At 55.4% G+C, this 114,413-nt stretch carries 110 protein-coding genes and 7 tRNA genes (2 of these 117 running past the window's edge); 53 read left to right on the top strand and 64 right to left on the bottom strand.

What is annotated here, in order from left to right; translation table 11 throughout:
* A protein-coding gene (gene ccmA / locus AC6I8A_RS13890) for a cytochrome c biogenesis heme-transporting ATPase CcmA (protein ID WP_312184497.1) crosses the window boundary here: on the bottom strand, positions 1-488 show its 5' portion. It extends 127 nt beyond the left edge of the window; only the first 488 of its 615 coding nucleotides appear in the window; its start codon is at positions 486-488; its stop codon lies beyond the left edge, outside the window.
* 243 nt (positions 489-731) lie between these two features.
* On the opposite strand from ccmA, the gene AC6I8A_RS13895 reads away from it, so the two are divergent.
* Both AC6I8A_RS13895 and AC6I8A_RS13900 read left to right on the top strand, forming a co-directional pair.
* Complete coding sequence (locus AC6I8A_RS13895) at positions 732-1,646, top strand: formate/nitrite transporter family protein (RefSeq protein ID WP_256697014.1); 915 nt, start codon at positions 732-734, stop codon at positions 1,644-1,646.
* An 87-nt stretch (positions 1,647-1,733) separates the two neighbouring features.
* Positions 1,734-1,808 (top strand) — tRNA-Arg (locus AC6I8A_RS13900).
* 19 nt (positions 1,809-1,827) lie between these two features.
* On the opposite strand, the gene AC6I8A_RS13905 is transcribed toward AC6I8A_RS13900, so the two are convergent.
* The 4 genes from AC6I8A_RS13905 to AC6I8A_RS13920 form a co-directional block, all read right to left on the bottom strand.
* Positions 1,828-2,037 (bottom strand): hypothetical protein, encoded by a 210-nt coding sequence (locus AC6I8A_RS13905; RefSeq protein WP_265300387.1) that lies wholly within the window; start codon positions 2,035-2,037, stop codon positions 1,828-1,830.
* Positions 2,038-2,062: 25 nt separating this feature from the next.
* Positions 2,063-2,314, bottom strand: coding sequence for a hypothetical protein (locus tag AC6I8A_RS13910; RefSeq protein ID WP_210081370.1), 252 nt, complete (start codon positions 2,312-2,314; stop codon positions 2,063-2,065).
* 21 nt (positions 2,315-2,335) lie between these two features.
* Positions 2,336-2,647: a hypothetical protein gene (locus AC6I8A_RS13915; protein WP_256697016.1), complete on the bottom strand. Its 312-nt coding sequence runs from the start codon at positions 2,645-2,647 to the stop codon at positions 2,336-2,338.
* A 106-nt stretch (positions 2,648-2,753) separates the two neighbouring features.
* Positions 2,754-3,623, bottom strand: coding sequence for an AraC family transcriptional regulator (locus AC6I8A_RS13920; protein WP_179449975.1), 870 nt, complete (start codon positions 3,621-3,623; stop codon positions 2,754-2,756).
* A gap of 180 nt (positions 3,624-3,803) precedes the next feature.
* Here AC6I8A_RS13920 and AC6I8A_RS13925 point away from each other — a divergent pair, with 180 nt between their 5' ends.
* A complete protein-coding gene (locus tag AC6I8A_RS13925) occupies positions 3,804-4,703 on the top strand; it encodes a DMT family transporter (RefSeq protein WP_265300378.1) in 900 nt (299 codons plus the stop codon).
* A 38-nt stretch (positions 4,704-4,741) separates the two neighbouring features.
* Here the strand turns inward: AC6I8A_RS13925 and AC6I8A_RS13930 are convergent, their stop codons facing one another.
* On the bottom strand, positions 4,742-4,981 hold the full coding sequence (locus tag AC6I8A_RS13930; protein ID WP_008101313.1) for a hypothetical protein: 240 nt from the start codon (positions 4,979-4,981) through the stop codon (positions 4,742-4,744).
* A 269-nt stretch (positions 4,982-5,250) separates the two neighbouring features.
* Here AC6I8A_RS13930 and AC6I8A_RS13935 point away from each other — a divergent pair, with 269 nt between their 5' ends.
* Positions 5,251-6,468, top strand: a complete 1,218-nt coding sequence (locus AC6I8A_RS13935; RefSeq protein ID WP_256697018.1) for an L-lactate MFS transporter — start codon at positions 5,251-5,253, stop codon at positions 6,466-6,468.
* Positions 6,469-6,982: 514 nt separating this feature from the next.
* Here the strand turns inward: AC6I8A_RS13935 and AC6I8A_RS13940 are convergent.
* From AC6I8A_RS13940 to AC6I8A_RS13955, 4 genes are all read right to left on the bottom strand, one after another.
* Complete coding sequence (locus AC6I8A_RS13940) at positions 6,983-7,264, bottom strand: putative periplasmic lipoprotein (protein WP_008101319.1); 282 nt, start codon at positions 7,262-7,264, stop codon at positions 6,983-6,985.
* Between the two features lie 251 nt (positions 7,265-7,515).
* The gene (locus tag AC6I8A_RS13945) at positions 7,516-8,319 is read right to left on the bottom strand and encodes a hypothetical protein (protein WP_008101321.1); all 804 of its coding nucleotides are present in this window, start codon (positions 8,317-8,319) and stop codon (positions 7,516-7,518) included.
* Positions 8,320-8,328: 9 nt separating this feature from the next.
* On the bottom strand, positions 8,329-8,781 hold the full coding sequence (locus AC6I8A_RS13950) for a universal stress protein (RefSeq protein ID WP_008101323.1): 453 nt from the start codon (positions 8,779-8,781) through the stop codon (positions 8,329-8,331).
* 7 nt (positions 8,782-8,788) lie between these two features.
* Complete coding sequence (locus AC6I8A_RS13955) at positions 8,789-9,574, bottom strand: IclR family transcriptional regulator (RefSeq protein ID WP_497818677.1); 786 nt, start codon at positions 9,572-9,574, stop codon at positions 8,789-8,791.
* Between the two features lie 150 nt (positions 9,575-9,724).
* Here AC6I8A_RS13955 and AC6I8A_RS13960 point away from each other — a divergent pair, with 150 nt between their 5' ends.
* The 3 genes from AC6I8A_RS13960 to ypdK all read left to right on the top strand — a co-directional run bounded on the left by AC6I8A_RS13960 (position 9,725) and on the right by ypdK (position 12,635).
* A complete protein-coding gene (locus AC6I8A_RS13960; protein ID WP_256697022.1) occupies positions 9,725-11,326 on the top strand; it encodes an MFS transporter in 1,602 nt (533 codons plus the stop codon).
* Positions 11,327-11,331: 5 nt separating this feature from the next.
* Positions 11,332-12,360, top strand: coding sequence for an HlyD family secretion protein (locus AC6I8A_RS13965; RefSeq protein WP_436333032.1), 1,029 nt, complete (start codon positions 11,332-11,334; stop codon positions 12,358-12,360).
* A gap of 203 nt (positions 12,361-12,563) precedes the next feature.
* Entirely contained in the window at positions 12,564-12,635 is a 72-nt protein-coding gene (gene ypdK / locus AC6I8A_RS13970; RefSeq protein ID WP_099686956.1) for a membrane protein YpdK, read from the top strand.
* 41 nt (positions 12,636-12,676) lie between these two features.
* On the opposite strand, the gene alaC is transcribed toward ypdK, so the two are convergent.
* Positions 12,677-13,915 (bottom strand): alanine transaminase, encoded by a 1,239-nt coding sequence (alaC, locus tag AC6I8A_RS13975; protein WP_008101332.1) that lies wholly within the window; start codon positions 13,913-13,915, stop codon positions 12,677-12,679.
* Between the two features lie 118 nt (positions 13,916-14,033).
* Entirely contained in the window at positions 14,034-14,558 is a 525-nt protein-coding gene (locus AC6I8A_RS13980) for a GNAT family N-acetyltransferase (RefSeq protein ID WP_061717889.1), read from the bottom strand.
* Positions 14,559-14,786: 228 nt separating this feature from the next.
* Between AC6I8A_RS13980 and AC6I8A_RS13985 the strand changes: the two genes are divergently transcribed.
* From AC6I8A_RS13985 to AC6I8A_RS13995, 3 genes are all read left to right on the top strand, one after another.
* Positions 14,787-15,922, top strand: a protein-coding gene (locus tag AC6I8A_RS13985; protein WP_256698600.1) for an IS3 family transposase whose coding sequence is annotated in 2 segments (ribosomal slippage) — positions 14,787-15,042 and positions 15,042-15,922 — 1,137 coding nt in all. Because the reading frame shifts where the segments join, the coding sequence is not laid out codon by codon here.
* 217 nt (positions 15,923-16,139) lie between these two features.
* Entirely contained in the window at positions 16,140-17,831 is a 1,692-nt protein-coding gene (locus tag AC6I8A_RS13990) for a sensor histidine kinase (protein ID WP_293793441.1), read from the top strand.
* Positions 17,828-18,553 carry a LytR/AlgR family response regulator transcription factor gene (locus AC6I8A_RS13995; RefSeq protein ID WP_008101343.1) on the top strand — a complete coding sequence of 242 codons (726 nt, stop codon included), beginning with the start codon at positions 17,828-17,830 and terminating at the stop codon, positions 18,551-18,553. Before AC6I8A_RS13990 ends, AC6I8A_RS13995 begins: the two co-directional genes overlap by 4 nt.
* 31 nt (positions 18,554-18,584) lie before the next feature.
* Here AC6I8A_RS13995 and glk read toward each other — a convergent pair whose 3' ends face one another.
* Both glk and AC6I8A_RS14005 read right to left on the bottom strand, forming a co-directional pair.
* Positions 18,585-19,550, bottom strand: a complete 966-nt coding sequence (gene glk / locus AC6I8A_RS14000) for a glucokinase (protein ID WP_265300362.1) — start codon at positions 19,548-19,550, stop codon at positions 18,585-18,587.
* Positions 19,551-19,710: 160 nt separating this feature from the next.
* On the bottom strand, positions 19,711-21,366 hold the full coding sequence (locus AC6I8A_RS14005) for an alpha-keto acid decarboxylase family protein (protein WP_497818678.1): 1,656 nt from the start codon (positions 21,364-21,366) through the stop codon (positions 19,711-19,713).
* A gap of 214 nt (positions 21,367-21,580) precedes the next feature.
* Here AC6I8A_RS14005 and mgrA point away from each other — a divergent pair, with 214 nt between their 5' ends.
* Positions 21,581-22,570 carry an L-glyceraldehyde 3-phosphate reductase gene (gene mgrA, locus AC6I8A_RS14010; protein WP_497818679.1) on the top strand — a complete coding sequence of 330 codons (990 nt, stop codon included), beginning with the start codon at positions 21,581-21,583 and terminating at the stop codon, positions 22,568-22,570.
* 159 nt (positions 22,571-22,729) lie between these two features.
* Positions 22,730-23,086 carry a DUF2502 domain-containing protein gene (locus AC6I8A_RS14015; protein WP_497818680.1) on the top strand — a complete coding sequence of 119 codons (357 nt, stop codon included), beginning with the start codon at positions 22,730-22,732 and terminating at the stop codon, positions 23,084-23,086.
* A gap of 45 nt (positions 23,087-23,131) precedes the next feature.
* Here AC6I8A_RS14015 and AC6I8A_RS14020 read toward each other — a convergent pair whose 3' ends face one another.
* A complete protein-coding gene (locus tag AC6I8A_RS14020) occupies positions 23,132-24,373 on the bottom strand; it encodes an Nramp family divalent metal transporter (protein WP_497818681.1) in 1,242 nt (413 codons plus the stop codon).
* A 369-nt stretch (positions 24,374-24,742) separates the two neighbouring features.
* Between AC6I8A_RS14020 and AC6I8A_RS14025 the strand changes: the two genes are divergently transcribed.
* The 4 genes from AC6I8A_RS14025 (at position 24,743) to AC6I8A_RS14040 (ending at position 29,419) form a co-directional block, all read left to right on the top strand.
* On the top strand, positions 24,743-25,933 hold the full coding sequence (locus tag AC6I8A_RS14025; RefSeq protein WP_008101354.1) for a NupC/NupG family nucleoside CNT transporter: 1,191 nt from the start codon (positions 24,743-24,745) through the stop codon (positions 25,931-25,933).
* Between the two features lie 192 nt (positions 25,934-26,125).
* The gene (locus tag AC6I8A_RS14030) at positions 26,126-27,214 is read left to right on the top strand and encodes an LLM class flavin-dependent oxidoreductase (RefSeq protein ID WP_436333505.1); all 1,089 of its coding nucleotides are present in this window, start codon (positions 26,126-26,128) and stop codon (positions 27,212-27,214) included.
* Positions 27,215-27,219: 5 nt separating this feature from the next.
* Positions 27,220-27,810, top strand: coding sequence for a cysteine dioxygenase family protein (locus tag AC6I8A_RS14035; RefSeq protein WP_497818682.1), 591 nt, complete (start codon positions 27,220-27,222; stop codon positions 27,808-27,810).
* A complete protein-coding gene (locus AC6I8A_RS14040) occupies positions 27,803-29,419 on the top strand; it encodes a rhodanese homology domain-containing protein (protein ID WP_497818683.1) in 1,617 nt (538 codons plus the stop codon). The genes AC6I8A_RS14035 and AC6I8A_RS14040 overlap by 8 nt, the downstream gene beginning before the upstream one ends.
* Positions 29,420-29,557: 138 nt before the next feature.
* Here the strand turns inward: AC6I8A_RS14040 and AC6I8A_RS14045 are convergent.
* Together AC6I8A_RS14045 and AC6I8A_RS14050 are read right to left on the bottom strand one after the other, a co-directional pair.
* Positions 29,558-29,633: transfer RNA gene (locus tag AC6I8A_RS14045), tRNA-Ala, on the bottom strand.
* 42 nt (positions 29,634-29,675) lie between these two features.
* A tRNA-Ala gene (locus tag AC6I8A_RS14050) sits at positions 29,676-29,751 on the bottom strand.
* Positions 29,752-30,114: 363 nt separating this feature from the next.
* Between AC6I8A_RS14050 and AC6I8A_RS14055 the strand changes: the two genes are divergently transcribed.
* Both AC6I8A_RS14055 and AC6I8A_RS14060 read left to right on the top strand, forming a co-directional pair.
* Positions 30,115-30,903: a formate/nitrite transporter family protein gene (locus AC6I8A_RS14055; protein ID WP_256697035.1), complete on the top strand. Its 789-nt coding sequence runs from the start codon at positions 30,115-30,117 to the stop codon at positions 30,901-30,903.
* Between the two features lie 111 nt (positions 30,904-31,014).
* Positions 31,015-31,368 carry a YfeC-like transcriptional regulator gene (locus AC6I8A_RS14060; RefSeq protein ID WP_256697036.1) on the top strand — a complete coding sequence of 118 codons (354 nt, stop codon included), beginning with the start codon at positions 31,015-31,017 and terminating at the stop codon, positions 31,366-31,368.
* A 35-nt stretch (positions 31,369-31,403) separates the two neighbouring features.
* Here AC6I8A_RS14060 and gltX read toward each other — a convergent pair whose 3' ends face one another.
* A complete protein-coding gene (gltX, locus tag AC6I8A_RS14065; RefSeq protein ID WP_497818684.1) occupies positions 31,404-32,825 on the bottom strand; it encodes a glutamate--tRNA ligase in 1,422 nt (473 codons plus the stop codon).
* 273 nt (positions 32,826-33,098) lie between these two features.
* On the opposite strand from gltX, the gene AC6I8A_RS14070 reads away from it, so the two are divergent.
* The 5 genes from AC6I8A_RS14070 (at position 33,099) to AC6I8A_RS14090 (ending at position 33,986) form a co-directional block, all read left to right on the top strand.
* A tRNA-Val gene (locus AC6I8A_RS14070) sits at positions 33,099-33,174 on the top strand.
* A 49-nt stretch (positions 33,175-33,223) separates the two neighbouring features.
* Positions 33,224-33,299, top strand: a tRNA-Val gene (locus AC6I8A_RS14075).
* Positions 33,300-33,339: 40 nt separating this feature from the next.
* Positions 33,340-33,415 (top strand) — tRNA-Val (locus tag AC6I8A_RS14080).
* A 4-nt stretch (positions 33,416-33,419) separates the two neighbouring features.
* Positions 33,420-33,495, top strand: a tRNA-Lys gene (locus AC6I8A_RS14085).
* Positions 33,496-33,656: 161 nt separating this feature from the next.
* Entirely contained in the window at positions 33,657-33,986 is a 330-nt protein-coding gene (locus AC6I8A_RS14090) for a FlxA-like family protein (protein WP_154155757.1), read from the top strand.
* Here the strand turns inward: AC6I8A_RS14090 and AC6I8A_RS14095 are convergent.
* Positions 33,983-34,903 carry a LysR family transcriptional regulator gene (locus AC6I8A_RS14095; RefSeq protein WP_256697038.1) on the bottom strand — a complete coding sequence of 307 codons (921 nt, stop codon included), beginning with the start codon at positions 34,901-34,903 and terminating at the stop codon, positions 33,983-33,985. The genes AC6I8A_RS14090 and AC6I8A_RS14095 overlap by 4 nt on opposite strands.
* A gap of 102 nt (positions 34,904-35,005) precedes the next feature.
* Here AC6I8A_RS14095 and AC6I8A_RS14100 point away from each other — a divergent pair, with 102 nt between their 5' ends.
* Entirely contained in the window at positions 35,006-36,007 is a 1,002-nt protein-coding gene (locus tag AC6I8A_RS14100; RefSeq protein WP_497818685.1) for a bile acid:sodium symporter family protein, read from the top strand.
* Between the two features lie 31 nt (positions 36,008-36,038).
* Here AC6I8A_RS14100 and AC6I8A_RS14105 read toward each other — a convergent pair whose 3' ends face one another.
* From AC6I8A_RS14105 to zipA, 3 genes are all read right to left on the bottom strand, one after another.
* A complete protein-coding gene (locus AC6I8A_RS14105) occupies positions 36,039-36,257 on the bottom strand; it encodes a DUF3820 family protein (protein WP_008107783.1) in 219 nt (72 codons plus the stop codon).
* 1 nt (position 36,258) lies between these two features.
* Positions 36,259-38,277, bottom strand: a complete 2,019-nt coding sequence (gene ligA / locus AC6I8A_RS14110) for an NAD-dependent DNA ligase LigA (protein WP_479486062.1) — start codon at positions 38,275-38,277, stop codon at positions 36,259-36,261.
* Positions 38,278-38,345: 68 nt separating this feature from the next.
* Positions 38,346-39,323 carry a cell division protein ZipA gene (gene zipA, locus AC6I8A_RS14115; protein WP_436332544.1) on the bottom strand — a complete coding sequence of 326 codons (978 nt, stop codon included), beginning with the start codon at positions 39,321-39,323 and terminating at the stop codon, positions 38,346-38,348.
* A 217-nt stretch (positions 39,324-39,540) separates the two neighbouring features.
* Between zipA and cysZ the strand changes: the two genes are divergently transcribed.
* The 5 genes from cysZ (at position 39,541) to crr (ending at position 44,487) form a co-directional block, all read left to right on the top strand.
* The gene (gene cysZ, locus AC6I8A_RS14120) at positions 39,541-40,299 is read left to right on the top strand and encodes a sulfate transporter CysZ (protein WP_436332545.1); all 759 of its coding nucleotides are present in this window, start codon (positions 39,541-39,543) and stop codon (positions 40,297-40,299) included.
* 140 nt (positions 40,300-40,439) lie between these two features.
* Entirely contained in the window at positions 40,440-41,411 is a 972-nt protein-coding gene (cysK, locus tag AC6I8A_RS14125; protein WP_008107790.1) for a cysteine synthase A, read from the top strand.
* A 388-nt stretch (positions 41,412-41,799) separates the two neighbouring features.
* A complete protein-coding gene (ptsH, locus tag AC6I8A_RS14130; protein ID WP_008107792.1) occupies positions 41,800-42,057 on the top strand; it encodes a phosphocarrier protein Hpr in 258 nt (85 codons plus the stop codon).
* 157 nt (positions 42,058-42,214) lie between these two features.
* Positions 42,215-43,942 (top strand): phosphoenolpyruvate-protein phosphotransferase PtsI, encoded by a 1,728-nt coding sequence (gene ptsI, locus AC6I8A_RS14135; RefSeq protein WP_008107802.1) that lies wholly within the window; start codon positions 42,215-42,217, stop codon positions 43,940-43,942.
* Between the two features lie 41 nt (positions 43,943-43,983).
* A complete protein-coding gene (gene crr, locus AC6I8A_RS14140) occupies positions 43,984-44,487 on the top strand; it encodes a PTS glucose transporter subunit IIA (RefSeq protein ID WP_008107804.1) in 504 nt (167 codons plus the stop codon).
* A gap of 227 nt (positions 44,488-44,714) precedes the next feature.
* Here the strand turns inward: crr and AC6I8A_RS14145 are convergent, their stop codons facing one another.
* From AC6I8A_RS14145 to AC6I8A_RS14195, 11 genes are all read right to left on the bottom strand, one after another.
* Positions 44,715-46,076 (bottom strand): ATP-binding protein, encoded by a 1,362-nt coding sequence (locus AC6I8A_RS14145; protein WP_312665239.1) that lies wholly within the window; start codon positions 46,074-46,076, stop codon positions 44,715-44,717.
* Complete coding sequence (locus tag AC6I8A_RS14150) at positions 46,073-46,753, bottom strand: response regulator transcription factor (RefSeq protein ID WP_008107810.1); 681 nt, start codon at positions 46,751-46,753, stop codon at positions 46,073-46,075. The genes AC6I8A_RS14145 and AC6I8A_RS14150 overlap by 4 nt, the downstream gene beginning before the upstream one ends.
* Positions 46,754-46,930: 177 nt before the next feature.
* Positions 46,931-47,812, bottom strand: coding sequence for a cysteine synthase CysM (gene cysM, locus AC6I8A_RS14155; protein WP_256697045.1), 882 nt, complete (start codon positions 47,810-47,812; stop codon positions 46,931-46,933).
* Positions 47,813-47,884: 72 nt separating this feature from the next.
* Complete coding sequence (gene cysA / locus AC6I8A_RS14160; protein ID WP_008107812.1) at positions 47,885-48,973, bottom strand: sulfate/thiosulfate ABC transporter ATP-binding protein CysA; 1,089 nt, start codon at positions 48,971-48,973, stop codon at positions 47,885-47,887.
* The gene (gene cysW, locus AC6I8A_RS14165; RefSeq protein WP_008107814.1) at positions 48,963-49,835 is read right to left on the bottom strand and encodes a sulfate/thiosulfate ABC transporter permease CysW; all 873 of its coding nucleotides are present in this window, start codon (positions 49,833-49,835) and stop codon (positions 48,963-48,965) included. Before cysW ends, cysA begins: the two co-directional genes overlap by 11 nt.
* Positions 49,835-50,668, bottom strand: coding sequence for a sulfate/thiosulfate ABC transporter permease CysT (cysT, locus tag AC6I8A_RS14170; RefSeq protein WP_256697047.1), 834 nt, complete (start codon positions 50,666-50,668; stop codon positions 49,835-49,837). The genes cysW and cysT overlap by 1 nt, the downstream gene beginning before the upstream one ends.
* On the bottom strand, positions 50,668-51,684 hold the full coding sequence (locus AC6I8A_RS14175) for a sulfate ABC transporter substrate-binding protein (protein WP_497818686.1): 1,017 nt from the start codon (positions 51,682-51,684) through the stop codon (positions 50,668-50,670). Before AC6I8A_RS14175 ends, cysT begins: the two co-directional genes overlap by 1 nt.
* A gap of 207 nt (positions 51,685-51,891) precedes the next feature.
* Positions 51,892-52,788: a Dyp-type peroxidase gene (locus AC6I8A_RS14180; protein ID WP_497818687.1), complete on the bottom strand. Its 897-nt coding sequence runs from the start codon at positions 52,786-52,788 to the stop codon at positions 51,892-51,894.
* A gap of 102 nt (positions 52,789-52,890) precedes the next feature.
* Positions 52,891-53,511 carry an RpoE-regulated lipoprotein gene (locus tag AC6I8A_RS14185; RefSeq protein WP_293792748.1) on the bottom strand — a complete coding sequence of 207 codons (621 nt, stop codon included), beginning with the start codon at positions 53,509-53,511 and terminating at the stop codon, positions 52,891-52,893.
* A 63-nt stretch (positions 53,512-53,574) separates the two neighbouring features.
* On the bottom strand, positions 53,575-54,036 hold the full coding sequence (locus AC6I8A_RS14190; RefSeq protein ID WP_293792747.1) for a DUF2919 domain-containing protein: 462 nt from the start codon (positions 54,034-54,036) through the stop codon (positions 53,575-53,577).
* Complete coding sequence (locus AC6I8A_RS14195) at positions 54,036-54,461, bottom strand: GNAT family acetyltransferase (RefSeq protein ID WP_061717913.1); 426 nt, start codon at positions 54,459-54,461, stop codon at positions 54,036-54,038. Before AC6I8A_RS14195 ends, AC6I8A_RS14190 begins: the two co-directional genes overlap by 1 nt.
* Positions 54,462-54,672: 211 nt before the next feature.
* Between AC6I8A_RS14195 and amiA the strand changes: the two genes are divergently transcribed.
* A complete protein-coding gene (gene amiA, locus AC6I8A_RS14200) occupies positions 54,673-55,530 on the top strand; it encodes an N-acetylmuramoyl-L-alanine amidase AmiA (RefSeq protein ID WP_008107837.1) in 858 nt (285 codons plus the stop codon).
* A 48-nt stretch (positions 55,531-55,578) separates the two neighbouring features.
* Positions 55,579-56,490, top strand: a complete 912-nt coding sequence (hemF, locus tag AC6I8A_RS14205; RefSeq protein ID WP_293792746.1) for an oxygen-dependent coproporphyrinogen oxidase — start codon at positions 55,579-55,581, stop codon at positions 56,488-56,490.
* Positions 56,491-56,529: 39 nt separating this feature from the next.
* Here the strand turns inward: hemF and maeB are convergent, their stop codons facing one another.
* Positions 56,530-58,809, bottom strand: a complete 2,280-nt coding sequence (gene maeB, locus AC6I8A_RS14210; RefSeq protein ID WP_256697054.1) for an NADP-dependent oxaloacetate-decarboxylating malate dehydrogenase — start codon at positions 58,807-58,809, stop codon at positions 56,530-56,532.
* Between the two features lie 289 nt (positions 58,810-59,098).
* Between maeB and tal the strand changes: the two genes are divergently transcribed.
* The 3 genes from tal to ampH all read left to right on the top strand — a co-directional run bounded on the left by tal (position 59,099) and on the right by ampH (position 63,444).
* Positions 59,099-60,049 (top strand): transaldolase, encoded by a 951-nt coding sequence (gene tal / locus AC6I8A_RS14215; RefSeq protein WP_256697056.1) that lies wholly within the window; start codon positions 59,099-59,101, stop codon positions 60,047-60,049.
* A 69-nt stretch (positions 60,050-60,118) separates the two neighbouring features.
* Complete coding sequence (gene tkt, locus AC6I8A_RS14220; RefSeq protein ID WP_497818688.1) at positions 60,119-62,128, top strand: transketolase; 2,010 nt, start codon at positions 60,119-60,121, stop codon at positions 62,126-62,128.
* 146 nt (positions 62,129-62,274) lie between these two features.
* Entirely contained in the window at positions 62,275-63,444 is a 1,170-nt protein-coding gene (ampH, locus tag AC6I8A_RS14225) for a D-alanyl-D-alanine-carboxypeptidase/endopeptidase AmpH (RefSeq protein ID WP_008107847.1), read from the top strand.
* Positions 63,445-63,493: 49 nt separating this feature from the next.
* On the opposite strand, the gene AC6I8A_RS14230 is transcribed toward ampH, so the two are convergent.
* A complete protein-coding gene (locus AC6I8A_RS14230; protein WP_497818689.1) occupies positions 63,494-64,801 on the bottom strand; it encodes an IS4 family transposase in 1,308 nt (435 codons plus the stop codon).
* Positions 64,802-64,916: 115 nt separating this feature from the next.
* Complete coding sequence (locus AC6I8A_RS14235) at positions 64,917-65,990, bottom strand: DUF1176 domain-containing protein (RefSeq protein ID WP_256697059.1); 1,074 nt, start codon at positions 65,988-65,990, stop codon at positions 64,917-64,919.
* Positions 65,991-66,479: 489 nt separating this feature from the next.
* Between AC6I8A_RS14235 and AC6I8A_RS14240 the strand changes: the two genes are divergently transcribed.
* The 8 genes from AC6I8A_RS14240 to AC6I8A_RS14275 are packed head-to-tail and all read left to right on the top strand — an operon-like array spanning position 66,480 to position 74,409.
* On the top strand, positions 66,480-67,310 hold the full coding sequence (locus tag AC6I8A_RS14240; RefSeq protein ID WP_497818690.1) for a DeoR/GlpR family DNA-binding transcription regulator: 831 nt from the start codon (positions 66,480-66,482) through the stop codon (positions 67,308-67,310).
* Between the two features lie 12 nt (positions 67,311-67,322).
* A complete protein-coding gene (locus tag AC6I8A_RS14245) occupies positions 67,323-68,306 on the top strand; it encodes a substrate-binding domain-containing protein (RefSeq protein WP_176971105.1) in 984 nt (327 codons plus the stop codon).
* 2 nt (positions 68,307-68,308) lie between these two features.
* Complete coding sequence (locus tag AC6I8A_RS14250; protein WP_256698436.1) at positions 68,309-69,814, top strand: sugar ABC transporter ATP-binding protein; 1,506 nt, start codon at positions 68,309-68,311, stop codon at positions 69,812-69,814.
* Positions 69,807-70,796: an ABC transporter permease gene (locus AC6I8A_RS14255; RefSeq protein WP_256697061.1), complete on the top strand. Its 990-nt coding sequence runs from the start codon at positions 69,807-69,809 to the stop codon at positions 70,794-70,796. Before AC6I8A_RS14250 ends, AC6I8A_RS14255 begins: the two co-directional genes overlap by 8 nt.
* 16 nt (positions 70,797-70,812) lie before the next feature.
* Positions 70,813-71,862, top strand: a complete 1,050-nt coding sequence (locus AC6I8A_RS14260) for an ABC transporter permease (protein WP_179449942.1) — start codon at positions 70,813-70,815, stop codon at positions 71,860-71,862.
* The gene (gene alsE, locus AC6I8A_RS14265; RefSeq protein ID WP_061717928.1) at positions 71,862-72,554 is read left to right on the top strand and encodes a D-allulose 6-phosphate 3-epimerase; all 693 of its coding nucleotides are present in this window, start codon (positions 71,862-71,864) and stop codon (positions 72,552-72,554) included. Before AC6I8A_RS14260 ends, alsE begins: the two co-directional genes overlap by 1 nt.
* Positions 72,551-73,444 carry an allose kinase gene (alsK, locus tag AC6I8A_RS14270; RefSeq protein WP_497818691.1) on the top strand — a complete coding sequence of 298 codons (894 nt, stop codon included), beginning with the start codon at positions 72,551-72,553 and terminating at the stop codon, positions 73,442-73,444. Before alsE ends, alsK begins: the two co-directional genes overlap by 4 nt.
* A complete protein-coding gene (locus tag AC6I8A_RS14275) occupies positions 73,444-74,409 on the top strand; it encodes a ribokinase (RefSeq protein ID WP_497818955.1) in 966 nt (321 codons plus the stop codon). The genes alsK and AC6I8A_RS14275 overlap by 1 nt, the downstream gene beginning before the upstream one ends.
* A gap of 68 nt (positions 74,410-74,477) precedes the next feature.
* Here AC6I8A_RS14275 and nudK read toward each other — a convergent pair whose 3' ends face one another.
* From nudK to AC6I8A_RS14320, 9 genes are all read right to left on the bottom strand, one after another.
* Complete coding sequence (nudK, locus tag AC6I8A_RS14280; protein WP_061717931.1) at positions 74,478-75,056, bottom strand: GDP-mannose pyrophosphatase NudK; 579 nt, start codon at positions 75,054-75,056, stop codon at positions 74,478-74,480.
* Positions 75,057-75,247: 191 nt separating this feature from the next.
* Positions 75,248-76,383 (bottom strand): IS3 family transposase gene (locus AC6I8A_RS14285; RefSeq protein WP_256698600.1). Its coding sequence is split into 2 segments (ribosomal slippage): positions 75,248-76,128 and positions 76,128-76,383, totalling 1,137 coding nucleotides; the frame shifts between segments, so codons are not numbered across the junction.
* Between the two features lie 114 nt (positions 76,384-76,497).
* Positions 76,498-77,082, bottom strand: a complete 585-nt coding sequence (gene napC / locus AC6I8A_RS14290) for a cytochrome c-type protein NapC (protein ID WP_008107860.1) — start codon at positions 77,080-77,082, stop codon at positions 76,498-76,500.
* Between the two features lie 7 nt (positions 77,083-77,089).
* Entirely contained in the window at positions 77,090-77,521 is a 432-nt protein-coding gene (gene napB / locus AC6I8A_RS14295) for a nitrate reductase cytochrome c-type subunit (protein ID WP_007890846.1), read from the bottom strand.
* Positions 77,522-77,532: 11 nt separating this feature from the next.
* A complete protein-coding gene (napA, locus tag AC6I8A_RS14300; RefSeq protein ID WP_497818692.1) occupies positions 77,533-80,019 on the bottom strand; it encodes a nitrate reductase catalytic subunit NapA in 2,487 nt (828 codons plus the stop codon).
* Entirely contained in the window at positions 80,016-80,294 is a 279-nt protein-coding gene (locus tag AC6I8A_RS14305; protein WP_256697064.1) for a chaperone NapD, read from the bottom strand. Before AC6I8A_RS14305 ends, napA begins: the two co-directional genes overlap by 4 nt.
* A complete protein-coding gene (gene napF / locus AC6I8A_RS14310) occupies positions 80,284-80,754 on the bottom strand; it encodes a ferredoxin-type protein NapF (RefSeq protein WP_265300285.1) in 471 nt (156 codons plus the stop codon). The genes AC6I8A_RS14305 and napF overlap by 11 nt, the downstream gene beginning before the upstream one ends.
* A gap of 163 nt (positions 80,755-80,917) precedes the next feature.
* On the bottom strand, positions 80,918-82,408 hold the full coding sequence (gene ansP / locus AC6I8A_RS14315; RefSeq protein WP_497818693.1) for an L-asparagine permease: 1,491 nt from the start codon (positions 82,406-82,408) through the stop codon (positions 80,918-80,920).
* Between the two features lie 295 nt (positions 82,409-82,703).
* Positions 82,704-82,976 carry a YdgH/BhsA/McbA-like domain containing protein gene (locus AC6I8A_RS14320; protein WP_497818694.1) on the bottom strand — a complete coding sequence of 91 codons (273 nt, stop codon included), beginning with the start codon at positions 82,974-82,976 and terminating at the stop codon, positions 82,704-82,706.
* 237 nt (positions 82,977-83,213) lie between these two features.
* Between AC6I8A_RS14320 and narQ the strand changes: the two genes are divergently transcribed.
* The 3 genes from narQ (at position 83,214) to acrD (ending at position 88,907) form a co-directional block, all read left to right on the top strand.
* On the top strand, positions 83,214-84,902 hold the full coding sequence (gene narQ / locus AC6I8A_RS14325) for a nitrate/nitrite two-component system sensor histidine kinase NarQ (protein WP_265300280.1): 1,689 nt from the start codon (positions 83,214-83,216) through the stop codon (positions 84,900-84,902).
* A 58-nt stretch (positions 84,903-84,960) separates the two neighbouring features.
* Positions 84,961-85,596 (top strand): response regulator, encoded by a 636-nt coding sequence (locus tag AC6I8A_RS14330; protein WP_256697069.1) that lies wholly within the window; start codon positions 84,961-84,963, stop codon positions 85,594-85,596.
* Between the two features lie 194 nt (positions 85,597-85,790).
* A complete protein-coding gene (acrD, locus tag AC6I8A_RS14335) occupies positions 85,791-88,907 on the top strand; it encodes a multidrug efflux RND transporter permease AcrD (protein WP_497818695.1) in 3,117 nt (1,038 codons plus the stop codon).
* 147 nt (positions 88,908-89,054) lie between these two features.
* Here the strand turns inward: acrD and ypfM are convergent, their stop codons facing one another.
* Entirely contained in the window at positions 89,055-89,117 is a 63-nt protein-coding gene (gene ypfM, locus AC6I8A_RS14340) for a protein YpfM (protein WP_139221414.1), read from the bottom strand.
* Positions 89,118-89,523: 406 nt separating this feature from the next.
* Between ypfM and AC6I8A_RS14345 the strand changes: the two genes are divergently transcribed.
* The 3 genes from AC6I8A_RS14345 to AC6I8A_RS14355 are packed head-to-tail and all read left to right on the top strand — an operon-like array spanning position 89,524 to position 91,231.
* The gene (locus tag AC6I8A_RS14345; RefSeq protein ID WP_008108371.1) at positions 89,524-89,892 is read left to right on the top strand and encodes an ArsC family reductase; all 369 of its coding nucleotides are present in this window, start codon (positions 89,524-89,526) and stop codon (positions 89,890-89,892) included.
* 1 nt (position 89,893) lies between these two features.
* Positions 89,894-91,021 (top strand): succinyl-diaminopimelate desuccinylase, encoded by a 1,128-nt coding sequence (gene dapE, locus AC6I8A_RS14350; RefSeq protein ID WP_256697070.1) that lies wholly within the window; start codon positions 89,894-89,896, stop codon positions 91,019-91,021.
* Between the two features lie 21 nt (positions 91,022-91,042).
* Positions 91,043-91,231, top strand: a complete 189-nt coding sequence (locus tag AC6I8A_RS14355) for a YpfN family protein (protein WP_008108368.1) — start codon at positions 91,043-91,045, stop codon at positions 91,229-91,231.
* Between the two features lie 46 nt (positions 91,232-91,277).
* On the opposite strand, the gene ypfH is transcribed toward AC6I8A_RS14355, so the two are convergent.
* From ypfH to dapA, 6 genes are all read right to left on the bottom strand, one after another.
* Entirely contained in the window at positions 91,278-91,973 is a 696-nt protein-coding gene (gene ypfH / locus AC6I8A_RS14360; RefSeq protein WP_256697071.1) for an esterase, read from the bottom strand.
* A 73-nt stretch (positions 91,974-92,046) separates the two neighbouring features.
* Positions 92,047-93,978, bottom strand: a complete 1,932-nt coding sequence (locus AC6I8A_RS14365) for a tRNA(Met) cytidine acetyltransferase TmcA (protein ID WP_497818956.1) — start codon at positions 93,976-93,978, stop codon at positions 92,047-92,049.
* 26 nt (positions 93,979-94,004) lie between these two features.
* Complete coding sequence (ypfJ, locus tag AC6I8A_RS14370) at positions 94,005-94,874, bottom strand: KPN_02809 family neutral zinc metallopeptidase (protein WP_256697072.1); 870 nt, start codon at positions 94,872-94,874, stop codon at positions 94,005-94,007.
* A gap of 174 nt (positions 94,875-95,048) precedes the next feature.
* A complete protein-coding gene (purC, locus tag AC6I8A_RS14375) occupies positions 95,049-95,762 on the bottom strand; it encodes a phosphoribosylaminoimidazolesuccinocarboxamide synthase (RefSeq protein ID WP_061718438.1) in 714 nt (237 codons plus the stop codon).
* Positions 95,763-95,906: 144 nt separating this feature from the next.
* On the bottom strand, positions 95,907-96,935 hold the full coding sequence (bamC, locus tag AC6I8A_RS14380) for an outer membrane protein assembly factor BamC (protein WP_154181593.1): 1,029 nt from the start codon (positions 96,933-96,935) through the stop codon (positions 95,907-95,909).
* 14 nt (positions 96,936-96,949) lie between these two features.
* Positions 96,950-97,828, bottom strand: coding sequence for a 4-hydroxy-tetrahydrodipicolinate synthase (gene dapA, locus AC6I8A_RS14385; RefSeq protein ID WP_497818696.1), 879 nt, complete (start codon positions 97,826-97,828; stop codon positions 96,950-96,952).
* Between the two features lie 143 nt (positions 97,829-97,971).
* Between dapA and AC6I8A_RS14390 the strand changes: the two genes are divergently transcribed.
* Positions 97,972-98,538: a glycine cleavage system transcriptional repressor gene (locus AC6I8A_RS14390; protein ID WP_036649519.1), complete on the top strand. Its 567-nt coding sequence runs from the start codon at positions 97,972-97,974 to the stop codon at positions 98,536-98,538.
* A 141-nt stretch (positions 98,539-98,679) separates the two neighbouring features.
* Positions 98,680-99,147, top strand: coding sequence for a thioredoxin-dependent thiol peroxidase (gene bcp, locus AC6I8A_RS14395; RefSeq protein WP_008108351.1), 468 nt, complete (start codon positions 98,680-98,682; stop codon positions 99,145-99,147).
* 34 nt (positions 99,148-99,181) lie between these two features.
* Here bcp and AC6I8A_RS14400 read toward each other — a convergent pair whose 3' ends face one another.
* The 10 genes from AC6I8A_RS14400 to AC6I8A_RS14445 form a co-directional block, all read right to left on the bottom strand.
* Complete coding sequence (locus AC6I8A_RS14400) at positions 99,182-100,255, bottom strand: AI-2E family transporter (protein WP_256697076.1); 1,074 nt, start codon at positions 100,253-100,255, stop codon at positions 99,182-99,184.
* A 65-nt stretch (positions 100,256-100,320) separates the two neighbouring features.
* Positions 100,321-101,913, bottom strand: a complete 1,593-nt coding sequence (locus AC6I8A_RS14405) for a sensor domain-containing diguanylate cyclase (protein WP_256697077.1) — start codon at positions 101,911-101,913, stop codon at positions 100,321-100,323.
* Positions 101,914-102,078: 165 nt separating this feature from the next.
* Complete coding sequence (locus AC6I8A_RS14410) at positions 102,079-102,897, bottom strand: phosphodiesterase (RefSeq protein WP_497818957.1); 819 nt, start codon at positions 102,895-102,897, stop codon at positions 102,079-102,081.
* Positions 102,898-102,997: 100 nt separating this feature from the next.
* The gene (locus AC6I8A_RS14415) at positions 102,998-103,981 is read right to left on the bottom strand and encodes an ABC transporter ATP-binding protein (protein ID WP_154155710.1); all 984 of its coding nucleotides are present in this window, start codon (positions 103,979-103,981) and stop codon (positions 102,998-103,000) included.
* The gene (locus AC6I8A_RS14420) at positions 103,978-104,790 is read right to left on the bottom strand and encodes an ABC transporter permease (RefSeq protein ID WP_256697080.1); all 813 of its coding nucleotides are present in this window, start codon (positions 104,788-104,790) and stop codon (positions 103,978-103,980) included. Before AC6I8A_RS14420 ends, AC6I8A_RS14415 begins: the two co-directional genes overlap by 4 nt.
* Positions 104,787-105,650 carry an ABC transporter permease gene (locus AC6I8A_RS14425; RefSeq protein WP_497818697.1) on the bottom strand — a complete coding sequence of 288 codons (864 nt, stop codon included), beginning with the start codon at positions 105,648-105,650 and terminating at the stop codon, positions 104,787-104,789. Before AC6I8A_RS14425 ends, AC6I8A_RS14420 begins: the two co-directional genes overlap by 4 nt.
* Positions 105,650-106,663, bottom strand: a complete 1,014-nt coding sequence (locus AC6I8A_RS14430; protein WP_497818698.1) for an ABC transporter substrate-binding protein — start codon at positions 106,661-106,663, stop codon at positions 105,650-105,652. Before AC6I8A_RS14430 ends, AC6I8A_RS14425 begins: the two co-directional genes overlap by 1 nt.
* A complete protein-coding gene (locus tag AC6I8A_RS14435) occupies positions 106,660-107,685 on the bottom strand; it encodes a substrate-binding domain-containing protein (protein WP_497818699.1) in 1,026 nt (341 codons plus the stop codon). Before AC6I8A_RS14435 ends, AC6I8A_RS14430 begins: the two co-directional genes overlap by 4 nt.
* A gap of 126 nt (positions 107,686-107,811) precedes the next feature.
* The gene (locus AC6I8A_RS14440; RefSeq protein WP_008108337.1) at positions 107,812-108,420 is read right to left on the bottom strand and encodes a DsrE family protein; all 609 of its coding nucleotides are present in this window, start codon (positions 108,418-108,420) and stop codon (positions 107,812-107,814) included.
* 23 nt (positions 108,421-108,443) lie between these two features.
* Positions 108,444-109,049, bottom strand: coding sequence for a DsrE family protein (locus AC6I8A_RS14445; protein WP_008108336.1), 606 nt, complete (start codon positions 109,047-109,049; stop codon positions 108,444-108,446).
* A gap of 641 nt (positions 109,050-109,690) precedes the next feature.
* On the opposite strand from AC6I8A_RS14445, the gene bepA reads away from it, so the two are divergent.
* The 3 genes from bepA (at position 109,691) to arsC (ending at position 113,016) form a co-directional block, all read left to right on the top strand.
* Positions 109,691-111,154: a beta-barrel assembly-enhancing protease gene (bepA, locus tag AC6I8A_RS14450; RefSeq protein WP_256697085.1), complete on the top strand. Its 1,464-nt coding sequence runs from the start codon at positions 109,691-109,693 to the stop codon at positions 111,152-111,154.
* Positions 111,155-111,227: 73 nt separating this feature from the next.
* Positions 111,228-112,591 (top strand): IS3 family transposase gene (locus AC6I8A_RS14455; protein WP_497817907.1). Its coding sequence is split into 2 segments (ribosomal slippage): positions 111,228-111,723 and positions 111,723-112,591, totalling 1,365 coding nucleotides; the frame shifts between segments, so codons are not numbered across the junction.
* A 77-nt stretch (positions 112,592-112,668) separates the two neighbouring features.
* Positions 112,669-113,016, top strand: a complete 348-nt coding sequence (arsC, locus tag AC6I8A_RS14460; RefSeq protein WP_436332562.1) for an arsenate reductase (glutaredoxin) — start codon at positions 112,669-112,671, stop codon at positions 113,014-113,016.
* On the opposite strand, the gene hda is transcribed toward arsC, so the two are convergent.
* Together hda and uraA are read right to left on the bottom strand one after the other, a co-directional pair.
* On the bottom strand, positions 113,013-113,714 hold the full coding sequence (gene hda / locus AC6I8A_RS14465; protein WP_036649513.1) for a DnaA inactivator Hda: 702 nt from the start codon (positions 113,712-113,714) through the stop codon (positions 113,013-113,015). The genes arsC and hda overlap by 4 nt on opposite strands.
* Before the next feature lie 93 nt (positions 113,715-113,807).
* On the bottom strand, positions 113,808-114,413 hold the 3' portion of the coding sequence (gene uraA, locus AC6I8A_RS14470; protein WP_256697087.1) for a uracil permease. Its footprint extends 678 nt past the window's final position; 606 of the gene's 1,284 nt are visible here — the last part of the coding sequence; the start codon falls outside the window, past its right edge; the stop codon is at positions 113,808-113,810.

Below are 114,413 nucleotides of genomic sequence, written 5' to 3' on the forward strand. Positions count from 1 at the left end.
TCCACACCGCCTTTATCGATGGCGGTCAAAGGCTCATCGAGGATCCATATCGACGCCGGGCTGAGCCACAGGCGGGCTAATGCCACACGCCGCTGCTGTCCGGCGGAGAGTTGCGCCACTGGCACCTCTTCAAAACCCAGCAGATCGACCTGCTCAAGCGCATCAAAAATCGCGTCTTCATTGCTGCTGCCGTGCCAGAAATGCAGGTTCTCCAGCGGTGAGAGTACCGATTTCACGCCGGGGTGATGGCCGAGATAGAGCAGATTTTGTTGCCATATTTCGCGCTGCTGACGAATCGACTGTGACTGCCACATCACGTCGCCCTCTTCCGCCCGGCTTAATCCCGCCAACAGGCGCAGCAGCGAGGTTTTCCCGGCTCCGTTTGGCCCTTCAATTTGCACAATGTCACCCGGTTGCACACGGAAGCTCAACCCATGAAACAAGGTTCGCTCATCACGAACGCATGAGAGATTAATGACTTCGAGCATAGAAGGGAGAATCACGGCAATGAATGAGGCGGCGATAATACCACATTGAATCTGTGGGCCGAAGTCTGTGAGCTGGCTCCCACTTACCCCAAATGGGGTATTCGTGCGCATCAGATCAAGAAATTGCTCAAAAAACCAACTCAGTTAAAATTTCGTTACTCTTAAATTGAATCTTCGTAACAAAATGACCTTGCCAAAACCAGCTACGCTTATTGCGCAATGGCATTATCACCCGAGGGAAACATGAAACAATCACCATCGATTTCAAACAGTGACAACGATGTAGAGAGTGATGAGAAGGAACAAGGCAAGGAGATTGAAGTGGATGAAGATGCCCTGCCCTCGCAGGCGGCGGCAATTCATGAGGAAATACGTCAGGACGGTGAAAAAGAGCTCGAGCGCGATGGTATGGCGCTGCTTTGGTCGGCGGTAGCGGCCGGATTGTCAATGAGCGCTTCGCTGATGGCGAAAGGCATTTTCCAGGTCCACCTCAAAGGCGTGCCCGGCGCTTTTTTACTCGAAAATCTGGGTTATACCTTTGGCTTTGTCATTGTCATTATGGCGCGCCAGCAATTGTTCACCGAGAACACCGTTACCGCCGTTTTGCCTGTAATGCACAAACCGACCGGCAGCAACTTTGCGCTGCTGTTGCGTCTCTGGTGCGTGGTGCTGCTCGGCAATCTGATGGGTACCGCGTTGGGCGCGCTCGCTTTTAATCATATGCCGATCTTCGACGATGCGACGCGTCAGGCGTTTACCGCCATCAGTGAAAAAGTGATGGTCAATTCCCCCAGCGAAATGTTCGCTAATGCGGTGATCTCCGGCTGGATTATCGCCACCATGGTGTGGATGTTCCCGTATGCGGGCGCGGCGAAAATTGTGGTGATCGTGATGATGACCTGGCTGGTGGCGTTAGGGGATTTAGCGCATATCGTGGTCGGTTCGGTCGAGGTGCTGTATCTGGTGTTTGCGGGCACGCTGCCATGGTACGAATTCTTCTGGCCATTTGCTCTGCCAACGCTGCTTGGCAACATCACGGGCGGTACGCTGATATTTGCCTTGATTAGCCATGCGCAGATTCGTAACGATATGAGTGAAGCGGCGAAAGCCAAAGCACGTGCGGAACAGAAGCGGAAAGAGAAGCAAAAACAGGCGTAAGCCTGGTCTTAAATTGCTGATAGATTGAGCAAACAACCGCTGCATAGTTAAAATCAGGTTCGCGGTGCGCTATACTGCGCGCCCGGCGTCTCCTTAGTTAAATGGATATAACGAGCCCCTCCTAAGGGCTAGTTGCAGGTTCGATTCCTGCAGGGGACACCAGATTCTCATCGTTTCCCGCTTAAAACAGCCATCTCGCCAGAGCAAGTGTCAGTCCCGCGGTACTCATTATTCCCGCTACAATCCATTTCGTTTGCTGGTTTATCGCCTGATGAAGATCACTTTTAGTGGCGTAATTCGATTTGATCACTGCAATATCTGTTTTCATTAGCGCCATATCGGTTTTGATATCGTCGATATCCGCTTCCAGCTTTGAAACGCGCTTTTTCATGTTCACTCCTTGGTCATTAATTCCCTCAGAACAGCCAACGAGCCAGTGCCAGCGTCATGCCCGCAGTGCTCAGCATCCCCGCGACAATCCATTTTGTCTGTTTACTTAATTCCTGATGAATTCTCCCAATATCCTGATGCACTTTGCCAATCTCCTGATAAAGATCGCTCTTGGTGACGTAATTCGACTTGATCACCGCAATGTCTGTCTTCATGACAGCCATATCGGTTTTGATATCGTCGATATCCGCTTCCAGCTTTGATACGCGCTTTTCCATGTTCACTTCTTAATCATTCACTTAAAACAACCAGCGAGCCAGCCCCAGCGTCATACCTGCAGTGCTCATCATGCCCGCCACGATCCATTTCGTCTGTTTGCTGATCTCCTGGTGAATTTTGCCGATCTCCTGATGAAATTCACTTTTGGTGACGTAATTCGATTTGATTACCGCAATGTCCATTTTCACCTGGGCCATATCGGTTTTAAGACCATCAATATCCGCTTCCAGCTTTGACACGCGCTTTTCCATAATTACGGCCTCTCGTAACTTGTCATTGTAATCAATGTGATAGCTTAATTTTCCTGCAAAGCATCCTACTCCAAAATCCATGGAAAAAATGCCTTACAGAGTGTGAGAAGGCCTAACTGAGAGATGTGTTCAGAAAAAAACAGGGGTTATTGCAGCCGATTACATCGGTTTAAGAGTGAGATCGTAATCAGGCCTGATCGTGTCGCCATGCCGACGGCGTCACGCCATGCAGTTGACGAAAGCGGTTACTGAAGTGGCTTGAGGAGTGAAAACCGCAGCGCAGCGCGATTTCTGTTAGCGGTAAACGGCTGAATTTCAGCAGCTGTAACGCAGCATCCATGCGGCGGCGCATCACATATTGGTGCGGTGCCTCGCCAACGCTGCTACGGAACATGCGTGCAAAATGGTATTCGCTCAGCGCCGCTTCGGCGGCAAGCTGCGCCAGCGTTAATGGCTGATCAAGCTGCGCATCAATATATGCCATCACTCGCCGCAACACGGCGGGGGCCAATCCACCACGCACCTGCGGCGCTTGCCATTGCACATCGCTGTAGCGTTGCAACAAATGCGTCATCAGCAACGTTGATGCGCTGCTGAGCATCAATTGATTCGCCGGCTGCTGCCAATCGGTGCTCAGCAAGAAGTGGCGATAAAGTTGGGTGATACGATCGTCCGCCGCGAAGATCTTTTCATGCAGATTGAGCTGCGACGGACTGCGGTCCCAGATCTGTTCGCCCAGATGGCGCAGATGTTCATCGGTGCAGTAGAGATGCACAAACGATAAATCGGCACGAATATCCCACACCGATTCCACTCCGCTGGGCATCAGGCAAAAGCGATCCGGCCCGCCGCCGTTGCGCCAGCCGTGCTGGGTTTTATGCCAGGTTTCATAACCGTCGGCGGTATACAGGCTCAGCGTGTGATGATCGCTAAGATTGGTGACACGGTCGCCGCTGTTAAACCAGGCCGCCAGCTTAATGCCGCTCGACAACTGCACGCTGTCGCGCAGCTGCGCTTTGTGGCGCTGGAGCATGTTGAAGGTCTGGTAATCAGCCATGGTTGATATCACTCGCAGTTCATGAGCGCCCAGTGTACGGATCTCCGCAGACAGAAAACAGGTCACAGCCGGACGCAAAAGTAAAAAGCGCAAGATTTTGCAATTGCCGCGCAAAAACGTGCAAGCCGCGCGTTGCTTTTCACGCCACACTGCGGGCCAGATTGTGTCGGAGAGTGCGTTATGAATGTGATGTTATACCTTGCCGTGGTGATGATTTGGGGAACTACCTGGATTGCCATTTTCCTGCAACAGGAAGCAGGCGATACGCCGGTTTTGGTGGCGGTATTTTGGCGTTTCTTACTGGCGTCGCTGGTGATGCTGGCGGTCCTCAAACTGCTGCGTCGGCTGCGAACGCTGGATAAGCGCGATCATCTGTTTTGTCTGCTGCAGGGTTGCTGCGTGTTTGGCTTCAACTTTGTCTGCTTCTATCATGCTGCCGCGTGGATCAGCAGTGGACTGGAGTCGGTGATCTTCTCGATGGCCGTGCTGTATAACGCGCTCAACAGCTGGATTTTTTTCCGTCAGCGCCCATCATTTCGCCTGCTGCCAGCGGCGGTGCTTGGCCTGGGCGGCATTGTTGCCCTGTTCTGGAATGATATTCAGGCGGCGCATCCCGCTCCGCAATTGCTGTGGGGCGTAGGCCTCAGCGCGCTTGGCACGCTGGGCTTCTCCTTCGGCAATATGATTTCGCTGCGCCATCAGCGTCGTCAGCTCGATATTCTGACCACCAATAGCTACGCGATGCTGTATGGCGCTTTGGTGATGGCCGCACTGGCGTTAGTGAATGGCGATTCACTGGCACCCGCGCTAAATATGCAGTGGTTGGGTGCGATGAGTTATCTGGCAATATTGGGTTCGGTATTGGGATTTGGTGCCTACTTCACCCTAGTTGGTCGCATTGGTGCCAGTCAGGCCGCCTATAGCACCTTGCTGTTCCCGCTGGTGGCTCTGACGCTCTCCACGCTTTATGAAGGTTATCACTGGCATAGCAATGCAATTGTCGGATTGGTGATGATATTGGCGGGGAATATGGTGATGTTTGTGCGCTGGCCGACGCTGGGTCGATTACGTACCGCATAAATAACGAGAGCGGGCATTGCGCCCGCTCTTTTGTTCCTCTAACGCCAGCCCTGAACGCCGATATTGAGCTGGTGAGGTTTAGTTATGGCTTTTCTGGCAATCCAGTAAAGCAGGACGCGTTCATCATCTTTGTCGCGGTCGGCCATTGCCAGTAATTTCAGCGACAACGTGGATTTGTTCACTGGTTGATGCTCATCGCTTAACTCGATCACCGCCTGACCGATAATGCAGCAAACCTCATCCTCATTAGACGCGGATTCATATGTTCGGTCTTTCATATTTCCTCCTCTTGAATGAATTTTAAGCCTGGCAAACATCCGCGACTTTGCAGGCATTATGGCGCGATCGATACAAATGCTTACACATGGTTACCCGTAGCAACCGCTACGCTTTAAATGACATCACTTACTGTCATCACAATGTCATTCATACCCGTTTAGCTGCATTTCATTCCACCGTCGGGTGCATTCACGCCACGGTTTCCCCCGCACGCGCGAGAGCAACTTATTATCTCCACAGATTCCGCTTTCTCGAGTGAGAGATAAAAATGACAACAGCAACCCCCGCGAATTACCAACGTACCCGCACGTTGACCCTTATCGGCACCATTATCACGCAGTTCGCTTTGGGCTCGGTTTATACCTGGAGCCTGTTTAACGGCCCGCTGGCGAATAAGCTGGATGCGCCCATCAGTGAAGTGGCGTTCTCGTTCGGTTTGCTCAGTCTTGGCCTGGCGATCGCTTCTTCACTTGCCGGAAAACTGCAGGAACGCTTTGGCGTGCGCAACGTTACCCTCGGCGCGGGCATTTTGATGGCTGTCGGTTTCTGGCTGACCGCGCATGCCGATAATCTGATGATGCTCTACCTCAGCGCCGGGATATTGGTGGGACTGGCCGATGGTGCCGGATATCTGATGACGCTCTCTAACTGCGTGAAGTGGTTTCCGGAGCGCAAAGGGCTCATTTCGGCCTGTTCAATTGGTGCGTATGGGTTGGGCAGCCTTGGCTTCAAATTCATCTGCGGTGCACTGCTGAGCGCACAAGGTCTGGAGAATACCTTTATGATCTGGGGCGTGCTGGCGATGAGCATGATTATTGTCGGCGCGTTGCTGATGCGTGATGCGCCGATGCAGAAGAGCAGCGGCAATACGCAGCTGGAAGCGAAAGATTACACGCTGGCGCAATCGGTACGTTTACCACAGTACTGGATGCTGGCGCTAATGTTCCTAACCGCATGCATGAGCGGCCTGTACGTGATTGGCGTGGCGAAAGATATCGGTGAAGGCATGGTGCATCTTAGCGCGCAGACGGCAGCGAATGCGGTTACGGTGATTGCGATTGCCAACCTCAGCGGTCGCCTGATTCTCGGCGTGCTGTCGGATAAAATGGCACGCATCCGTGTGATTACGCTGGCGCAAATTGTCTCGCTGGTGGGCATGAGCATTCTGCTGTTCACCCATATGAACGAATCGACCTTCTTCCTCTCCTTAGCCTGCGTGGCCTTCAGTTTCGGTGGCACCATCACCGTTTTCCCGTCGCTGGTCAGCGATTTCTTTGGTCTGAACAACCTGACGAAGAACTATGGATTGATTTACCTTGGCTTCGGTATCGGCAGCGTGCTGGGTTCACTGGTGGCTTCCGCCTTTGGTGGCTTCACCGTTACTTTCAGCCTGATTATGACCTTGCTGGTGATTTCGCTGGTGTTGTCGCTGAGTATCCGTCTGCCAAATCGCCAAAACGTGGTAGAACCTTTACTGCATAATTAAGTTCGCTGGGATGCCGTATCAATTTGCGGCATCCCATTCCTCCACAATTGATCCACAATAAAGCGTTAATTGAGAACCACTATTATTAACCCTTGCCTTTCGGAGTAATCTCGTTATTATTAGCAGGCATTCAGCTTATTCCGATTGGTTTATTTTACCCCGCGACTTTTTTAGCATTTAATTGACACACTCCGTAATACATTCAGCAATAACTCTACATTTCCTGCATCTTCACTCCACTATTCCCCTGTAATCTGGCGTCATTGGAACAGAGGAGGACTCTCCATGAAGAAAGTTATTAAGGTTGCATCGGTTGTAGCCATTATGACGATGTTGAGTGGCTGTATTATCGATCATCATCGTGGAGGCGGCGGCCCAGGTTGGGGCCATCATGGTGGCGGCGGCTGGCATCATGGGCACGGCGGTTATGGACACCGCAGATAGTTGGGCAAAGAACATACACAGCAAATAATAAGAAAATAAAAAGGGCGGGAAATTATCCCGCCCTATTTTTTTAGCTTTTTACCGCGTAATTACATTGATACCAGGCTTTCTTTAATCCGGGCAAATGGCTATTTTGCGACGGCAGTGATTCCACCTTATCAAATCCACGCTGACTGCAATAATTCGCAAGGTCGATCTCCATTGCGTCTTTATTCAGCGTGTGCGGATCGTAACGATACTGCACGGTATTTGAGCTGGTATCTTCATCGACACGCTCAAATCCTCCTGGTTTGCTGACGCTACAACCGGCCAGCATAAAAAGCGCCAATGCGCTAATAAGCATTTTTTTCATTAGGGTTTCCTCTAAAGCGTCGCAGTCTAAAATGCAACGCCGCGCTTATCTATAGGAATTAAGCGCGAAATGTTCGGGATTATTGAAGCTTTCGCCAATCAAATCGATAAAACCAAACGGTTTCTCTTATCAACTCAGTGGTGCGATTATGTACCCAGACAAAACGAAGTCTGCACCACACCAGGTGAGTTAATAATAAACATACTGATAGTGACCTTCATGCCCGCGCTGAGCGGGCTTTTTTTTGCCCGCTAACCGGTAAGGCTGACCATCTTACGTAAAAGATTGGCCGCTTGTTTGTCAGGCAATGCGAGAATGCCGCTGTAGAGATCAATCGACATCGCACACATCGCACCGCGATCGACCGCGGTATCCGCTGGCATGTTCAGCTGTTGCAGCCTATCGCCCCACTTGCCATAGAGTTTTTCCACCACGCTTTGCAGATCGCGCTGCGCCGCAGCCTGATCCAGCGGCTGTTCATTGCCGGTGCTTTGCTGTAGCAGCGTTTCGAGCGCCTGCGCATCGCGCTGATTTAATTCCGGTGACAGCACCTGTTGCAAATTGACGCCGCCATTCACCTGCGGATAGAGGAAACGGAAGCAGCGCTGCGGTTCCTGCTGCTGCAGTGCCTGCATCTCCTCGACCGAGACGCGGATGTAGTCAATGATCGCCGCATCGCTGGCACGCGTCAGACGCTGATTGACCAAATCCATCAACCAGCCGCGCATATCTCCCAGCGCCTGATCAGCGGGAACGCCTTCCAGTCGTTTATGCAGCAGTTCGCGATTGAGCAACTGCCACAATGCCGGTTCCTGAATTTTTAGCAGACGATAACCGGGCGCGAGGCTGAGTTGGGTTGCCACCTCTTCCACCAGCGCCTGACGCTCCTGACGCGGGTGCAGCCAGCTGAACCACAGCAGATTCGCCAGAATCAGCGGCAAGATAAACAACAGTACGCCTTGCCACAGTCTCAGCGAAGTGGTGCGCACCAGCAGAATAATAATGATCGCCAGCAGCGCGAACGCCGCTAGCGTAATCGGAAAAAGCGAGAGCATCGAGCGGGGTTAATCCTTACGTACATCAATTAAAACGGGGCAATTGGCGCGCTCAATCACTGCGGCGCTGACCGACCCTTTCAGCAGACGATTAAACGGTGACAAATGGCGACGCCCCATGATGATCATGCTGGCCTGCAAAAGTGTGGATTGCGCCACAATGGTTTCCGCCGCTTCACCGGCCAGAATCAATCCCTTCGCCGCCACGCCCGCGCGCAGCAGCGGCGCCAGCGCGTGACGCACCACCATTTCGGCGGTGTTCTGCTCATCTTTCGCCGCCACAAAATCATCCGGATCTTCACCGGCGTCAATCTCAATCGGTTGATTACAGGAGGAGTAAGCGGGATCCACGCAGCACAGCACCGTGACCTGCGCCTGATGCGCCAGCGCCTGTTCAATGGTCAACGCAATCACTTTTTCCGCCACCGGAGAGTTATCGATGGCCATCAGCAAGGTTTTCATCAGTTGGTTATCCTTCCACAGCGGTCATTTTGCCAATTTCACGAATCAAGGCGTCTTTGCACTTGATGATTTGCTCACGATAGTGCGCTTCCTGCTTATGAAAACGCGCCGTCGGCACCAGCAATGAGATAGAGAAGCGGCCAAACAGCGTATCAATGGCAACCGCCATGGTCGAAATGCCCTCCAGCGTCTCGCCGCGATCGATCGCTAATCCGCTGGCGCGCACTTCGGCAATCAGCTCCAGCAATTGCGGCAGGGTTTTCACCGTCATCTCGGTTAACTCTTTATAGGCTTCGCCCACCATCACGCGCACATCTTCATCGCTCTCCAGCGCCAGCAACGCGCGGCCGCCCGATGTGCTGTAAAGCGGCAGATTCAGACCCATGCGCGGCACCACACGCAGTTCGCGCGAGGCCACCACATAATGCACGATCGCCAATTGCGTGCCGCTGGCCCGCCCCAGCGATACCGTTTCATTGATTTCGGCAGAGAGTTGTTCGAGGAACGGACGCACGATTTCCACCACGTCGCTGTGCACGCTGGAGATCAGCTTGAGCAACGCCGGACCGAGACGTAAACCGCCGGCACCGCTGCTGCGCACCAGCTGTGCGCTGTCCAGCGCGCCAATAATGCGCTGCACCGTCGAGCGAGGCAGATCAACCACCTGCGCAATTTCACCCAAACTCATGCCGCCGGGATGTTCACCCAGCGCATTCAGAATTTTTGCCGCACGCGCGATGACCTGAATGCCACCCGCTTTTTCATCCTCACGGCTTGAGGGAAGTTCAACCATGATGCGTTCCTTTTTGGCCTGCCCTACTTTAACGCGAATGATCGCACTTTTACACCCTGTATCACATTGCAATACAGCATATCGATATGTAAGATGCCATCTGTATCACATCGCAATACACTGCATCAACAATATAACGAGAAACCTGCTATGAACGCCCAGCCCATTGCGGCTCCGGCACCCCATCCGTTTACTCTGCGCCTGGCGCTGGGATTGGTTGGCGTGCTGATTGCCGCGCTCACATCGGGATTAAACGATCGCGTCACCGATATCGCGTTAGCCGATATCCGCGCCGCCATCGGCATCAGTTACGATCAAGGCAGCTGGATTATCTCCGCTTATCAGGCTGCTGAAGTGGCGGCAATGATGATTGCGCCCTGGTTCGCCGTCACCTTTTCGCTGCGTCGCTTTGCGCTCACCGTTTCCGCCGGATTTATGTTGAGCGGCCTGCTGCTGCCGCTGATGCCCAATGCCACGCTGTTTATCACTTTGCGCGTGGTGCAGGGATTATTTGGCGGTGCGCTGCCGCCGATGCTGATGACCGTTGCACTGCGCTTCCTGCCGCCGCCGATCAAATTATACGGTTTAGCGGGTTATGCGCTGACTGCCACCTTTGGCCCGAATATGGCCGCTTCTCTGGCGGCGTTCTGGACCGATGACGTCAGCTGGCTGTTTGTCTTCTGGCAAGTAGTGCCGGCCATGCTGATTGCCATGCTGCTGATTAGCTGGGGTTTACCGCAGGATCCGCTGCGCCTCGAGCGTTTTAAACAGATCGATCTGTTCGGCATGCTAACCGGCTGCTCCGGTATCGCGCTGCTGATTCTGGCGCTGACGCAAGGCGAGCGGCTCGACTGGCTCGAATCGCCGTTATTCAGCGGCCTATTATTCAGCGCGCTGGCGTTGCTGACTGTGTTCTTTATTAATGAATGGTTTCACCCGCTGCCGCTGTTCAAATTACAGATGCTGGGGCGGCGCAATCTCGCACACGGCTTGCTGGTGCTGGCGGGCGTGCTGATTTTGTCGCTGTCGGGTTCAGCGCTGCCGTCGGCCTATCTGGCGCAGGTGCAAGGCTTCCGCACGCTGCAGTTTGCACCGCTGGCGTTGACCATCGGCTTGCCGCAACTGCTGATCGCCCCATTTGTTGCCGCGCTGCTGAATATTCGCTGGGTGGATTGTCGCTGGATGTTGACGGCGGGCGTGGCGTTGTTGGTGACGTCCTGCCTGATGGGCATGCACATTACCACTGATTGGGCGCGGCAGAATTTCTGGCTGATACAGATTCTGCAGGCGTTCGGTCAGCCGATGGTGATTTTGCCGGTACTGATGAGCGCCACCAGCGTGGTCGCGCCGCCGGAAGGCCCGTTCGCCTCGGCGATGTTCAACACCGTGCGCGGTTTCTCCAGCATCGCCGCCAGCACGCTGGTGGAGTGGTTTATCAGTCACCGTGAAAAATTCCACTCCAACGTGCTGGTCGATAGCGCCGCCAGCCGTGCGTGGCTGATGACCGCACCGAACAGCGCGCAATCCAGCAGCAGCTTGCCGTTGCTGCCGGATGGCAGCGCCAGCAGCGCGGAAAACCTCAGCGGCTTCGCCACCTTGCTGAAGCAGCAGGCGATGGTGCTGAGCCTAAGTGATTGCTACCAAATGTTGATTGCCTTCGCCGCCCTGCTTTTACTGTTAACCGCCTGGCTGCCGAAACGCGTGTGGCCACCACAAACTCTGATTCAACCTGTTACGACGACGTCGAGATAATTGATATGCAAGCTTTTGCTCTGAAAAGAACGGTGCTGTTGAGCGCCTTATTACTGGTGTTATTAGCGATGGCCTTTTTTGTCTGGTCATCAATGACCGGCAACGATCACCGCACCACCGATGCCTATGTGAATGCCGATTACACGCTGGTTGCGCCGAAAGTTTCCGGCTATATCGCCAGCGTCAATGTGCAGGATAACAAGCGCGTGAAAGCTGGCGAACTGCTGGCCACGCTCGACGACCGCGATTATCGTGTGGCGTTAGAGACCGCGCAGGCCAATTTGCAGGTCAGCGAGGCGAAGCGTTTGAGTAGCCAGGCGCAGCTGGAACAGCAGCAATCCACTATCGACCAGGCGAAGGCCACGTTAGCGGCGAGCCAGGCTTCCGCGCAGTACGCCGGACAGAGCGCCGCGCGTTACAACCAGCTGTATAAAAGTGGCACCATCGCCGCAGACGATCAGCAAAAAGCCAACTCAACGCAGCGATCCGCCTCGGCTACCGTGCGCCAGAGCGAAGCGGCGCTGGCTTCCGCCGTCAAGCAGGTTGGCGTGCTAAAAGCTGCGGTGCGTCAGGCCGCTGCCGATGTCGCTGCCGCGCAGGCCAGCGTCGATCAGGCGCAACTCAATCTTTCCTATACGCGCATTGTAGCGCCGGTGGATGGCATGGTCGGTCAGCGCTCAGTGCGCCTCGGCGCTTACGTCAGTGCGGGCACGCGTTTGCTGGCGGTGGTGCCGCTGCAGCAAACCTATATCACCGCTAATTATCTGGAAACGCAGCTGGCGGATGTGCAGCAAGGGCAGAAAGTGAGCGTGAAGGTGGATGCCTTGCCAGGCAAGGTATTTAGCGGTCACGTCGACAGCATTGCTCCGGCGACGGGCGCGACCTTTTCCGCCATTTCGCCGGACAACGCCACCGGCAATTACACCAAAGTGGTACAGCGTTTACCGGTGAAAATTGTGCTCGATGAGAACCAGCCGGATCTGGCAAAACTGCGCGTGGGAATGTCGGCGATACCGGAGATTGAGACCCGCTGAAAATGTGAGCGATATCTCAGAAGCGGCCTATTTATTTTTGGGACAAATCCGCGTAAATTAGCCCTCGATCCTGTTTCGGGCTTGCCTGGAGCGACCTGAGAAGAAAGCGTGTAGCGATGATGAACTCCACCTTTCTCTTATTCTGTTCGGGTTACGCGGGTTTGGGATCGCCCGCCGGGTAGCCGCTCAGAGGAGTTGTTTTTGTGAGATACGCTTTGATGGGAATTTCTTTCTTCCTGTTGCTTTGGGTCGGTACCTTTGTACTGATGCTGTAGAGCCGCCAGGCGGGGCGACGCTGAGTCGCCCCAATTAATGGTTATTCCTCTTCTTCTTCCAGCGCTTTCACCGTTCCCGGCAAAATGCCATCGGCACGGAACATCGATTTAATCCCCCGCACCGCCTGACGAATACGATCGCTGTTTTCAATCAGCGCGAAACGCACGTGGGTATCACCGTAATCACCGAAACCGATGCCCGGCGAGACGCACACTTTGGCTTCCTGCATCAGTAATTTGGCGAACTCCAGTGAGCCAAGATGCGCGTAGTGATCGGGAATTTTCGCCCAGACGTACATCGACGCCTTCGGCAAATCGACCATCCAGCCCGCTTCGTGCAGGCCTTTCACCAGTACATCACGGCGGCGTTTGTACTGTTCAGCGATATCGCGCACACACTGTTGATCGCCTTCCAGCGCCGCTATCGCCGCCACCTGCAACGGCGTGAAGGTGCCGTAATCGTGATAACTCTTGATACGCGCCAGCGCCGAGACCAGCTCTTTGTTACCGACCATAAAGCCGATACGCCAGCCCGCCATGTTGTAGCTTTTCGACAGGGTAAAGAATTCCACCGCCACATCGCGCGCGCCCGGCACCTGCATAATCGATGGCGCTTTCCAGCCATCGTAGGTGATGTCGGCATAGGCGAGATCGTGGATCACCAGCACATTGTACTGCTTCGCCAGCGCGATGACGCGTTCGAAGAAATCGAGTTCAACGCATTGCGCCGTAGGATTCGACGGGAAGCCAAGAATCATCATTTTCGGTTTGGGATAGCTTTCGCGAATCGCCCGTTCCAGCTCGTTGAAGAAATCAACACCCGCCACCAGCGGAACAGAACGCACCTGCGCACCGGCAATCACCGCGCCGTAAATGTGAATCGGATAGCTGGGATTCGGCACCAGCACGGTGTCGCCGTGATCGAGCGTGGCCAGCATCAAGTGCGCCAAACCCTCTTTCGAGCCGATGGTGACAATCGCTTCCGATTCCGGATCGATTTCCACCTGATAACGGTCTGCGTACCAGCGCGAAATCGCGCGACGCAAACGGGGAATGCCTTTCGAGGTTGAGTAACCGTGCGTGTCTTCGCGCTGCGCCACCTGGCAAAGTTTTTCAACGATGTGCGGCGGCGTGGGGCCATCCGGATTGCCCATCGAGAAATCGATAATGTCTTCGCCGCGCCGACGCGCAGCCATCTTCAATTCAGCGGTGATGTTAAAAACATACGGGGGAAGGCGTTCAATACGCGAGAAACGACGGGGTGTGCTGTTATCAGCCATGATGTCCTCTGGTTTACGTAAGCGCCCGGACCGTCCGAGCGACGTGGGTCACTGTGGTGACCGCACCAAGAACATAACGCGCTGATAACAAGATTGTCGAGAGCGGAATAAAATAATTTTAATTATTTGGATTCAGGCGGCCAAACACCCAATCGCTTACCCATTGGCCGTTTAGCAGATAATTATCCCGTAACGTGCCCTCAAGGGCGAAACCATTCTTCTCCAGAATACGGCGCGACGGCCAATTCCCCTCAATCACCATCGCTTTCAGCTTATGAAATTCTGCCTGCAGTAAAAACTGGCACAGCGCGTCGAGCGCTTCACTGCCATAACCCAAGCCGGTAAAGGCTGCGCGTAGCATGTAACCCACTTCGGCCTGACGATACGGATGCCATTCGGCGCTACAGCCAAACAGGCCAATCGGCTCACCACTTTCCCGGATACGCGCCACCAAACACAGCATATGAAAACTGCTCGCCTGCCACGGTGCCAGACGCTCGTTAAAGCGTTGACGGATATCGTTTTCATCCGGAATTTCACTGACCCACGTCATGGTGGCGGCGTCCTGATGTACCGCTTTGAAAATCTGCCAGTCTTCTGGCTGAAGTCGGCTGAGGGATAAACGTGGAGTGAGTAATTGCATGGCTGAGCCCCCCTTTTTTATACGGCAACATAGCAAACCGGCGTATTCACAACCAGCGATCGGCGCACGCTTTCACTAATCCTCTTTTTGTGAGTCAGGTATTCCTCTTTTTGAGGAGGTCGCCATGAATGAACTGCACCCCAAATGTTGGACCATAATCTGACATTGATGGAGTGACCCCGAGCCCATAGACAAATCTGCCCTATATTTTGAGCATAGGAGGAGTCTATGGGCACACCACGATTTACCCCTGAGTTTAAAGAAGAAGCAGTCCGCCAGATCACCGAGCGGGGCTATTCCGTCGCCGACGTATCTGAACGCCTGGGCGTCTCGCAACACAGCCTTTATAAATGGATCCGCTCTATAAAACCTGATGCCAGCGGGCACCAGGCGCAGGATCTGCTGGATGCCCGGACGGAGATCCTCCGGTTGAAAGCGCAACTCAAGCGAACTGAGGAGGAGCGGGATATCCTGAAAAAGGCGGCGCGGTACTTTGCAAGGGAGCCCGACTAAAGTACCGCTTCATCAACGATCACCGTCAGGTCTGGTCGATCACACTGATGTGTCGGGTTCTGAAGGTTGCCCGTTCCGGTTTTTACGTCTGGCTCCACTGCCCGGTATCAACTGGAGAGCAGGATAATCAGCGGCTGCTGACGCTTATCCGCGACTCTTATACCCTGAGTGGCGGCGTTTATGGATACCGGCGGGTCCACAGTGACCTGCGAGAAATCGGGGAGGTATGCAGTAAAAACAGGGTAGCGAAAATTATGCGGCAGAACAGAATCAAGGCCGTACATGGCTATAAAATCCCGCGAGGAGCACGGGGACGTCCGTCAGTCATCGCGCCTAACCGGGTACAGCGGGAGTTCACAGTCGTTAAACCGAACCAGGTCTGGGTAACGGATATTACCTACATACGGACCTGGCAGGGCTGGCTGTATCTGGCCGTGGTCATAGACCTGTTTGCCCGCAATGTGGTGGGCTGGTCAATGAAACCCTCACTGTCGCGCGAACTGGCGCTGGATGCTCTTCTGATGGCCGTCTGGCGACGAAGGCCTGAGGAAACCGTTATCGTACACAGCGACCAGGGAAGCCAGTATGGCAGCGATGACTGGCGACGGTTCTGCCAGGCTAATAACCTGTCACCCAGCATGAGCCGGCGCGGCAACTGCTGGGATAATGCAGTGGCAGAATCCTTCTTCAGTTCGCTAAAAAAAGAGCGCATCAGAAAGCGGATCTATAGAACCCGGGACATGGCCCGGGCTGATATCTTTGATTATATCGAAGTGTTCTACAACCGGACCCGACGCCACAGCCACCTGGGAGGCGTCAGTCCAGAGGCCTTCGAAAAGGCCTCGTCGTGAGGACAGCGAATGTCTACGGGAATGGGGTCACTCCATGAATGGCGACCCTACAAAGGCGAAGTGCGATTGCCATTTATGGCGACCTGGCATGTTAAAAATTGATCTCGACTACGAGAAAGGTCTGCAGATTGCCGTGGCGCTGGCGGAACGTGATCACATTTTTTATCATAGCCTCCCGTTTCTTGCCTGAGAGATGCCCTTGCCTTCCCACTTCGACATGCTGCTGGCGGTTTTTGACCGCGCGGCGCTGATGCTGATTTGCCTGTTCTTTCTCACTCGCACGCGGGTGTTCCGTCAGCTGCTGCAAAAAGATGAGCATTCGGTACGCGAAAAAGTGGTGGTGACGGCCATATTCTCGCTGTTTGCGCTATTCAGCACCTGGTCGGGCATTAACGTCGACGGTTCGCTGCTCAATGTGCGTGTCATTGCGGTGATGTCCGGCGGCATTCTGTTCGGTCCCTGGGTGGGCATCGCCACCGGTGTGATTGCCGGTTTGCATCGCTATCTGATTGATATGGATGGCGTCACGGCGGTGCCTTGCCTGATCACCAGCATCATTGCCGGCATCGCCTCAGGCGTGATTAATCGCCGGGTAAGTAAAGAGCAGCGCTGGCGCGCCGGTATTCTCGGCGGCATGTTGTGCGAAAGCCTGACCATGCTGCTAATTGTATTGTGGGCCAAGCCGATGACGCTGGGCCTGGCGATTGTGTCTGAGATTGCGCTGCCAATGATTTTGGGCGCATCAAGTATCGGTTTAATCGTGCTGCTGGTACAGAGCGTTGAAGGTGAGAAAGAGGCGATTGCGGCGCGTCAGGCCAAGCTGGCGCTGGAAATCGCCAACAAAACGCTGCCGCTGTTTCGTCAGGTTGATAGCCAGTCGCTGCACAAAGTGTGCGATATCATCCGCAGCGACATTCACGCCGATGCGGTCGCCATCACCAATAACAAGCAGATTCTCGCTTACGTCGGTTATGGCGAGCAGAACTATCACAACGGCGATGATGCCATCAGCCCAACCACTGCGCAGGCGATCGCCAGCGGCAAAATCATCATCAAGAACAACGATGAGGCGCATCGCACCAAAGATATTCACTCGATGTTGGTTATTCCCCTTTGGGAAAAAGGGGAAGTGACCGGCACGCTAAAAATCTATTATCGCCGTGCGCATCGCATTACCGGTTCGCTGAAAGAGATGGCGATTGGGCTGTCGCAAATCATCTCCACCCAGCTGGAAGTGTCGCGGGCTGAGCAGTTGCGTGAAATGGCGAACAAGGCTGAATTACGCGCGCTGCAGAGCAAAATTAATCCGCACTTCCTGTTTAACGCGCTGAATGCCATCTCCTCCTCGATTCGCCTTAATCCAGACACCGCGCGCCAGTTGGTGATCAACCTGTCGCGTTATCTGCGCTACAACCTCGAACTCAACGATGACGAGCTTATCGACATCAAGAAAGAGTTGTGGCAGGTGAAGGACTACATCGCGATCGAGCAGGCGCGTTTCGGCGACAAGCTGTCGATGATTTATGACGTGGATGAAGATCTGCACTTCACGCTGCCCAGCCTGCTGATTCAACCGCTGGTGGAGAATGCCATTGTGCACGGTATTCAGCCTTGTCGCGGCAAAGGCGTGGTAACGCTGAGCGTGAAAGATTTGGGCGATCGGGTACGCGTCGCAGTGCGTGATACCGGCGACGGCATCAGCGAGGATGTGATGAGCCGCGTGGCGCGTAATGAGATGCCCGGCAACAAGATTGGTCTGCTGAATGTGCATCATCGCGTGAAATTGCTCTCGGGACAGGGTTTGGTTATTACCCGCCATCATCCGGGCACTGAAATCGCCTTTACGCTTAGCAAGAATGGTCAGTCGCTACCTGCGCCGCTGCGCCCTACCACGGAAACCACCACGTGAAAGCCATCATCGTTGAAGACGAGTTTCTCGCCCAGCAAGAGTTAAGCTGGATGATTCAGCAACACAGCCAAATCAGCGTTGAGGCCTGCTTTGATGATGGGCTGGAGGTGCTGAAATATCTGCAGAACCATCGTGTTGATGTCATTTTCCTCGACATCAACATTCCGTCGCTGGATGGCATGCTGCTGGCGCAAAACATCAATCAGTTTGCCCATAAGCCGTTGATTGTGTTTATCACCGCGTGGAAAGAGCATGCGGTTGACGCGTTTGAACTGGACGCCTTTGACTACATTCTCAAGCCGTATCACGAGTCGCGCATCATGACGATGCTGCAGAAACTGGAAGCCAGCGCCCAGCAGCAGTCGCAACCGCAAAACGCGGCGGCCAGCTCGCCACAAACCGTCAATCTGGTGAAAGACGAACGCATCATCGTCACCGATATCAACGAGATCTATTACGTTGAGGCGCACGAGAAGCTGACGTTTGTTTATACGCGGCGCGAAGCCTATGTGATGTCGATGGTGATCAGTGAATTCTGCAGCCGTTTGCCGGAACAGCAATTCTTCCGCTGCCATCGATCTTACTGCGTCAATCTGAGCAAGATTCGTGAAATCGAGCCGTGGTTTAACAATACCTATTTGGTTAAGTTGCGTGATTTGGATGCGCAGGTGCCGGTGAGTCGCAGCAAGGTGAAAGCCTTTCGGCAGTTGATGAGGTTATAAGGCGAACGGCGGATGCCGCTCGCCTGCGTGCTTACAGTTCGCGGCCCAGCACCTGACGCAGGTGCGCACCGGCGCCCAGCAAGCCCGGCTGATCGTGAGTGATCATATACACCGGAATATCAACCAGGTAATCGCGGAAGCGACCTTTATCTTCAAACGCCGCGCGGAAACCGGACGCTTTAAAGAAGTCGAGGAAGCGCGGCACAATACCGCCGGCGATATAGACGCCGCCGAAGGTGCCCAGATTCAACGCCAGGTTGCCGCCGAAACGACCCATAATCACGCAGAACAGCGACAGTGCGCGACGGCAATCGATGCAGCTGTCTTGCAACGCGCGCTCGGTAACATCTTTTGGCTTGAGGTTTTCTGGCTCACGCTCATCAGACTTCACGATGGCGCGATACAGATTGACCAAACCGGCACCGGACAGTACGCGTTCAGCCGAAACGTGGCCAATCTCCGCGCGCAGCACTTCGAGAATGTCACCCTCTTCTTCGCTATTTGGCGCAAAGTCAACGTGGCCGCCCTCGCCCGGCAAGCTGATCCAGCGTTTATCCACGTGCACCAAATGGCTGACGCCGAGGCCGGTGCCCGCACCGTAAATCGCGATGGGCTTGCCTTCAACCGGCGCTTTGCCGCCAAACTGAATCACTTCCTTTTCGCTCAGCATCGGAATCGCCATCGAAACGGCGGTGAAATCATTGATAATTTCCAGGCTTTCCAGCGCCAGATGCTCTTTCATCACTTTGGTGGAGAACGCCCAATCGTGGTTGGTCATCTCTACCCAATCGCCGGTGATCGGACAGGCAATGGCGATACAAGCGTGCTTAATATCCTGTTTTTGCTCATCAAGATAGTGACGAATCACCGCTTCAAGATTGTCGTAGTCTGATGTTGAGAAGGTTTGGGCTTGCGAGATAGCACCGTTTTCTACCTCACACAATGCGAGACGGGCATTGGTACCGCCCACATCGCCGACCAGGGCGTATGTTGTCATTCTTCTGCTGCTCCGCTTGGGTCATAAACAATTGCAGGACACTATAAAAGCCTGCCAATAAAACAACAACGCCCACCTGCACGATGGGCGTAATCCATTTAAAGATGCTGCACAGCCTACCGATCGCCTGCCCGACTTCCCAGCGGCAACTTTCCGAAATTTAGCCACTATTACGCTGATGCAGTGCGGCGGTGACCTTACGCAGCAGCGGCGGCAAGTCTTGTTTGTCCATCACCACTTCCACCAGCGACAGTCGCCGATTTCGCATTAATTGCGCCATCACCGCGTCCAGCTGCACCGTTTCGCTGACGCGCCAGCTCTGCGCCGCACAGTCTTGACTCAGCGCCTGCGGCAGCGTGGTCCAGTTCCATTGCGCGATATCATTGTAACGTTGCTCAGCACCGTGAATCGCGCGCTCAACCGTGTAGCCATCATTGTTAATCAGGAAAATGATCGGCTGCTGGCCGTCGCGAAGCATCGAACCCAACTCCTGAATCGTCAGCTGCGCGGAGCCATCGCCAATGATCAGGATGACCCGGCGATCCGGCTGCGCGGTTTGCGCACCAAAGGTGGCGGGTAAAGTATAGCCAATCGATCCCCACAGCGGTTGCACCAGCAACTGCGCATCCTGCGGTAACCGCAGCGCCGCCGCGCCAAAGGCTGCGGTGCCTTGATCGGCGAGGATAATATCACCCGGCTGCAGGAAGCGCTGCATTGCCTGCCAGAATGCCTGCTGACTGATTACCGCCGCAGCAATTTGCTCACTTTCTTCGCACTCAGGCGCATCCGCCAGCCGCCAGTGCGCGCAGTGACGCTGATAAATGGGCGTCAGCGCCGCCAGCGCCTGCTGCATGCTTAACGGCGCAAACACCTCGCCAGCGACCGTAGCCTGAAACGGCTGCAGATCGATCACGCGCTCGGCAGGCAGATTTTGCGTGAAGCCGGCGGTTAAGGTATCGGTAAACCGCACGCCGACGCACAGCGTGACGTCGGTATCTTCGATGGCCTGGCGCACCGCATCGCTGCTGCCTTGCGCGGCGTAAGTGCCGACGTAACCCGGCTGCTGCTCGTTGAGCACGCCTTTGCCCATCAATAAGGTGGCGGCAGGAATCGCGCGCAGCTGGCGCAACGCCTCAAGCTGCGGCTGCAACTGCCAGCGCGCGGCAAGGAAATCCGCCAACAGCGCCACGCGCTGCGCCGGTGCCAGCAAGCGCTCTGCCGCATCAGCAAAGGCTGCGGCAACCTGCTGATGTCTGTCTGCCGCTGTAATTTTTTTTTCCTCTGGCAGCGAAATCTCAGCCGCCGCCACATCCACCGCCAGCAATAAATAGCCGGGACGATGTTGCGTTAGCGCCTCGCTGATAACGCGATCGATCTCCGCCACCGCGTTCTCCGCCGTCAATACCGCAGAGGCCACACTCACTTCCTGCGCCATCCGCAGGAAGTGACCAAAATCGCCATCACCCAGCGAATGGTGCACGCAATCGCCCTGCTGCTGCGCCTGACTCGCGGGCGCGCCAACGATATGAATCACCGGTACATATTCGGCATAGCTGCCGGCGATGCCGTTAATCGCGCTAAGCTCGCCGACGCCAAACGTGGTCAGCAGTGCCGCCGCGCCGTTGCAGCGCCCATAGCCATCTGCCGCATAGGCCGCATTCAATTCATTGGCGCAGCCAACCCAGGCAATTTCGGGATGCGCAATCACACTGTCGAGGAATTGCAGGTTGTAATCGCCCGGCACGCCGAACAGATGTCGGATGCCGCTTTGCTGTAATCGGTGCAGTAAATAATCGCCAACGTTGGGGGTTTTCATCGACAGCTCCTTGTTAAGGGGATAATCAGGAGTATTAGCGATGTGGCTGAATTGGCGAGATATTCACCATCGTGTGATGCTGATTTGTGGCAAGCATTCGTTACGACGATAGATAATTCTGTAAGTTGCGATCTTCGGCGCGTTTCGCCTTAGTGTAAACGCATACACTGCTATGCTGATGTCACTTTCTCCCCTATTGAGACAGGAACGCTGCATGAGTGCTTTTCCCCATCCCGAACGTTATCAACAGATGCAATACCGTCGCAGTGGCCGTAGCGGCTTGAAGTTACCGGCGATTTCGCTGGGTTTGTGGCATAACTTTGGCGACAGTACACGCGTTGATAACAGCCGTGAACTGCTGCGCCACGCCTTTGATCGCGGCATCACCCATTTCGATCTCGCCAATAATTACGGCCCACCGCCGGGATCGGCTGAATCTAACTTTGGTCGCATTCTGCGCGAGGATTTTCAGGGACTGCGCGATGAGCTGGTGATCTCAACCAAAGCCGGTTACACCATGTGGGACGGCCCATACGGCGATTGGGGTTCACGTAAGTATCTGATTTCCAGCCTCGATCAAAGCCTGAAGCGCATGGGACTTGAGTACGTTGATATCTTCTATCACCATCGTCCCGATCCCGAAACGCCGCTGGAAGAGACCATGCGCGCGCTGGATCAGGTGGTACGTCAGGGCAAAGCGCTGTATGCCGCTATCTCTAACTATCCGGCAGACAAAGCCGCCGAAGCGATTGCGATTCTGCGCGACCTCGGCACGCCATGCCTAATCCACCAGCCGCGTTATTCAATGTTTGAACGTACGCCAGAGCAGGGTTTGCTGGATGTGCTGGGCGATAACGGCGTCGGTTGTATCGCCTTCTCGCCGCTGGCGGGTGGCGTGTTAACCGACCGCTATTTGCAGGGCATTCCGCAAGATTCGCGCATCGCCAGCGGCAGTAAGTTCCTGAGTGAAAACCAGTTGACGCAAGAGAAGATGGAAAAAGTGCGCCAGCTGCAGGCGATTGCCCAACAGCGCGGCCATAAACTGGCGCAGATGGCGCTAAGCTGGGTGTTGCGCGATGCGCGTGTTACTTCGGTGCTGATTGGCGCCAGCAAAACTGCGCAAATTGATGATGCGGTTGAGATGTTGAGCCAGCCGGTGCTGAGCCAGGACGAGATCGACACCATCCACAATATCTTAGTGTAAACGCTTACCCGCCCGGCATGTGTCGGGCATTTTCCGCAGCAGAAAATTCTCATTTCAGATTTCCCTTAGCGTTTTCAGACTGATTCTCAAGGCTTACCTGGTCCGATGTGGCAAACTAGCGCAACGGTGGCAGTGATAAGCTACTGAAAAGGAGAAGTTATGAAACGTGCCATTTTGTTTGCCGCCTTGCTGGCAACTTTATCCCCGTTGGCTATCAGCACAGCACAAGCCGACAGCGCCACCATCAATTTGGGTCCGGGCGTTACGCTGCATCTCGGCGATCGCGATCGTCACGGTAATTACTGGGACGGCGGTCGCTGGCGTGAACCGCGCTGGTGGAACGATCGTTATCGTTACGATGACCATCGCTGGTGGCGTCATGAAGAGTGGAAACGTCATCGCGCCTATGAACGTGAGCGCGAACGTCGCTGGCATGAGCGTGAACGTCGTGAACATCACCGCCACGACCATCGCCATGATGATCGTCGTGGTCATCGCGATCACCATCATCACTAAACAAAAAATCCCGCTCAATGGCGGGATTTTTCTTTTCTAACGCCGTTACCAACCGAGCGCTTCGCCGACCAGTAAATAGAGATTGAGGGCGATAACCAGCACCACAATCAGCCGTCCGGCATTCTGCATCAGGCGCGAGTTCACCATCTCATCACCCATCAATTCCCGGTTGCCGGTAAATGACAGCAACGGAATTAGCGCCAGTGCGATACCGAAACTCAGCAGCACTTGGCTCATTACCAGAATGCGCGTGGGATCCCAGCCCGCCCAGATGACAATAAATGAGGGCAACATGGTAATAGTGCGGCGGAACCACAGCGGAATGTGGAAACGAATAAAGCCCTGCATCACCACTTGTCCCGCCAGCGTGCCGACCACGGTTGAAGAGAGACCGGCAGCCACCAAACTCAAACCAAACACTATCGCCGCCGCTTCACCCAACAGCGGTTGCAGCGTTAAGTAAGCCTGATCGAGATCGACGATGCTGGAGTGACCGCTCAAGTGGAACGCTGCGGCGGCAGTTGCCATCATCGCCAGATTTACAAAGCCAGCGATAGTCATGGCAATCGCCACATCCAGTTTGGTTGAGCTGTAGCGTTGCGCCTTGCTGCCTTTATTACCGTGCTGCGTCAGCGCCGAGTGCAGATAAATGACGTGCGGCATAATGGTGGCACCTAACACGCCAGCGGCGAGGAAGACCGCGTCCGACGTCGGCAACGATGGCAGCGCCATGCCAACCACCAGCTCACTGACTTTCGGCTGGGAGAAAAACAGCTCCACGATATACGCCGCCGCCACAAACAGCAGCAGGCCGCCAATCACCAATTCCAGTGGCTTTTGGCCGCGACTTTGCAGCATCAGAATCAGGTAAGTTGCGATACCGGTTAACACCGCGCCCTGCAGCAGCGAAATGCCGAGTAACAGCTTGAAGCCGAGCGCCGCGCCGATAAATTCAGCGAGATCGGTGGCCATGGCGATGATTTCCGCCTGCACCCAATAGAACCACACCGCCGGACGCGGAAAGCGATCGCGGATGTGTTCTGCAAGATTTTTGCCGGTGGCAATGCCGAGCTTGGCGGACATCAGCTGGATCAGCATCGCCATGACGTTGGCCCACACCACCACCCACAACAGCTTGTAGCCGTAGGCGGCACCGGCCTGAATGTTGGTCGCGAAGTTGCCGGGATCGATATAGCCAATCGCCGCAATAAAAGCGGGACCCAGCAGCGCGAGTTTAATCTTTCTGGCTCCGCGAGCGGCGCGCTCAGCGGTGCGGCTTTCTAGCATAGTTTTACCCTGTCTTAACGCTTGTTGACACGACCAGCTTAAGGGGCATTCAAGGCAGATGAAATGTGGTTATAGTTATTGTATTAATAGATGGTGCTATGAAGTATAGCCATTGCTATACATTGCGGTAAAGCCCGTTCTTGCCAAAAATACGTGCAACGCAAATGACTCTACTCTTGGGTTATTTTATAGACAATGTTTTTGTGGATATTTCTTGTGATGGATTTGTAACGGGGTTGTGAGCGGTCAGACTTATCTGAGAAAAATCGCGATAGCGAATACTTATAATGTGGTTTTGATCTCGTTTTTAAGTAACGCGTTACATAGAATACGCAACAAAATACAACCCTCCTCAAATTTGGAGCCGACATGTCCCATGTTTTGCATTTTATTTTAGCACTAGTGGTGGTAGCGGTGCTGGCCTTGCTGGTCAGCAACGATCGTAAAAGCATCCGTCTTCGTTTTATCGTACAGCTTCTGGTGATCGAATTGTTGTTGGCGTGGTTCTTCCTGAACTCCTCCATCGGTCTCGGCTTCGTGCAGGGCTTCGCTGGGTTCTTTGATCATCTGCTCAAATATGCCGCCGAAGGCACCAACTTCGTGTTTGGCAATATGAGTGAAAAAGGTCTCGCCTTCTTCTTCCTCAACGTGCTTTGCCCAATCATCTTTATCTCTGCGTTGATTGGTATTTTGCAGCACTTCCGCATCTTACCTTGGGTGATTCGCGGTATTGGTACCGTACTGTCAAAAGTAAACGGTATGGGCAAACTGGAATCTTTCAACGCCGTAAGCTCTCTGATTTTGGGACAGTCAGAAAACTTTATCGCCTATAAAGATATCCTCGGCAAAATGTCACAGCGCCGCATGTACACCATGGCAGCGACCGCCATGTCGACGGTTTCCATGTCAATTGTCGGCGCCTACATGACCATGCTGCAGCCAAAATATGTAGTGGCCGCGCTGGTATTGAACATGTTTAGCACCTTTATCGTGCTGTCGCTGATTAACCCGTACCGCGTCGATAGTGAAGAAGATCTGCAATTGCAGGATCTGCATAAAGGCCAGAGCTTCTTCGAAATGCTGGGCGAATACATCCTCGCCGGTTTTAAAGTAGCGATGATCGTCGCTGCGATGCTGATTGGTTTTATCGCCTTAATCACCGGTCTGAACGCGCTGTTCGATCTGATTTTCGGCATCAGCTTCCAGGGCGTGCTGGGTTATGTGTTCTATCCATTTGCGTGGGTGATGGGCGTTCCTTCACACGAAGCGCTGCAAGTGGGCAGCATCATGGCAACCAAACTGGTTTCCAACGAATTCGTGGCGATGATGGATCTGCAGAAAATCGCTGGTCAGCTGTCACCGCACTCGGAAGGCATTCTCTCGGTGTTCCTCGTCTCCTTTGCTAACTTCTCTTCTATCGGGATTGTGGCGGGCGCGATTAAAGGTCTGCACGAAGAGCAAGGTAACGTGGTTTCACGCTTTGGTCTGAAACTGCTGTACGGTTCAACGCTGGTGAGCGTGCTGTCAGCCGCTATCGCTGGCCTGGTGTTGGCCTTCTGATCAAAGGGGCGAGCTACGGCTCGCCCTTCTCTTCTTATTTATTTCAATCGGTTCTATCCCGCCTCGCCCCGGCTTTTCCCCCGCCATCACCCGCTTCACCGTGAAACGCAAAACCTTTGCACAATATTGAATTTCCGTTCATACCGCCTGCGCCCGTAGTTTTTCTCCATGACGTCACTTCAGGAGAACCGCATGAGCATTCAATTCCTTGGCATGATTGGCCACCGCCTCGCCTCCGAGATTATCCCGGCTAGCGGCCCGCTGTTCGATAAAGAGTACATTGCACGTTTTGCGCGTGCGCATGAAGACGCTGGTTTTGATCGCATTCTGGTGGGCTATTGGTCGGATCAGCCGGATGGCTTTCTGGTGACCGCGCACGCGGCGGCGCACACCTCAACGCTGAAATTTTTGCTGGCGCATCGCCCCGGCTTTGTCTCGCCGACATTAGCGGCGCGCAAACTGGCTTCCCTTGATCACCTCACCGACGGCCGTTTAGCGGTGCACATTATTAGCGGCGGTAGCGATGCCGAGCAGCGCCGCGACGGTGACTTCCTCAACAAAGCCGAGCGTTATGCGCGCAGCAATGAGTTTCTCACCGTGTTGAAGCAGAGCCTCGAATCTGCGCAGCCGTACGATCATCAAGGTCCTTTTTATCAGGTCGAACAGGCGTTTTCGGCCATCAAACCGTTGCAGAAAAAACTGCCTATCTATTTTGGCGGATCGTCGCAGGAAGCGATTGATGTCGCTGCACGGCATGCCGATGTGTTTGCGCTGTGGGGCGAACCGCTGAAAGGTGCTGAGGAGACGGTACGCAACGTGCGCGCTGCTGCTGCCAGACAGGGGCGCGAAATCAACTTCAACATTTCGTTCCGCCCGATTCTTGGCAAAACGGAGAAAGAAGCCTGGGAACGCGCGGAACACATCCGCGCCACGGCAGAGAAACAACTCAAAGAAACTGGCTTTGCCTTTGGCAAGGTTAAACCGCAGAGCGTTGGCGCACAGCGTTTACTCGCCGCCGCCAATGAAGGCGATCGTCTGGATAAAGTGTTGTGGACCGGCGTCGCAAAACTGGTTCAGGGCGGCTACAACTCCACCGCGCTGGTGGGAACGCCGGAGCAGGTCTCCGATGCGCTGCTGGAATATTATCGCCTTGGCATCCATAGCGTACTGATTCGCGGCTTCGACCCGCTTAACGATGCAGTGGAATATGGCCGTGAGCTGATCCCGCTGACGCGCGAGAAAGTCCATGCGCTCTCCGCCGCCGATAAAAGGAGCGCCTGAGTCTGATGAGCCATTATCAGCACCATCGTCTGCGCGATTTCGTCGCCAATCTGGCTAATCTGCTGGAGACAAAGCCCGAGGAAGCCACGGTGTTACAACGTGGCAGCGAGTGGCTTGGCGAGCTGATTCGCCACGACGACTGGCTGGACGACGCCTTTAGCCAACCTCATCCCGAACACTATCAACAATATTTGTTGTATGCCGATGCGCAGCAGCGCTTCTCGGTGGTGAGTTTCGTTTGGGGGCCGGGCCAGCAAACGCCAATTCACGACCATCGCGTATGGGGATTGATTGGCATGATGCGCGGCGCGGAAATTTCACAATCCTGGCAGCCGGGGCCGAACGGATTGCAGCCGGAAGGCGCTCCCGTTCGACTCGATCCTGGCAGCGTTGAAGCGGTATCGCCAACGGTGGGCGATATCCATCGCGTCAGCAACGCCTATGACGACCGCGTCTCCATCAGCATTCACGTTTATGGCGCCAACATTGGCGCGGTCAAACGCGCGGTCTACCGCGAAGACGGCAGCGAAAAAACGTTTATCTCCGGTTACAGCAACCGCTACTTACCGAACATTTGGGACCTTTCACATGACTAAACCGGTTTTCCCTTTACGCCAGGCGGCGGAACTAATGGATGCGCTGCGACAGCAGCAGGAAGTGGCGATTGTCGATGTGCGCGATGAAGCGCTGTTTGCCACCGCGCATCCGCTGTTTGCGGTGAATATTCCGCTGTCAAAACTGGAGCTTGAGCTGCTGGACCGCATTCCGCAACGCACCACTACGATTACGCTGTATGACGGTGGCGAAGGCCTGGCACAAACCGCCGCCGAGCGCATTGCCGCACTGGGTTACAGCAATGTCGCGCTGCTGGCAAATGATTTGGCCGGCTGGCAAGCGGCGGGCGGCGAACTGTTTATCGACGTGAATTCACCCAGCAAAGCGTTTGGCGAGCTGGTTGAGCATCACAATCACACGCCCTCTTTGTCAGCGGACGACGTGCATCAGCTGATTAACAGCGATGCTAACGTGGTGGTACTCGATGCGCGCCGTTTCGATGAATATCAAACCATGAGTATTCCAGGCGCCACCAGTGTGCCGGGCGGTGAGCTGGTGCTGCGCGTGCGTGATATCGCGCCGTCGCCGGAGACCACGGTGATTGTTAACTGTGCCGGTCGCACACGCAGCATCATCGGTACGCAATCGCTGGTGAACGCCGGGATTCGCAATCCGGTGTTCGCGCTGCGCAATGGCACCATCGGCTGGACGCTGGCCGGACATGCTCTGGATAAGGGCCAGTCGCGCCGCTACGGCGAGACCAGCGAAACCGCTCAGCGTCAGGCGGCGAACAATGCGCGCAGCATCGCAGATCGCGCCGGTGTAGAACGTATCCTGCTTGCCACGCTGAAGCGTTGGCAGCAAGAGACGCGCACCACTTATCTGTTTGATGTGCGTGATGCCGACGAGTACGCCGCCGGGCATCTGCCTGGCAGCCGCCACGTACCGGGAGGTCAACTGGTACAGGAGACCGATCATTACGCCAGCGTACGCGGTGCGCGCATCGTGCTGATTGATGATGATGGCGTGCGCGCCAATATGACCGCATCCTGGCTGGCGCAGCTTGGCTGGCAGGTTTCGGTGCTGGAGGAGCTGCAGGCCAGTGATTTCAGTGAAAGCGGTAACTGGAAAGCGCAGGTGCCGCCCGTTGCTCAACCCGAATTCATCTCACCGCAGCAGTTAGCAGAATGGTTGCAGGAAGGGCAAACGCAGGTGCTGGATTTCACAACGCGCGCGAACCATCTCAACAGCCATATTCCGGGCGCGGCCTGGTTGCTGCGCTCTACTCTGCAACAGCAAGGCAAAGCGTTGTTGCCGGAGGCGCGTCGCTATGTATTAACCTGTGGCAGCAGCCTGCTGGCAGGCTATGCGGTGGAACAGGTGGCTGAGCTGACCGGTAAACCGGTATTTGTGCTGGAAGGCGGTAACGCTGCCTGGCGTGGTGCGGGTTTGCCGACGGAGCAAGGAGAACAGCATCTGCTGTCACCTGCTATTGATCGCTATCGTCGCCCGTATGAAGGCACCGATATTGAAGCAGGCGTGATGCAGGCTTATCTGGACTGGGAATACGGTTTAGTGGTGCAGCTGGATCGCGATGGCACGCACGGTTTCCGTGTGCTGCAATTGCAGCCGCAGGTAGCAACCGTCTGATAGCGTATTCTGTGGGGGCATTGCTCTCATGCAGATTGGTCGCCATAAATGGCGACCCTACGAAACGACAAAACCGCAGTTAAATGCGTTGCGTTTAGAAGGTGATTTTTTTGAATGTGTTCAGAATGAACAGAGATTTGGTGGAGATAAGCGGGATCGAACCGCTGACCTCTTGCATGCCATGCAAGCGCTCTCCCAGCTGAGCTATACCCCCACATCTGGAAATCATTTTTCGGTCAAACCGTTGGGAGCGGTTTGGTGGAGATAAGCGGGATCGAACCGCTGACCTCTTGCATGCCATGCAAGCGCTCTCCCAGCTGAGCTATACCCCCGAACCGAAAAACTGCCGAGTAAACTCGACGGACGGGATAATATGAAACCGCCCCTTGAGTGTCAACGTCAAATTCTCGTTCTGTGTTTGATCGCTGAAAAAGGCGTCAACCCCGCGTCAGCATGGCTTTTTTTTCGACACGCCATCCCAAATCGCTTCTATTTATATGCGCTATCCAACAATGCTCACCAAACCCAACCTCAACCCAGCGTTAATTTAAGGTTAAAGATGTTAGGAGCGGTCTTGTTTTCGTTAAAAGTGCGTGTAAAACTTAGCGCGCTAATTAACCGGTCATCCTGCCAGGGTGTTCTCTCAATGACCGGCCAGCAACGTCCCCCATTAATCCATATAAGAAAAGTGAATTATGTCGCTGCATACACCTAAAGAGATCGCCCAACTGGCGATTCAAGCTGGCGTGACTAAAAGCCGCCTTCCTATCTCCACCTTGTTAATTCTTGGCTTTATGGCCGGTGCGTTTATCGCTACCGGTTTCCTGCTTGATCTGCATGTCATTAACCAACTGCCTGCTGAATGGGGCTCATTCGGCGTGCTGCTCGGCGCAGCGGTGTTCCCGGTTGGTTTGATCATGACGGTGCTGGCGGGCGGTGAGCTGCTGACCGGTAATATGATGACGATGCCTATCGCCTGGTTCGCGCGTCGCATCAGTGGCTTCAGCGTACTGCGTAACTGGTTTTGGGTGACCGTCGCTAATTTTATTGGCAGCGTTGCGGTAGCATGGTTTTTTGGTCACATGCTGGGCATGACCGAGGGCGATTACCTGAAGAAAACCGTGGCAATTGCGCACGCTAAAGTGAATGCCGATTTCCTGCACGCCTTTATTTCCGGCGTGGGCTGCAACTGGCTGGTGTGTCTGGCGGTGTGGCTCGCCTTCGCCAGTAAAGATGTGGTGGGTAAAATCTTCGGTATGTGGTTCCCGGTGATGGCGTTCGTGGCGATTGGCTTCCAGCACGTTGTCGCTAACATGTTTATTGTTCCGGCGGCGATTTTTGCCGGTCAGATGAGCTGGGCGGAATTTGCGCCAAACGTGATTGCAGTGTTCCTTGGTAACGGCGTGGGTGGTGCAATTTTTGTTGGTCTCACCTATTTCATCGCTTTCCGTCCGGAACAACCCGCAGTGAGCGAAGCACAATAACCGAATTTTGCCTTTTGTTGGAGTACAGAAGGCATTTTCTACCCAGGTTACTTTTCCCCGTTACGTTTTGTTGTAATATGTAGAACTAATGTATTTAACAGGGACTGCATCGTGAAAAAGGAATGGCTTACTCCCGAGGAGCTCGCGCTGGAAACGGGCTACAGTCGGCAAACGGTGAATAAATGGATCAAGCGTGAAAACTGGACAACCACGCCAAAGCCCGGTGTTCAGGGCGGTAAAGCGCGATTGATCCACATTGATGAGCGCGTAAAGAGCTTTGTTCAATCCACCCGCCACGCTAACGAACCCGCGGCTAATTACGGTGCACAACAAAATACGTTACCTGCGTTATTAATAAATTCTGTCCAGCAAATGACGGCAGCGGAGCAAGAGCAATTTGCTGCGTTATTACTGCGGGAGGGAATTCGAGGCGTACTGGAACGTCTGGGGATTCAGGAAGCATAAATAAGCCGGAAGCAGATGCTTCCGGCTTTTTCATATTATGCGTTTGCTTCACGCTCAGCGATGAATGCTAGCGCTTTCTCAATACGCGCAACGCTGCGGCTGCGTCCAATCGCTTCTACCGTCACATCCAGCGCCGGTGACTGGCCTGAACCGGTCACCGCCACACGCAGTGGCATTCCAACTTTACCCATGCCCAGCTCCAGCTCATCTGCCGCAGACTGAATTGCATGATGTACATTCTCAGCGTTCCAGTTGCTGTCGCTGATGGCGCCCAGTTTGTCGCGTACCACTTCCAGCGGCTGACGCGCGACCGGACGCAGGTGCTTCTTCGCCGCGTCAGCATCAAAGGCTTCAAACTCTTCATAGAAGTAACGGCAAGATGCCGCGATCTCTACCAGAGTTTTGCAACGCTCGCCCAGCAAGGTAACCAGCTTGGCCAGTTCTGGACCAGTGCGGGTATCAATCTTCTGCTGCTCAATGTGCCATTGCAGCTGCGTAGCAACATATTCTGGCGGCAGCGTATTAATGTAGTGATGGTTCAGCCACTGCAATTTTTCAGTGTTGAAAGCACTGGCCGATTTGCTCACCGCATCCAGTGTGAACAGCTCTGCCATTTCCGGCACGCTGAAAACCTCCTGATCGCCATGTGACCAGCCGAGGCGCACCAGATAGTTGAGCAGCGCTTCCGGCAGATAACCGTCATCGCGATACTGCATCACACCGACCGCGCCATGACGCTTAGACAGCTTCTTACTGTCATCGCCAAGGATCATTGAGACGTGCGCATAGGTTGGCACTTCTGCACCGATCGCTTTCAGGATGTTGATCTGGCGTGGCGTGTTGTTGATATGGTCTTCACCACGAATCACGTGAGTGATGCCCATATCCCAGTCATCCACTACTACACAGAAGTTGTAGGTTGGCGAACCGTCGGTACGACGAATGATCAGATCATCCAGCTCCTGATTGCTGAATTCAATCGGGCCACGAATCTGATCGTCAAAGATGACAGAACCATCCTGCGGGTTGCGGAAGCGCACCACGCACGGCTCATCAGCAGCGTGATGTTCATGGCTGTCGCGGCAGCGGCCGTCATAACGCGGCTTTTCGCCCTTTTCCATCTGCTCTTCACGCAGCGCATCAAGACGTTCTTTACTGCAGTAGCATTTATAGGCCGTGCCCGCTTCCAGCATGTCGTCGATCACCGCGTTGTAGCGATCAAAACGCTTGGTCTGATAATACGGACCTTCATCCCAGTTAAGGCTAAGCCAGTTCATGCCATCCATGATGGCTTCAATGGCTTCCGGTGTGGAACGCTCCAGATCGGTATCTTCGATACGCAGAACAAATTCGCCTTTGTTATGGCGAGCATAAAGCCAGGAGTAAAGAGCAGTACGAGCACCGCCTACGTGCAGATAGCCCGTTGGGCTGGGTGCGAAGCGAGTTTTGATTTTCATTCAGCATTGCCTTAAATGCGCAGGTTTCATTGTCTGGATGACAAAAAAACGGGTTAACGCGAAAAAACAGTGCGCACATTCTAGCAGGTGAGGCTGATTCCTCAATGATTGTCGCGGTGGCATCCCGGTTTGATGTGCGCTTTTCTGCTAATAAAACCAGCACATTGGCGAAAAGCGCCCCACGATGATTATTTTTAAAGCGAACGCACATTTAAGTTTTAAAAACCGTTGACTCACTTTGAAGGATCCCTATAATGCGACTCCACACAGCGGGGGTGATTAGCTCAGTTGGTAGAGCATCTCCCTTACAAGGAGGGGGTCGGCGGTTCGAGCCCGTCATCACCCACCACTCTTTAGAAGGTTTAAAGATGGCCCGCAGTGAACAAGAGATAAGATATGGGTGATTAGCTCAGTTGGTAGAGCATCTCCCTTACAAGGAGGGGGTCGGCGGTTCGAGCCCGTCATCACCCACCATATCTTAGTCCGATGACACTCTTGTTAAGCAGTACGAAGTGGGTGATTAGCTCAGTTGGTAGAGCATCTCCCTTACAAGGAGGGGGTCGGCGGTTCGAGCCCGTCATCACCCACCACTTCGGGTCGTTAGCTCAGTTGGTAGAGCAGTTGACTTTTAATCAATTGGTCGCAGGTTCGAATCCTGCACGACCCACCAATGTAGAAAGGCGCCCTAAAGGCGCCTTTTTGCTATGCGTAGAATTTGTCCTCACGCTCGCCAAATCCCAACACATCTTTTCGCAAGCTTAACACTCCCTGCCCTCAAGCCTCCCGCTGCTCTGACCGATAACGATAATGGTCTATTGCAAGGAGAAAACCATGTCTATATCCAGCGTTAGTAGTGTCAGCACCGCCAGTAGCGGCGGCGGTTCTACCTCTGAAATCGCCAGCCTTAACAAGCAGATTCAATCCATCACCAAGCAGCTGAAAGATCTTTCCAGCGACGATACGCTCACCGATGAACAAAAATCGGAGCAGGAGCAGATGCTGCAATCACAGATTCAAATGATTGAAGCGCAAATCGCGCAGATTGAGCAGCAGCAAGCCGAGAAAGCGCAGCAGAAACAGGAAGCTCAGCAACCAGCGGCGAACAAAGCCGATGGTATTAACCGTCCAACCGATACCAATCAGATCAACGTGTACGTTTAAAACGCCGGCTTTAGCATGCGTTGTTGCGTCAGCAGGGCCGCCTGCTGACGCACTTCCTGCCAGATCGCTTCTGCGGCGGGTGTCAGCGAGCGGTTTTTACGCTTGATCAGCATCAGGCTGCGATTAATTTCCGGATAGAGACGTCGCACCGTGAGTTTGCGTCCTGACGGCAACGGCAAGGCCAGCGCGGGCAGAATACTGATGCCAATCCCCGCTTCCACCATTGGATAAAGCGTGGCGGGATGGCCGATTTCCTGCACCACATTCACACTCAATGCCAGCTGTTGCAGCGCGGCATCAACTAATACGCGGCTGCCAGAAGCATAATCCTGCAGCACCATATTGCGTCCGGCCAGCATCGACCACTGCGCCTGCTCAATTTGCGCCAGCTCGTCATCTTCATGACACAGCAGCAAAAAAGGCTCCTGCAAAATCTCTTCGCTATCGAAATCGGTGTCGTTGAGCGGGCCAATCACAATGCCAAAATCGACCTCCGCATTACGTACGCTTTGCAGCACCCATTGCTGCACGCGGTCATGCAGGATGACACGGATATCCGGATAGCGCTGCTGGCTGCTGGCCAGACACTGCGGCATAAGATGGGCAGAAGGTGTTTGGCTGGCGGCAACACGCACCGTGCCACTGCGCTGTTCGCCATAACTGCGCACATCCAACACCGTGGTATTGAGATCTTCCAATAAACGATTAAGCCGCGTGGCCAGCTGCTGCCCCGCTTCGGTCAGCATCACTTCTCGCGTGGTGCGATCCAGCAAACGTACGCCCATTTCCGCTTCCAGCTCTTTAATGCTGTGACTTACCGCCGACTGACTCAAACCAATCGCTTGACCCGCCAGACTGAAGCTGCCGTGATGCGCCACCGCCACAAAGGTTCGCAGCTGACGTAAAGTGTAATTCATCGATATCGCTCATAGATTGATGCAATAAATCAATTTTATTTCTAAACCCAGCGGGCGCACAATCAGCACCATCAATTTTTTAAATTTAACCGGATTTTAACAATGGGATTTTTACGCCTCGATCCGATGATGATTAAACTCATCATCACCGTGCTGCTGGCCAGCTTCATTCCTGCCAAAGGCGTGTTTGTCGACATCTTTGAATATCTGACCACCGCCGCCATTGCGCTGCTGTTCTTTATGCATGGCGCCAAACTGTCACGCGAGAAGATCATTGCCGGCAGCAGCCACTGGCGTTTGCACTTGTGGATTATGTGCAGCACCTTTGTGATTTTCCCGATTATTGGTTTGCTGATTGTCTGGTGGCATCCGGTTAACGTCAGCCCGGAAATCTACACCGGCTTTATCTATCTGTGTATTCTGCCGGCGACCGTGCAGTCGTCTATCGCCTTCACCTCAATGGCGGGCGGTAACGTCGCCGCAGCGGTATGCGCAGCTTCGGCATCCAGCCTGCTCGGCGTTTTTGTTTCGCCGCTGCTGGTGAATCTGGTAATGAATGTGCATAGCGAAATGCCGGGCAACGGCCTGGAGCAGATTGGTAAAATCATGCTGCAACTGCTGGTGCCGTTTGTTTTCGGACATTTGTCGCGTCGCTGGATTGGCGCGTGGGTCGAGAAACATCGCAGCCTGATTGGTAAAACCGACCAAACCTCGATTCTGCTGGTGGTTTACTCCGCGTTCAGCGAAGCGGTGGTGAACGGCATCTGGCATCGCGTTGGCGTGGATACGTTGCTGTGGATTCTGGTTGGCAGCGTGCTGGTGCTGTTTATTGCACTGGCAATTAACCTGGCGGCATCGCGCCTGTTTGGCTTTAGCCGTGCGGATGAGATTGTGGTGCTGTTCTGTGGCTCGAAAAAGAGTCTGGCGAACGGTGTGCCGATGGCCAACATCCTGTTCCCGGCCAGTTCCGTGGGGATTATCGTGCTGCCGCTGATGATCTTCCATCAGGTGCAGTTAATGGTGTGTTCTTTCATTGCCCAGCGCTATAAAGCCGGCAATGAAAAACGGCTGGCGCAGCAGCAAGTCGAAGCGCAGAAGTCCTAAGTAAAACGGTCCGCAAATGCGGGCCGTTTTGTTATTCACTGCGCTTGAGCGGTTTAATTAAACCTTCCAGACCTTCGATCTTAATCGTCAGCGTCAGCTGCATCAGTTCGCCTAACTTACCGGCCGGAAATTCATCTTTACGGGCGAACCACAGCAAATACTCCTCCGGTACATCAATCAGCACTCTGCCCTTGTACTTGCCGAACGGCATCACGGTATTGGCGATTTCAACCAGTTGCTGTTTATCCACGTTAGGCTCCGAGCAGGCGAATCATTTCCGCTTCGTCGATCACCGCAATGCCGAGTTCCTGCGCTTTCGCCAGCTTGGAACCGGCCGCTTCACCCGCAATCAGCAAATCGGTTTTCTTCGACACGCTGCCGCTCACTTTAGCGCCCAGCGCCACCAAACGTTCTTTGGCATCATCACGATTCATCTGCGACAGAGAGCCGGTCAAAACCACGGTTTTACCGGCAAACGGACTATCAATCTCTTCGACATTGACCACTTTAACCTGCGGCCAATGCACGCCAATCTCTTCGGTAAGATCGCGAATAACGGCGCGGTTGCTCTCTTCATCCATAAAATTACGCACATGCGCCGCCACCACTTTGCCGACATCCTGCACTTCAATTAGCGCATCAAGATCGGCGTTCATCACTTTTTCCAGCTCGCCAAAGTGATTGGCAAGGTTAGCGGCGGTAGCTTCGCCGACTTCACGAATACCCAGCGCATAGAGGAAACGCGCCAGCGTGGTGGATTTGGCCTTTTCCAGCGCATCAACCACGTTCTGCGCCGATTTCGGCCCCATGCGATCGAGTCCGGTTAGCTTACCGGCGGTAAGACGGAACAGATCGGCGGGCGTTAAGACGTACTCTTTCTCAACCAGCTGATCGATGATTTTGTCGCCCATGCCATCAACATCCATCGCACGACGCGAAACGAAATGTTTGAGCGCTTCTTTGCGCTGCGCGCCACAAATCAGACCACCGGTGCAGCGCGTCACCACTTCCCCCTCCACGCGTTCAACGTCTGAACCGCACACCGGGCAATGACTTGGAAAAACGATTTCACGCGTCTCTTCCGGGCGCTCCGATTCCACCACATTGACCACTTGCGGAATCACATCACCGGCGCGGCGAATCACCACTTTGTCGCCGATGCGCAATCCCAATCGGGCGATTTCATCAGCGTTATGCAAAGTTGCGTTGCTCACCACAACACCGGCAACCTGAACCGGCTCCAGTCGCGCCACTGGCGTAATCGCGCCGGTGCGGCCTACCTGGAATTCGACATCGCGCACGAACGTCATCTGTTCCTGCGCCGGGAATTTAAAGGCCACAGCCCAGCGCGGCGCACGCGCCACAAAGCCGAGCTGCTCCTGCAGCGCCTGTGAATCGACCTTGATAACCACGCCATCAATGTCGAAGCCGAGCGACGGGCGCTCTTGCTCAACCTGACGATAAAACGCCAACACTTCATCTGCGCTGTGTGCCAGGCGAATACGATCGGTGACCGGTAATCCCCACGCCTTAAACTGTTGCAGACGTTGCCAATGGCTGGCGGGCATTTCACCGCCTTCCAGCAGACCAAATCCGTAGCAGAAGAAGGTCAGCGGACGTTTGGCGGTAATGCGCGGATCGAGCTGACGCAGCGAACCTGCCGCTGCGTTACGGGGGTTTGCAAAGACTTTCGCGCCGGTGCGGCGTGCTTCTTCATTCAGCTTTTCAAAGCCGCTTTCGGTGATGAATACTTCGCCACGCACTTCAACGCGTGCGGGAATGTTATCGCCATGCAGACGCAGCGGAATGGCGTGAATAGTACGCACGTTCGCCGTGATGTTTTCCCCGGTAGTGCCATCTCCGCGTGTCGCCGCGCGCACCAGCAGGCCATCTTCATACAGCAAACTCACCGCTAAGCCATCCAGCTTGAGCTCGCAGCAATAAGTCAATTCGTCAGTGCTTTTAAGGCGATCCTGCACGCGTTTGTTGAAGGCAAGGAAGCCCGCTTCATCAAAGGTGTTATCCAGCGACAACATCGGCACTTCATGACGCACTTGCTCAAAAGCCGCCAGCGGTGCCGCGCCCACGCGTTGTGTCGGGGAATCAGGCGTAATCAAATCAGGATGAGCGCTTTCCAGCTCGCGCAGCTGAACCATCAATCGGTCATACTCTGCATCCGGAATCTCCGGCGTATCCATCACGTGGTAGAGATATTCGTGGTGACGTAACGTGGTGCGCAGCGCGGTAATCTGCTCCTGAACCGATTTCATAGTCTCTTATCCGATAAAAAACCCCCGACATGCGGGGGTTGTATTTGTTTTGACTCAGCTAGCGGCGATTAACCGATAACTTCGCGAATACGCGTTTTGTAGGTTTCCAGCTTCTGCGGCGTCATCATGCGACGCTCATCATCCAGCACCACGCCGCCCACATCATCAGCGATACGCTGCGCGGATTGCAGCATCAGTTTGAAGTTCTGGTTCGCATCGCCGTACGACGGCACCATCATAAAGATGGAGATGCCAGGCGTTGAGAAGTTGCCCATCTGATCCGGATCGAATGAACCCGGTTTCACCATGTTCGCCAGGCTAAACAGCACCGGACCGCTGCCTGCTGGGCTAAGATGGCGATGGAAAATGTTCATCTCACCAAACTGGAATCCGGCTTGCAGAATACCCTGCAACAGCGCTTCACCGTTCAGTTCGCCGCCCGCGTGTGCAGCAACATGCAGCACTAATACCGCTTCTTTTTTACTGCCCGGCGCAGCAGCCGCTGGCTGTGGTGCTTCCGGTTGATGTGCAGCTGGCGCTTCAGGTTCGAATTCTGGCTCTTCAGCTGCCAGGAATTCTGGCGCAGGCTGCGTCGCGGAAAGCGGTTCGTTGTCCAGCAGTGGATCGGCCTGCATCGGTTGTGGTACAGGCGCTGGCGTAGGCTTCGCCACGGGCGCTTGCGGCGCCACTGGCTTACGCACTTCAGGTTCGTCATCCAACAAAGGATCGCCCAATAACGGGTCGGCCTGACGTGATGCCGGTTGACGCACAGGTTCAGGCGCACGCGGTGCGCTCGCTGGACGCGCAGTGAATTCAGGTTCTTCATCCGCATCACGATGACGACGTACACGAACTTCGCCGACGCCATCATCTTCTTCGCTCAGCAGATCTTCATCGGCTTCTTCGCGCTGTTTCAGACGTTTGTGCGGGCGATCACGAAACACGGAGGAGCGCTCTTTACGGCTGGTCCACAGTCCATGAAGTAGCAGCGCTATTATGGCGATCGCGCCAACAACGATTAATATCAGACGCAAATCCTGCATCATTGTATTCTCTGTTGTTCCAATACCTTGCCACCACGGCAAACTTTATCCTCTAACTGTATTTGCCCAGCTAAACAAGTGCAAGTCTGTGCAGTATTTTCTGACAAATTAGATAGCTGCCCCACGCTTTTTTGCTGTTTTTTCGCGCAAAGCTGGCCTGAAGCCGACAAAAAGCCAGGTTATGATGGTCGCGCCGCTATATTTAGGAGAAAGGCTCGCTATGCCCGCAGGAAATTCGGTCTCAACTTTTAATGGTGTTCACTACTTCGCTGAAGGATGGAAACTGGTGCGCCTGCCCGGAATTCGTCGCTACGTTATCATGCCGCTACTGATCAACATCGTGCTCCTTGGCGGTGCTTTTATCTGGTTGTTTCAGCGTTTGGGGCAGTGGATCCCAGCATTGATGTCACATATCCCCGACTGGTTGCAGTGGCTAAGTTATCTTCTGTGGCCGCTATCGGTGATTTCGATTGTGTTAGTGTTCAGTTATTTCTTTTCGACGCTGGCGAACCTGATTGCCGCGCCCTTCTGTGGCTTGCTCGCCGAACAGCTTGAAGGGCGATTGACCGGAACGCCACTGCCCGATAGTGGCTGGATGGCCATGGTTAAAGATGTCCCGCGCATCATGAAGCGAGAGTTACAGAAGCTTGGCTACTATTTGCCGCGTGCGCTTGGTTTACTGTTGCTGCACTTCATCCCTGGATTTGGACAAACGGTGGCGCCGTTTCTATGGTTTTTATTCAGTGCGTGGATGCTGTCCGTGCAGTATTGCGATTACCCCTTTGATAACCACAAAGTGAGTTTTCAGCAGATGCGTCAGGCGCTGCGCCAGCACAAAAGCGCCAATATGCAGTTTGGTGCGCTGGTGAGCCTGTTCACCATGATCCCGATTATCAATCTGGCGATTCTGCCAGTGGCGGTATGCGGAGCAACGGCCATGTGGGTCGATCGTTATTATGCACAACATGCGCGCCGCTAAAGCTTTAAAATGCCTTATGCATTTTTGCGTAAGGCTTATGGTTGTGCGCTATATAGATATGCGATTTCTTTCCTTCCGCACATCATTAGAACAGGTATGCTCTGAGGGTTCCCAATATTTCATACAGTTAAGGACGAGCTATGAGTAAGATCTATGAAGACAACTCTCTGACAATTGGTCATACGCCGCTGGTTCGACTGAACCGCATCGGTAACGGCCGCATTCTGGCTAAGGTCGAGTCGCGCAACCCGAGCTTCAGCATCAAATGCCGTATCGGTGCCAATATGATTTGGGACGCGGAAAAACGCGGTATTTTGAAGCCGGGCGTTGAACTGGTGGAACCCACCAGCGGTAATACCGGTATTGCGCTGGCTTACGTTGCCGCAGCGCGCGGTTACAAGCTGACGCTGACCATGCCAGAAACCATGTCTATTGAGCGCCGCAAGCTGCTGAAAGCGTTGGGTGCTAACCTGGTGCTGACCGAAGGTCCAAAAGGCATGAAAGGTGCCATCGCGAAGGCAGAAGAAATTGTCGCCAGCGATCCGGATAAATATGTGCTGCTACAGCAGTTCAGCAACCCCGCTAACCCGGAAATCCACGAAAAAACCACCGGCCCAGAAATCTGGGAAGATACCGACGGTGAAGTAGACGTGTTCATCGCGGGTGTCGGCACCGGCGGCACGCTAACTGGCGTGAGCCGCTATATCAAGAACACTAAAGGCAAGAAAGAGTTGATTACCGTTGCCGTTGAGCCAACCGATTCACCGGTCATCGCTCAGGCGCTGGCGGGCGAAGAGATCAAACCGGGTCCACATAAAATTCAGGGCATTGGTGCCGGCTTCATTCCTGGCAACCTTGACCTGAAATTGATTGACCGCGTAATCGCCATCACCAATGAAGAAGCCATTAGCACCGCACGTCAGCTGATGGAAGAAGAAGGCATTCTGGCAGGTATCTCTTCAGGTGCTGCCGTTGCCGCTGCACTGAAGCTGCAAGAGGATGAAGCCTTCGCCAACAAGAACATCGTGGTGATCCTGCCCTCCTCCGGCGAACGCTATTTAAGTACCGCACTGTTTGCCGACCTCTTCACTGAGAAAGAACTGCAGCAGTGATGCTCAAAGTCTGAAACTGACGAAAAAAGCACCCGCATGGGTGCTTTTTTGTGGTGCAGATCCCACTTTTATCACCAGACAGATTGCTTTCAGTGATGCGGCTCTGGTATTTAAGCTTCCAATTATTTCGGTGCCTGAAATTAATCTGCCTTTGAAGTGGATCAAGCTGAATCGATTTACTGATTTGGCGAAACGGCGAATCACGGCATAATGAGAAGAGTGACGCATTCGTGCAGTTTTTGATCTGTCACTGTTAATGACGTACTCATTCGAGCGCATTTTATGGTGAGCTTAAAACCATACCAGCGCACCTACGCAGGCTAAAGTTACGGCTCCAGGCTAGACTTTAGATCCATAACACCAAACCTGATAAAGTTGGGGAAATAGAATGTTCCAGCAAGAAGTTACCATTACCGCACCTAACGGCCTTCATACTCGTCCTGCAGCCCAGTTCGTTAAAGAAGCAAAGGCTTTCCAGTCAGAAATCACTGTGACCTCCAATGGCAAATCTGCCAGCGCGAAAAGCCTGTTCAAACTGCAGACTTTGGGTCTGACGCAAGGTACGGTTGTTACGCTGTCTGCCGAAGGTGAAGACGAGCAGAATGCGGTTGAGCACCTGGTCAAGCTGATGGCTGAGCTGGAGTAACCGGCTCAGTTCGCAACTAAACCGACCCCTTTGCCCCATTGAGTGCAAATATCTTGATCGCGGACAACCTGTCCGCGTTATTGCATCTTTAGAGTACTGCTCCGCGACAGTGGCGACGCATCGGGTCAATGAGCCATCGTGATTAAAAGGTAGGGTTATGATTTCAGGCATTTTAGCATCACCGGGTATCGCTTTCGGCAACGCACTTTTGCTGAAGGAAGATGAGATCGTCATTAGCCGTAAAAAAATTACTGACGATCAGGTTGAGCAGGAAGTTCAGCGCTTCCTCGATGGACGCAGCAAAGCTGCTTCACAGCTCGAAGCCATTCGCATTAAAGCCGGTGAAACCTTCGGTGAAGAGAAAGCGGCGATCTTTGAAGGTCACATCATGCTGCTCGAAGACGAAGAGCTTGAGCAGGAAATCATCGACCTCATCAAAAAAGACCACGCTACCGCTGACGCCGCTGCTCACACCGTGATTGAAGGCCAGGCCGTTGCACTGGAAGAGCTGGATGACGAATATCTGAAAGAGCGTGCGGCTGACGTACGTGATATCGGTAAGCGTCTGCTGCAGAACATTCTCGGTCTGCACATTGTTGATCTGAGCGCGATTGCTGAAGAATCTATTCTGGTGGCGAAAGATTTAACGCCGTCAGAAACCGCACAGCTGAACCTGAAAAAGGTGCTGGGCTTTATCACCGATATTGGTGGACGTACCTCTCACACCTCTATTATGGCGCGTTCACTCGAGCTGCCTGCGATTGTCGGCACCGGTAATGTGACCACCACCGTGAAAAACGGTGATTTCCTGATTATTGATGGCGTGAACAACAAGATTTACGTCAATCCTTCAGAGCAGGAACTGGAAGAGCTGAAAGCGATCCAGACGCAATATCTGTCTGAGAAGCATGAACTGGCGAAACTGAAAGATCTGCCGGCCATTACGCTGGACGGCCATCAGGTTGAAGTCTGCGCTAACATCGGTACCGTGCGCGATGTCGCTGGTGCAGAGCGCAACGGCGCAGAAGGTGTTGGCTTGTATCGTACCGAGTTCCTGTTTATGGACCGCGATTCACTGCCAACTGAAGAAGAGCAGTTCCAGGCTTACAAAGCGGTTGCTGAAGCTGTGGGTTCGCAGGCGGTTATCGTGCGTACCATGGACATCGGCGGCGATAAAGATCTGCCTTACATGAACCTGCCAAAAGAAGACAACCCGTTCCTCGGCTGGCGCGCGATTCGTATCGCGATGGACCGCAAAGAGATTCTGCATGCGCAGCTGCGCGCGATTCTGCGTGCATCCTCTTTCGGTAAACTGCGCATCATGTTCCCAATGATCATTTCAGTAGAAGAAGTTCGCATTCTGAAAGGCGAGCTCGAGCTGCTGAAAGCGCAACTGCGCGAAGAAGGCAAATCCTTTGATGAGTCCATTGAAGTGGGCATCATGGTTGAAACGCCAGCATCCGCAGTGATTGCTCGCCATCTGGCGAAAGAGGTCGACTTCTTTAGTATTGGGACAAATGACCTGACGCAGTATACTCTGGCGGTCGATCGTGGTAATGATTTGATTTCACACCTCTATAACCCAATGACGCCGTCTGTTCTGGGCCTCATTAAGCAAGTGATCGACGCATCACATGCCGAAGGGAAATGGACCGGCATGTGTGGTGAGCTGGCTGGTGATGAACGTGCTACACTACTGTTACTGGGAATGGGGCTGGACGAATTCAGCATGAGCGCCATTTCAATCCCAAGCATCAAGAAAATCATTCGTAATACTAATTTCGAAGATGCGAAGGCATTGGCGGAGCAGGCTCTGGATCAACCAACAGCGGATGATTTGATGAATTTGGTCAACAAGTTCATTAAAGAAAAAACGCTCTGCTGATCCACGGACGCTAGCCTCAAATTACTGCTTAGGAGAAGATCATGGGTTTGTTTTCTAAACTTTTTGGCGAAAAATCAGAGAGCGCGTCAGGCACTATCGATATCGTTGCGCCTCTGTCAGGCGAAATCGTAAATATCGAAGACGTACCTGATGTGGTATTCGCTGAGAAAATCGTTGGTGACGGTATCGCAATCAAACCAACCGGCAACAAAATGGTTGCACCGGTTGATGGTACTATCGGCAAGATTTTCGAAACTAACCACGCATTTTCAATCGAATCTGATAACGGCATCGAACTGTTTGTTCACTTCGGTATCGACACGGTTGAGCTCAAAGGTGAAGGTTTCAAACGCATCGCTGAAGAAGGCCAGAAGGTTAAGAAAGGCGACGTGGTGATCGAGTTTGATCTGGCACTGCTGGAAGAGAAAGCGAAATCCACGCTGACGCCGGTTGTAATCTCGAACATGGACGAGATTAAAGACCTGATCAAACTCTCCGGTCAGGTAACTGTGGGCGAAACTCCGGTTATCCGCATCAAGAAGTAAGCTTCGGCTGATTCGTGAGAATTGTAAAACGGCACCCAATGGGTGCCGTTTTTGTTTAAGACTGCCCTACCCTTGCATCTTTCAGTGCGCACCATCCGTGAAGAGGTTGGGACGACGGGGCAGAGGAGTGAAGCGTCTCGCGCCAGGGAAGGCGCGAGCCGAGGCTTAGGGACGGTTTATGCCGTCTTTACGATCTGCCCCGTCGTCCTGACCGACCACACCAAGCCTCAATCCTGCTTCCAACGCGGCAACCTTAATGTCAGCTCCAACCCCCCTTCCGGGCGATTTACCGCCTGCACTTCTCCGTGATGCGCCAGAATCACCTTACGCACAATTGAAAGCCCTAAGCCGTAGCCTTTGCCCATCAGCGGAGAATTCACGCGGACAAACGGGTCGAAGATACTCGAGAGCTTCTCATCGTCAACGCCCGGCCCTTGATCGCGCACGCTTATCGCCAGCCACTGATTCTCCGCCTGCAGGCGCACATTGATGTGCTGACCTTTATGCGAGAAACGCAGCGCATTGCGCAGCACATTCTCCACGCCACGGCGAATCAGCTCTGCATTGCCGTGCACGGTGTAATCCGCGTTCTCATCAACCTGAAAATCGACTTTCACGCCTGGAATTTGCGCCTCGTAGCGCACATCAGTCACCACCGCATGCAGCAGGCCGGTAAGGTCGAAATACTGTTCGCCCGGCATACTCTCGTGCTCAGCACGCGAAAGTGTCAGCAGCTCACCAATCATCTTGTCGAGGCGCCGAGCCTCCTCATCAATACGATTGAGTGAGGACTCCACAGATTCCGGCGTCTGTCGCGCCAGGCCGGTTGCCAACTGCAATCGCGCCAGCGGTGAACGCAGCTCGTGGGAGATATCATGCAGCAGCTCCTCGCGCGCTTTTACCAGCGTATCGAGGCGCTCCACCATCGCATCAAAATCCTGCGCAACGTTTGAGAGCTCGTCATGGCGTTTACGCATCACCGGATAGAGCCGCACCGACAAATCGCCGCTGGAGACACGCGCAAAGCCCTCGCGCAGCTGCCGCATCGGCCGCGTCAGGTTCCACGCCAGCAGCAGGCTAAACAGCAGCCCCAGTGCGCCGGCGAAGGTAAACATCGGTTCTGGGATATTCAGGATGCGACGCGGGCCGCCGCCGCCCATCGAGCTATCTTCACGCAGGCCTTTAACGTCATAACGCAACTCGTACTGTTTACCATCCTGCCCTTTCACCCAACGCACAATCACATTGGGAAAAGGCCCATGAAACGGTGCGCTAAAGGTTTCCGGTGGCGCATCGCCCGGCGTGGTAACGGGTTTATCGTGCTGAATGACGGAGAAAAACTGACGATCGTTCGGCTCCCAGTCCGCCATCATGTCATCCAGCGAGCTCAGCCCGCCGCGCTCCAGCACTGAGACGGCGGAAGCCATTTGCAGATTAACGATACGGCGAATCGCGACAATCTCGGGCGGCTCATGTCGATTACCGGAGAGCGTAAAGCCCAGCCACAACAGCTGGCTGATGATGACAAACACAATCCAGAAGCCGAGCAAAATCTTCCAGAACATGCGGCCGCGATAGCTGTGTTTCATCGAATGCGATAACCAATGCTGCGCACAGTTTCAATATTGACGCTGTCGGCGGTTAACGCAGCCAGCTTTTGACGGATGTTGCTGATATGCACATCAACGCTACGATCGTAAGCTTCGCGCGGACGGCCAAGGCCTTTTTCCGACAGCTCATCTTTCGATACCACGCGGTCCGGCGCACGCAGCAGCAGATCCAGCAGATTGAACTCAGAAGCCGTCAGGTCGAACGCTTTGCCCTGCCATTCGGTGATACGTGTGGCGGGATTGAGGCTGAGATCGCCCCAGCGCAGCAGCTCTTTCTTATCCGGCAGCGGAGTTTGATCTTCAAAGCGCCGCAGCACGGCACGCAGGCGGGCCACCAGTTCACGCGGATAGCACGGTTTCGGCATGTAATCATCCGCGCCCATTTCAAGTCCGATAACACGATCGATGTTGTCGCCTTTCGCCGTCAGCATAATCACCGGCAAACGGCTGTTCTGGCGCACCTGACGCAGCACATCGATGCCGCTCATATCAGGCAGCATGATGTCGAGAATCATCGCGGTATAATTACCCGACAGCGCACCTTCAACACCGGCGCTTCCGGTTAAAACCAATTGCGTTTCGAAGCCTTCCGCAATCAGGTATTGGCTTAGCATGGTGCCAAGCTCTACATCATCATCAACCAGCAGGATTTTCATTTTTATCTCTCGTACAAAATTGCCGCTATTTTGTCCTGACTCCGCCGCGAACGCAGCCGGTTTTACGCGATCCTTACAGTGCTTACGCTAGACGATTATTAGGGGAACTATAGACAAAAATGGCCCAGTCATACTTTAAAGGTATGCATAGGCCAAATTAAATGCGGGGAAAATCGCTCAATGGAAAACGCCGGTGGAGAGATAGCGATCGCCACGATCGCAAACAATCGCTACCACCACGCTGCCTGGCTGCGCGGTTGCGATACGCAAGGCGCCCGCCACCGCGCCGCCAGAGCTAACGCCACAGAAAATCCCTTCACGCTGCGCCAGCGCGCGCATGGTCTCTTCCGCTTCGCGCTGCGCCATATCGATCACCTCATCCACCAGCTCCGGACGGAAAATACCGGGCAGATAGGCTTCGGGCCAGCGACGTATACCGGGAATGCTGCTGCCCTCTTGCGGCTGCAGGCCAATTACCTGCACCGCAGGCGCGAACTCTTTCAGGTAACGTCCCACGCCGGTGATGGTGCCGGTGGTCCCCATGCTGGAGACAAAATGCGTCATACGGCCAGCGCTTTGCTGCCAGATTTCCGGGCCGGTGGTGAGATAGTGGCCCAGCGGGTTATCGGGATTGTTGAACTGATCCAGCACACGCCCTTCGCCACGCTCGGCCATTGCTTGCGCCAAATCGCGCGCCCCTTCCATGCCCTGCTCGCGCGTCACCAGTAATAACTCAGCGCCATAGGCGCGCATCGCGTCCTGACGCTCCTGGCTCATGTTATCAGGCATCAGCAGACGCAGCTTGTAGCCTTTCATCGCGGCGATCATCGCCAGCGCAATGCCGGTGTTGCCGCTGGTGGCTTCGATTAGGGTATCGCCCGGTTTGATATCACCGCGCAACTCCGCCTGATGAATCATCGACCAGGCCGCACGATCTTTCACGGAACCGGCTGGATTGTTGCCCTCCAGCTTTAGCCAGATCTCGCTGCCGTTATCAGGCGTCAGGCGCTGCAACTTAATCAACGGCGTATTGCCGATGGTATTTTCCAGTGTGGTCACGGTTTGATTCCAGACGAAAGAAGTGCAAATAAAACGGGCGGGAAAGTCCCGCCCGAAGGAGTGTCAAAAATATCAGGCGCTCTCGGCAAAGGCAACCGGGCGCAGCGGCGTAGTGCCATGGTAAATTCGCGCCTGTTGCAGGCCAACGAACAGGCGTTCACCGCGAATCGGCGCGTTATGGTCGCCATCGAACACCACCGAGAACACATCGCCCTGCCAACCGCTCGGCTGCACCACCAATTGCCAGAAGTGACCACGCGGGCTGATCTCCAGCACCTGCACCGGTAAAGGCGTTTCCAGACTGCTCTGGCGTGAAATATCGATTTCCCACGGACGCAGGAACAGCTCAACCTCGCCCTGATGCGCCGGCGTATAGCCCAGCGGCCAGCGATGCGCGGCAACATGGAACTGCGAGCCGTGCACTTCGCCCGCAAAGCGATTCACTTCACCGAGGAATTCGAGCACAAAGCGCGTCGCCGGGTCGCGCCACACGTCATCTGGTGTGCCAACCTGTTCGATGTTGCCCTGGCTCATCACCACCACGGTATCCGCCACTTCCATCGCTTCTTCCTGGTCGTGGGTGACGAACACGCTGGTGAATTTCAACTCTTCATGCAGCTGACGCAACCAGCGACGCAGCTCTTTACGCACCTGCGCATCAAGCGCGCCAAACGGCTCATCCAGCAGCAGAATTTGCGGTTCTACCGCCAAGGCACGCGCCAGCGCCACACGCTGCTTCTGTCCACCAGACAACTGCGCCGGGAAACGGTTTCCGAGATGGGAAAGTTGTACCATCTCAAGCAGACGCGTAACGCGCTGTTTGATCTCAGCAGCGCTCGGACGTTCACGACGTGGCAGCACCGTCAGGCCAAAGGCGATGTTGTCGAACACCGTCATGTGGCGGAACAGCGCGTAATGCTGGAAAACGAAGCCCACCTGACGATCGCGCGCATGGATGCGACTGACGTCTTTGCCATTGAAATGGATTTGTCCGCTGTTCTGATGTTCCAGCCCAGCGATGATACGCAGCAGCGTTGTTTTACCGGAGCCGGACGGCCCCAGCAGCCCCACCATCTTGCCGGAAGGAATATCCAGAGAGATGTCGTTCAGTACCGACGTGCGGTCAAACGATTTGTTGATTTGTTTAATCTCAATGCTCATGATTTTCCTCCTGTAGGCGCTTCTGCTGATGCTCTAATCGCCACTGCACCACGCTTTTCAGAAACAGCGTTACAATTGCCATCAGGGTCAGCAGCGCGGCGGCGGTAAAGGCGCCCACGGTGTTGTAATCCTGATGCAGTAATTCAACCTGAAGCGGCAAGGTATAGGTTTCGCCGCGAATCGATCCCGAAACCACCGAGACCGCACCAAATTCACCAATCGCTCGTGCGTTGGTCAGAACCACGCCGTACATCAGCGCCCAGCGGATATTTGGCAGCGTCACGCGGCGGAACATCTGCCAGCCGGATGCGCCCAGCAGCACCGCTGCTTCATCTTCGTGGCTACCCTGGCTCAGCATCACCGGCACCAACTCACGCACCACAAACGGACAGGTAACGAAGATGGTGGCCAACACCATGCCCGGCCAGGAGAACATAATCTGAATATTGTGCGCATCCAGCCAGCCGCCGGCAGGACCGTTAACGCCCCAGAACAGCAGATACATCAAACCGGCAACCACCGGCGACACCGCAAACGGGATATCAAACAGCGTCAACAGCAGTTGGCGACCAGGGAAAGTAAAGCGCGTTACCAGCCACGCCAGCAGCGTACCGAACACCATATTGACCGGCACGGTAATCAGCGCCACTAACAGGGTCAGCCAGATGGCGTGCAGCATGTCACCATCTTTCAGGTTATTCAGCGAGGCAACCAAACCCTGGTTGAGCGCTTCCCAGAAGATGGAAACCATCGGCACCACCAGCAGCAGGATGGAAACCAGCGCGCCGATACCAATCAGCAGCCACTTACCCCAGTTGATTGGCTGGCGGTCAGCGTGATTGATGTGTGAAATTTCCGCCATCAGTGGCCTCCTAAGCGACGGCCAAAGCGGCTCTGCAAGGTGTTAATCGCGAACAGCAGCAATAAGGAAGCGGCCATGATCACTGACGCGATGGCGCTCGCCGCCGGATAATCAAACTCCTGCAGACGCACGAAAATCATCAGCGAAGTCACTTCGGTTTTCCACGCGATGTTACCGGCGATAAAGATCACTGCGCCGAACTCACCGATACTGCGGGTAAACGACAGCGCGGTACCGGCCAGCAACGCCGGTGCCACTTCTGGCAGCACCACGCGACGGAAGCTCTGCCAGCGCGTAGCGCCGAGGGTTTCCGCTGCTTCTTCATATTCCGGACCTAACTCTTCCAGCACCGGCTGCACGGTACGCACCACAAACGGGATGCTGGTAAAGGCCATCGCCACGGCAATACCGAGCCAGGTATAAGAGACTTTGATATCAAAATGCGCCAGCCATTGGCCGTACCAGCCGTTGACCGAAAACAGGCCTGCCAGCGTTAAGCCCGCCACCGCAGTTGGCAGCGCAAACGGCAGATCCATCAAACCATCAAGCAGCGTACGTCCGGGGAAGCGATAGCGGGTCAAAATCCACGCCATCAGCATGCCGAATACCGCATTGAACAGCGAAGCCACGCCCGCTGCCAGAATCGTCACTTTGTACGCAGCAACCAGCTGTGGATGAGTGATTACATCCCAGTATTGCGCCAGCGTCATCTGCGACAATTGCATCAGCAGCGCGCTGATCGGCAGCAGCAGAATCAGGCAGGTGAAGAGTAAGCTGGTGCCGAGGCTCAATCCAAAGCCGGGCAAGACACGTTTTTGAGCGAGCGCAAACATTAACCGCGCCCCGCTGCCAGTAATTTGTCCAGCTCACCGTCACTGGCAAAATGGACTTTCATCACGTTGTCCCAGCCGCCAAAGGCATCTTTGACGTTGAACAGTTCAGTTTGTGGGAAGCGATCTTTCTGCTCCGCCATCAACTGCGCATTGTTCACGCGATAGTAGTAACTGGTGATAATTTTCTGCGCTTCAGGCGTATAGAGATAATTCAGATAGGCTTTGGCCGCGTCGGTGGTGCCGTTGTGCTCGACATTTTTGTCGACCCACGCCACCGGGAACTCCGCCAGAATATTGGTTTTCGGCACGATCACGTCGTACTGATCTTTGCCGTACTGATTACGGATGTTATTCACTTCCGATTCAAAGCTGATCAGCACATCGCCCAGCCCGCGCTCGGCAAACGTAGTGGTAGCGCCGCGACCGCCGGTATCAAACACTTCAACGTTCTTGAGGAACTTCGCCATATAAGCTTCAGTTTTAGCTTTATCGTTGCCATCAGCCTGATCGGCAGCGCCCCACGCGGCTAGATAGGTATAACGACCGTTACCGGACGTTTTTGGATTTGGGAAAATCAGCTTCACGTTATCGCGCGCCAGATCGGCCCAGCTGTGAATCTGCTTTGGATTACCCTTACGCACCAGAAACGCCATGGTGGAGTAAAACGGTGAGCTGCTGTTTGGCAGACGCTGTTGCCAGTCAGCGGGAATCAGTTGGCCTTTATCATGCAGCACCTGCACATCAGTAACCTGATTGTAAGTCACCACATCGGCGCGCAGACCTTGCAGAATCGCCAGCGCCTGCTTAGAAGAACCGGCGTGCGACTGCTTGATGGTCAGCTTGTCATTGGGATGCGCAGCGTCCCACTGCTTTTCAAAGGGTGCATTCAGGGCAACGAACAGTTCGCGCGAAACGTCGTAGGAGCTATTCAGCAACTCGGTCGCTTGCGCCGCACTGGCTAAAGCACACGACAGCGCGATACCGCCAAGCCATTTTTTCGAAATCGGAAGTGTCATGCTGCACCCTGAAAGACGGCAGTTAAGCCAATGCCATTAGATGCTGTCAGTGTATTTATAACTCAGGGGAAAGCTGTAACGGTTTTATATATCGTTTAGGGATTTCAAAGTCTAAAAAGGCATAAGACGGCGGGAGAGTTTATGCGGTGAGTGGGATTGAAGTGTGCGGCGTTTCGTAGGGTCGCCATTTATGGCGACCTCGCTTAATTACAGCGCTGTAAGCACATCCAGCGACGGCGCAAAAAAGTAGCTTCCACTCACCGGTTTAGTGAAGCGCAACATCGCGTCCATTTTTCCGTCGCGCTCGCCAAACATACTCAGCAGCTGCTGCTCAATATTGTAGAGACGATGACAGTAAGAAATGAAAAAGAGGCCATGCGTACCGCTGGCGCTGCCGTACGGCAAGCTTTGGCGCAGAATCTTCAGCCCTTTGCCCTCCTCTTTCAGATCGACACGGCTGAGATGCGACGTCACCGGACGTCGATCGCCTGGCAGCTCTTCATCCGTCTCTTTGGTACGACCAATAATCGCTTCCTGCTTCTCTACTGCCATACGATTCCACAGCTTGAGGTTATGCTCCCAGCGTTGGGTAAACACATAGCTGCCGCCCGCATCGGGGCCTGCGCTGATAATCGCCACATCCTTGCGCGCTTCGCCCTGCGGGTTTTCCGTGCCATCGACGAAGCCCGACAAATCGCGGTCTTCAATCCAGCGGAAACCGTGCGTCTCTTCTTCGATATTGACGGCAGCAGCAAAGGCGCTGAGTGCGGCCTGAGCGAGCGCGAAGTTCACGTCATGTCGTTGAGATTGAATATGGATCAGCAAATCGCGCTGCGTGGCCGGCGCAATGCCGTTACCGAGCGCGGCGAAAGCTTTGAGTTCAGGTGCGGAAGCATTGCCTTGCAGATCGCGCCACAGCGCATCGCCAAAGGCGATCACCGCGCCCAATCCGGCATCACTGAATTTAGTTTGCAGCGCTTCAAGCTGAAGCAGGAAGGATTTGCTGCCCTGGCGCAGCGCGTCAAGATCGCCCGTGACGCGGGCTTCGAGCCAAATGGCGAAACGGCGGTGTTCCAACAGGATCCCGCTCTGAAACTGAGACATTGCACTGCTCTCCGGCATGAAAGTTAGACGATGTTTTTTTCGCCCGTATCATACCGGAAAGCCACACTCTTTGAGCGGGTGTTTAAGCAAGTTTTATCTTGTTTAACGCTGCCAGACAATCTTGCTGATTTTCCAGCTTTTCAGGGTATCGTCCGACGGCATCAAGCCTTCCGGACCATGCCATTCTCCGCTATAGATGTAGGAGATGTGCTGACTACCCGGCGCACGGCACTCAACATTACGTGCATCGAGACCGGTGACCATTTTGCAGTTATTAAAGGCTTTGCTGAACTTCGCGCTGAACAGATCGCCGATCTTGCTGCCGTCCGCCGCTTTGGCATCGGCATCCTGCACTTCAATGCGCTCAACGCTGGTGCTGCCGTTAATCACCAATTTAACCTTGTCGCCATCCAGCGCCTGCCAGAAATCCACCACCTGACCATTCTGCGTGCGCATGCCCTGACGCAATTTGTAATCGCCGTTCAGCGCTTTATTAATGGCGTCTTCCGACATTGAGGTGGTGCTCGTCAGGCCCGCAACGCCTTGCTCGGTGACCTCCAGCGATCCACCAAACCAGCCGAGCGGATTGAGCGCCGACCAGTGATAGCTCAGCGGATTGTACCAATGACTTTCGCTATCGCTCGCGTTGGTTGAGGAACCCGAACTGGCGCAGCCGGCCAAAATCATGCTGCTAACCAGCAGTGCTTGACGAACAACTTTCATGAAAACTCCTTGATCTGCTAAGCCGATTGGCGTGCCTGTTGGAGTCGCAAACCGGCAAAAAGTTTATTCGATGTGCTGATGTTCCGGCAGAAAGCAGTCGCGCAGGCGCGGTTGCGTTTGCAACCAGAACAGCGCCAGCAGGTCAAACAGCGTCAATAACAGCGGCAGCGGCGAGTCGGGAAAGGCGCCTTGCAGCAGGCTGGAACCTTGCCACAGCAGGCTGATAAGTAGCGATGCGCTCAATACATGACGCCAGCGTTGCCACAGGCGCGGCCAGCGCTGGCGATAGCCGGTCAGTAACAAGCCAATCGCCGCCGGAATGCCTAACGCCAGTCCCAGCCAAAAGCTTTGACGATCGGGATAGAACAGCGCCAGCAAATCATTGCCCTGCTGACGCGATGCGCCCGCCATCACCAATAGCAGCCAGGTGCGCGCCTGCAATAACAGGATCAGCCAGAAAAGAAATGGCAGCCGCAGCTGCCCTTTCGCATCGTACTCTTCGGGAAGGTATTTCAAACCGACCATTAATACTCGCGATCTTCAATCAAACGCTTGCCCAGCAGCAGCGAATCCACCGGCTCGTACTCAAGCTTTTCATAGAACGCCACCACCTGATCGTTCTCTTCGCGCACCATCAAATTGATTTTTGGGCAACCGCGCGCAATCAGCTTCTTCTCGAGACGATTCATCAACGCATTAGCAAAGCCACGCCCCTGATAATCAGGATGCACCGCAAGATAGTAAACGGAGCCGCGATGGCCGTCGTAGCCGCCCATCACCGTACCGACCACTTCGCCACCGACTTCCGCAACCAGAAACAGTTCCGCGTCGTGGTTCATTTTGCGTTCGATGTCCAGCTCGGGATCGTTCCATGGGCGTAACAAATCGCAACGCTCCCAGAGCGTGATCACTTCTTCAAAATCTTCCTGGCGGAAAGAACGGATTTCCATCGACGTTACCCTGCTGTTAGGCACAATTCGCTGATTATCACGCATTCTTTGCCAGGCGCAACCCTCACGCGTGACAACGGGGCAAAAAAAGCGCGACATCGCTGTTAGTCAGTTGCAATAGAAAGTAAACACTTGAAATAGTTACGAGGTCGCCGCCTGACAATTGTTACGCTATAACACTGGGCAGGATTTACCTGCCATGGACCCGTAAATGAAGAAGATTTCACTGCTTAAGCGCCTTACCAATCGTCGCCAACTGATACTTTCCGGTTTAGCGCTGGCGGTGTTGTCACCGCGCGCGGTACAGGCCAAAGAACAAAACAGCGATTTGCGCGTCAGTCCGCGTCATACGCCACCGAAACCCGCCAGCAACGGCAAACGCATCGTGATGATTGATCCTGGCCACGGCGGCATCGATTCCGGCGCTGTCGGCGAAGAGGGTTCGGAAGAGAAACACATCGTGCTGGCGATCGCTAACACCGTGAAGACGCTGCTGCAGTCGCATCCGCGCATCGAAGTGCGCCTGACGCGCGACAGCGACCACTTTATTCCGCTCTATCAGCGCGTCGAAATTGCCCATCAGCACGGCGCTAACCTGTTTATGTCGATTCACGCCGACGGCTACACCAGCCCCGATGCGAACGGCGCATCGGTATTTGCCCTTTCCAATCGCGGTGCCAGCAGCGCGATGGCGCGTTACCTGTCACAGCGTGAAAACGACGCCGACAAAGTGGGCGGCGCCGAGGTGCAGGATAAAGATCATTACCTCAACCAGATTCTGTTCGATCTGGTGCAGACCGATACCATCCGCAACAGCCTGACGCTGGGTAAACACGTGCTCGATCAGATTCGCCCGGTGCATCATCTGCACAGCCAGCACACCGAACAAGCCGCGTTTGCGGTGCTGAAATCGCCGTCAATTCCGTCGGTGCTGGTGGAAACCTCTTTCATTACCAATCCGCGTGAAGAGCAATTGCTCGGCACGCAGGCGTTCCGCCAGAAAATTGCCAGCGCCATTGCCGACGGCATCGCCCGCTACTTCGATGAGGTCGATCGTCGCGAAGCATAGCCTTTATCCTGTGGTAGAATCGCGGCAAATTTCTGGAACGAGTGACTGATGAGCAATCCCGATATTTCCCGCGTCAAAGCCTTTTTGCTGGCGCTGCAAGATGATATTTGCGCCCAATTAGCGGCGGAAGATGGCAAGGCGAGCTTTGCCGAAGACGAGTGGCAGCGTCCCGGCGGCGGCGGTGGACGCAGTCGCGTCTTGCGTGATGGCGCGGTATTTGAACAAGCTGGCGTTAACTTCTCGCACGTACACGGCGATCAAATGCCAGCATCCGCTACCGCACATCGTCCCGAACTGGCTGGCCGCAGCTTTGAAGCGATGGGTGTGTCGCTGGTGGTGCATCCATCCAATCCTTACGTACCAACCAGCCACGCCAACGTGCGCTTCTTTATTGCGGAAAAACCGGGAGCCGATCCGGTGTGGTGGTTTGGCGGCGGTTTCGATCTCACTCCCTATTACGGCTTCGAAGAGGATGCGCTGCACTGGCATCAAACCGCACACGATCTGTGCCAGCCGTTTGGTGAAGAGATTTACCCGCGCTACAAAAAGTGGTGCGACGATTACTTCTATCTCAAGCATCGCGACGAGCAGCGCGGCATCGGCGGCCTGTTCTATGACGATCTGAACACGCCCGATTTCGATTACTGCTTCGATTTCATGCAGGCGGTCGGCAACGGTTTCGCCGCTGCCTATCTGCCGATTGTGGCGAAGCGCAAAGCGCTGCCATGGGGCGAACGTGAGCGCCAGTTCCAGCTTTACCGTCGTGGTCGCTACGTCGAGTTCAATCTGGTGTGGGATCGCGGCACGCTGTTTGGCCTGCAAACCGGCGGCCGCACCGAATCGATTTTGATGTCGATGCCACCGCTGGTGCGCTGGGAATACGATTATCAGCCAGAAGCCGATTCCCCCGAAGCCGCCTTGTACCGCGATTTCCTGCCAGTCAAAGATTGGCTGAAATAACCCGTAGGGTCGCCATTCATGGCGACCTTTTTGATAGTTCTATAACGGTTCGGTCTGCGCCTCCACCACCGCTAACGCCACCATATTTACAATGCGCCGCACCGATGCGATGCGCGTCAACACATGCACCGGTTTGCTGATCCCCATCAGCACCGGTCCCACCGTAACACCTTCGGAGCAGGAGACGCGCAGCAGGTTATAGCTGATACGCGCCGCTTCGACGTTCGGCATAATCAGCAAATTTGCGGTGCCTTTCAGCGGGCTATCTGGCATCAGTTCGCGGCGAATGCTCTCAACCAGCGCCGCGTCGCCGTGCATCTCGCCGTCAATTTCCAGTTCCGGGGCGCGTTGCTGAATCAGCGCCAGCACGTCGCGCATTTTGCGCGCGCCCGGCGCATTCGAGGTGCCAAAGCTGGAGTGCGACAGCAGCGCCACGCGCGGTTCAATGCCGAAGCGTCGCACCGTTTCCGCCGCCAGCAGCGTGATATCCGCGAGCTGCTCGGCGCTGGGATCTTCATTGACGTAGGTGTCGGCAATAAAGGTGTTGCCGCTCGGCAGCAGCAGCGCATTCATCGCGCCCGCCACCTTCACGTCTTCACGCAGCCCAAACACTTTCTCCACCACGTCGTAATGTTCCTGATAATCGCCGATGGTGCCGCAGATCAGCGCGTCAGCCTCGCCACGATGCACCATGATTGCGCCAATCAATGTAGGATTGCCGATCACCGCGCGCTGGGCGGTTTCCGGCGTCACGCCACGCCGTTTCATGATCTGGTAATACTCGTTCCAGTACTCTTTGAAACGCGGATCGGACTCGTTATTAACGATCTCAAAATCTTTACCCGCCTCGATCTTCAACCCCTGCTTTTGCAGACGCATGGCGATCACGTTCGGGCGACCAATCAGAATCGGTTTCGCCAGGCCCAGTGTTACCAGTTCCTGCGTGGCATGCAGCACGCGCACCTCTTCGCCTTCGGCCAGCACCACGCGTTTGGGATCTTTGCGCGCCTGCGAGAAGATCGGCTTCATAAACAGGTTAGTTTTGTAGACGAACTCGGTAAGCTGCTCACGATAGGCATCAAAATCTTCTATTGGTCGCGTGGCGACGCCCGATTCCATCGCCGCTTTGGCTACCGCTGGCGCGATCTGCACAATCAAACGTGGATCGAAAGGTTTGGGGATCAGGTATTCCGGGCCGAAACTCAGGTCCTGATCGTCATACGCCGACGCCACCACATCGCTCTGTTCCGCCTGCGCCAGCGCCGCAATCGCGTGTACCGCCGCCAGCTTCATCTCTTCATTGATCGCCGTGGCACCCACATCCAGCGCACCACGAAAAATAAACGGGAAGCACAGCACGTTGTTCACCTGATTGGGGAAATCAGAGCGACCGGTGCAGATAATCGCGTCGGGCCGCACCTGTTTCGCCAGCGGCGGCATGATTTCCGGTTCGGGATTGGCTAGCGCCAGAATCAGCGGATCCTGCGCCATCTTCTGCACCATTTCCGGCGTTAAAGCTTTGGGACCAGAACAACCGAGGAAGATATCTGCGCCGCCAATCACCTCATCCAGCGTGCGTGCGCCGCTGTCGGCTACCGCGTACGCGGCTTTGGTCGGCGTCATATTCGGCTCGCGATCGCGATAGATCACGCCTTTGGAATCGCAAACCACAATGTTGTGCTGCTGCATGCCGAGCGCCACCAGCAGATTCAGGCAGGCAATCGCCGAAGCACCCGCGCCGGAGACCACCAGCCGCACATCGCTGATGGCTTTTTTGACGATGGTTAAGCCGTTGAGCACCGCTGCAGTACAGATGATCGCCGTGCCGTGCTGATCGTCGTGGAACACCGGAATCTGCATCCGCTCACGCAGCTGTTGCTCAATATAGAAGCACTCGGGCGCTTTGATATCTTCCAGGTTGATGCCACCAAAAGTGGGTTCCAGCGCGGCAATTACCTCAATCAACTTATCGGGATCGCGCTCATCGATTTCGATATCAAATACGTCAATGCCAGCGAACTTTTTAAACAGCACGCCCTTGCCTTCCATCACCGGCTTACTCGCCAGCGCGCCAATATTGCCCAATCCCAGCACCGCCGTACCGTTGGAGATCACCGCCACCAGATTGCCGCGCGCGGTGTATTTGCGTGCCGCCAGCGGATCGGCGGCAATTTCCAGACAAGGCGCGGCGACGCCGGGCGAATAGGCCAGCGCCAGATCGCGCTGTGTGGCTAACGGTTTGGTGGGTGAAACCTGAATTTTTCCGGGCGTGGGGAATTGGTGAAAATCGAGCGCGCTTTGCTTAAGTTGATCGTCCATTGGGCATCCTTTGGCACCGCTAAATGAGCCATCAGTATAGGAATTTGCGGCACACAAGAGGGTGAAGGCGCTCAAAGAACGCACAGTACAAAGGGCACGGATTGCTACCGCTGCGCCTGCGGCTTTGTCACAGCCTGCTATCCTTATTGATGGCAAAACGCGTGGCTGAAGCGTTTCAGAGAAAACGCATTTTCTTCGTGAAACGTCTGTAGCACTGTGTTGGACCGGACTATAACAGGAATGGGCACCACAGATTTGCCCACAAATTTGCTCATCAAGGAGTTAAGCGATGAACCAGCTAGATGCATTAAAACAGTACACCACCGTGGTGGCAGACAGCGGCGATATCGAATCCATTCGCCATTATCACCCGGAAGATGCGACCACCAACCCATCATTGATTCTGAAAGCCGCCGGTCTCGACGCCTACAAACATCTGATTGATGACGCCATCGACTACGCGAAAAAACAGGGCGGCAGCAAAGAGACGCAAATCATCAACGCCAGCGACAAAGTGGCAATCAACCTCGGTATGGAAATTCTGAAAAGCGTACCGGGCCGTGTTTCGACCGAAGTGGATGCGCGCCTCTCCTTCGATCGTGGCATGTGTGTGACCAAAGCCGAGAAGCTGGTCCGTCTTTACGAAGAGCATGGCATCGACCGCTCACGCATTCTGATCAAGCTGGCTTCGACCTGGGAAGGCATCAAAGCCGCCGAAGAGCTGGAGAAAAACGGTATCCAGTGCAACCTGACACTGCTGTTCTCCTTCGCACAGGCGCGTGCCTGTGCTGAAGCCGGTGTGTTCCTGATCTCGCCATTTGTTGGCCGAATTTACGACTGGTACAACTCCCGCAAACCGATCGACCCGTATGTGGTTGATGAAGATCCGGGCGTGAAATCTGTGCGTCGTATCTACGATTACTACAAGAAGCACCGTTACAGCACCGTCATCATGGGTGCCAGCTTCCGTAAAGTGGAACAGATTCAGGCGCTGGCCGGCTGCGACCGTTTGACCATTTCCCCTAACCTGCTGGAAGAGCTGGCCAACAGCGACGCGCCGCTGGAGCGTAAGCTGGAGCCATCAACCGAAGGCTTCCATCAGCCGGCTTCACTGTCTGAAGCGGAATTCCGCTGGGAACACAATCAGGATCCGATGGCGGTAGAAAAACTGTCAGACGGCATCCGTCAGTTCGCCATCGACCAGCAGAAGCTGGAAGACGTGCTCTCTTCTCGTCTGTAATCCGCACTCACTCTTATGGCGGATGGGCATTGGCTCATCCGCTATCGCCAAATCACAAGGGAGAACCTTATGTCTTCACGCAGAGAGTTGGCTAACGCAATTCGTGCACTCAGCATGGATGCGGTACAAAAAGCAAATTCCGGACATCCCGGCATGCCGATGGGCATGGCCGATATCGCCGAAGTTTTATGGCGCGATTTCCTCCATCACAATCCCAATAATCCGGCATGGATTGATCGCGACCGCTTTATTCTTTCCAACGGTCACGGTTCAATGCTGCAATACAGTTTGCTGCATCTCACCGGTTACGATCTGCCGATGGAAGAGTTAAAAAACTTCCGCCAGTTACATTCCAAAACGCCAGGTCACCCGGAACTCGGATACACGCCAGGCATCGAAACCACCACCGGTCCGCTCGGCCAGGGCTTAGCCAATGCCGTGGGCATGGCGATTGCCGAGCGCACGCTGGCGGCGCAGTTTAACCAACCCGATCACGACATCGTTGACCATTACACCTACGTGTTTATGGGCGATGGCTGTTTGATGGAAGGCATCTCGCACGAAGTGTGCTCGCTGGCCGGTACGCTCGGTCTTGGCAAGCTGATTGGTTTCTACGATCACAACGGTATCTCGATTGATGGTGAAACCGAAGGCTGGTTCACCGACGATACGCATAAACGCTTTGAAGCCTATAACTGGCATGTGATCGGCAGCGCAGAAGGTATTGATGGCCACGATCCAGAAGCCATTGCGGCGGCGATCAAGGAAGCGCAAAGCGTTACCGATAAGCCGTCACTGATCATCTGCCGCACGGTGATTGGTTTCGGTTCGCCGAATAAAGCCGGTAAAGAAGAGTCACACGGCGCAGCGCTGGGCGAAGAAGAAGTGGCGCTGACGCGACAGAAACTCGGCTGGAAATACCCGGCCTTTGAGATTCCCAAAGAGATTTATCAGCAGTGGGATGCCAAAGAAGCCGGCAGTCAGCGTGAGAAATCCTGGGATGAGAAATTTGCCGCCTACAAAGCCGCCCATCCGCAGCTGGCAGAGGAATTCAGCCGCCGCGTGAGTGGCGAAATGCCGGTAAATTGGGAAACGGAAACCCAGAAATTTATTGAGCAGCTGCAGGCTAATCCGCAAAAAATTGCCAGCCGTAAAGCCTCGCAAAATACGCTGGAAGTGTATGGCAAGCTGCTGCCGGAATTCCTCGGCGGTTCGGCGGATTTGGCACCAAGCAACCTCACTATTTGGTCGGGTTCAAAATCGATCAAAGAAGATCTCGCCGGTAACTACATTCACTACGGCGTGCGTGAGTTTGGTATGACGGCGATTGGCAACGGCATCGCCACGCACGGCGGCTTCGTGCCGTACACCGCCACCTTCCTGATGTTCGTCGAGTATGCGCGTAACGCGGTGCGCATGGCGGCGCTGATGAAGGCGCGTCAGGTGCTGGTGTATACACATGACTCCATTGGCCTCGGCGAAGATGGCCCGACGCACCAGCCGGTTGAGCAAATCGCTGGCTTGCGCGTTACGCCAAACCTCAGCTTGTGGCGTCCATGCGATCAGGTGGAAACCGCTGTAGCCTGGAAAGCTGCCGTTGAGCGCCATCACGGGCCAACCGCGCTGATTCTGTCGCGTCAGAATCTGTTGCAGCCGGATCGCAGCAAAGAGCAGGTGGCGAATATCGCGCGCGGGGGTTACGTGCTGAAAGATAGCGCGGGCACACCGGAAGCGATCATTATCGCCACCGGTTCAGAGATTGAAATTGCGCTCGGCGCGGCGGAAAAACTCACCGCCAACGGCCACAAGATTCGTGTCGTTTCGTTGCCGAGTACCGACGTGTTTGATAAGCAGGATGACGCTTATCGCGAATCGGTGCTGCCATCTGGCGTGAAAGCGCGCGTGGCGGTCGAAGCCGGTATTGCGGATTACTGGTACAAGTATGTCGGGCTGGACGGCGCGATTGTCGGTATGACCACCTTTGGTGAGTCTGCTCCGGCCGGCAAACTGTTCCCGGAATTCGGTTTCACCATCGAGAACATCGTTAGCCATACCGAAGCATTACTCAAGCCACACTAATCGATCTGGCCCTGCGTCTTTTTGGCGTAAGGGCCATTTTTTGATCACAGCCTGATACAGAAAAAAATCTGCCCTGCCCTCTTCACGCCTCGCTCAAACTGATTACTATAAGCTTTCCTCCGATTCTCATAGCGGACGCTTTCCCGTTGAAAAAACGTACTCCTTTTTTACTGGCCTTAATGGTTTCAGTGCTTCCATTAAAAAGCATGGCGCAGTCATCGCCCGATCCACTGTTGGCATCGCAAATTGTTGATCGTTACGCTGAGCACATTTTCTATGGCAGCGGCGCAACCGGCATGGCGCTGGTAGCGATTGACGGCAATCAGCGGGTTTTCGCCAGCTTTGGTGATACGCGCCCCGGCAACAACGTGCGTCCGCAGCCCGATTCGGTGATTCGTATTGCCTCGCTCAGCAAGCTGATGACCAGCGAAGTGATGGTGAAGATGGCAGAGCGCGGTCAGCTGCGTCTTGACGATCCGCTAAGCAAATACGCGCCGCCTGGCGCGCGCGTGCCAAGCTATAACGGCCAGCCGATTCGCCTGATTAACCTTTCCACGCATACCAGCGGCCTGCCGCGCGAGCAGCCCGGCGGTAAGCCGCATCGTCCGGTGTTTGTCTGGCCGACCAAGTCCGATCGCTGGCAATGGCTGAGCGGCGCCGCATTAAAGGCCGCGCCGGGCACCAATGCCGCCTATTCCAACCTGGGCTTTGATCTGCTGAGCGATGCACTCGCCAAAGCGGCGGGCATGCCGTATCCGGCGCTGTTTCAACAGTTGATAACGCGTCCGTTGGGCATGAAAGACACCACTTTCACGCCGTCACCGGATCAGTGTCAGCGCCTGATGATTGCGGAGAAAGGCGCCAGTCCGTGTAACAACACGCTGGCGGCTATCGGCAGCGGCGGCGTTTACTCAACGCCAGACGATATGGGCCGCTGGATGCAGCAGTTCCTCAACTCGGCGGTGAATCACCGCACGCCGCAAATCGATCGCCTGCAAACGCTGATCTACCGCCGCGACCAGTTGACCAAAGTCGAAGGCATGGATGTGCCGGGTCGCGCCGATGCGCTGGGCATGGGTTGGGTGTATATGGGGCCGAAGGAAGGTCGTCCGGGAATTATTCAGAAAACCGGCGGCGGCGGCGGCTTTATTACCTATATGGCGATGGTGCCGCAGCACAACGTTGGTGTGTTTGTGGTGGTAACGCGCTCGCCGTTAACGCGTTTCACCCCGATGAGCGATGGCGTGAATAATATGCTGACGGAATTGGTGGGCAATCAGTCGGGTTCACCGATGACGGTGCAAGCGATTCGTTAATCATATGGGGAAGGTCGCCATTAATGGCGTAATGCTCGTCAGTTAAGACTTAATCATGCCGAAACGCATAGCGTTTCGGCTTCTTTTTCACCGCTCGCGGATAATGTCTCGTCCGCCGGGTTGGCAGCACGAAGCTTCCCGCCATCGCCATTATTTCATCTATTATTCTCGGGATTTTTCCCGGCGCTACCGCAGGCAGGAGTCTCAGTTGACCTGTCAGGTACAGTGCCGCCTGCTTAAACCCCAGCTGATAAGGCTCCACGTTTTTCAGGCTATAGGCCATCTGCGCCATCATAAAACGCAGCAGGTTATACGCCAGCGCAACGCCCCATAACTCCTGCTTCACCAGATCCGGTGTTTTGCTTCTCAGTGTGAGCTCGTTGTTCAACAGATGCTGCTTCATCTCCCGGAAGCCATGTTCTATTTCCCAGCGATGTCCATAAAGATCAACGATATCCCCTTCCGGATATCGCAATGGATCGCACATTGACGTCAGGATTTTCACCACTCTCCCGTTAACCTTTTTGCTTATCAGTCGCGCCGTCAGCGTTTCCGGCACATCTTTCCATTTTTTACGCGCCTGCCACGACAGGTCCAGTTCTATCAGCTCGCTGCCTGAGCCCTGTTTTTGCAGAACACGGTATTTTGCATCGTTGCGCAGAGGTAGCATCCAGTGTCTTTCCACCCCCGAGGTCTGCCAGTAATGCAGGAAGCCGGGCGCATAGAAGCCTTTATCCAGGATCGTTAGCGAGTGATCCGGCGTCTGTCCCACCAGTTGTGCCGCAAGATCAACCTCGCTGGTTTCGGTCACGCTGCCAAAGCTCACGCCCGATAAGAGATGGCTTGTCAGCTCCATCTGGCAGACCATGCGCAGCTGAGGCCAGTCAGACTGACTGTGTGCATTTGCCGTCCGCCCAAAGGCCTTATCGTTTTCCGGCGTATCGGGGGCCCGCCACAGCGTGCCGTCGACCGCCAGCAGTGTCAGGCCGTTCCAGTGTGACAGCGGTGTTTTATCAAACCAGAGCTGGCGTGACTTTTCAAAGACCCGGCGGACCACGTCTTCTCCGAGCCGCTGACGCGCCTGCACAACCGCGCTGGTCGCGACGAATGGGCGCTTGCCCGGCAAAACGATATCCAGATGAGAAACAATCTGGTTCATGGAAAGCGAGCGGAACAGGGCCATGCCGGTAACGGCCCAGACCATCATCTCCATTGGAAGACGGCGTTTTCGCACGGTCACGATACCAGTATCAGCCAGGCATTCGTCGATGAGTTCAGGCGAGAGCAGATCGGAGAGCGCGGAGAACTCTTTGGGCGTAAAGTTAAGAACGGCATCGAGAGCCTGACTGAGTAACATAAAAAAATCCGTAATTCCTGTGAGATTACGGATTTTTGCAGAACTGGAGGATCGTTCAACCGATCATTTCGGGCTTAACTGATCGGCATTATGCCATTAATGGCGACCCTACAGATTAACGCGACTGCACCGGGTTCTGCGATTCGGTAACCCACAACGTTGGCCAATCTTCACTGCTGTGCCACGCATCGCAGGTCTTCTCTTCCGCATACTCCGCCAGCACAAATTCGTTGCCGTCATACTGCCAGCGCGTCGCCACGCCGCAATCACCCAATCCACGTCCTTTACTGAAGGTGTAAAGCAATCCATGGCTGGCATCGAATTCGGCGTTCACCAACTCCAGCTGATTATCGCTGCGTGATGCTGGGGTGAACGGCAACGTTAAGCTCAAGCCACGCGACACATAAGGCGCATCACGCGTCACTTCAAATGCCAGATCGATAACGTTGTAAGCACCGGTTTCACAGCTGATCAGCAGCAGCGCTTTGCTGTCGGTCAGCGGTGAAACGCTCACTTCACGCCGCAGCGGATCGAGCGAGCAGTTATCGGTATTCACCCGCCAGGTACCAAAATCAATCAAACCGCTGGTCTCTTCCTGCGTCAGCGGCGGCGGCGGCGGTAACGGCGCGGGTAACGCCGGCAACGCGGGTTGCGGCGGCACATCCCACTGCACGCGGTCGCCACGCTTCACCCAGGCGCTGGCACCGTTGACGCGGCCCTGCACGTCATCCATCAACAATAACGCTGCCTTCATGCCGCTGAGCGGAATGGTGGCGTTGGCTTTGTAGGTCAATTGCAGATTCTGCGCATCCAGCGTCTGCGCCAGGAACTCGTCGATGGCGATAGCATTGCTGGTCGCCAGATGATGCGGCTCCACCGTCCAGTGTTTGAGATCCGGCGTCAGACGGCGTTGATCGAGCAGCAAATTATCCTTGAGCGGGCCGCCAGGCAGCTCACCGCTGTAGGCGCTGCCGTAATCGATGCGCAGTAAGGGGCGATCGTTGACGCCAGCATGACGTGAAATCGTCATCACTAAGCCGTTGTCACCGGGAAAACTGCGTGCCACGCAAAAAGCCGCATTGTTACAGGTCAGTTGCCAGTCAGAAAATGACTTTTGCAGTGGCTGAGCCTGTACGCACGCGACAAAAAGAAAGGGCAATAAAAGCAGTAACTTCATCCAATACGACATCAAAAAAATCGGTCCCCAAATTCCTGGAAAGAAAATAATAGCGCAACGGGAACGCTGTCAGCAGGCCTAAACTGTGAGCCGGCCCTAAAAGCGGGGTCAACCGCTGAAAAAGACATCACCTTGTAGCGATCGGGTATTGGATGACGCAATGGCTCATCATCCGTTTTGACCGATTCCTGCTCAATCGGATTCGTCGCACTCTTGTTGACGCATCACAAAACGGTCAAATACACACAAACGGGCATAAGCGGTCATGCTAGGTTAATTCCATGTTGCGGCTATGCAACGCGCGTAGAACGCAGGTTTCGCGACATTAGGCGATTTTATGTGAAGTGCGTCACTTAATTTTGATAACCAGACATCTCATTTACATTGAAGAAAGATCCAGATCACTCTAATCAGCTAAGGCGTATTGGTGACTGTGGACTCGTGCGCAGCCCACACTTTCCAAATGCGCTATCCAGTAATTTATATCCATCGGAGGTTAGTATGTTGCCGATTGAAAGACAGCAGCGAATTATTGACGAATTAAATGTAAATGGTCGGGTCATTGTCGCTGAATTAGTCACGTTATGTCAGGTTTCACAAGAAACCATTCGGCGTGATTTAAATCAGCTGGAGAAACGTGGTCTGTTACAACGCAGTCACGGTGGTGCGGTACCAGCAAAACGACAGGCCGCTAACATTCAGGGAAATACAAGAGGCGTTAACGAGTATGAATTATCTTTCCGCCAGAGAATAAATGAACACGTTGATGCCAAGATGGCGATTGCCAAACGCGCACTCGATTTCATTAGCCCTGGCGATTGTATATTACTCGATAGCAGCACCACTTGCTGGTATTTAGCGCGACAGCTGCCAGATATTGAATTAACGGTATTAACCAATTCCATCAGGATTGTGCAAACCCTTGCGGCGCGCGGCAGTATCCGCACCATCTGTCTGGGAGGAGAATATTCTGACCGTTATGAAGATTTCCACGGCGTAGTCGCCGAGCAACCGCTCAGGGAATTTCAGATCAATAAGATCTTTTTTTCCTGTAGCAGTTTAGGTAATGACGGTTATTTACGTGAAGGTAACGAAAACAACGCACATTTAAAACAGCAAATGTTATTAGCAGCGGAAAGAAAACATCTGTTGCTGGACGGAAGTAAATTCCTACGGCCCTCATTCGCGCGTATTTGTCATTATCGCGATGTGGACTTTCTCATTACTGACCAATTAAAAGACAAAGAGCTGGAACAAGAATTAGCGTGGAACGGCGTCAATATTATTGATTGCTCCCAGCGCAGCCATTCTATGCAGCTAATAAAAAATTAAATCGGAGTCTTTATGAAAAAACATCTTATCGCCTGTTCTCTGCTCGCCCTGTTTGCCGCCTCCGGCGCGCACGCTGCTGACAAATTACGCATGGGCATCGTGGTGAAAATTGGCGGTATTCCGTGGTTCAACGCCATGGAAGCGGGCATCAAGAGTGAAGCGGCGAAACGCGGCATTGACGCGTGGATGGTGGGCCCAACGGCGGCCGATCCGGCTCTGCAGGTGCGTGCTATCGAAGATTTGATTGCCCAGAAGGTCGACATCATTGGCGTGGTGCCGAATGACCCGAAGGTGCTGGAGCCGGTGCTGAAGCGCGCCCGTGATGCTGGCATTGAAGTCATCACCCACGAATCGCCTGATCAGAAAGGCGCTAACTGGGACTTCGAACTGGTGGATGCGCCGACGCACGGCATCAACCATATGAAAGCGCTGGCGAAATGCATGCATGAAGAGGGCAAATACGCCATGTACGTCGGCAGCCTGACCGTGCCATTGCATCAGCAGTGGACCGATGCGGCGTTGAATTACCAGAAAGAACACTATCCGAAGATGCAGATGGTCACCGACAAGTTTGGCGTCGGCGAATCGCTGGATGACTCGATTCGTACCACCAATGAGCTGATGTCCAAATACCCGGATTTGAAAGGGATTATGGCCTTTGGTTCACAAGGTCCGATTGGCGCCGGTCGTGCGGTGATGAACCGTAACAAAATTGATCAGGTGTGCGTGATTGGTGCCTTCAGTCCTGGCCAGGGCGCATCGCTGGTGCAGCGCGGCGCAATCAAAGGCGGCTACATCTGGAACCCGCAGACCGCTGGCGAAGTGTTCGTGCGCATCGCCGACATGATGCAGAAGAAAGAGCCAATCACCGACGGAATGACCATCGAGGGTTTAGGCAAAGTGAAAGTTGACGAGGCGACCCACACCATCCTCGGCAACAACACCGAAAGCCTGGACAAAGAGAACCTGCCAAAACTGGTGAAAATGGGGCTGTAATGATGAAAGAGGTGATCCCACAGACGCTGATTGCGCTCGACAACCTGTCGAAAACATTTGGTGGCAACCGCGCACTGAGCGATATCTCGCTGACCTTACTGGCTGGCGAAGTGCACTGTCTCGCTGGCACCAACGGCTGTGGCAAGAGCACCTTAATCAAAGTCATTTCCGGGGTGCACGCCCCGGATAGCGGCAGCCGCATTACGCTGGGCGAAGGCCCAAGCTTCCCGCGTCTGACCACACGTCAGGCGCGTGACTTCGGCATCCAGGTGATTTATCAGGATCTGTCGCTGTTCCCCAATCTCAGCGTGGCGGAAAACATCGCCTTCGAGCACAACCTGAGTAGCCTGCTCGGCTGGCACCGCAAAGCCAAACTGCGTGAATCGGCGCAGCGCATCATTGATGAGCTGAAGTTTGACCTCGACCTCGATGAAAAAGTGGCATCGCTGTCGATTGCCGCCCGCCAGCAGGTCGCGATTTGCCGTGCGCTGGTCGCCGATGCGCGGCTGGTGATCATGGATGAGCCGACTGCTTCATTGACGCGCACCGAAGTGAATCAGCTGCTGCGCACCGTGCGTTACCTCAAAGACAAAAACATCTGCGTGGTGTTTGTCAGCCATCGTCTGGATGAAGTGCTGGAGATTTCGGATCGCGTGACGGTGATCCGCGACGGCCGCAAAATGGGCTGCTGGCCCGCCAAAGCGATGACGCCGCACCATCTGACCGAACTGATGACCGGCCTGAAACTCGACTATCAGCTAAAAACGCCGACGCGCAATGACGATCGCCTGATCCTCGAAGTCGAAAAGCTGACGCGCGCCGGACAATATCACGACGTTAATTTCAAACTCTATCAGGGCGAAGTGCTGGGCCTGTGCGGCCTGCTGGGATCTGGGCGCACCGAACTGGCACTGTCGCTGTTTGGCATGACCAAGCCCGACAGCGGCAAGATCTGGCTCGACAGCAAACCGGTGCGCTTCCGTGGACACGAGGACGCGATCAAAGCGGGTATCGGTTATGTATCTGAAGATCGCTTAACGCTGGGTTTGGTGCAGCAGCAATCGGTGGCCGACAACATGGTGCTGCCGATCCTCGACAAACTGCAAAACCGTTTCCACCTGATTGACGAATACCGCAAGAATAAGCTGATCCTGCAGTGGATTCAGCAGCTTGGCGTGCGCGTCGCCGATCCCAATCTGGCGATCTCCACGCTCTCCGGCGGCAACCAGCAGAAAATCGTGCTGGCGAAATGGGTGCTGACGCAGCCGCGCATCCTGATCCTCGATTCGCCCACGGTTGGCGTGGATGTCGGCGCTAAAGCCAGCATCTATCAGCTGATTCATCTGCTGGCGAAAGAAGGTTTGTCGATCATCCTGATTTCCGACGAAGTGCCCGAGGTTTGGTACAACTGCGACCGCATCCTGCACTTCCGTGATGGCACCGTTCATGCCGAATACCAACCCGATACCGTTGAGCAACAGCAGCTGGCGGAGGTGATCAATGCCTGATTTTTCTCGTTTACGTCCGAGCTCCAGCCAGGGCTGGCTTGCCTGGGTTTTGCTGGCGTTCATCGTGTTTTTCTCTGCCGCCAGCGACCAGTTCCTGACGGTGCAAAACCTGCTGGATCTGGCGGAAAGCTACGCCGTGACCGGCATCTTCGCCCTCGGCCTGTTTGTGGTGCTGGTGACCGGCGGCATCGATATCTCCTTTGCTGCGGTGGCGTCGGTGGTGCAATACCTGATCGCCTCGCTGTTTGTGCAGTTCCAGTTTGATAACGCCCTGCTCAGCATTCTGCTGGCGGTGGTGTGCGGCACGCTGTTTGGCGTAATCAACGCCCTGCTGATTACCTCGCTGCGCGTGGTGTCGATCATCATCACCATCAGCATGCAGTCGCTGCTGTTTGGCCTGTTGATGTGGGTAACCGGCGGCAAAAGCCTCTATTCGCTGCCGGACTGGTGGATCACGCTGCGCAGCGTGCTGCCCTTCAACTGGCAAGGCAACAGCTTCCAGATTGGATTGCCGCTGGTGACCATGCTGGTGATTGCCGGACTCACCGCGCTGCTGCTGAACAAAACCAATCTTGGCCGCCAGCTGTATGCGGTAGGCGGCGATGCGGAATCGGCGCGCCGTATCGGTATTCGCGTGGGTCTTATCCACATCTTCGCCTACGGCTGGCTGGGTGCGATGGCGGCGATTGGCGGCTTAGTGCAGGTCTATCGCATGGGTGAAGTGGTGCCGAATGCGCTGGTTGGCGGCGAGCTGGATGTGCTGGCGGCCACGGTGCTGGGCGGTGCCAGCCTGATGGGCGGCAAAGGCACGGTGAGCGGCACCTTAATGGGCGTGTTCCTCATCGCCATTCTGAAGAACGGCCTCAACCTGATTGGCGTCTCCAACTACTTCATGAACATCGTGGTGGGCGGCGTGATCATGGTGGCCATCGCCGTGACTCACTACAAAAAACGTAAAGAAACTGATGTCAGTTTCGTCTAACGGAAGGCGCATTCACATGAAATCACTCTCTGCTCTGCGTCCGGACGGCACCAATATCGGCCTGATGCTGCTCATTGCGCTGGCGCTGGCGACCTTCACCATCATGCTACCGGGCCGCTTTCTCACGGATTCGACCTTTATGAGCATGGCGTTCCAGTTGCCTGAGCTCGGCTTGCTGACGCTGGCGATGTTTATCGCCATTCTCAGCGGCGGACTGAATCTGGCGATCATCGCCACCGCTAATCTGACGGCGCTGTTTATCGCCTGGACGCTGATGCGCGCCCTGCCCGCCGATGCGGGAACCGGTATGCAACTGTTGTGGCTGTTCATCGCCATCATCGGCGCGATGCTGATTGCCGCGCTGATTGGCGTGATTACCGGCGTGATGGTAACGCGCATCGGAGCGCACCCGATTCTGGTGACGCTGGCGACCATGATGACGCTGAACGGTATCGGCATCTGGCTCACCAAAGGTGCGGCGGTCAGCGGCATGCCGTCGGTGGTGCAGGCGCTCGGTTCCAACACGCTGCTTGGTGTTCCGCTGCCGCTGTGGGTGTTCCTGATTGCCGCCGCGCTGCTGGCGCTGTTCCTCGGCAAAACCCGCGCCGGTAAATGCATCTATATGGGCGGCAGCAACATCAACGCCACCTGGTTTAGCGGCATCAACACCCATCGCATGGTGATTCTGGTGTACGTCATCTCCAGCCTGCTGTGCGTGTTGGCCGGATTGATCATGATGGCGCGCTTCAACTCGGCGCGTATGGGTTACGGCGATGCGTATCTGCTGCTGACGGTGCTGGCGATCATCCTTGGCGGCACCGATCCCAACGGCGGCTTTGGTCGCGTCACCGGCGTGGTGCTGGCGCTGATCGCGCTGCAAGTGCTCTCCACCGGCTTCAACCTGATGAACATCAGCCAGCACGTCAGCCTGGCGATGTGGGGCGCCGTACTGATTGTGGTGCTGGCCTTCAAACAATTCAAAACCCGATTTAACGAACATCGTGCCGTCAAACTCAGCAAGCTCGCCGCGGCGCTTAACCCTTTGACCGAAAAAAAGGAAGTATGATGCGTATTCAAGTCTCCCCGTCGTTGATGTGTATGAATCTGATGGAGATCAAGCACCAGCTCGCCGTGCTGGACTCCCGCGCCGACTTCCTGCACATCGATATTATGGATGGTCACTACGTGAAAAATATCACGCTGTCGCCGTTCTTTATTGAGCAGATTCGCCCGTTCACCAAAGTGGCGCTGGATGTGCATTTGATGGTCGAGCAACCCACCGATTTCATTGAAGTGATTGCCAAAGCGGGCGCGGATTACATCTGCCCGCACGCCGAAACCATCAATCGCGATGCATTCCGCGTGATCAACATGATCCGCAGCTTCGGCAAGAAAGTTGGCGTGGTGCTCAACCCCGCGACGCCGGTCTCCTTTATCCATCACTACATTCATCTGGTGGATAAGATCACCGTGATGACGGTGGATCCGGGCTATGCCGGACAACCGTTTATTCCGGAAATGGTGCAGAAGGTCCAGGAGCTGAAAGCGCTGAAGCAGGCCAACGGCTATCAATACCTGATTGAGATCGACGGTTCCTGTAACACCCGCACTTACAACACGCTGGTTGGCGCGGGCGCAGAAGTGCTGATTGTTGGCACTTCCGGTTTGTTCAATATTCACGACGATCTGGAAACCGCCTGGAATATGATGCGCGAAAGCATTGATGAGGCTCAGGGATTGGCGCAGGTATCCGCATGAAAAAATGCTGGCTCGGTATCGATATTGGCGGCACCGGCACACGTCTGCAGCTGATGGAAGCAGGCCGCGTTTGGTCGAGCTTCCGTAAAGTGCCGACGGCCAGCTGGGCGCAGCAACCTGATGCGCTGAGCGCGTTGGGCGAGTTAATCAGTGAAACGCTGGAGCAGCAGCCGGTGAGCGGCGTGATGCTCGGATTACCCGGCATTCTCAGCCGCGACCGCCAGCAGGTGATCTCGCTGCCGTTTATCCAGGCGCTGGATCAACAACCGGTTGCCGCGCTGCTCACCGAGCGTCTTGGCGTGCCGGTAGCGATGGACAAAGATGTTAACCATCTGATGCTGTGGGATTTGTTGCAGCTGGAGCAGTTGCCGGACAGCGCGGTGGGTTTGTATCCCGGCACCGGCATGGGCAACAGCTTGTGGATCAACGGTCAGTTTTATCATGGTCAGCACGGCGGCGCGGGTGAGCTTGGCCATGTGCCCGTTGCCGGCAACGATCTGCCCTGCCCGTGCGGCAATCGTGGCTGTGCGGAAACCGTCACTTCCGGCCACTGGCTAAGCCGCTGGGCGAGCGATAACGTGCCAGAAACTAACATGTCGGCGCTGTTTAGCCAGCATCGCGAGCATCCGGAGCTACAGGCTTTTGTGCAGCGCCTGGCGCAGTTGATTGCCACCGAGATGAACATCCTCGATCCGGAATACCTGATTCTCGGCGGCGGCGTGCTGGCGATGGCGGACTTTCCGCTGGCGCAGTTGCGCAGCCAGATTCAGCAGCATCTTCGTCCACCCGCCACGCGTGACGGTTTGAAGATCGTGTTTAGCCAATCCACCGATCACACCGGTTGTCGCGGTGCCTGTTTAGCCGCCGAACGTCTGTTCAGGAGTGCATGATGAAAGGAAAAGTGTGTGTGTTTGGCTCGTTCAACCTCGACGTGGTCGCGGTGATGAACCGCTTTCCGATGCCGGGCGAATCGCTCACCGCCCATACCAGCATGATGGGACCGGGCGGCAAAGGTGCCAATCAAGCCACGGCCGCGCTGCGTGCTGGGGCACGCGTGCACTATATCGGAAAGATTGGTAATGATGACTTCGGCATGTTTGCGCGTCTTCATCTGGAAAAGACCGGTTTCGATGCTATCACCTTGTTTACCTGCAAGGAGAAACCCACCGGCAATGCGCTGATTTACGTTGCCGGTGACGATGCCGAGAACATGATTTCGGTCTATCCCGGCGCAAACACCACGGTAACTGCCGCCGAAGTGACGCGCTGCCAACCCACCGTTGCCGCCGCCGATATTTTGCTGGTGCAGCTGGAGAATAATCTCAGCGCCATCCAGCGCATGATCGACAACGCGCGCGCTGGCGGCACCTTTGTGATTATGAATCCCGCACCGTGGCAGAAAGTTACTGATGCGCTGCTGGCGAAAGTGGACTTGTTGACGCCGAACAGCACCGAAGCGATGCAGCTAACCGGCGTGAAAGTCACCGACTTCCCCAGCGCGCAGCAAGCGGCAGAAAAGCTGCACCGCAAAGGCGCGCGTCAGGTGATTATTACCTTGGGGGTGTCCGGCGCGTTGCTTTCGGTAGCCGGGCAGCCGCCGCTGCGTATTCCGCTCTTCCCGGCGCAGCCGCTGGATACCACCGGCGCAGGCGATGCGTTTAACGGCGCACTGGCGGCGCGGCTGGCTTCTGGCGATGAACTGCCGCAGGCAGCGCTATTTGCTTCAGCTTACGCTTCGCTGTGCGTGGAACGCTCCGGTGCGGCTCACTCGATGCCCTCTTACGCCGAAGCGCTGGCGCGGTTGCAGGCGTATCCGCAGTGCGTGCCGGAAGCGTTGGTTGAGGTTGTGCGGTGATTGGCCAGGTCGCCATAATTGTGCGGTGATTAGCCAGGTCGCCATAAATGGCGACCCTACGGTAAAAACTACGGCTTTAACCAACCGGCGATCTGGGCATGCTGCAACAGCATAATGGCTTTGCCGTCACGAATGCGGCCGTCTTTCACCATCGCCAGCGCTTCCGGGAAACTCAGCTCCAGCACGGTAATCTCTTCATCCTCAACGCCACCGCCGTTGTTGGCGCGCTGCGCATCGCTGTATTGCGCAGCGAAGAAGTGGATCAATTCGGTGACACCGCCCGGCGACATATAGACTTCGTAGAGTTTCTCCACCTTGCCCACCTGATAACCGGTCTCTTCAATCGCTTCTTTGCGAATGCACTCTTCCGGCGAGTCGTCATCCAGCAGCCCCGCGCAGGTCTCAATCAGCTCGCCGCTTTCGTTGCCATTCACATAGGTAGCTATACGGAACTGACGCACCAGCAGAACGCTATTTTTTTCAGTGTTATACAGCAGGATGGTGGCGCCGTTACCGCGATCGTAAACTTCGCGCTTGTGACGCACGACTTCGCCGTTGTTGCGGGTGAGTTCGTAGGTGAAGTTGCGCAGCACAAACCAGTTTTCTGACAGCAACTTGTCTTTGATGATGTTGATCTTTAACGACATAACCGCTCCACTGCTAAATTGAGGGAGCCTGAGATGATAGGACGAAGCGGCGGAGAAAACTATCTGAATTGTGAGGATGGTGGAGGTATAAAAAGGAGGTCGCCATAAATGGCGACCCTATGGGGGAAACACGCTCAAACGTAGGGTCGCCATTTATGGAGTGACCCCATTCCCGTAGACATTCGCTGTCCTCACGACGAGGCCTTTTCGAAGGCCTCTGGACTGACGCCTCCCAGGTGGCTGTGGCGTCGGGTCCGGTTGTAGAACACTTCGATATAATCAAAGATATCAGCCCGGGCCATGTCCCGGGTTCTATAGATCCGCTTTCTGATGCGCTCTTTTTTTAGCGAACTGAAGAAGGATTCTGCCACTGCATTATCCCAGCAGTTGCCGCGCCGGCTCATGCTGGGTGACAGGTTATTAGCCTGGCAGAACCGTCGCCAGTCATCGCTGCCATACTGGCTTCCCTGGTCGCTGTGTACGATAACGGTTTCCTCAGGCCTTCGTCGCCAGACGGCCATCAGAAGAGCATCCAGCGCCAGTTCGCGCGACAGTGAGGGTTTCATTGACCAGCCCACCACATTGCGGGCAAACAGGTCTATGACCACGGCCAGATACAGCCAGCCCTGCCAGGTCCGTATGTAGGTAATATCCGTTACCCAGACCTGGTTCGGTTTAACGACTGTGAACTCCCGCTGTACCCGGTTAGGCGCGATGACTGACGGACGTCCCCGTGCTCCTCGCGGGATTTTATAGCCATGTACGGCCTTGATTCTGTTCTGCCGCATAATTTTCGCTACCCTGTTTTTACTGCATACCTCCCCGATTTCTCGCAGGTCACTGTGGACCCGCCGGTATCCATAAACGCCGCCACTCAGGGTATAAGAGTCGCGGATAAGCGTCAGCAGCCGCTGATTATCCTGCTCTCCAGTTGATACCGGGCAGTGGAGCCAGACGTAAAAACCGGAACGGGCAACCTTCAGAACCCGACACATCAGTGTGATCGACCAGACCTGACGGTGATCGTTGATGAAGCGGTACTTTAGTCGGGCTCCCTTGCAAAGTACCGCGCCGCCTTTTTCAGGATATCCCGCTCCTCCTCAGTTCGCTTGAGTTGCGCTTTCAACCGGAGGATCTCCGTCCGGGCATCCAGCAGATCCTGCGCCTGGTGCCCGCTGGCATCAGGTTTTATAGAGCGGATCCATTTATAAAGGCTGTGTTGCGAGACGCCCAGGCGTTCAGATACGTCGGCGACGGAATAGCCCCGCTCGGTGATCTGGCGGACTGCTTCTTCTTTAAACTCAGGGGTAAATCGTGGTGTGCCCATAGACTCCTCCTATGCTCAAAATATAGGGCAGATTTGTCTATGGGCTCGGGGTCACTCCATCAATGTCAGATTATGGTCCAACATTTGGGGTGCAGTTCATTTATGGCAACCGCTTCAAAAACCGTTCGGCTGATCTTTCATATCCGGCAGATGGTGCGCGATACCTTTGTGGCAATCGATACAGGTTTTCCCTTCCTCAATCGCCTTGCTGTGCATCTTCGCGGCCACGGTTTTCTGCGCAGTGAAATCCATATAATCAAAGTTGTGGCAGTTACGACACTCCTGCGAATTGTTGTTTTTCATCCTGCGCCACTCGTTTTGCGCCAGCTCGATGCGGTGATCCTCGAACTTTTGCGGCGTATCGATGATGCCGAAAATCTTGGCATACACCTCTTTGCTCGCCTGGATCTTACGCAGCATTTTCGGGCCCCACTCGTGCGGCACATGACAATCCGGACAGGTGGCGCGCACGCCGCTGCGGTTGTTGTAGTGCACCGTCTGCATATATTCCTGATAGACGTTATTGCGCATCTCGTGGCAGCCGATACAGAACTGCTCACGGTTGGTCATCTCCATCGCGGTGTTGAAGCCGCCCCAGAAAATGATGCCGCCAGCAAAGCCCAGAATCAGCAAGGTGCCGAGCGCCAGACGACTTGGACGTCGCCACCAGCGCCAGATGCGCAGAAGTTTCTCTTTCATCATGTCCTCACTTACCGAAGCCGTCAGCCGGTTTGAAGGTGTTTTCCACCACCGGTTTGGCATCGGTTTGCGGTACGTGACACTGCAGGCAGAAGTAGCGGCGCGGCGACACGGTGCTGCTCACCAGACCATCGCGATCGGTAAAGTGCGTTGGGCTGACACGCGGTGCGCCGGTGGTGAGATAGCTCTGCGTGCCGTGACACTGCAGACAACGGTTCACGTTTTTCGTCACCTGATAGCCATCCACGCTGTGCGGGATCACCGGCGGCTGATTCACGTAGTTCAACGGCTTGCGGCTCTGCTCTTTGGGCTGATGAATAGTGCCCTGCTGCGTGGCCGTCACTTCTGGTGACTGGTTGAGATCGACGCCGTTATTGGCGTAAACCGTGCCGCCCAGCATCAGGGCGGCCAAAGTAACGAGTGTGATTAAGGGTTTCATTGCATCCTGCCTTAAATTTTAACCAGCTTGACGGCGCATTTTTTGTAATCGGTCTGCTTCGACAGCGGATCGGTGGCGTCCAGGGTGACGTTGTTGGCCAGCACGCCCGCATCAAAGAACGGCATAAATACCAGACCTTTGGGCGGCTGATTGCGACCGCGCGTCTCCACGGTGGCAAGGGTTTCACCACGACGCGATACCACGCGGACCTTCTCGCCGCGACGGAAATTGCGCTCTTTGGCATCCAGCGGATGTATATAGAGTAGCGCCTGCGGCACCGCGCGGTGCAGCTCCGGCACGCGACGCGTCATGGTGCCGGTATGCCAGTGTTCCAGTACGCGACCGGTACAGAACCACAAGTCATACTCTTCATCCGGCGATTCCGCTGGCGCTTCGTAAGGCAGCGCGAAGATGGTGGCTTTGCCATCCGGCTTGCCGTAGAAACGCACGCCTTCACCGGCTTTCACGTAGCTGTCGTATCCTTCGCGATAGCGCCAGCGCGTCTCTTTGCCATCGACAACCGGCCAGCGCAAGCCGCGCGCCTGATGGTAAACATCGAACGGCGCGAGATCGTGGCCGTGACCGCGACCAAAGCTGGCGTACTCCTCGAACAAGCCTTTCTGGATGTAGAAGCCAAACTCGCGCGCTTCATCATTCAGCTGGTCATCTGCCACTTCACTCAGCGGGAACTGATTGACCTGGCCGTTGGCGTACAGCACATCAAACAGCGTTTTGTCGCGCAGCTCAGGATTCTGCGCCAGCAGCGCTTCCGGCCACACTTCCGCTACTTTGAAACGTTTGGAGAAGTTCACCAGCTGCCACAGATCGGATTTCGCATCGCCCGGCGCTTTCACCTGCTGATGCCAGAACTGGGTGCGACGCTCGGCGTTGCCGTAGGCGCCCTCTTTCTCCACCCACATCGCGGTAGGCAGAATCAGGTCAGCCGACAAGGCGCTGACGGTGGGATAGGGATCGGACACCACGATGAAGTTGCGCTCATCGCGCCAGCCCGGCATACGCTCCTGCGTCAGGTTCGGACCGGCCTGCATATTGTTGTTACACATCACCCAATAGGCGTTGAGCTTGCCATCTTTTAGCGCGCGATCCTGCGCCACGGCGTGCAAACCAATTTTGGCTGGCACCGTACCCTGCGGCAGCTTCCACAGCTTCTCGGCGGTGGCGCGGTGATTGTCATTGTTGACCACCATGTCCGCCGGTAAACGGTGGGCGAATGTACCAACTTCACGCGCCGTGCCGCACGCCGACGGCTGGCCGGTGAGCGAGAACGGACCGGTGCCCGGACGCGAGATTTTGCCGGTCAATAAGTGCAGGTTGTAGCACAGGTTATTGGCCCACACGCCACGCGTATGCTGGTTGAAGCCCATGGTCCAGTACGACACCACGTTCACTTTCGGGTCGGCATAGAGTTCGGCGAGTGCGATCAGCTGATCTTTCTCCACGCCGCTCATTGCGCTGGCTTTTTCCACCGTGTACTCGGAAACAAACTTCGCAAACTCGTCGAAGCTCATCGGCGTGGATTCGCCGCTGTCCGGGTTCTTCGCCGCAGCCTGACGCGGATCGGTGGGACGCAAGCCGTAACCAATGTCCGTCACACCTTTGCGCAGCGTCACGTGGTTCTGTAGGAAGGTTTTATCGACCTTGTTGTTCTGAATAATGTAGTTGGCGATGAAGTTGAGGATCACCAAATCGCTCTGCGGCGTGAACACGATCGCGTTATCGGCCAGCTCAAAGCTGCGATGACGATAGGTGGAAAGTACCGCCACTTTGACGTTGTCATTGCTAAGACGACGCGCGGTGATACGTGACCAGAGAATCGGGTGCATCTCCGCCATGTTCGAGCCCCACAGCACAAAGGCGTCGGCCTGCTCGATATCGTCGTAGCAGCCCATCGGTTCATCCATACCGAAGGTGCGCATAAAGCCGACCACCGCCGAAGCCATGCAGTGACGCGCGTTCGGGTCGAGGTTGTTGGTGCGAAAACCGGCTTTCATCAGCTTGGAGGCCGCATAACCTTCCCATACCGTCCACTGGCCGGAACCGAACATGCCGACCGAATCCGGGCCGTTGGCTTTCAGCGCCGCTTTGAACTTCTCTTCCATGATGTCGAAGGCTTGATCCCAGCTGACCGGCGTGAACTCACCCTCTTTGGCATATTTACCGTCGGTCATGCGCAGCAGCGGCTGGGTCAGGCGATCTTTTCCGTACATGATCTTCGGCAGGAAATAGCCTTTGATACAGTTCAGACCTCGGTTCACTTCGGCCTGCGGATCGCCCTGCGAAGCCACTACGCGGCCATCCTGGGTGCCGACCAGCACGCCACAGCCGGTGCCGCAGAATCGGCACGGCGCTTTTTCCCAGCGAATCGGCGCAGCCAGCGAGGTCGCGGCTTTGGTCACGGTAGGAATGGTGAGTCCTGCAGCCGTGGCAGCAGCAGCCGCCGCATTGGCCTTCATAAAATCACGACGACTTATACTCATGATGCTTCCTTACAAGGTTCTTCAATTTCGTCTTGCTGGTGATACACCAGCGATACCGCCAGCACGCCAGCGATGTTGCGGCTCTCTTCAATATTGCGCAGCAGCGCGGCGCTATCTGCCGCACCCAGCGTCACCGCCAGCGTGCCGCGCGTGGCGTCTTCGGCAGCGATATCGCAATCGTCAAAGGCCAACAGCGCACTTTTCACGGCGGGAATCGACGCCGGGCGCGCCTGAATCACCAGGCCGCAGACGTGCCAACTGTGTTCATGGTTCATGATGTAATCCTGTGGCTGAGACCGGGCAAGGCGCGATGCAGGCGCCGCAACCGGTGCAATGCTGCGGAAGGGTTTCAGGCTGTGCGATGCCGTTCGGCATCAAATGGAAACGGATGGCTTGCTGTTCGCAACTCTCCTGGCAGCTGCGGCAATTCACGCCAAGAAAGGTGATGCAGCGGTTGTCGATGCGAATGCGTTGCGGAAACGGCTCGGTTTCACGCGCGTGGAACAACGGCTGCGGGCAAGCCTCTGCGCAGGCGGCGCAGAACGTGCATTCACCCTGCAGAAAATCGAGGTGCGGTACTTCACCGGCAGCCAGGCGGATGATGTGGGTTTCGCAGGCCGCCACGCATTTGCCGCAGCCATCACAACCGTTCTCTCCCCGCCACCACGGCAAAGCGATGCCGTCAGCAGACGCTACGCGCTGCCCGGTAAAGAGTTCACGTCGCGACAGCGCCATCGGTTCACCTTAAACGGGAGAAAGAGAGATGGTGCGTAAAATAACCTGACGCTAATAAGGGCTATATCACCCCAAAGGGGTAAATCCCGACGTGGGATCAAGTGAAGGGGAATTGAAATAAAAACGGGGGCCAAAAGGCCCCCGCAGATGAGAATCGCTGTGATTAGCGCGGTGAATCTTCCGCCAGCGTATCGTGATTCTCAGCATGATGTTCATGCTCTTTCTGCGCTTCAGCATGCACGCGTTTGCGCACGCCAAACCAGCCCAGCACCAGAATCACGGCAATTAACGGAATTGAGGCAATGGTGTAGGTGCCGTTTGGATAGTCAAACGCCATCAACACCAGCACGCTCGCCAGGAACAGCAGGGTCAACCATGAAGTAAACGGCGCCCACGGCAGTTTAAAGCTGACGTCGTCTGCCTTGCCTTCTTTAATCGCTTTGCGCAAACGCATCTGGCACACCACGATAAAGCCCCACGACGAAATGATGCCGAGCGAAGCAAAGTTCAGAACGATTTCAAATACCTGAGAAGGCACGTAGTAGTTGAGTGCCACACCAAATATGTATACACCGATGGTCACTAAAATACCGGCGTACGGCACCTGCTGTTTGCTCATCTTCGACATGAACTGCGGTGCTGAACCGCCCATCGACATCGAACGCAGGATACGACCGGTAGAATACAGACCCGAGTTGAGGCTCGACAGCGCAGCGCTCAGCACCACGATGTTCATCACGCTACCGATGTAAGGCACGCCAAGTTTAGAGAAGAAGGTCACAAACGGGCTTTGTCCCGCCTGATAGGCATTCCACGGCAGCAGGAGAACCAGCAGCACCACGGAACCGACGTAGAACAGGCCGATACGCCAGATCACGCTGTTGATGGCTTTCGGCAGCATGGTTTTGGGATCTTTACACTCGCCTGCTGCAGTTCCCACCAGCTCAATCGAGGCGAAGGCAAATACCACGCCCTGCACCAACACCAGCGCTGGCAGCAAACCGTGCGGGAAGAAGCCGCCGTTATCGGTGATCAAGTGGAATCCTGTGGTGTTACCGTCGAGCGGCTTACCACTTCCCAGGAATATCGTTCCCACAATCAGGAACGCCACAATCGCCAGCACTTTGACCAGCGCGAACCAGAACTCCATCTCGGCGAACCACTTCACGCCGATCATGTTCATGGTGCCGACAATTGCCAGCGCGCCGAGCGCAAACACCCACTGCGGCACATCGCCAAACGCGCCCCAATAGTGCATATAAAGTGCGACGGCGGTGATATCGACGATACCGGTCATCGCCCAGTTGACGAAGTACATCCAGCCCGCAACGTAAGACGCTTTTTCCCCAAGGAATTCACGTGCATAAGAAACAAAGCTGCCGCTGGAAGGACGGTGTAATACCAGTTCGCCCAACGCACGGAGGATAAAGAAGGAGAAGATACCGCACACCAGATAAACCAGCGCCAGTGCAGGACCGGCCATTTGCAGGCGCGCGCCAGCACCGAGGAACAGACCAGTACCGATTGCACCGCCGATGGCGATCATTTGTACCTGACGGTTACCCATTGCTTTTTGGTAACCGCTGTCGTGCGAGTTGAGCCAGCGTCTTTTCGCAGCGCGTTGTTCGGCTGCGGTTTTTTTAGTTGATTTCATAGCCATCCTGTTTGTCCTGACCATCAATCACCGCCAAACCAAACGATTGCGTAGGGCGGTGCGAAATGGGGTAAAAACCCGGCGTCACGCGGCGGAACGATGTCGCGTGGCGGGGTGGGAATTTACGGCGATGAATCCTACCCGTTCTGCAAGAACGAAGCAAAAAATACCGCCAGGCTGCACAAGATGAATTGTAATAATCCGTCGCGGTGCACAAAAAAACCGGTCAGAGGGCTGACCGGTAAAGGGATGGCTACAGGGATAACGACTACTACAGGGTTACTACTGGAGGGAATTAACGGTAAATCTCTGCGGTGCCGCTCCACAGGCTGGAATCCCCTGGGGTTTGTACACCAATCACGCGATAGCCGCTGGCACCTTGCTCCTGCGCTTTCTGCGACAGATGGCGCGTTGCATCATCCAGCGTACCGCGTACGCCGCTGATGGAAACGGTGCCGACGCTTTGCAGGTTTTGCGCTTCTGTAGCGCTTACGGGCTGGGCTGCCAGCGTCGAGAAACTTGCGGTGGCAAGCAGTGCAGCAGTCAGAACGGCATAACGTCTCTTCATGTGATGCTCCTGTTGTCTTCCGTTAAGGGTTACAGGACTCATTATCACGCAGGGAATGAAAACCAGGTTGAGCAAGCCGTAAAGCCGTTTAATAATTCGCCAGCGAAACGCGAGTTACTTAGGGAAAGGTAAAGAGAAAGGGTTTTATCTGCTAAAAGTAACCTGATGTGACGAGATCGAACTCGCCGTTATCGCACGGCTGCCCTATAATCCCACGCTCTTATAAGGGTTATTATTGTGATTGTGAAACGTCCCGTTACTCGAACCATTGCCCGCGCACTCAGCGTGATTGTGCTGCTGTCGCTGTTGACCACCGGGCTGGCGCTGATGACGCTCTCCAGCAGCCTGCGCGATGCAGAAGCGGTGAATGTCGCCGGATCGCTGCGTATGCAGATTTACCGCCTGGCGTGGGACAGCACGCGCGATCCGCAGCAGCTGGAACATCACATTCAACTCTACCGGCAAACGCTGGAATCCCCGGCACTGCAACATCTGGAGCGCGCGTGGGTGCCGCTTGAAGTGAGCAGCCGCTATCGCTATCTGCATGACAGCTGGCCGATGTTGCAGGAGACCTTGCAGCCCGAGCGGGCACAAATCTACCAGCAGCGTGTCGCGGGCTATGTCAGCGAGATCGACCGCTTCGTGCTGGCATTGCAGCATTATGCTGAGCTAAAGATGCATCTGGTGGCCGCCAGCAGCCTGTTTGGTTTTCTGGCGATTGTGGCGCTGGCGCTGTGGACGATTCGTTTCATCCGCCGCAACGTGGTGCGACCGCTCAACGCGTTGGTGACCGCCAGCCAATATGTTGAGCAGGCGAATTTCGCTTTTCCGCCGCTGCCGGTGCAACAACCCAATGAACTGGGTGTGCTGGCGCAGGCCTTCACCACCATGGCGGAACGGCTGCATTCGCACTATCGCCTGCTGGAGTGCGCGGTGCGCGATAAAACCGAAGATCTCACGCAGGCCAACCGCACGCTTTCCCTGCTGTATGAAAGCTCACAAATTCTCACCAGCAGCCCACCCAATCCCGAATTGTTTCAGGGATTGCTGCGTCTGGTGCAGCGGCGTGAAGCATTAACGGTGCTGCAAATTGTCAGCGAGGGGATTGAGTTTCAGGCCGGTGTGGCGGCGGATGATTTAAGCTGGCAGCGTTTACCGTTAATGCAGGAAGAGCAGCGGCTAGGCGAACTGTGTTGGCAAACCCGCCGTGCACCGCCCGCCGACGAACTGATGCAGAGCCTGGCGAACATGCTGGCGCGCGCGCTGTGGATCTGGCAGACGCAAAAACAGTATCAGCAGATGCTATTAATAGAAGAGCGCGCCACCATTGCGCGCGAATTGCACGATTCACTGGCGCAGTCGCTCTCTTTCCTGCGCATCCAGCTGGCTTTGCTGCGGCGTAATGTCGATGAGTCGCAACCGCAGGCGCTGGCGATTATCGCTGATTTTGATCGCGCGCTGGCCGAAGCCTATCAGCAGCTGCGCGAGCTGCTGACCACTTTCCGCCTGACCATCGAACAGGCCGATTTGGTGCAGGCGATGCAGGCGATGATTGCGCCACTGCAGGAGCAATCGCAGGCGGCCATCGACTTCGATTATCAGCCCGGCTTGCAGATGCTGGATGCCCAGCAGCAAGTGCATGTGCTGCAGATTGCGCGTGAAGCGCTGCTCAACGCGATTCGTCATGCGCAGGCGAAAAATATTCAGATTCATTATCAGCGTGTCGCTGATGAGGACCACCTGCTGACCATTGAAGACGATGGCTGCGGTATCAGCAGCCTTGAAGAACCGCCGGGACATTATGGTTTAACCATCATGGCGGAACGCGCCGCACGCTTATCCGGCACGCTGATGATTACCCCGCAGGCGCAAGGCACGCGCGTGACGCTGCGTTTTCCGCCGCGCCCGGCGCATCGGCTGAGTTAACAATGAGCATGAGGTCGCCATGAATGGCGCCCCTACGAGATTAAAAACTGGAGAGATTATGGCTAACCCTTCCCTGACAATTATGATCGTTGATGATCATCCGCTGATGCGCCGTGGCATTCGCCAGCTGCTGGCGCTGGAGCCTCGGCTGGAAGTGGTGGCCGAAGCCAATAACGGCACCGAAGCGCTGGCCGAAGCGCGGCGTTTATCGCCGGATGTCATCCTGCTCGATCTCAACATGAAAGGCATGTCGGGGCTGGATACGTTGAAAGCGCTGCGCAACGAAGGCATCGCCGCGCGCATTTTGGTGCTGACGGTTTCTGATGCGCGCAATGATATCTACGCGATGGTGGATGCCGGCGCCGACGGCTATTTGCTAAAAGACAGTGAACCTGAACTGCTGCTGGCGCAAGTGATGCGCGGCGCAAAGGGTGAAAACGTGTTTAGCGATGCGGTGGCCGATTATCTTGCAACGCGTCAGCCAACGTCGAATCCGTTCAAACAGCTGACGGAACGCGAGCTGGATGTGCTGCAGGAAGTGGCGCGCGGATTATCGAATAAGGAGATCGCCGCCACCTTGCATATCTCCGAAGAGACGGTAAAAGTGCACATTCGCAACCTGCTGCGCAAGCTGGATGTCCGTTCGCGCGTTGCTGCGACGGTGCTGTGGCTGGAGAGTCGACGACATGTGTAATCGCGCACATAAAATCATCACGACATTCACACTTTCTCCATAATTTACTCACGATTCTCTAATTTGCTCAGCGTAAAGTACTATCAGCAGGCGTTTTCGTTAGAGGACCTTGCACTCCGCCAGCGTGACGCCATCCGCGCATCGCGCTCATCATAATAAAAGTAAAAAATACGCAGTTGAGGAGTGTCGGTTACATGTCGAATTTTTTTATCGACCGCCCCATTTTTGCCTGGGTTCTGTCTATTTTGCTCTGCCTGTGCGGCACACTGGCAATCATCTCGCTGCCGATTGAGCAATATCCCGACCTCGCACCGCCCAACGTGCGTATTACCGCCAACTATCCCGGCGCATCCGCAGAAACACTGGAAAACACCGTCACGCAAGTTATCGAACAGAACATGACCGGCATCGATAATTTGATGTACATGTCCTCCAACAGCAGCAACACCGGCCAGGCCCAAATCACCCTCACCTTTACCGCTGGCACCAATCCTGATGAAGCGCGCCAGCAGGTGCAAAACCAGCTGCAAAGTGCGCTGCGTAAACTGCCTGCAGCGGTACAGTCACAAGGCGTGACGGTGAATAAAACCGGTGATAGCAATATCCTGATGATTGCCTTCGTCTCCACCGACGGAAGTATGGACAAACAGGATATTTCAGATTATGTCGCCAGTAACATTCAGGATCCGCTCAGCCGTATCGATGGCGTCGGTCAGGTTGATGCTTACGGCTCGCAATATGCGATGCGCATCTGGCTCGATCCCAACAAGCTGATTGCCTACGCGCTGACCACCGAAGATGTGGTGAGCGCGATTGAATCACAGAACGCGCAGGTCGCGGTGGGTCAGGTCGGCGGATTGCCGTCGGTTGACAAGCAAGCGCTCAACGCCACGGTAAATGCGCAGTCGATGCTGCAAACGCCTGAGCAGTTCAAAGCGGTGACGCTGAAAACCAACAGCGACGGCTCGGTAGTGACGCTCGGCGATGTGGCGGAAGTGGCGATGGGCGCGGAAAAATATGACTTCCTCAGCCGCTACAATGGTCAGGCGGCTTCGGGGCTCGGCATTAAGCTGGCTTCCGGTGCCAATGAGATGAACACCGACAAACTGGTGCGCGCGCGCATTGCTGAGCTGTCGCACTACTTCCCGCACGGGCTGGAGGCCAAAGTCGCCTATGAAACCACGCCGTTCGTGAAGGCCTCGATTAAAGACGTGGTGAAAACCCTGCTGGAAGCGATCCTGCTGGTGTTCCTGGTGATGTATCTGTTCCTGCAAAACTTCCGTGCCACGCTGATTCCAACCATCGCCGTGCCGGTGGTGCTGCTCGGCACCTTTGCGGTGCTCTATGCCTTTGGTTACAGCATCAACACCCTCACCATGTTCGCCATGGTGCTCGCCATCGGCTTGTTGGTGGATGACGCCATCGTAGTGGTGGAAAACGTCGAGCGCATCATGAGCGAAGAAGGTCTGTCGCCGCGCGCCGCCACGCGTAAATCGATGGGGCAGATTCAGGGCGCACTGGTCGGTATTGCGCTGGTGCTGTCGGCGGTGTTTGTGCCGATGGCGTTCTTTGGCGGCACCGTCGGCGCCATCTATCGCCAGTTCTCGATCACTATCGTTTCGGCGATGGTGCTGTCGGTATTGGTGGCGATGATTCTGACGCCTGCGCTCTGTTCCACGCTGCTGAAACCGCTGGAGCAAGGTCATCATCACGGTCGTCGTGGCTTCTTCGGCTGGTTTAACCGCACCTTCAACGCCAGCGCGGAACGTTATGAGCGCGGCGTCGCCAAAATTCTGCGCAAAGGCGGTCGCTGGCTGCTGCTCTATCTCGCGATTATCGGCCTGATGGCGTTCCTGTTTATCCGTCTGCCCACCTCGTTCCTGCCGCTGGAAGATCGCGGCGTGTTCCTGACGCAGGTGCAATTACCTGCCGGTGCAACGCTGGAGCAAACCTCGAACGTGGTGGCGAAGGTCGAGAACTACTACATGACCCAGGAGAAGGACAATGTGGTCTCGGTGTTCTCCACCATCGGTGCGGGTCCCGGCGGTAACGGCCAGAACGTGGCGCGCCTGTTCGTTCGTTTGAAAGATTGGGAAGAGCGTCCGGGCAGCGATCGCACCTCTTTCGCCATCATTGAGCGCGCAACCAAAGCCTTCCACAAGATCAACGAAGCGCGCGTTATCGCCAGCAGTCCACCCGCGATTACCGGCATGGGCAGTTCGTCTGGCTTCGATATGGAGCTGCAGGATCACGGTGGCATCGGCCACACGCAGTTGATGGCGATGCGTGACAAGTTACTGGAGCTGGCCGACAGCAATCCGGCGCTGTCGCGCGTACGTCACAACGGCCTCGACGACAGCCCGCAGTTGCAGATTGATATCGACCAGCGCAAAGCGCAGGCGCTGGGCGTGTCGCTGGATACCATTAATGACACCTTAACCACCGCATGGGGCTCGACCTACGTCAATGACTTCCTCGATCGCGGCCGCGTGAAGAAAGTCTACGTGCAGGCAGCGGCAGAGTTCCGCATGCTGCCGGAAGACGTCAACAAGTGGTACGTGCGTAACAGCAGCGGCGGCATGGTGCCCTTCTCCGCCTTCGCCACCAGCCACTGGCAAACCGGTTCACCGCGTCTGGAGCGTTACAACGGTTACTCCGCACTGGAGATTGTCGGTGAAGCGGCGAACGGCGTCAGTAGCGGTACAGCGATGGACGTGATGGAAAAACTGGTTGGTCAGCTGCCGCTCGGCGTCGGCTTCCAGTGGACCGGCGCATCCTATCAGGAACGCTTATCCGGTTCGCAGGCGCCCGCGCTGTATGCGATTTCGCTGCTGGTGGTGTTCCTGTGTCTGGCGGCGCTGTATGAGAGCTGGTCAATTCCGTTCTCGGTGATGCTGGTGGTTCCGCTCGGCGTCGTGGGTGCGCTGGTGGCAACCTGGATGCGCGGGCTGGAGAACGATGTCTATTTCCAGGTGGGCTTGCTTACGGTGATCGGCTTGTCGGCGAAGAATGCCATTTTGATTGTCGAGTTCGCCAATGAGATCAACAGCAAAGGGCGCGAACTGATGGAGTCGACGCTGGAAGCCTCACGTCAGCGCCTGCGCCCGATCCTGATGACTTCTCTGGCGTTTATCTTCGGCGTGCTGCCGATGGCGATCAGCAGCGGTGCGGGTTCCGGCAGCCAGCACGCGGTAGGTACCGGCGTAATGGGCGGGATGATTTCCGCTACCGTGCTGGCGATTTTCTTTGTGCCGTTGTTCTTTGTGGTGGTGCGCCGCCGCTTCCCACTGAAAGAGAAGCCGCACGATTAAGCATGCCATTCCGCTGCGTGTATTTATTCGGTCGCCATGAATGGCGACCCTACAAAAAAAGCCGCCATGAACGTCATGGCGGCTTTATTGTTGTGTGTGGTAAGAATCACAGCAAGTTGGGAAATGCCCTGCTTTTGTCTTCACGCGTTACTTGTTGCGTAACATCGCTTCGATGAATTCTTTCCAGTTTCCCATTTCGGTGTCGACCATAAAAATCCTCTCTTATTGTAGCGGCAATTCTACGCCGTTTTTTTCTACAGGTGAATACGTTCCCACCTGTTATCACTATCGGCAAAAGCGTCGAAAATCTTCAATCTGCTGAAATTGCGTACTGACGCACATTTCAGCAACTCTATAATGCGTCAGGAAAAATACCTGACTTAAATCGCATAGCAGAAAATGGTGATTAGGATAATCCTTAGTGGCTTAATGATGTCGCAGGCAATTATTGAGTGCGTAAGTGAAAGCGCTTCCTGGCCCTAAGTAATAAGTTTTATAACGGCAAAAGAGTCATGAAAAATACCTGAATCAGGCAGGCTTTCGCCGTCAGCGCTCACAGCCCTTAGAGCGCTGTGGTAAACTCGCGCTTTATTTTTTTACTAAACGGGAATAAGCGATGACAGCGCAGTGGGTGATGTACGGAATTAAAAATTGCGACACGATTAAAAAAGCACGCAACTATTTAGCGTCTTCCGGTATCGACTACTGTTTTCATGACTATCGCGTGGATGGCATTGATGACGCGTTGCTGCAATCGTTTATCGATCAGCTCGGTTATGAGGCGCTGCTCAACACGCGCGGTACCACGTGGCGCAAGCTGCCGGAAGCCGAACGCGATGCGGTAAACGATGCCGCCAGCGCCAAAGCGGTGATGCTGGCGCAACCTGCCATCATCAAGCGTCCGGTGTTAGCCGCACCGAATGGCGATCTGCTGGTCGGCTTCAACGATTCACTTTATTCCGCCTTTATCCAGGAGAAGTCATAACATGTTCTGTCCGGTTATTGAGCTGGCTCAGCAGCTTATCCGTCGCCCGTCTCTCAGCCCGGATGATGCCGGTTGTCAGGCGCTGCTGATTGCGCGTCTGGAAGCCATCGGCTTCAGCGTTGAGCCGATGCACATTGGCGATACGCTGAACTTTTGGGCGACGCGCGGCCAGGGCGAAACGCTGGCGTTTGCCGGTCATACCGATGTGGTCCCGCCGGGCGACGCCAACCGCTGGATCAGCCCGCCGTTTGAACCGAGCATCCGCGATGGCATGCTGTTTGGTCGTGGCGCGGCAGATATGAAAGGCTCGCTGGCAGCGATGGTGGTGGCAGCGGAACGCTTTGTTGCCACTAATCCGCAGCATAAAGGTCGTCTGGCGTTTCTGATTACCTCCGATGAAGAAGCCAGCGCGGTTAACGGTACGGTGAAAGTGGTTGAACGCCTGATGGCGCGCAACGAACGCATGGATTATTGCCTGGTCGGCGAACCGTCGAGCACCGAAATCGTGGGTGATGTGGTGAAGAATGGCCGTCGCGGCTCGATGACCGCGAATCTCACCATTCACGGCGTGCAGGGCCACGTGGCCTATCCGCATCTGGCGGATAATCCGGTGCATCGCGCCATGCCGGCGCTGAATGAGCTGGTGGAAACCGTGTGGGATGAAGGCAATGAATTCTTCCCGCCGACCAGCATGCAGATCGCCAACGTGCAGGCCGGCACCGGCAGCAACAACGTGATTCCTGGCGAATTCTTTGTGCAGTTCAACTTCCGTTTCAGTACGCAATTGACCGATCAGATGATCAAAGATCGCGTGGCGGAACTGCTCAATCGCCATCAGCTGCGCTACACGCTAGAGTGGAATGTTTCCGGTCAGCCGTTCCTGACCTCACGCGGTAAGCTGGTGGATGCCGTGGTAAACGCTGTGACGCACTATAATGAGATTAAGCCGCAGTTACTGACGACCGGCGGCACCTCCGATGGGCGCTTTATCGCGCGCATGGGTGCGCAGGTGGTGGAACTGGGCCCGGTGAACGCCACCATTCATAAGATCAATGAGTGCGTGAAAGCGTCAGATTTGCAGATGCTGAGCCGTATGTATCAGCGCATCATGGAACAGCTGATCGCTTAAGCGCGCAGAAGGAGAAAGGGGATGGAATTCTTTAAAGAGTACTGGTGGATCCTGGTGATCCTGCTGATGGTTGGTATTTTGATGAACGTTTACAAAGACCTAAAACGTATCGATCATAAAAAATTCATGGATAACAAACCGACTTTGCCGCCACATCGTGATTTCAACGATAAATGGGATGACGAAGACGACTGGCCGAAAAAGAAATAACCTCCATATAGCTAACGGCGCGAAAATCGCGCCGTTACGCTTTCTGCTACATCATCATCACCACATCATCATCGCCCGGCCTGGCACCGCTTAGCGCCTCATCGAAGTAACGACGCGGTACGGTATAACGCAAATGATTTAGCGCCAGCTCCATGCTGCGATCGTTAATCGCGTGCGGTAAATCTTCCACCACATCCAGCGTGACATCACCGCCCAAGGACATCAGACGTTGCTTCGCCTCTTCGGCCCGTTGCAGCGGGACCTGTTCGTCGTAATCACCGTGAATCAGATGAATGGTGTTGCGCGTGCTGGCCCGCAGCGGCAGCGTGGCATAGCGACCGCTGAAGACAATCGCGCGTCCGGCTAAATCCGGCTGCGCTTTTATGCCTTCCAGCACCATGATGCCGCCCTGTGAAAAACCCACCAGCGCCGTTGCTTCGGCACGCACGCCGCTCTCCTGCTGCCAGTGACGCACCGATCCCACGAATTCAGGCATGATCGCATCCACGCCCTGCTGTTCCGAACGATCGTGTGGCGGAATATCGGCAAACCACTGACGTCCTTGCGGCATGCTGCCCGCGTAAGGTGCGCCGACCGACACCACCAGCGCCTGCGGGAACGCCTTCGCGAACCAGCTGCCAATCTGCGCCATTGAATCCGGGTTGTCGTTGATGCCGTGATACAGCAGGAACAGCTGTGCTGCACTGCTGGGTTGCTGAACAATTACATATCGTAGTGCCATAAGATCCTCCTCACATCACTATACGCCGCTACACGCGCAGAGATATCGGGAAAATTTGAACGAGATAATGGATTTATTGCAATGAACGCAGCCGCTGCGCGGCATCGGGATTAAGGTGAATCAGTGCTGCGGCAGCTTCCGATCGCAGCTGGTTAATCAAGGCTTTACGCCCGCTGAGACCGGCATATTGCGCGGCTTGGGTTAGCGTCTGTTTTTGCAGCAGGATGGCATTCAACAGCGGTGAAGGAGACTGGCGCACCAGCCGCTGTAGCGCCGCATAACTGGCTTCAAACGGGCGCTGTGCCCAGGCAAAACCGGCCAGGAACGTCCAGTCATCGTCGTTGAGCTGCTGGCTGGCATCGCTTGCCAGCGTTAGAGGCAGTTCGATGATATCTCGCAGCCACGGCCAATCCCGCGCCAGGCGCTGCGCTGCCTGCTGTTGTAGAACTTCACCTGCCGCAGATGTTGCCAGCATCGCCATCGCGGCATAGCAGCCGCTGCTGGCTTCGCGCTGCGAGCCAATACGCACCAGCGTAAAACCGCAGGCGCGCCAGAAGTGCCACAAGGATTCGGTGTAGCCGAAACTCACGGAGAGATAATCACAGCCCTGCGCCTGCTGACGTGCGGTGGCCACCAATGCTTTGCCAATCCCACGCTGACGTTGTGACGCCTGCACCGCGATTCGGCTAATGCGCTGTGAGCGCAGCGTCGCCGCCTGCGCGAAACCGGCATGGGCCGCCAGCGATTGCGCCACCAGATTGCCGCGCGGCCGGCGATAACCGGCCCACACCGCATCGACCAATGGCTGATCTAATCCGCCCTCTTCCACCAACCACAGCGCGCCAGTTACCTGATCGGCTTCACCTGCCAACCATAAGCGCATGCCGGGCGCATCCAGCATGCGCCGCAAATCCAGTGGCGAAGTGCGATAGTGCGCGCTGGCAAGCAGGCGATATCCCGCCTCAAGCGCCTGGAGATTGTGTTCTGGTGTGGCTGGATAAATCGCGATCTCACCGCTTATATTGCTCTCCTGCGCATCTTCAAACAGCAATGCCTGGCTGAGCCACTGCTCCAGCGGATCGTTTGGCGACCAGCGCAACGGCTCGTCGAGCTGGAAGAGGCGCACATCCGGCAAGGTGGCGCAGAAGCGCAGCATAAAGCCGCGTCCGGTGCCTTCGTAACCTTCCACGGTGGTAATAAGCAGCACGCGCGGGAAACGTTGCACCAGTTGCTGCAGGATCGGCGCGGGAATGGCGGCAGCTTCATCGACAATCAGCCACTGCGCCTGAGGCGGATTTTCCTGCGCGAGGATGGCATCAGGCGCCATGAAACTGAAATACTCACCGGCAAACTCTGCCAGCACCGCCGTGGAGACTTTGGCTGGCGCCGTGACTAAACAGTGTTGATTGCGCTGCGCCAGCATGCCGGCCAACGCGGATTTTCCTCGACCGCGCGCGGCGGTGATCACCGCAACGCCATGCGGCATCGCTTCAAGCTGTTCGAGGATTTGCGCCTGCTGCTGCGGCGCCCGGCAGCGCCAGTCGGGCAGATGCGTTTCCACGGGATAACGCACCGCTTGATGCTGACGTTGCAACATCACCTGCGCATCTTGCAGCATCAGAGATTGCAGATGGTGGATAAAGTGCGGCGTGGCGATCGGCTCCGCGACATCCGCCCAGCGCAGGCTGTCGGCATCGGTTTGGTTGGGCCAGCTTTCCCAGGCAGGCGTTAACAGCAACAACCAGCTGCCCGCGCGCAGGGTTCCGGCCAGCGCGGCAAAAGCTTCGGCGTGAAAACCGCTGCGCGCATCGAATATTGCGTGCTGGAATTCACGGCCCAGTAAGGTACGTAAAGCTCCAGGCGCGACGGCCTGCGGGAAATCAGCGCTGTCGCTCACCGTCAGCCAGTCGCCGGACAGCGCGGCGCGCCGATTAATGGCTTGCTGCTGCGCCCACTCCGCATCACCCGCTATAACGCAAAGGCGGCGAATGCCCGCACGCTGCATCGCCGCCGTTTGTTCAATCAAGGGGATCACTTGCTAGCGAAGGTGTTGCACTGGCCAGGATCGCCGCTATCGAAACCGCGTTTCAGCCAGGTGTAACGCTGCTGAGAGGTGCCGTGCGTGAAGCTGTCCGGTACCACGCGGCCCTGACCTTTCTGCTGCAGACGATCGTCACCAATCGCTTCAGCGGCGTTGAGCGCTTCCTGCAGATCGCCCACTTCGAGAATGTCTTGCTGCTGCATGTAATGGCCCCAAACACCCGCAAAGCAGTCCGCCTGCAGCTCCATTTTCACCGACAGCTGATTCGCCTGCGCCTGGCTCGCGCCCTGCTGCATCTGACGCACTTTCGGCTCAATGCCCAGCAGTTTTTGTACGTGATGGCCGACTTCATGCGCAATCACATAGCCTTGCGCAAAGTCGCCACCGGCACCGAGTTTGTTTTTCATATCATCGTAGAATGACAAATCGATATAAACAGTTTGGTCGGCAGGACAATAAAACGGCCCCATCGCCGATTGGCCGGTACCGCAGTTGGTGCGCGTCGCCCCGCGATACATCACCAGCTTCGGCGGCACGTACTGTTTGTTCATCTGCTGGAACAGCTTGCTCCAGGTATCTTCGGTGGTCGCCAGAATCACCGAGGTGAATTTAGCATCTTCGTTACTCTGCGCGCTATTCACCTGTCGCTGCTGCGACGTGGGCGCGACGCTGCCGCCGCCTTCCAGCAGCGCGGTGAGGTCGTAGCCGTAATAGCCGGCAACGGCGACCACCACCAGCAAGATAAGGCCGCCTTTGCCGCGTGGAATGCGAATTTGTCGTCCACCGCCGCCGCCAAGGCCAGGTGAATCATTGCGTCGATCTTCTACGTTGTCGCTCTCACGACGCCCTTGCCAGCGCATGGTCTAACTCCTTTAAACATGTTTGGCATGATTTTAGTTGGCGGCAGCAGGAAGCACCAGTGTTGTCGTTGCAGAACACCGTAGGGTCGGCATTCATGCCGACCTGAACACGCTATATTGCGGGCATAAAAAAGGTCGTCATAAATGACGACCTTACGGGAGAGGTGGACGAACTTAGTCCAGCTTGACACCTAAACGGTGTGCAACTTCTTCGTACGCTTCAACCAGGCCGCCGAGGCTCTGACGGAAACGGTCTTTGTCCATTTTGTCCATGGTGTTTTTGTCCCACAGACGTGCGCCATCTGGCGAGAACTCATCGCCCAGCACCACTTCGCCGTTGAACAAACCAAACTCCAGCTTGAAGTCGACCAGGATCAAACCTGCGTCATCAAACAGTTTGCTCAGCACTTCGTTAGCTTTGAAGGTCAGCTCTTGCATGCGTGCCAGATTCGCTTTGCTCACCCAGCCGAAGGTTTCGCAGTAGGATTCGTTGACCATCGGGTCGTGTTTGGCGTCATCTTTCAGGAAGAGATCAAACAGCGGTGGATTGAGCACAATGCCCTCTTCCACGCCCAGACGTTTTACCAGCGATCCTGCCGCACGGTTGCGTACCACGCACTCTACCGGCACCATCTCCAGCTTTTTCACCAGCGCTTCGTTATCCGACAGCAGCGCTTCCATCTGGGTCGGAATGCCCGCTTCCTGCAATTTGGTCATGATGAAATGGTTAAACTTATTGTTTACCATGCCTTTGCGATCAAACTGCTCGATTCGTGCACCGTCTCCTGCTGACGTATCGTTGCGGAATTCAAGTACCAGCAGATCCGGATTATCGGTGCTGTATACGGTTTTCGCTTTACCGCGATACAACTCAGCTCGCTTTTGCATCTTGTTAACTCCAAACATGAAAGAACCCGTGTTCAGCGGTGTTTCACCGCGCGCCGATTGCGTGACGCAATCGTTTACTTCGCCGGGCGCTATTATGCCAAATCCAAAACAAAAAGGCCGGAGAATCTCCGGCCCTTTGGCAATTTATTTCAGCGCGCCTTGAATCACCTGCACCAGCGCGTCGTTCTGCGCCTGGGTTAGCACGTGACCTTTCGGATCGATGAACTGCAGACTGCTGCGGTTATCCAGATCGCCAACCTGCAATTTGTAATCGCCGTTTGGTAGCTCTGGATCTTTGGCGCCAATCTGATCCCACACGCCGCTGCCCGGCTGTTTGTAGGTCACTTTCAGGCTGCCCTGCGAACGGTTGTCATCGGTGATTTCCATGCCCACGCGTTTCAGCGCCGCTGGCAAACGCTGCCAGGTGACGTTAAACGGTGCGCGCAGAATCAACAGCGGTAAACCGGTATCATCCGCGCCGCTCTGCACATCAATCTGTCCGGTCGCACGATTTGCCGCCGCATCCTGGCTGGCAGAATCCACTTTATCCAGACCGGTGCTGATGTCGTTCAACATCTGGCCGGTATAGCGTTGAATCTGTGCCGGAGACGTCACCGCCTGACCAGACTGCTGCAGTTCCAGCAGACGAACGGTCAGCACTTGCTGATAGCTCTGATTCTGTACGCTGATCTGATAGCGACCGCGATACTGGTTATCTTCATCAGCACGGTTCCACTGCACCCAATCGGTAGTCAGCTGTTGGCCAGCATCATCACGTTGCGCGATCGGGAACTTGTACGACTGAACCACACCAACCACTTGCGACCAGATCGAACCACGGCTGCTTTCAACTGCCAGCACGCCGGTATTACCGGTGAACTGTGCACGTGTGCCGTTCAACAGCGCCAGCGGCTGAGCGGGCGGACGAATATCCAGCTCTTTGCCAACCGCGCCTTTCGCCACGCTGTGCGGAACATCGTAATCACCATTCTGCAACGGCAGAATCATGCCCGCGGGGGCTTTTAAATCGTGCAGCTCAGGCGCCTGCAGGTAAGATTCATCACCGCTGACCTGGCGCTTATAACGCTGATCGTTGGAACACGCTGTTAGCAGCATCAGGGTGGAAAGGCCCACTACCGTTGCCAGCGTCGAGCGCTTAACTGAATAACTCATTGATTCTCCCTAAATTATCGCAGACCCGCTTTAATCAGCGCTTGCGCCGTTTTCGTCTGACCGGCTTCGGTCAGTGGCGTCATTGGCAAGCGCAGCGTGTCATCCGCGATTAATCCTAGCTGTTTTGCTGCCCATTTCACCGGGATTGGATTGGGTTCACAGAAAAGCGTCTGGTGCAGGTGCATCAGACGCTGATTCAGGCGACGCGCTTCGGCAAATTTGCCCTGTTGCGCCAAGGCACAGAGTTCAACCATTTCACGCGCTGCAATGTTAGCCGTGACCGAAATTACGCCTTTGCCGCCCAGTTGCATGGAGTCCAGCGCCGTCGCGTCATCGCCGCTGACGATGATGAACTCATCATTAACCAGCTCTTGGATCTGTGAGATGCGTGATAAGTTCCCGGTGGCTTCTTTGATTCCGATAATATTTTTAATTTCGGCTAAGCGCGCAACGGTTTCCGGCAGCATGTCGCAACCGGTACGCGAAGGAACGTTATACAGCATCTGCGGCAGATCGGTACTTTCCGCAATGGCTTTAAAGTGCTGGAACAGGCCTTCCTGCGTCGGACGGTTGTAATAAGGCGTGACCGTCAAACAGCCTACAACACCGCTGCCGGTAAAGCGTTTGGTCAGAGAGATGCCTTCAGCAGTGGCATTTGCGCCGGTGCCAGCGATAACCGGAATACGGCCATCCGCCAGTTCCAGCGTTTGCATAACCACATCACCGTGCTCGTCATGGCTGAGCGTGGCAGATTCGCCGGTGGTGCCAACAGAAACAATCGCCGCGGTGCCGCTGGCAACATGATAATCAATCAGTTTTTTCAAACTTTCGCGGCAGACATTACCTTTTTCATTCATTGGCGTAATGAGCGCAACAATACTTCCGGTGAACATGGGCTATCCCCTCGACAAACAAGTGCCTCATGTTACGTTTTACATTGAAAGAAAAGCAAGCGAGCCACGCCATTCCCGCGCTTGTCAGCAGTTTTTTTTATGTTTACCTTATAGTTATTAGCGAACGTACAGGAAATGCCATTTTGTCGCAGTCACAGCCTCACCATCTGGTGATCACCGCACTGGGCGTTGATCGTCCGGGTATCGTCAATACCATCACCCGCCACGTCAGCAGCTGCGGCTGTAATATCGAAGACAGCCGTTTGGCGATGCTGGGCGATGAGTTCACCTTTATCATGCTGCTCTCCGGTAGCTGGAATGCGATTACCCTGATTGAGTCGACGCTGCCGATGAAAGGGGCCGAGCTGGAACTGCTGATTGTGATGAAGCGCACCAATGCACGCGTCACGCCTCCGATGCCCGCCACCGTATGGGTGCAGGTTGAAGTGCCGGATTCACCGCACATCATTGAACGCTTTACTGATTTGTTCGATAAACATCAAATGAACATCGCCGAACTGGTCTCGCGGATTCAACCCGCTCAGGACGACGTTGCGCCCACGCTCTATATTCAAATGACGGCACACAGCCCGGCCAATCAGTTCAGTGCGCCCATCGAGCAGGCTTTCAATCAGCTGTGCGAAGAACTGCATGCACAAGGCTCAATTCGTCTTTATAGTGTCACCGACGATGCTGACAGCACCGTTTAATCAGGCTCCGGGTTATTTCGCCACACACTCTGCCGCTGCGGCAAACCGTGTTGTGAAATAACCCTGACGGTAAACACCACCTGGCACTTTTGCTCTTGATGGTGTATTACCCACAGCATGTAGAAAAAATGGAGAGTTGTGATGAATCCACTGAAAGCCGGTGATACTGCACCGAAATTTAGCTTGCCCGATCAGGACGGCGAACAAGTAAATTTGGCCGACTTCCAGGGACAGCGCGTTCTGGTCTATTTCTATCCAAAAGCCATGACGCCGGGTTGCACCGTGCAGGCTTGCGGACTGCGCGACAACATGGATGAGTTGAAAAAGATTAGCGTTGAGATTTTGGGTATCAGCACCGATAAGCCCGAGAAACTGTCGCGCTTTGCCGATAAAGAGCTGCTGAACTTCACGCTGTTATCGGATGAAGATCATCAGGTGTGCGAGCAGTTTGGCGTTTGGGGTGAAAAAACCTTTATGGGCAAAACCTATGACGGCATTCACCGCATCAGCTTCCTGATTGATGCCAACGGCAAAGTTGAGAAAGTGTTCGACGATTTCAAAACCTCCAACCATCACGACATTGTGCTGGATTATCTGAAATCAGCCTGATGTAAACGGGTGCGCAGGTCGCACCCGTTTTCTTTTATTCGGTGCGCGGCTCCTCGAGCGCCGGGGTTTCTGGCCATGCACGCACCACCGCTTTCACCAGCGTCGCCAGCGGAATTGCAAAGAACACGCCCCAGAATCCCCACATCCCGCCGAAAATCACCACCGACAGAATGATCACCAACGGATGGAGGTTGACCGCTTCCGAGAACAGAATCGGTACCAGCACGTTGCCATCCAGCGCCTGAATCACCAGATAAATGGCGATCATGGTCCAGAAATCGCTGCCCAATCCCCACTGGAACAGGCCAACGCCAATCACCGGAATGGTCACCACCATTGCGCCGATATAAGGAATCAGCACCGAAATACCCACCAACACCGCCAGCAGCAACGAATAGTTGAGGCCCAGCAGCAGGAACGCCAGCCAGGTGACAAAGCCCACCGCCACCATCTCCAGCACTTTGCCGCGAATGTAATTGGTGATCTGCTGATTCATCTCTTGCCACACCACGCCCGCCAAACCGCGATTGCGCGGCAGCACGCGACGTACCGCATTCAGCATCTGCTCTTTATCTTTCAGCAGGAAGAACACCATCAGCGGCACCAGCACCAGATAGATCATCAGCGTCATCAAACCCACCAGCGACGCCAGCGAATATTTCACCAGCGATTCGCCCAGGCCGGTAAGACGGCTACGTAAGTTTTCGACGATGATATCGATGATGCCGGCATCGACCAGCGCCGGATAACGCTTCGGCAGCCCAGCAGCAAACACATAGAGCTTATTCAGCATGTTGGGCAGGTCGCGCGTCAGGTTGATGCCCTGTTGCCACGCCACCGGCGCGACAATCAGCACCATCACCAGCAAGATACCGGCAAACACCACCAGCACCGCGCTGGTCGCCCAGGTTCGGCTGCAGCCGACGCGCTGCAAGCGCACCGTTGGCCACTCCAGCAGATAAGCCAGCACTAACGCCACTAACAGCGGAGCCAGCAAACCGCTGAGGAAGAACAGAATGCAAAACGCCGCCAGCAGAATCACCAGCAGCCCGATGGCCTGCGGATCGCTGAAGCGGCGTTTGTACCATTGATAAAGCAGAACGAGCATTTTTACTTCCAGTTGAACGTAGGGTCGCCATTCATGGCGACCGATTGATAATTTGATTGAGGGGATTAATGCGTAATGCTACTGACCAACGCATCCTGGCCGGAGATCATCACGCAGTTGCGCCCGGCATTTTTCGCCTGATAGAGCGCGGCATCGGCCTGTTTAAGACTCTGCTCCTGCGAACCACTTTCCGGCTGCCAGTCGGCAATGCCCACCGACAGCGTGACATTGCCGACCTGATCGATCCAGTTTTCCGCGATGCTGATGCGCACACGCTCGGCCAGAATACGCGCATCTTCGACCGAGGTCGCAGGCAGCAGCATCAGGAACTCTTCCCCGCCGCTACGGCACACCACATCGGTTTGACGTGCGCTGCCGCGTAAGGTTCGCGCCACATGTTTAATGACGTCATCACCCACGTCATGACCAAAGGTATCGTTGACCCGTTTGAAGTGATCGATATCCAGCGCCAGCACCGAGAACGGTTGGCGCATAGTGGTGAAGTAGTCAAGCACCGCGCTCAGGCCACGGCGGTTAAGCAGATTGGTCATGGGATCGCTCTGCACTTCCGATTTCAGGCGACCAATTTTGTCCTGCACTAAACCAATGCCGGTAAGCAGCGCGCGTTTGACCTGCGCCGCTTCGAAATACCAGGCACGAATGCCGCCAATCTCGCTCGACACACCTTGTGAATCCATCTGGCTGGCTTTACGCGCCAGCTGCCACAGCGGCAGCGCAATCAGTCGCGCCAGAATCACCGCCACCAGCAAGGTCAGCAGCGCAAACGGCACCGAGTTTTTCAACACTTTCAGCAGTAAGCCGGTGAGCGGCGCCAGTGTGACATCAGTCGGTTTTAACGCCACCACCATCCAGCCGGTGGTGGGCACGATGGCGTAACCGGCCAGCTTAGGTACGTTCTCTTCTGTCAGTTGCACTTCACCGTTGGTTTTCTCTTCGCGCTGGCGATCGCTGACGATGCCCGGCACGCTTTTGCCAATGAGCTGGCTGTTCTGGTGATAGAGCACCTGATTATTGCGATCCAGCACGTAAACATGCGTGCCATCGCGATAGAACTGCTCGCCGAGCAGCGCGTTGAGGATGCTTTTCTTCTTCAGGTAGATGGTGCCGCCGACGTAGCCAAGGTAGCGTCCGTCTTTGCTCCAGATTGGCCAGGAGACAAACACAATCAGGTTATTGGCGGCGGAGATGCTGGGTCTGCTGACCATCGGCTGACGCTGCGCCAGTGCTTCACGCGAAGCCTGGCTGGTCAGCTGCATGCCTTTTAGCATCAGCGATTCGGGTGAAATGGCTTTCACGATGCCGTTGCTGTCCACAACGGCCACCGAGTTAAAGCTGTTGGTTTGCTCACGCAGGCGATTCACCTCCTGCTGCGACAGATCGGCATTATCAAAATCATTACCCAACTGTGTCGCGCTGTAGTGCAGCTGCGACTGAGCCAGCTGAAAGAAGACCTCGGTGGTCGCCGCCAGTTTGGTGGCGTAGGCGCGATTGGCTTCGAGTGTACTTTCGATCAGGACCATACGTTGCACGCGCCAGGTGGCGTACAGGGTGTTGGCGAGCGTGATGACGATGCTGGTGATCGCCAATAGCGCGATCAGCGTTCGCAGGTCAGTTTTTGGCCGCAGGCGCATTAGCATGGCGCGCCGGCCTTAGTGGATAGATTCATCAATATGTGTGCCTGACAGTCTTGTTATTGTTGGATGCACTTGCCCTGGTGAGCTAACGGGCGATTGTACACCCACAACGCAAATTGAGCACGAAGCATCCTGTCAGCCATACCGATTTCTTTCTCTGCGCTGGCGCTAATCGATCAAACCATTGGCATCGTAAAACGGCCACGGACCAGGGTAATTGCCGATAGCACACAAATGGGTGCTCATGCCCTGCTGCGGATGCCAGCGATGCAGCAAGAAGCCCGGCGGCTCCAGCACAAAATTGGCTGGGCCATTTTCGGCGAGATCAAACGCCACCTGATGCGATACGCCCGGCGCCACACAGGCCAGGGTACCGGCAAAACGTGCCTGCACTGAGCGATGCAGATGGCCGCTGAGCACGCGTTCCACCTGCGGATGACGCTGGATAATCGCCGCCAGCGCCGCCGGATTGCGCAGCGGTTGGTTATCCATATGTTCTATGCCGCAGAGAAACGGTGGATGATGCAGCATCACCAGCGTCGGCAAATGCGGCTGGCGCTGCAACTGCTCATCAAGCCAGTGCAACTGCGCTTCATCCACATAGCCCCACGGCTGCTGCGGCACGCTGGAATCAAGCGCCAGCAGTTGCACCCCTTTCACTTGCATCTGCCAGTTCAGGGTTTCACCGCGCTGCAGATAGTGATGATCTGGAAACGCCGCACGCAGCGCCTGGCGATCGTCGTGATTGCCTGGCATCAGCAGAAACGGCAGTTGCAGCTGGCGCAGCGCCTGCTTCAACGTTTGATACTCTTCTGCCGTGCCGAAATCGACCAGGTCGCCGGTGATCACCACTATGTCGGGGCGCGGTGCCAGCCGGTTTAGCGTCTCGATAACCCGCAGCAGCGCGGCTTGGGTGTCGACTTTTTTGTAGGACAAACGGCCGTTGGCCTTGATGTGTAAATCGCTGATTTGTGCGATTAGCGTCATTGCTTCAGACACGAATTTTTTCCTTTGGATATTAAACGCAGGTCGGTCGCCATTAATGGCGACCCTACGACGGTACATAGATTTATGGCGACCGGACCGATTATGAAAACTGCAGCGCAGCGTCCTGCGCCAGCGTCCAGCTCACCGCTTGTCCGGCATGCCAGGCTTCACGCGCGTGGCGATCCACCTGAATCGGTGTGGCCAGCCCGATATCGATCATCAGCCGCTGCGACGCGCCCAAAAAGGTGCTGGCGACAATAAAGCCCTGGCGCTGATAGCGATCATCGCTGGCCAGCAGCACATCTTCCGGACGGCAGAAACGCTGCGGATTGCCGCGTGTATCGACATCCACGCAGTTAATCGCGCCAACAAAATCGGCGACAAATTTTGATGCCGGATGCTGATAGATGTTCTGCGGCGTATCGATTTGCACCAAACGTCCCTGCTCCATCACCGCAATACGGTCGCCGAGCGCCATCGCTTCCTGTTGATCGTGCGTCACGTAGACTGCGGTGATCGCCAGCTTCTTCAGCAGCGCGCCGATCTCCAGACGCAGACGATCGCGCAGGCGCGCATCCAATGCCGCCAGCGGCTCATCAAACAGCAGCACTTTAGGCCGCGCAGCTAATGCGCGCGCCAGCGCCACGCGCTGCTTCTGCCCGCCGGAGAGTTTGTCGATGCTGCGCTGTGCCAGCGCGGTGAGATCCACCAGCGCCAGCATCTCCTGCACGCGCGCTTCGCGTTCGGCACGCGCCACGCCCTGCACTTTCAGACCGTACGCTACGTTCTCGGCCACATTGAGATTCGGGAACAGCGCGTAGTTCTGGAACACCATGCCGACGTTGCGTTTTTCAATCGGCAACGCGGTAACGTTGCGATCGTCAAACCACACTTCGCCGCCGACGTCGCAGCTCTCCAGCCCACTGATAATGCGCAGCGTGGTGGTTTTGCCACAGCCAGACGGCCCCAGCAGCACCAGCGTTTCGCCGGCATGAACGGTGAGATCGAGCGGTTGCAGCGCCTGATGATGATTAAAGTGACGTGCGCAGCCGCGCAGCGTCACGGTAACGGCCGCAGGATTCATGCTGCCTCCTTGTGTTGGCGCGAAACCGCGCGGTTAAGCCAGTGATTCACGGCATTAAGCATCAGCAGCAGCGGCAGAATCATCAGAATGAAAATCAGCGTGTAGGCGGAACCCACTTCCAGCCGCATCGATGCGTAGCTGTCGGCCAGGCCAACCGGCAAGGTTTTAGTCAGCGGCGTGTGCAGCATCCAGGTGATGTTGAATTCGCCCACCGACAGCGTGATCACCATAAAAGCACCGGCCAGAATGCCGTTGCGGCAGTTCGGCACCACCACGGTAAAGAAGCGCTGCCACAAGCTAGCACCAAGGCTGGCCGAGGCTTCTTCGAGGCGCGGCATATCCACCGCCTGCATCACCGCCAGCACCGGCCGCATCATAAACGGCAGGGTAAACAGCACGTGACCAATCAGGATAAACAGCCAGCTATCGCGCAGGCCGGAAAACTGGCCGTAGAGCAGAATGATACCGAGCGCGGTCGCCAGACCGGGCAACGCCACCGGCAGCATCAAGCACTCTTCAATACGCGCCGCCCAGCGGCCCGGCGCTTTCAGCAATCCCCACGCGGCAGGCACGCCAATCAACAAAGTGACTAAAAGGCAGAACAGCGCGATCAGCAGCGACAGCCAGAAGGTATCGGCGTACATCTGCCACACTTGCTCCACCCACTTCAGCGTGAAGCCGCTGCGCAGGCCGATAAAATAGTTATTGGTGACGCCCGCCAGCATCGACAGCACCACCGGCACGATCATAAACAGCGCGGTGATGGCGGTGATCAACAGTTGCAGGCTAAACAGTCCACGACGCTTCATGATTGCGCCTCCCTAGCCTGCGCCAGACGGCGCGCCAGCATCAGCGCCAGCCAGGCGAATCCGCCCATCAACACCGACAGCGCAGCGGCGGTGGCAAAGTTGGCGTAGTTGGTGAACTCGCCGTAAATGGTCAGCGGCAGCACCGCCAAATCGGTGCCGAGCGTAAAGGCGGTGCCAAAGGCGCCCATGCTGGTGGCGAAACAGAGCGCACCGGTAGAGAGCAGCGCCGGTTGCAGGCCGGGCACAATCACATCCCAGGTGATGCGCCACTGGCTGGCACCAAGCGAACGCGCCGCTTCTTCCAGCGAGCGATCGAGTTTTTCACTCGCCGCCACCAGCGTGACGATGGCGCGCGGTAGCGAGAAATAGAGGTAACCAATAAACAGCCCCGCCAGCGAATAGGCCAGCGTCCAGCGCTCATGCACCAGGCTCATGCTGATTTGCGCCAGCAATCCCTGACGCCCGTCCAGCATCACCACCAGAAAACCCACCACCACACCGGGAAACGCCAGCGGAAAGGTCAGCAGCGCCAGCAAGGTGCCGCGCCCGGTAAAGCGCTGACGCGCCAGAAAACAGCCGACGATAGCGGCAATCAGCAAGGTCACCAGCGTCACCGCCAGCGACAGTAGCACGGTGTTCAGCAGGCTCAGCAGATAGTGCGGCTGGGTGATCACCGTCCAGTAACCGCTGTGCTGGGTGCTGCGGTCGTCCTGCATGCCGATTTGCAACAGGCGGGCAAACGGCAGCAGCCAGAAAGCGCAGAAGAACAGCAGCGCGGGCAGCGTCAGCCACAGCCAGCGGCTGCCCGGTTGTGTAGGTATCTGGCGGCGCGAGGCCGCCAGGGTGTCAGCCATCGACATTAACGGATCTCGCTCAGGTATTTCGCCGAGAAGGCTTTCTGCGCATCGGCCATCTGCTGATAGTTCACGGTTTGCGCGCGCGCATAATCACTGTCTGGCAGGAAGAATTTCTTCGCCTCTGCGGACATTGCCGAGGTACGTACCGGACGCAGGAAGGCATTGGCCCAAATCGCCTGCCCTTTATCCGACAACACGTAGTCGATCACTTTCCTGCCGTTGTCTGCGTGCGGCGCGTTCTTCACCAGGCTGATAACGTACGGCACCGTGACCGTGCCCTCTTTCGGAATCACAAAGGCGACATTGGCGTGATCTTTATATTTGGCGCGATAGGCGTTGAAGTCGTAGTCGAGCAGGATGGGAATCTCACCGGAGATCAGGCGCGCGTAGGCGGTTTGCTTCGGTACGATTGGCTGGTTTGCCTGTAATTTTTTGAACCACGTCAGCGCGGGCGTGAAGTCATTCATATTGCCGCCCTTCGCCTGGTTGACCGCTACGGCCGCCACGTAACCGACAAAGGCGCTAGCCGGATCGAGGTAGCCGATCATCCCTTTGTATTCTGGCTTCAGCAGATCGTCCCAGGATTGCGGCACCGGCGCGCCACCCAGCGCATCGACGTTAACCATAAAGCCCATGGTGCCGGAGTGCAGCGCCACCCATTTGCCGTCGGGATCTTTCATTCCGGCTGGGATCTCGTCCCAATGCGCGGGCTTATAGCCGCTGATGACACCGGCGCTGTCCGCCTGGATGCCAAAACTGACGCCGTAATAAACCACATCTGCCACCGGATTACCCTTCTCCGCCACCAGCTGCGCCAGCGCCTGACCGGAGTTTTTGTTGTCCTGCGGCACCTGAATCCCGGTATCTTTGGCAATGGCGTTAAGCTGGGTTCCCCAATCCGCCCACTCGGGAGGACAGTTGTAGCAAATTGCCGTCTCAGCGGCCTGGGTGAAACTACTGAACAGCGAACCGGCGGTCAGTGCGAGCGCCCCGGCAATGATGGTGACTTTTTTCATGATGGTTCCCTGATATTGGCAATGGAAGAAAAAGCGGTTGCTGGCGCGGCGATACTGGCGCCGAGCCTTAATCGATGTGGCAGCACGCGCGTGCCGCGGCTGGCTTGTTGTAACAGCATGTCGATCGCCCCGGCGCCGAGCATGTCGGCGGGTTGCGTCACGCTTGCCAGCGACGGCGCGATGTGCTCGCCGATATCGATGCCATCAAAACCCATCACCGACAGCTGCTGCGGAATGCGCACACCGGCGCGCGCGGCGTCACCAATCAGGCTGATGGCGAGCAGATCGTTAGTACAAATCACCGCGCTCAGCGGCGTGTCGCCACTCAGCTGCGGCTGCAGCAGCGCGAAATCAGATTGGGTATGGCTGGGCATTTCGATCACCGGCAGCGCGTCGAGTCCGGCTTGTTGCATCGCATCGCAATAGCCCTGATAGCGCAGACGTACGCGATCCGATTGCAGCATCGGCCCGGCCACCATGCCGATGTGGCGATGGCCGAGCTGCAGCAGATGTTCAGTGGCTTCTTGCATCGCCTGGCGGTTATCGACGCAAATGGCGGGCCATTGGGTTTCCTGCGGCACGTTGTGCGTCAGGACAAACGGCATGCTGGCTTGATGCAGCGTATGCAGGATGGCGCTGTTATCGGCGTCAGCAACGGTGAGAACCAAACCGGCCACGCGCTGATTCAGCATATGTTCCACAATCGCCGCTTCGCGTTCTGGTTGATAATCGCTGGTTGCCACCAGCAGACCGTAACCGGCGGCACGCGCCTGCCGCTCCATCGCTTGCAATTGGCGGGCGAAGATTGGATTGAGCAGCGACGGCAGCAGCACGCCGAAGGTAGTTGAACTCTGGGTACGCAGTTGGCGGGCAATGTGATTCGGGCGAAAGCCGAGCTGCTCGGATGCGCTCAACACTTTTTCCAGCGTGTCAGCACGTAGCAGATGCGGATCAGAGAAAGCGCGTGCAGCGGTAGCGCGAGAAACGCCAGCCAGTTTGGCCACGCTGATTAAATCGGACATGTTCGCCTCGTAAAGTGCCAATGAGATCGATCTCATTGGCGCTTAAACTAGCGGCGAACTGTGACAGCAACATCGCGGATAAATGACAGCGAGATGACAGCAGCGCGAACTGCTGTCAGGCAGGAATTACAACATCAGGAAGGCATAACCTTCGTTTTGCAGCGACGCCACGGTGGTGCCGCTCGACAGCGTGTGGGTGACGCGCGTATCAATCCAGTCACGTTCCAGCTGATGGAAAGCCACCGACTGATCGCAAATGGTCACCTTCACGCCGGCTTTTCTCAGCTCATCAATCAGCTTGAGATTCGGGTTATCGGTGCCGTACGCTTTGCGGAACTGATCGTTGTTCAGCGCCGCAGGAACCGCATCGCTGTTGATCGACACCACAAACTTCAGCTGATCGAGCGGTACACCCGCCGCGTAATAAAGGTTGGTTACGCGCGCCACACGCTCCAGCCCGAGGTTGGCCTGGTGAATATCCCCTTCATTACGGTTGATCTGGAAGACGATTTTATTGCTCAATCCCGGCGTGGTGGCCGGATTGTAGTCCGGCACACTCACATAATGGATTTTGCCGTAGCCGTCGATCGCCGGCGTGCTCCAGAAGTCAGCCGGTTCGGTTTTCTTGTCGGCAAATTTATCGCTGACCTTGTCGACCAAATCGGGCAGTTGTAATACATTGCCGCCGACAAAACCTGCCAGGGCCGCAATAACGATATAGGATGCTGGACGCATTTCACTTCTCCTGTGCCTGAGATTTACATCTGTAAGAGTGCATAACCCTGATTTTCCAGCGTCGACACGGTGGTCGGGCTGGAGAGTGCATGAATCACCGATGGGTCAATCCACTCTTTCGGGAAGTGATGGAACGCCACCGACTGATCGCACACTGAAACTTTCACGCCCAACTTATTCAGCGCGCCAATCAGCGCCAGATTGGGGTTGTCTGCTTTGTAGAACTGCTGGAAATGCGCGTTATCCAGCATCGCAGGCGTGGCATCACCCGTAACCGACACCACAAAGTGCAGGTCGTCGGCCGGTACGCCCGAAGCGATATAGAGATTGACCACGCGCGCGACACGTTCAAGACCAAGATTTGGCCGCGTCATCTCTCCTTCACTTTTGGTGATTTGAAACACCACTTTGTTGCTTAAACCCACCACCGGTTTAAAGGCGGCATCCGGCTCATAATGGATTTTGCCGTAGCCGTCGACGGCCGGCGTGCTCCAGAAGCCGTCGGGATCGGTAGGTTCGGCAGAAAAATGGCTGACAACACGCTGATATAAGTCATCACCTTTGCTCACGGTGGCGCCAACAAAGCCACCGACAATCGCAATAAGGGCGTATGAGACTACAGAACGCATAAAAACTCTCCGGCATGCACTGCGCGTCAATTCACAGTCCGTTTGAATAAAGTGCTTTATCTATACCACAGCGTGAGCATGGCAAAAGTCCTGTAGTGACGGGCTGTCCGGCTGAATGGTTGCGTGCAAAATAATTAGCAGGGTTAATTGAAAAAGGCTTTCGATTGACGCTTTGGCAGGCGTTGAGAAAAGAGTGGCCGTGAAATTGTGGCCATAATTCAGAAGGGATACGTTTACGTGCGTTTAAAATCTGTCCGATGATTACTGTGCAAATTGCCTTTCACACCACAATCACGATTAAAATCACTGATGGATAAAACGGGCCAACCGCGCTGATATGCCGCTTCTTTTCAGAGTAAACCTGGAAAAGTTCATGCCAGGCTCAATAATTTTGAGCAACTTTACGTAACTTTAACTTTTGTGGGTGAAGAAGCCTGTTTAAATCGCGGCGTGCTGTTCAATTTTTTGCTGCAACTTCGTCATGCTGTAACCCTTTTTTCATTTAAAGCTTATGAATCTTCATCGTTTGCTTGTCGCCGCAGTCTGGTTAAGATAGAGCGCGTTCAGTGAATGGGAAAATAGTGCAGAACATCTGAACCACTTACCTGTCTAATTTTGGGTGACTTTTACAGGATCAAGGCATGTTTAACCGGTTGAAAAAATCACTGCTGGCGGCCCTTATTCCTACGCTGCTGCTGACGCCTGCGCTGAGTGCGCGCGCTGACGTCAGTGATACGCTGCCCGACATGGGCACCACAGCAGGTTCGACGCTCTCGATTAATCAGGAACTGCAGATGGGCGACTTCTACGTGCGCCAGCTGCGCGCCAGTGCGCCTCTGATTAACGATCCGCTGTTGAATCAATACATTAATGAGCTCGGTCAGCGTCTGGTGGCGCATGCCAACTCGGTACGCACGCCGTTCCACTTCTTTTTGATTCAGAACGATGAACTCAACGCCTTTGCCTTCTTTGGCGGCAACGTGGTGCTGCATTCGTCGCTGTTCCGTTACACCGATAACGAAAGCCAGCTGGCATCGGTGATGGCGCATGAAATCTCGCACGTCACCCAGCGCCATCTGGCGCGCGCCATGGAAGAGCAGCGACGCAATGCGCCGCTGACCTGGGTCGGCGCATTGGGATCGATTCTGCTGGCGATGGCCAGTCCGCAAGCGGGCATGGCGGCGCTGACCGGTACGCTGGCGGGCGCGCAGCAAGGCATTATCAGCTTTACTCAGGGCAACGAACAGGAAGCTGACCGCATCGGTATTCAGGTGCTGCAACGTGCCGGTTTCGATCCGCAAGCGATGCCGACTTTCCTGCAGAAGCTGGCGGATCAGAGCCGCTTCTCCTCCAAACCGCCGGAAATTTTGCTGACGCACCCGTTACCCGACAGTCGACTGGCCGATGCGCGTAACCGCGCCAATCAGATGCGTCCGGTGGTGGTGCAATCGTCGCAGGATTTCTACATGGCGAAAGTGCGTTCGCTCGGCATGTACGCCACGGGCCGCAATCAGCTAACCGATGACCTGCTGAATGAATACGCCAAAGGCAATGTGCGCGAGCAGCAGGCGGCGCAGTACGGTAAAGCGGTGCAGTTCCTGCAGGCCAAAAGCTTTGACAGCGCCAAACGGGTGATTGCGCCGCTGCTGGCGAAACAGCCGGATAACGTCTGGTTCCTCGATATCATGACCGACATCGACATCGGCCTGAATCAGCCGCAGCAGGCGATCGCCATGCTGAGCAGCGCCAAAGGCAGCAGCACCAATCCAGTGCTGCAACTGAACCTGGCTAACGCCTATGTCGAAGCGAAACAGCCAGCCAACGCCAGCCGTATCCTCAATCGCTACACCTTTGCACATCCAGACGACGTTAACGCCTTTGATCTGTTGGCGCAGGCTTCGGCGGCGCAGGGTTTACGGGATGAAGAACTTTCAGCGCGCGCTGAGGGGTTGGCGCTCAACGGCCAGCTTGATCAGGCGATCTCCACCTTAAGCAGCGCCAGCGCCCAAGTACCGCTCGGCAGTTTGAAACAAGCGCGCTATGACGCCCGCATCGATCAGTTCCGTGAACTGCAGAAGCGTTTTAAGGTTTATCAGAAAGGATAGATTTTGTAGGGTCGCCATTCATGAACTGCACCCCAAATGTTGGACCATAATCTGACATTGAAGGTGCAGCTCTATGACAACAAAATATCCCATCGAATTTAAACTCTCGGCCATTCACTATTTTCTTAGCGGCCATGCCGGTATTGATGGAACGGCTAAGCACTTCAGCATTGCCCCTACTAACCTCCGCCGCTGGGTTGCGCGCTATCAGCATCACGGTGAGCAGGCTTTGCTTCCCCGCGGGCACCGGCGTTATTCTTCTGACTTCAGGGTCCAGGTGGCGCATTATGCTCTGGCTCATACCGGTGAGTCATACGCTGCGGTTGCGGCGCGTTTTAATATCAGCTCACACAAAACGGTTGAATCCTGGGTCCGCCAGTACAGCCTTAAAGGTCACTATGCTTTCCCGCCCGAAAACAGCACGCGGAGAACACCAATGTCAGGCAAAGAAAAATCACCAAAACCAGTCGGGTCAATGACGCCGGAAGAGCTGCTTAAGGAGCTCGAATACCTGCGTGCCGAAAACGACTATCTGAAGGTCATGCAGGAGATTATCCTGGAAAAAAAGCGCCGGGAGCGGGAGAAAAAGCCGCAGCCGTGACGCTGCTGCGCACGCGGCATCGCCTGCCGGTGCTGCTGAGCGTATCGCGGCTGCCAAAAAGCACTTTTTTTTATCAGCTTGCCCGCCAGCAGGCAGCGGATAAGTACGCAGAGGTGAAGGCGCTTATCGTCAGGCTGTCAGAGGAGCATCGCAGTGTTTATGGCTACCGGCGCATGGGCTGCCTGCTCAGGCAGCACGGCTGGGCGCTGAGCGGGAAAACCGTGCTGAAGCTGATGTCGGCGCTGGGTCTGCAGTCGCCGGTAAGAAAGAAGAGATACCGGTCCTGTCGCGGGCCCGAGGGGCGGACAGCCGGCAACGTGCTGCAGCGCAACTTCCGGGCACAGGCACCGAACGAGAAGTGGGTAACGGACGTAACGGAGTTCAGCGTTGCGGGTGAAAAATGCTACCTGTCCCCGGTTCTGGACCTGTATAACGGCGAAATCGTGGGCTGGGAAACGGCGCGTAAGCCGCTGATGCCGATGATAAACGGTATGCTGAGCAGAGCCTTACAGCATCTGACGGGCGAGCAGCGTCCGCTTCTTCACAGCGATCAGGGCTGGCAGTATCAGATGCCGGAGTATCAGCGGCGCCTGGCGGAAAACGGGATAAAACAGAGCATGTCGCGCAGAGGAAACTGCCTGGACAACGCGGTGATGGAAAACTTCTTCGGTCATCTGAAGTCGGAAATGTTTTACCTGAAGAAATACCGTGACGTAGAGGAGCTGGAGAAGGACATCGGAGACTATATCCACTTCTGGAATACTAAGCGGATAAAAATGGGGCTGGGTGGGCTGAGTCCGGTAGCGTACAGGACTCAGCATTACGCAGCGCTTTAACTAAACGGTCCAGGTTATGGGGTTCAGTTCATTCATGGCGACCGCCGGTTTCAACATATCAAAGGAATGCCCAAACTATGGTCAGCATTTATCACAACCCGCGATGCAGCAAAAGCCGCGAGACGCTGGCGCTGTTGCAGGAAAAAGGTATCGAGCCTGAAGTGGTGCTCTATCTTGAGACGCCGCCCGATGTGCCAACGCTACAGCGCCTGCTGCAACAGCTCGGCATGCACAGCGCACGCGAACTAATGCGCCGCAAAGAGGATCTGTATAAAGAGCTGGCTTTAGCGAATAGCGCGTTAAGCGAGGATCAGCTGCTGCAGGCGATGGTGGATCATCCGAAACTGATCGAACGCCCAATCGTGATCAATGGAGAACAGGCGCGCATTGGCCGTCCGCCTGAAGCGGTGCTGGAGATTCTCTAAAGCTCCAGCGCTTCTTTAACAAAGGGAATGGTGAGTTTGCGCTGGGCGCTGATGGAGGCGCGATCGAGGCGATCCAGCGTATCAAACAGCGTGCGCATCTCACGGTCAAGGCGTTTCAGCAGGAAGCGCCCGACATCTTCCGGCAACTCAAAACCACGCAGTCCAGCACGCAGCTGCATCGCCTGTAATTTGTCGTCATCCGAGAGCGGCTGCAAACGGTAAATCTGCCCCCAATCGAGGCGTGACGCCAGATCCGGTAAGCCGAGATTCAGCTGGCGCGGCGGTCGATCGCCGGTAATCAGCAAACGCGTTTTACCGATTTCCAGAATGCGGTTGTAGAGATCAAAGATCGCCATTTCCCACTCCGGATCGCCTGCAATGCACTCGATATTATCGATGCACACCAGCGCCAGATTCTCCATACCTTCCAGTACTTCCGGCACAAACCAGGTGCGCTTATCCAGCGGCACATAGCCCACCGCTTCACCGCGCGCCGAGAGTTCCGCACAGGCTGCGTGCAGCAGATGACTGCGGCCACCGCCTTCGCGCGACCAGAAATAGAGATAGCTACCGTGTTGCTGAGAAAGTGCGCCTTGCAGCGCCGCCAGCAGAGACGTGTTTTCCCCCGGCCAGAAACTGGCGAAGGTTTCATCATCGGGTAAATAGAGTGGCAATGAGAGCTGTGCCGGCGTGTTCAGAAGTACCTCAACGGATGAGCGGGCAGAAAACCGCGCAAGTTTATCACGATCTTTGCCGGAGATGAACCGGGCTTCCCTGCCCGGCTTGCAGCCTTAACTTTCGCGCTTCTCTTCAGCGTCCAGCACCACTTCTTCCGGGCGTAATACGCTGATTAAACGGAAGATCAAAGCCAGGCCAACGCCAACGATGGTTGCCAGCGCCATGCCTTTCAGCTCGGCCGCGCCGATATGCACTTTGGCACCGCTCACGCCGATGATCAGGATCACCGAGGTCAGGATCAGGTTCTGCGCTTTGTTGTAATCCACTTTTGATTCGATCAGCACACGAATACCGGATGCACCGATCACGCCGTACAGCAGCAGCGAGACGCCGCCCATCACCGGCACGGGAACCGCCTGAATCGCCGCCGCCAGTTTGCCGACGCAGGAGAGCAGAATGGCAAAAATCGCCGCGCCGCCAATTACCCAGGTGCTATAAACGCGGGTAATCGCCATTACGCCAATGTTCTCGCCGTAAGTGGTGTTCGGCGTGGAGCCGAAGAAGCCGGAAATCATGGTGGATAATCCGTTGGCGAACATCGAGCGATGCAGGCCCGGATCGCGGATCAGATCTTTCTTCACGATGTTGGCGGTAACCACTAAGTGACCCACGTGCTCGGCAATCACCACCAGCGCGGCTGGCAGAATGGTCAGCATCGC

This window comes from Pantoea sp. X-Soil-ISGK-275 (assembly GCF_059730795.1).

Coding starts and splice junctions, on each gene's coding strand:
- AC6I8A_RS13895 (WP_256697014.1), top strand. CDS start 732: ATGAAACAATCACCATCGATTTCAAACAGTGACAACGATGTAGAGAGT.
- AC6I8A_RS13905 (WP_265300387.1), bottom strand. CDS start 2,037: ATGAAAAAGCGCGTTTCAAAGCTGGAAGCGGATATCGACGATATCAAA.
- AC6I8A_RS13910 (WP_210081370.1), bottom strand. CDS start 2,314: ATGGAAAAGCGCGTATCAAAGCTGGAAGCGGATATCGACGATATCAAA.
- AC6I8A_RS13915 (WP_256697016.1), bottom strand. CDS start 2,647: ATGGATTTTGGAGTAGGATGCTTTGCAGGAAAATTAAGCTATCACATT.
- AC6I8A_RS13920 (WP_179449975.1), bottom strand. CDS start 3,623: ATGGCTGATTACCAGACCTTCAACATGCTCCAGCGCCACAAAGCGCAG.
- AC6I8A_RS13925 (WP_265300378.1), top strand. CDS start 3,804: ATGAATGTGATGTTATACCTTGCCGTGGTGATGATTTGGGGAACTACC.
- AC6I8A_RS13930 (WP_008101313.1), bottom strand. CDS start 4,981: ATGAAAGACCGAACATATGAATCCGCGTCTAATGAGGATGAGGTTTGC.
- AC6I8A_RS13935 (WP_256697018.1), top strand. CDS start 5,251: ATGACAACAGCAACCCCCGCGAATTACCAACGTACCCGCACGTTGACC.
- AC6I8A_RS13940 (WP_008101319.1), bottom strand. CDS start 7,264: ATGAAAAAAATGCTTATTAGCGCATTGGCGCTTTTTATGCTGGCCGGT.
- AC6I8A_RS13945 (WP_008101321.1), bottom strand. CDS start 8,319: ATGCTCTCGCTTTTTCCGATTACGCTAGCGGCGTTCGCGCTGCTGGCG.
- AC6I8A_RS13950 (WP_008101323.1), bottom strand. CDS start 8,781: ATGAAAACCTTGCTGATGGCCATCGATAACTCTCCGGTGGCGGAAAAA.
- AC6I8A_RS13955 (WP_497818677.1), bottom strand. CDS start 9,574: ATGGTTGAACTTCCCTCAAGCCGTGAGGATGAAAAAGCGGGTGGCATT.
- AC6I8A_RS13960 (WP_256697022.1), top strand. CDS start 9,725: ATGAACGCCCAGCCCATTGCGGCTCCGGCACCCCATCCGTTTACTCTG.
- AC6I8A_RS13965 (WP_436333032.1), top strand. CDS start 11,332: ATGCAAGCTTTTGCTCTGAAAAGAACGGTGCTGTTGAGCGCCTTATTA.
- alaC (WP_008101332.1), bottom strand. CDS start 13,915: ATGGCTGATAACAGCACACCCCGTCGTTTCTCGCGTATTGAACGCCTT.
- AC6I8A_RS13980 (WP_061717889.1), bottom strand. CDS start 14,558: ATGCAATTACTCACTCCACGTTTATCCCTCAGCCGACTTCAGCCAGAA.
- AC6I8A_RS13990 (WP_293793441.1), top strand. CDS start 16,140: ATGCTGCTGGCGGTTTTTGACCGCGCGGCGCTGATGCTGATTTGCCTG.
- glk (WP_265300362.1), bottom strand. CDS start 19,550: ATGACAACATACGCCCTGGTCGGCGATGTGGGCGGTACCAATGCCCGT.
- AC6I8A_RS14005 (WP_497818678.1), bottom strand. CDS start 21,366: ATGAAAACCCCCAACGTTGGCGATTATTTACTGCACCGATTACAGCAA.
- mgrA (WP_497818679.1), top strand. CDS start 21,581: ATGAGTGCTTTTCCCCATCCCGAACGTTATCAACAGATGCAATACCGT.
- AC6I8A_RS14015 (WP_497818680.1), top strand. CDS start 22,730: ATGAAACGTGCCATTTTGTTTGCCGCCTTGCTGGCAACTTTATCCCCG.
- AC6I8A_RS14020 (WP_497818681.1), bottom strand. CDS start 24,373: ATGCTAGAAAGCCGCACCGCTGAGCGCGCCGCTCGCGGAGCCAGAAAG.
- AC6I8A_RS14025 (WP_008101354.1), top strand. CDS start 24,743: ATGTCCCATGTTTTGCATTTTATTTTAGCACTAGTGGTGGTAGCGGTG.
- AC6I8A_RS14030 (WP_436333505.1), top strand. CDS start 26,126: ATGAGCATTCAATTCCTTGGCATGATTGGCCACCGCCTCGCCTCCGAG.
- AC6I8A_RS14035 (WP_497818682.1), top strand. CDS start 27,220: ATGAGCCATTATCAGCACCATCGTCTGCGCGATTTCGTCGCCAATCTG.
- AC6I8A_RS14040 (WP_497818683.1), top strand. CDS start 27,803: ATGACTAAACCGGTTTTCCCTTTACGCCAGGCGGCGGAACTAATGGAT.
- AC6I8A_RS14055 (WP_256697035.1), top strand. CDS start 30,115: ATGTCGCTGCATACACCTAAAGAGATCGCCCAACTGGCGATTCAAGCT.
- gltX (WP_497818684.1), bottom strand. CDS start 32,825: ATGAAAATCAAAACTCGCTTCGCACCCAGCCCAACGGGCTATCTGCAC.
- AC6I8A_RS14090 (WP_154155757.1), top strand. CDS start 33,657: ATGTCTATATCCAGCGTTAGTAGTGTCAGCACCGCCAGTAGCGGCGGC.
- AC6I8A_RS14095 (WP_256697038.1), bottom strand. CDS start 34,903: ATGAATTACACTTTACGTCAGCTGCGAACCTTTGTGGCGGTGGCGCAT.
- AC6I8A_RS14100 (WP_497818685.1), top strand. CDS start 35,006: ATGGGATTTTTACGCCTCGATCCGATGATGATTAAACTCATCATCACC.
- ligA (WP_479486062.1), bottom strand. CDS start 38,277: ATGAAATCGGTTCAGGAGCAGATTACCGCGCTGCGCACCACGTTACGT.
- zipA (WP_436332544.1), bottom strand. CDS start 39,323: ATGATGCAGGATTTGCGTCTGATATTAATCGTTGTTGGCGCGATCGCC.
- cysZ (WP_436332545.1), top strand. CDS start 39,541: ATGCCCGCAGGAAATTCGGTCTCAACTTTTAATGGTGTTCACTACTTC.
- cysK (WP_008107790.1), top strand. CDS start 40,440: ATGAGTAAGATCTATGAAGACAACTCTCTGACAATTGGTCATACGCCG.
- ptsH (WP_008107792.1), top strand. CDS start 41,800: ATGTTCCAGCAAGAAGTTACCATTACCGCACCTAACGGCCTTCATACT.
- ptsI (WP_008107802.1), top strand. CDS start 42,215: ATGATTTCAGGCATTTTAGCATCACCGGGTATCGCTTTCGGCAACGCA.
- crr (WP_008107804.1), top strand. CDS start 43,984: ATGGGTTTGTTTTCTAAACTTTTTGGCGAAAAATCAGAGAGCGCGTCA.
- AC6I8A_RS14145 (WP_312665239.1), bottom strand. CDS start 46,076: ATGAAACACAGCTATCGCGGCCGCATGTTCTGGAAGATTTTGCTCGGC.
- AC6I8A_RS14150 (WP_008107810.1), bottom strand. CDS start 46,753: ATGAAAATCCTGCTGGTTGATGATGATGTAGAGCTTGGCACCATGCTA.
- cysA (WP_008107812.1), bottom strand. CDS start 48,973: ATGAGCATTGAGATTAAACAAATCAACAAATCGTTTGACCGCACGTCG.
- cysW (WP_008107814.1), bottom strand. CDS start 49,835: ATGGCGGAAATTTCACACATCAATCACGCTGACCGCCAGCCAATCAAC.
- cysT (WP_256697047.1), bottom strand. CDS start 50,668: ATGTTTGCGCTCGCTCAAAAACGTGTCTTGCCCGGCTTTGGATTGAGC.
- AC6I8A_RS14175 (WP_497818686.1), bottom strand. CDS start 51,684: ATGACACTTCCGATTTCGAAAAAATGGCTTGGCGGTATCGCGCTGTCG.
- AC6I8A_RS14180 (WP_497818687.1), bottom strand. CDS start 52,788: ATGTCTCAGTTTCAGAGCGGGATCCTGTTGGAACACCGCCGTTTCGCC.
- AC6I8A_RS14185 (WP_293792748.1), bottom strand. CDS start 53,511: ATGAAAGTTGTTCGTCAAGCACTGCTGGTTAGCAGCATGATTTTGGCC.
- AC6I8A_RS14190 (WP_293792747.1), bottom strand. CDS start 54,036: ATGGTCGGTTTGAAATACCTTCCCGAAGAGTACGATGCGAAAGGGCAG.
- AC6I8A_RS14195 (WP_061717913.1), bottom strand. CDS start 54,461: ATGGAAATCCGTTCTTTCCGCCAGGAAGATTTTGAAGAAGTGATCACG.
- amiA (WP_008107837.1), top strand. CDS start 54,673: ATGAAGAAGATTTCACTGCTTAAGCGCCTTACCAATCGTCGCCAACTG.
- hemF (WP_293792746.1), top strand. CDS start 55,579: ATGAGCAATCCCGATATTTCCCGCGTCAAAGCCTTTTTGCTGGCGCTG.
- maeB (WP_256697054.1), bottom strand. CDS start 58,809: ATGGACGATCAACTTAAGCAAAGCGCGCTCGATTTTCACCAATTCCCC.
- tal (WP_256697056.1), top strand. CDS start 59,099: ATGAACCAGCTAGATGCATTAAAACAGTACACCACCGTGGTGGCAGAC.
- tkt (WP_497818688.1), top strand. CDS start 60,119: ATGTCTTCACGCAGAGAGTTGGCTAACGCAATTCGTGCACTCAGCATG.
- AC6I8A_RS14230 (WP_497818689.1), bottom strand. CDS start 64,801: ATGTTACTCAGTCAGGCTCTCGATGCCGTTCTTAACTTTACGCCCAAA.
- AC6I8A_RS14235 (WP_256697059.1), bottom strand. CDS start 65,990: ATGTCGTATTGGATGAAGTTACTGCTTTTATTGCCCTTTCTTTTTGTC.
- AC6I8A_RS14240 (WP_497818690.1), top strand. CDS start 66,480: ATGTTGCCGATTGAAAGACAGCAGCGAATTATTGACGAATTAAATGTA.
- AC6I8A_RS14245 (WP_176971105.1), top strand. CDS start 67,323: ATGAAAAAACATCTTATCGCCTGTTCTCTGCTCGCCCTGTTTGCCGCC.
- AC6I8A_RS14250 (WP_256698436.1), top strand. CDS start 68,309: ATGAAAGAGGTGATCCCACAGACGCTGATTGCGCTCGACAACCTGTCG.
- AC6I8A_RS14255 (WP_256697061.1), top strand. CDS start 69,807: ATGCCTGATTTTTCTCGTTTACGTCCGAGCTCCAGCCAGGGCTGGCTT.
- AC6I8A_RS14260 (WP_179449942.1), top strand. CDS start 70,813: ATGAAATCACTCTCTGCTCTGCGTCCGGACGGCACCAATATCGGCCTG.
- alsE (WP_061717928.1), top strand. CDS start 71,862: ATGCGTATTCAAGTCTCCCCGTCGTTGATGTGTATGAATCTGATGGAG.
- alsK (WP_497818691.1), top strand. CDS start 72,551: ATGAAAAAATGCTGGCTCGGTATCGATATTGGCGGCACCGGCACACGT.
- AC6I8A_RS14275 (WP_497818955.1), top strand. CDS start 73,444: ATGAAAGGAAAAGTGTGTGTGTTTGGCTCGTTCAACCTCGACGTGGTC.
- nudK (WP_061717931.1), bottom strand. CDS start 75,056: ATGTCGTTAAAGATCAACATCATCAAAGACAAGTTGCTGTCAGAAAAC.
- napC (WP_008107860.1), bottom strand. CDS start 77,082: ATGAAAGAGAAACTTCTGCGCATCTGGCGCTGGTGGCGACGTCCAAGT.
- napB (WP_007890846.1), bottom strand. CDS start 77,521: ATGAAACCCTTAATCACACTCGTTACTTTGGCCGCCCTGATGCTGGGC.
- napA (WP_497818692.1), bottom strand. CDS start 80,019: ATGAGTATAAGTCGTCGTGATTTTATGAAGGCCAATGCGGCGGCTGCT.
- AC6I8A_RS14305 (WP_256697064.1), bottom strand. CDS start 80,294: ATGAACCATGAACACAGTTGGCACGTCTGCGGCCTGGTGATTCAGGCG.
- napF (WP_265300285.1), bottom strand. CDS start 80,754: ATGGCGCTGTCGCGACGTGAACTCTTTACCGGGCAGCGCGTAGCGTCT.
- ansP (WP_497818693.1), bottom strand. CDS start 82,408: ATGAAATCAACTAAAAAAACCGCAGCCGAACAACGCGCTGCGAAAAGA.
- AC6I8A_RS14320 (WP_497818694.1), bottom strand. CDS start 82,976: ATGAAGAGACGTTATGCCGTTCTGACTGCTGCACTGCTTGCCACCGCA.
- AC6I8A_RS14330 (WP_256697069.1), top strand. CDS start 84,961: ATGGCTAACCCTTCCCTGACAATTATGATCGTTGATGATCATCCGCTG.
- acrD (WP_497818695.1), top strand. CDS start 85,791: ATGTCGAATTTTTTTATCGACCGCCCCATTTTTGCCTGGGTTCTGTCT.
- AC6I8A_RS14345 (WP_008108371.1), top strand. CDS start 89,524: ATGACAGCGCAGTGGGTGATGTACGGAATTAAAAATTGCGACACGATT.
- dapE (WP_256697070.1), top strand. CDS start 89,894: ATGTTCTGTCCGGTTATTGAGCTGGCTCAGCAGCTTATCCGTCGCCCG.
- AC6I8A_RS14355 (WP_008108368.1), top strand. CDS start 91,043: ATGGAATTCTTTAAAGAGTACTGGTGGATCCTGGTGATCCTGCTGATG.
- ypfH (WP_256697071.1), bottom strand. CDS start 91,973: ATGGCACTACGATATGTAATTGTTCAGCAACCCAGCAGTGCAGCACAG.
- AC6I8A_RS14365 (WP_497818956.1), bottom strand. CDS start 93,978: ATGCAGCGTGCGGGCATTCGCCGCCTTTGCGTTATAGCGGGTGATGCG.
- ypfJ (WP_256697072.1), bottom strand. CDS start 94,874: ATGCGCTGGCAAGGGCGTCGTGAGAGCGACAACGTAGAAGATCGACGC.
- purC (WP_061718438.1), bottom strand. CDS start 95,762: ATGCAAAAGCGAGCTGAGTTGTATCGCGGTAAAGCGAAAACCGTATAC.
- bamC (WP_154181593.1), bottom strand. CDS start 96,935: ATGAGTTATTCAGTTAAGCGCTCGACGCTGGCAACGGTAGTGGGCCTT.
- dapA (WP_497818696.1), bottom strand. CDS start 97,828: ATGTTCACCGGAAGTATTGTTGCGCTCATTACGCCAATGAATGAAAAA.
- bcp (WP_008108351.1), top strand. CDS start 98,680: ATGAATCCACTGAAAGCCGGTGATACTGCACCGAAATTTAGCTTGCCC.
- AC6I8A_RS14400 (WP_256697076.1), bottom strand. CDS start 100,255: ATGCTCGTTCTGCTTTATCAATGGTACAAACGCCGCTTCAGCGATCCG.
- AC6I8A_RS14405 (WP_256697077.1), bottom strand. CDS start 101,913: ATGCTAATGCGCCTGCGGCCAAAAACTGACCTGCGAACGCTGATCGCG.
- AC6I8A_RS14410 (WP_497818957.1), bottom strand. CDS start 102,897: ATGACGCTAATCGCACAAATCAGCGATTTACACATCAAGGCCAACGGC.
- AC6I8A_RS14415 (WP_154155710.1), bottom strand. CDS start 103,981: ATGAATCCTGCGGCCGTTACCGTGACGCTGCGCGGCTGCGCACGTCAC.
- AC6I8A_RS14420 (WP_256697080.1), bottom strand. CDS start 104,790: ATGAAGCGTCGTGGACTGTTTAGCCTGCAACTGTTGATCACCGCCATC.
- AC6I8A_RS14425 (WP_497818697.1), bottom strand. CDS start 105,650: ATGTCGATGGCTGACACCCTGGCGGCCTCGCGCCGCCAGATACCTACA.
- AC6I8A_RS14430 (WP_497818698.1), bottom strand. CDS start 106,663: ATGAAAAAAGTCACCATCATTGCCGGGGCGCTCGCACTGACCGCCGGT.
- AC6I8A_RS14435 (WP_497818699.1), bottom strand. CDS start 107,685: ATGTCCGATTTAATCAGCGTGGCCAAACTGGCTGGCGTTTCTCGCGCT.
- AC6I8A_RS14440 (WP_008108337.1), bottom strand. CDS start 108,420: ATGCGTCCAGCATCCTATATCGTTATTGCGGCCCTGGCAGGTTTTGTC.
- AC6I8A_RS14445 (WP_008108336.1), bottom strand. CDS start 109,049: ATGCGTTCTGTAGTCTCATACGCCCTTATTGCGATTGTCGGTGGCTTT.
- bepA (WP_256697085.1), top strand. CDS start 109,691: ATGTTTAACCGGTTGAAAAAATCACTGCTGGCGGCCCTTATTCCTACG.
- arsC (WP_436332562.1), top strand. CDS start 112,669: ATGGTCAGCATTTATCACAACCCGCGATGCAGCAAAAGCCGCGAGACG.